The organism is Acinetobacter sp. PW68 (assembly GCF_020982655.1).
In the GTDB taxonomy this organism is placed as follows: domain Bacteria; phylum Pseudomonadota; class Gammaproteobacteria; order Pseudomonadales; family Moraxellaceae; genus Acinetobacter; species Acinetobacter towneri_A.
In genome coordinates this window covers 1,613,697-1,729,039 of the sequence record NZ_JAHZSX010000001.1, presented here as the reverse complement: position 1 = coordinate 1,729,039, position 115,343 = coordinate 1,613,697, and the positions used below count along the sequence as shown (strand labels likewise).

Annotated in this window: 102 protein-coding genes, 1 tRNA gene and 1 pseudogene (2 of these 104 cut by a window edge); 45 read left to right on the top strand and 59 right to left on the bottom strand. The window is 40.1% G+C overall.

Annotated elements, in window-relative coordinates; translation table 11 throughout:
• Positions 1-632: the 3' portion of a peroxide stress protein YaaA gene (yaaA, locus tag K1T76_RS08280; RefSeq protein WP_230245124.1), read on the top strand. It extends 148 nt beyond the left edge of the window; 632 of the gene's 780 nt are visible here — the last part of the coding sequence; its start codon lies off the left edge, out of view; it ends in the stop codon at positions 630-632.
• Positions 633-717: 85 nt separating this feature from the next.
• Here yaaA and K1T76_RS08275 read toward each other — a convergent pair whose 3' ends face one another.
• From K1T76_RS08275 to K1T76_RS08265, 3 genes are all read right to left on the bottom strand, one after another.
• Entirely contained in the window at positions 718-2,160 is a 1,443-nt protein-coding gene (locus K1T76_RS08275; RefSeq protein ID WP_230245123.1) for a cryptochrome/photolyase family protein, read from the bottom strand.
• Positions 2,161-2,414: 254 nt separating this feature from the next.
• A complete protein-coding gene (slyD, locus tag K1T76_RS08270; RefSeq protein ID WP_004972992.1) occupies positions 2,415-2,897 on the bottom strand; it encodes a peptidylprolyl isomerase in 483 nt (160 codons plus the stop codon).
• Positions 2,898-3,180: 283 nt separating this feature from the next.
• A complete protein-coding gene (locus tag K1T76_RS08265; RefSeq protein WP_019836682.1) occupies positions 3,181-4,491 on the bottom strand; it encodes a D-alanyl-D-alanine carboxypeptidase family protein in 1,311 nt (436 codons plus the stop codon).
• Positions 4,492-4,696: 205 nt separating this feature from the next.
• On the opposite strand from K1T76_RS08265, the gene K1T76_RS08260 reads away from it, so the two are divergent.
• Together K1T76_RS08260 and K1T76_RS08255 are read left to right on the top strand one after the other, a co-directional pair.
• Positions 4,697-6,400: a M61 family metallopeptidase gene (locus K1T76_RS08260; protein ID WP_230245122.1), complete on the top strand. Its 1,704-nt coding sequence runs from the start codon at positions 4,697-4,699 to the stop codon at positions 6,398-6,400.
• Between the two features lie 113 nt (positions 6,401-6,513).
• Positions 6,514-7,455 (top strand): PDDEXK-like family protein, encoded by a 942-nt coding sequence (locus tag K1T76_RS08255; RefSeq protein WP_230245121.1) that lies wholly within the window; start codon positions 6,514-6,516, stop codon positions 7,453-7,455.
• On the opposite strand, the gene K1T76_RS08250 is transcribed toward K1T76_RS08255, so the two are convergent.
• Positions 7,390-8,415 (bottom strand): IS30-like element ISAba125 family transposase, encoded by a 1,026-nt coding sequence (locus K1T76_RS08250; protein ID WP_005103961.1) that lies wholly within the window; start codon positions 8,413-8,415, stop codon positions 7,390-7,392. The genes K1T76_RS08255 and K1T76_RS08250 overlap by 66 nt on opposite strands.
• A gap of 100 nt (positions 8,416-8,515) precedes the next feature.
• Here K1T76_RS08250 and K1T76_RS08245 point away from each other — a divergent pair, with 100 nt between their 5' ends.
• On the top strand, positions 8,516-8,830 hold the full coding sequence (locus K1T76_RS08245) for a hypothetical protein (protein WP_230245120.1): 315 nt from the start codon (positions 8,516-8,518) through the stop codon (positions 8,828-8,830).
• 47 nt (positions 8,831-8,877) lie between these two features.
• Here K1T76_RS08245 and K1T76_RS08240 read toward each other — a convergent pair whose 3' ends face one another.
• Complete coding sequence (locus K1T76_RS08240; RefSeq protein WP_019836684.1) at positions 8,878-9,663, bottom strand: rRNA large subunit pseudouridine synthase E; 786 nt, start codon at positions 9,661-9,663, stop codon at positions 8,878-8,880.
• 245 nt (positions 9,664-9,908) lie between these two features.
• Between K1T76_RS08240 and K1T76_RS08235 the strand changes: the two genes are divergently transcribed.
• From K1T76_RS08235 to K1T76_RS08225, 3 genes are all read left to right on the top strand, one after another.
• On the top strand, positions 9,909-10,469 hold the full coding sequence (locus K1T76_RS08235; RefSeq protein ID WP_026438049.1) for a M23 family metallopeptidase: 561 nt from the start codon (positions 9,909-9,911) through the stop codon (positions 10,467-10,469).
• 104 nt (positions 10,470-10,573) lie between these two features.
• A complete protein-coding gene (locus K1T76_RS08230; protein ID WP_019836686.1) occupies positions 10,574-11,395 on the top strand; it encodes a PhzF family phenazine biosynthesis protein in 822 nt (273 codons plus the stop codon).
• Between the two features lie 290 nt (positions 11,396-11,685).
• Entirely contained in the window at positions 11,686-14,478 is a 2,793-nt protein-coding gene (locus K1T76_RS08225) for a M16 family metallopeptidase (RefSeq protein WP_230245119.1), read from the top strand.
• A gap of 103 nt (positions 14,479-14,581) precedes the next feature.
• Here K1T76_RS08225 and K1T76_RS08220 read toward each other — a convergent pair whose 3' ends face one another.
• Together K1T76_RS08220 and K1T76_RS08215 are read right to left on the bottom strand one after the other, a co-directional pair.
• Entirely contained in the window at positions 14,582-15,646 is a 1,065-nt protein-coding gene (locus tag K1T76_RS08220; RefSeq protein WP_230245118.1) for an amidohydrolase family protein, read from the bottom strand.
• A gap of 136 nt (positions 15,647-15,782) precedes the next feature.
• The gene (locus tag K1T76_RS08215; RefSeq protein WP_019836689.1) at positions 15,783-16,184 is read right to left on the bottom strand and encodes a DUF3144 domain-containing protein; all 402 of its coding nucleotides are present in this window, start codon (positions 16,182-16,184) and stop codon (positions 15,783-15,785) included.
• Positions 16,185-16,292: 108 nt separating this feature from the next.
• On the opposite strand from K1T76_RS08215, the gene K1T76_RS08210 reads away from it, so the two are divergent.
• Positions 16,293-16,925 (top strand): hypothetical protein, encoded by a 633-nt coding sequence (locus K1T76_RS08210; RefSeq protein ID WP_019836690.1) that lies wholly within the window; start codon positions 16,293-16,295, stop codon positions 16,923-16,925.
• 105 nt (positions 16,926-17,030) lie between these two features.
• On the opposite strand, the gene K1T76_RS08205 is transcribed toward K1T76_RS08210, so the two are convergent.
• Positions 17,031-18,497, bottom strand: coding sequence for a CYTH and CHAD domain-containing protein (locus K1T76_RS08205; protein WP_019836691.1), 1,467 nt, complete (start codon positions 18,495-18,497; stop codon positions 17,031-17,033).
• 204 nt (positions 18,498-18,701) lie between these two features.
• Positions 18,702-20,168 carry a CYTH domain-containing protein gene (locus K1T76_RS08200; protein ID WP_230245117.1) on the bottom strand — a complete coding sequence of 489 codons (1,467 nt, stop codon included), beginning with the start codon at positions 20,166-20,168 and terminating at the stop codon, positions 18,702-18,704.
• Positions 20,169-20,409: 241 nt separating this feature from the next.
• Here K1T76_RS08200 and K1T76_RS08195 point away from each other — a divergent pair, with 241 nt between their 5' ends.
• From K1T76_RS08195 to K1T76_RS08170, 6 genes are all read left to right on the top strand, one after another.
• Complete coding sequence (locus K1T76_RS08195) at positions 20,410-20,793, top strand: DUF962 domain-containing protein (protein WP_230245116.1); 384 nt, start codon at positions 20,410-20,412, stop codon at positions 20,791-20,793.
• Between the two features lie 635 nt (positions 20,794-21,428).
• Positions 21,429-22,049, top strand: a complete 621-nt coding sequence (thiE, locus tag K1T76_RS08190; RefSeq protein WP_230245115.1) for a thiamine phosphate synthase — start codon at positions 21,429-21,431, stop codon at positions 22,047-22,049.
• 57 nt (positions 22,050-22,106) lie between these two features.
• Complete coding sequence (gene hemL / locus K1T76_RS08185) at positions 22,107-23,408, top strand: glutamate-1-semialdehyde 2,1-aminomutase (RefSeq protein WP_019836695.1); 1,302 nt, start codon at positions 22,107-22,109, stop codon at positions 23,406-23,408.
• A 489-nt stretch (positions 23,409-23,897) separates the two neighbouring features.
• Positions 23,898-24,542, top strand: a complete 645-nt coding sequence (locus K1T76_RS08180; RefSeq protein WP_026438050.1) for an RluA family pseudouridine synthase — start codon at positions 23,898-23,900, stop codon at positions 24,540-24,542.
• A gap of 146 nt (positions 24,543-24,688) precedes the next feature.
• Entirely contained in the window at positions 24,689-27,526 is a 2,838-nt protein-coding gene (rapA, locus tag K1T76_RS08175) for an RNA polymerase-associated protein RapA (protein ID WP_230245114.1), read from the top strand.
• Between the two features lie 410 nt (positions 27,527-27,936).
• Positions 27,937-28,746, top strand: coding sequence for an alpha/beta fold hydrolase (locus K1T76_RS08170; protein ID WP_019836698.1), 810 nt, complete (start codon positions 27,937-27,939; stop codon positions 28,744-28,746).
• 77 nt (positions 28,747-28,823) lie between these two features.
• On the opposite strand, the gene fabR is transcribed toward K1T76_RS08170, so the two are convergent.
• Positions 28,824-29,504, bottom strand: a complete 681-nt coding sequence (gene fabR / locus K1T76_RS08165; protein ID WP_026438051.1) for an HTH-type transcriptional repressor FabR — start codon at positions 29,502-29,504, stop codon at positions 28,824-28,826.
• A 154-nt stretch (positions 29,505-29,658) separates the two neighbouring features.
• Between fabR and K1T76_RS08160 the strand changes: the two genes are divergently transcribed.
• A complete protein-coding gene (locus K1T76_RS08160) occupies positions 29,659-30,729 on the top strand; it encodes a ferredoxin reductase (RefSeq protein WP_230245113.1) in 1,071 nt (356 codons plus the stop codon).
• Between the two features lie 13 nt (positions 30,730-30,742).
• The gene (locus K1T76_RS08155; RefSeq protein ID WP_230245112.1) at positions 30,743-31,837 is read left to right on the top strand and encodes a fatty acid desaturase family protein; all 1,095 of its coding nucleotides are present in this window, start codon (positions 30,743-30,745) and stop codon (positions 31,835-31,837) included.
• Between the two features lie 292 nt (positions 31,838-32,129).
• On the opposite strand, the gene K1T76_RS08150 is transcribed toward K1T76_RS08155, so the two are convergent.
• A complete protein-coding gene (locus tag K1T76_RS08150; protein WP_004973036.1) occupies positions 32,130-32,777 on the bottom strand; it encodes an HAD-IB family phosphatase in 648 nt (215 codons plus the stop codon).
• Positions 32,744-33,949, bottom strand: coding sequence for a DUF1615 family protein (locus tag K1T76_RS08145; protein ID WP_230245111.1), 1,206 nt, complete (start codon positions 33,947-33,949; stop codon positions 32,744-32,746). The genes K1T76_RS08150 and K1T76_RS08145 overlap by 34 nt, the downstream gene beginning before the upstream one ends.
• Positions 33,950-34,032: 83 nt before the next feature.
• Between K1T76_RS08145 and dusB the strand changes: the two genes are divergently transcribed.
• Entirely contained in the window at positions 34,033-35,058 is a 1,026-nt protein-coding gene (dusB, locus tag K1T76_RS08140) for a tRNA dihydrouridine synthase DusB (protein ID WP_230245110.1), read from the top strand.
• Positions 35,059-35,141: 83 nt separating this feature from the next.
• On the opposite strand, the gene K1T76_RS08135 is transcribed toward dusB, so the two are convergent.
• Positions 35,142-36,188 (bottom strand): NAD(P)H-dependent flavin oxidoreductase, encoded by a 1,047-nt coding sequence (locus K1T76_RS08135; RefSeq protein ID WP_230245109.1) that lies wholly within the window; start codon positions 36,186-36,188, stop codon positions 35,142-35,144.
• Between the two features lie 159 nt (positions 36,189-36,347).
• Between K1T76_RS08135 and K1T76_RS08130 the strand changes: the two genes are divergently transcribed.
• A complete protein-coding gene (locus tag K1T76_RS08130) occupies positions 36,348-36,863 on the top strand; it encodes a hypothetical protein (RefSeq protein ID WP_230245108.1) in 516 nt (171 codons plus the stop codon).
• Positions 36,864-36,953: 90 nt separating this feature from the next.
• Here the strand turns inward: K1T76_RS08130 and K1T76_RS08125 are convergent, their stop codons facing one another.
• Together K1T76_RS08125 and K1T76_RS08120 are read right to left on the bottom strand one after the other, a co-directional pair.
• On the bottom strand, positions 36,954-37,298 hold the full coding sequence (locus tag K1T76_RS08125) for a hypothetical protein (RefSeq protein WP_019836706.1): 345 nt from the start codon (positions 37,296-37,298) through the stop codon (positions 36,954-36,956).
• Positions 37,299-37,546: 248 nt separating this feature from the next.
• A pseudogene (locus tag K1T76_RS08120) lies at positions 37,547-37,897 on the bottom strand (transposase); the annotation flags it as partial.
• Positions 37,898-38,040: 143 nt separating this feature from the next.
• Between K1T76_RS08120 and K1T76_RS08115 the strand changes: the two are divergent.
• On the top strand, positions 38,041-38,262 hold the full coding sequence (locus K1T76_RS08115) for a DUF1653 domain-containing protein (protein ID WP_026438276.1): 222 nt from the start codon (positions 38,041-38,043) through the stop codon (positions 38,260-38,262).
• Positions 38,263-38,352: 90 nt separating this feature from the next.
• On the opposite strand, the gene K1T76_RS08110 is transcribed toward K1T76_RS08115, so the two are convergent.
• Positions 38,353-38,559 (bottom strand): hypothetical protein, encoded by a 207-nt coding sequence (locus K1T76_RS08110; protein ID WP_004973053.1) that lies wholly within the window; start codon positions 38,557-38,559, stop codon positions 38,353-38,355.
• 294 nt (positions 38,560-38,853) lie between these two features.
• A complete protein-coding gene (gene ahpC / locus K1T76_RS08105) occupies positions 38,854-39,417 on the bottom strand; it encodes an alkyl hydroperoxide reductase subunit C (protein WP_070152104.1) in 564 nt (187 codons plus the stop codon).
• A gap of 372 nt (positions 39,418-39,789) precedes the next feature.
• Here ahpC and K1T76_RS08100 point away from each other — a divergent pair, with 372 nt between their 5' ends.
• From K1T76_RS08100 to K1T76_RS08045, 12 genes are all read left to right on the top strand, one after another.
• Complete coding sequence (locus tag K1T76_RS08100; protein WP_230245107.1) at positions 39,790-43,749, top strand: DUF3418 domain-containing protein; 3,960 nt, start codon at positions 39,790-39,792, stop codon at positions 43,747-43,749.
• Positions 43,750-43,779: 30 nt separating this feature from the next.
• The gene (locus tag K1T76_RS08095) at positions 43,780-44,892 is read left to right on the top strand and encodes a beta-ketoacyl-ACP synthase III (protein WP_019838017.1); all 1,113 of its coding nucleotides are present in this window, start codon (positions 43,780-43,782) and stop codon (positions 44,890-44,892) included.
• Between the two features lie 210 nt (positions 44,893-45,102).
• Entirely contained in the window at positions 45,103-46,524 is a 1,422-nt protein-coding gene (cysS, locus tag K1T76_RS08090; RefSeq protein ID WP_070152095.1) for a cysteine--tRNA ligase, read from the top strand.
• 65 nt (positions 46,525-46,589) lie between these two features.
• A tRNA-Gly gene (locus K1T76_RS08085) sits at positions 46,590-46,665 on the top strand.
• 410 nt (positions 46,666-47,075) lie between these two features.
• Entirely contained in the window at positions 47,076-48,053 is a 978-nt protein-coding gene (locus tag K1T76_RS08080) for a KpsF/GutQ family sugar-phosphate isomerase (protein ID WP_004973067.1), read from the top strand.
• A gap of 3 nt (positions 48,054-48,056) precedes the next feature.
• The gene (locus tag K1T76_RS08075) at positions 48,057-48,596 is read left to right on the top strand and encodes a KdsC family phosphatase (RefSeq protein ID WP_230245106.1); all 540 of its coding nucleotides are present in this window, start codon (positions 48,057-48,059) and stop codon (positions 48,594-48,596) included.
• Between the two features lie 40 nt (positions 48,597-48,636).
• Positions 48,637-49,179 (top strand): LPS export ABC transporter periplasmic protein LptC, encoded by a 543-nt coding sequence (gene lptC / locus K1T76_RS08070; RefSeq protein ID WP_230245105.1) that lies wholly within the window; start codon positions 48,637-48,639, stop codon positions 49,177-49,179.
• Entirely contained in the window at positions 49,169-49,735 is a 567-nt protein-coding gene (lptA, locus tag K1T76_RS08065) for a lipopolysaccharide transport periplasmic protein LptA (RefSeq protein WP_070152089.1), read from the top strand. Before lptC ends, lptA begins: the two co-directional genes overlap by 11 nt.
• 8 nt (positions 49,736-49,743) lie before the next feature.
• Positions 49,744-50,502, top strand: a complete 759-nt coding sequence (lptB, locus tag K1T76_RS08060; RefSeq protein ID WP_171257405.1) for an LPS export ABC transporter ATP-binding protein — start codon at positions 49,744-49,746, stop codon at positions 50,500-50,502.
• Positions 50,503-50,725: 223 nt separating this feature from the next.
• Positions 50,726-51,325: an IMPACT family protein gene (locus K1T76_RS08055; RefSeq protein ID WP_230245104.1), complete on the top strand. Its 600-nt coding sequence runs from the start codon at positions 50,726-50,728 to the stop codon at positions 51,323-51,325.
• On the top strand, positions 51,318-51,944 hold the full coding sequence (locus tag K1T76_RS08050; protein WP_230245103.1) for an acyltransferase: 627 nt from the start codon (positions 51,318-51,320) through the stop codon (positions 51,942-51,944). The genes K1T76_RS08055 and K1T76_RS08050 overlap by 8 nt, the downstream gene beginning before the upstream one ends.
• 126 nt (positions 51,945-52,070) lie before the next feature.
• Positions 52,071-52,913, top strand: a complete 843-nt coding sequence (locus tag K1T76_RS08045; protein ID WP_136144533.1) for a universal stress protein — start codon at positions 52,071-52,073, stop codon at positions 52,911-52,913.
• A gap of 180 nt (positions 52,914-53,093) precedes the next feature.
• Here K1T76_RS08045 and K1T76_RS08040 read toward each other — a convergent pair whose 3' ends face one another.
• Complete coding sequence (locus tag K1T76_RS08040) at positions 53,094-53,759, bottom strand: O-methyltransferase (RefSeq protein WP_136144534.1); 666 nt, start codon at positions 53,757-53,759, stop codon at positions 53,094-53,096.
• Between the two features lie 150 nt (positions 53,760-53,909).
• Between K1T76_RS08040 and tnpA the strand changes: the two genes are divergently transcribed.
• The 3 genes from tnpA to tnpC all read left to right on the top strand — a co-directional run bounded on the left by tnpA (position 53,910) and on the right by tnpC (position 56,346).
• On the top strand, positions 53,910-54,293 hold the full coding sequence (gene tnpA, locus K1T76_RS08035; RefSeq protein ID WP_004691518.1) for an IS66-like element accessory protein TnpA: 384 nt from the start codon (positions 53,910-53,912) through the stop codon (positions 54,291-54,293).
• Entirely contained in the window at positions 54,290-54,625 is a 336-nt protein-coding gene (gene tnpB, locus K1T76_RS08030) for an IS66 family insertion sequence element accessory protein TnpB (protein WP_171489061.1), read from the top strand. The genes tnpA and tnpB overlap by 4 nt, the downstream gene beginning before the upstream one ends.
• Positions 54,626-54,699: 74 nt before the next feature.
• Complete coding sequence (gene tnpC, locus K1T76_RS08025) at positions 54,700-56,346, top strand: IS66 family transposase (RefSeq protein ID WP_230245102.1); 1,647 nt, start codon at positions 54,700-54,702, stop codon at positions 56,344-56,346.
• Positions 56,347-56,472: 126 nt separating this feature from the next.
• Here the strand turns inward: tnpC and K1T76_RS08020 are convergent, their stop codons facing one another.
• From K1T76_RS08020 to mutS, 3 genes are all read right to left on the bottom strand, one after another.
• Positions 56,473-57,192: a D-Ala-D-Ala carboxypeptidase family metallohydrolase gene (locus K1T76_RS08020; RefSeq protein ID WP_230245101.1), complete on the bottom strand. Its 720-nt coding sequence runs from the start codon at positions 57,190-57,192 to the stop codon at positions 56,473-56,475.
• A 142-nt stretch (positions 57,193-57,334) separates the two neighbouring features.
• Positions 57,335-57,658, bottom strand: coding sequence for a ferredoxin FdxA (gene fdxA / locus K1T76_RS08015; RefSeq protein ID WP_070152070.1), 324 nt, complete (start codon positions 57,656-57,658; stop codon positions 57,335-57,337).
• Between the two features lie 213 nt (positions 57,659-57,871).
• Positions 57,872-60,511: a DNA mismatch repair protein MutS gene (gene mutS / locus K1T76_RS08010; RefSeq protein WP_230245100.1), complete on the bottom strand. Its 2,640-nt coding sequence runs from the start codon at positions 60,509-60,511 to the stop codon at positions 57,872-57,874.
• A 712-nt stretch (positions 60,512-61,223) separates the two neighbouring features.
• On the opposite strand from mutS, the gene K1T76_RS08005 reads away from it, so the two are divergent.
• A complete protein-coding gene (locus K1T76_RS08005; protein WP_019838006.1) occupies positions 61,224-61,403 on the top strand; it encodes a hypothetical protein in 180 nt (59 codons plus the stop codon).
• A gap of 280 nt (positions 61,404-61,683) precedes the next feature.
• On the opposite strand, the gene K1T76_RS08000 is transcribed toward K1T76_RS08005, so the two are convergent.
• The 17 genes from K1T76_RS08000 to K1T76_RS07920 form a co-directional block, all read right to left on the bottom strand.
• Positions 61,684-63,678 (bottom strand): esterase/lipase family protein, encoded by a 1,995-nt coding sequence (locus K1T76_RS08000; protein WP_230245099.1) that lies wholly within the window; start codon positions 63,676-63,678, stop codon positions 61,684-61,686.
• Positions 63,679-63,806: 128 nt separating this feature from the next.
• Positions 63,807-64,709 carry an ABUW_2363 family tetratricopeptide repeat lipoprotein gene (locus tag K1T76_RS07995; RefSeq protein ID WP_104852133.1) on the bottom strand — a complete coding sequence of 301 codons (903 nt, stop codon included), beginning with the start codon at positions 64,707-64,709 and terminating at the stop codon, positions 63,807-63,809.
• A 143-nt stretch (positions 64,710-64,852) separates the two neighbouring features.
• Entirely contained in the window at positions 64,853-65,662 is an 810-nt protein-coding gene (gene cysE, locus K1T76_RS07990) for a serine O-acetyltransferase (RefSeq protein ID WP_019838001.1), read from the bottom strand.
• Entirely contained in the window at positions 65,655-66,503 is an 849-nt protein-coding gene (locus tag K1T76_RS07985) for an RNA methyltransferase (protein ID WP_230245098.1), read from the bottom strand. The genes cysE and K1T76_RS07985 overlap by 8 nt, the downstream gene beginning before the upstream one ends.
• 28 nt (positions 66,504-66,531) lie before the next feature.
• Entirely contained in the window at positions 66,532-70,095 is a 3,564-nt protein-coding gene (gene dnaE / locus K1T76_RS07980; RefSeq protein WP_230245097.1) for a DNA polymerase III subunit alpha, read from the bottom strand.
• 244 nt (positions 70,096-70,339) lie between these two features.
• A complete protein-coding gene (locus K1T76_RS07975) occupies positions 70,340-71,035 on the bottom strand; it encodes a methionine ABC transporter permease (RefSeq protein WP_230245096.1) in 696 nt (231 codons plus the stop codon).
• Positions 71,032-72,057, bottom strand: coding sequence for a methionine ABC transporter ATP-binding protein (locus tag K1T76_RS07970; protein WP_230245095.1), 1,026 nt, complete (start codon positions 72,055-72,057; stop codon positions 71,032-71,034). The genes K1T76_RS07975 and K1T76_RS07970 overlap by 4 nt, the downstream gene beginning before the upstream one ends.
• A 74-nt stretch (positions 72,058-72,131) precedes the next feature.
• Complete coding sequence (locus K1T76_RS07965) at positions 72,132-73,004, bottom strand: MetQ/NlpA family ABC transporter substrate-binding protein (RefSeq protein WP_230245094.1); 873 nt, start codon at positions 73,002-73,004, stop codon at positions 72,132-72,134.
• A gap of 507 nt (positions 73,005-73,511) precedes the next feature.
• Positions 73,512-74,795 (bottom strand): phosphoribosylamine--glycine ligase, encoded by a 1,284-nt coding sequence (gene purD, locus K1T76_RS07960; RefSeq protein WP_230245093.1) that lies wholly within the window; start codon positions 74,793-74,795, stop codon positions 73,512-73,514.
• A gap of 168 nt (positions 74,796-74,963) precedes the next feature.
• Positions 74,964-76,538 carry a bifunctional phosphoribosylaminoimidazolecarboxamide formyltransferase/IMP cyclohydrolase gene (gene purH / locus K1T76_RS07955; protein WP_019837994.1) on the bottom strand — a complete coding sequence of 525 codons (1,575 nt, stop codon included), beginning with the start codon at positions 76,536-76,538 and terminating at the stop codon, positions 74,964-74,966.
• 92 nt (positions 76,539-76,630) lie between these two features.
• Positions 76,631-76,900 carry a DNA-binding transcriptional regulator Fis gene (gene fis, locus K1T76_RS07950; RefSeq protein ID WP_001086304.1) on the bottom strand — a complete coding sequence of 90 codons (270 nt, stop codon included), beginning with the start codon at positions 76,898-76,900 and terminating at the stop codon, positions 76,631-76,633.
• Between the two features lie 390 nt (positions 76,901-77,290).
• On the bottom strand, positions 77,291-78,145 hold the full coding sequence (locus tag K1T76_RS07945) for a DUF3426 domain-containing protein (protein WP_230245092.1): 855 nt from the start codon (positions 78,143-78,145) through the stop codon (positions 77,291-77,293).
• A 16-nt stretch (positions 78,146-78,161) separates the two neighbouring features.
• Entirely contained in the window at positions 78,162-79,064 is a 903-nt protein-coding gene (gene prmA / locus K1T76_RS07940) for a 50S ribosomal protein L11 methyltransferase (RefSeq protein WP_230245091.1), read from the bottom strand.
• A 255-nt stretch (positions 79,065-79,319) separates the two neighbouring features.
• Positions 79,320-80,201, bottom strand: coding sequence for a bile acid:sodium symporter family protein (locus K1T76_RS07935; RefSeq protein WP_230245090.1), 882 nt, complete (start codon positions 80,199-80,201; stop codon positions 79,320-79,322).
• A gap of 88 nt (positions 80,202-80,289) precedes the next feature.
• Complete coding sequence (locus K1T76_RS07930; RefSeq protein WP_442780697.1) at positions 80,290-81,030, bottom strand: bile acid:sodium symporter family protein; 741 nt, start codon at positions 81,028-81,030, stop codon at positions 80,290-80,292.
• A gap of 92 nt (positions 81,031-81,122) precedes the next feature.
• Entirely contained in the window at positions 81,123-81,557 is a 435-nt protein-coding gene (locus K1T76_RS07925) for a hypothetical protein (RefSeq protein WP_230245078.1), read from the bottom strand.
• 49 nt (positions 81,558-81,606) lie between these two features.
• A complete protein-coding gene (locus tag K1T76_RS07920; protein ID WP_230245077.1) occupies positions 81,607-82,641 on the bottom strand; it encodes an IS1595 family transposase in 1,035 nt (344 codons plus the stop codon).
• An 83-nt stretch (positions 82,642-82,724) separates the two neighbouring features.
• On the opposite strand from K1T76_RS07920, the gene K1T76_RS07915 reads away from it, so the two are divergent.
• The 3 genes from K1T76_RS07915 to K1T76_RS07910 are packed head-to-tail and all read left to right on the top strand — an operon-like array spanning position 82,725 to position 85,539.
• Positions 82,725-83,102, top strand: a complete 378-nt coding sequence (locus tag K1T76_RS07915; RefSeq protein WP_230245076.1) for a helix-turn-helix domain-containing protein — start codon at positions 82,725-82,727, stop codon at positions 83,100-83,102.
• Between the two features lie 9 nt (positions 83,103-83,111).
• Positions 83,112-83,243, top strand: coding sequence for a hypothetical protein (locus K1T76_RS14960; RefSeq protein WP_268259895.1), 132 nt, complete (start codon positions 83,112-83,114; stop codon positions 83,241-83,243).
• Between the two features lies 1 nt (position 83,244).
• The gene (locus tag K1T76_RS07910; protein WP_230245075.1) at positions 83,245-85,539 is read left to right on the top strand and encodes a hypothetical protein; all 2,295 of its coding nucleotides are present in this window, start codon (positions 83,245-83,247) and stop codon (positions 85,537-85,539) included.
• Here the strand turns inward: K1T76_RS07910 and K1T76_RS14955 are convergent.
• Both K1T76_RS14955 and K1T76_RS07900 read right to left on the bottom strand, forming a co-directional pair.
• Positions 85,488-85,778 carry a hypothetical protein gene (locus tag K1T76_RS14955; protein WP_268259896.1) on the bottom strand — a complete coding sequence of 97 codons (291 nt, stop codon included), beginning with the start codon at positions 85,776-85,778 and terminating at the stop codon, positions 85,488-85,490. The two genes, K1T76_RS07910 and K1T76_RS14955, sit on opposite strands and share 52 nt — an antisense overlap.
• A gap of 210 nt (positions 85,779-85,988) precedes the next feature.
• On the bottom strand, positions 85,989-86,345 hold the full coding sequence (locus K1T76_RS07900) for a hypothetical protein (protein ID WP_230245088.1): 357 nt from the start codon (positions 86,343-86,345) through the stop codon (positions 85,989-85,991).
• 253 nt (positions 86,346-86,598) lie between these two features.
• On the opposite strand from K1T76_RS07900, the gene mnmG reads away from it, so the two are divergent.
• Complete coding sequence (mnmG, locus tag K1T76_RS07895; RefSeq protein WP_230245087.1) at positions 86,599-88,479, top strand: tRNA uridine-5-carboxymethylaminomethyl(34) synthesis enzyme MnmG; 1,881 nt, start codon at positions 86,599-86,601, stop codon at positions 88,477-88,479.
• 345 nt (positions 88,480-88,824) lie between these two features.
• Here the strand turns inward: mnmG and K1T76_RS07890 are convergent, their stop codons facing one another.
• Positions 88,825-89,823, bottom strand: a complete 999-nt coding sequence (locus K1T76_RS07890; protein ID WP_230245086.1) for a helix-turn-helix transcriptional regulator — start codon at positions 89,821-89,823, stop codon at positions 88,825-88,827.
• Between the two features lie 385 nt (positions 89,824-90,208).
• On the opposite strand from K1T76_RS07890, the gene K1T76_RS07885 reads away from it, so the two are divergent.
• The gene (locus K1T76_RS07885; RefSeq protein WP_230245639.1) at positions 90,209-90,808 is read left to right on the top strand and encodes a hypothetical protein; all 600 of its coding nucleotides are present in this window, start codon (positions 90,209-90,211) and stop codon (positions 90,806-90,808) included.
• A gap of 318 nt (positions 90,809-91,126) precedes the next feature.
• On the opposite strand, the gene K1T76_RS07880 is transcribed toward K1T76_RS07885, so the two are convergent.
• Together K1T76_RS07880 and alr are read right to left on the bottom strand one after the other, a co-directional pair.
• Positions 91,127-92,305, bottom strand: a complete 1,179-nt coding sequence (locus K1T76_RS07880; RefSeq protein WP_230245085.1) for an acetyl-CoA C-acetyltransferase — start codon at positions 92,303-92,305, stop codon at positions 91,127-91,129.
• Positions 92,306-92,784: 479 nt separating this feature from the next.
• Positions 92,785-93,861, bottom strand: a complete 1,077-nt coding sequence (gene alr, locus K1T76_RS07875; protein ID WP_230245084.1) for an alanine racemase — start codon at positions 93,859-93,861, stop codon at positions 92,785-92,787.
• 464 nt (positions 93,862-94,325) lie between these two features.
• Here alr and K1T76_RS07870 point away from each other — a divergent pair, with 464 nt between their 5' ends.
• Complete coding sequence (locus K1T76_RS07870; RefSeq protein ID WP_230245638.1) at positions 94,326-94,892, top strand: hypothetical protein; 567 nt, start codon at positions 94,326-94,328, stop codon at positions 94,890-94,892.
• 21 nt (positions 94,893-94,913) lie between these two features.
• Here the strand turns inward: K1T76_RS07870 and dnaB are convergent, their stop codons facing one another.
• From dnaB to rpsF, 4 genes are all read right to left on the bottom strand, one after another.
• Positions 94,914-96,359 (bottom strand): replicative DNA helicase, encoded by a 1,446-nt coding sequence (gene dnaB, locus K1T76_RS07865; protein ID WP_004973149.1) that lies wholly within the window; start codon positions 96,357-96,359, stop codon positions 94,914-94,916.
• 233 nt (positions 96,360-96,592) lie between these two features.
• A complete protein-coding gene (gene rplI, locus K1T76_RS07860; protein ID WP_004973150.1) occupies positions 96,593-97,039 on the bottom strand; it encodes a 50S ribosomal protein L9 in 447 nt (148 codons plus the stop codon).
• 9 nt (positions 97,040-97,048) lie between these two features.
• On the bottom strand, positions 97,049-97,276 hold the full coding sequence (gene rpsR / locus K1T76_RS07855; RefSeq protein WP_004719336.1) for a 30S ribosomal protein S18: 228 nt from the start codon (positions 97,274-97,276) through the stop codon (positions 97,049-97,051).
• Between the two features lie 11 nt (positions 97,277-97,287).
• Positions 97,288-97,677 carry a 30S ribosomal protein S6 gene (gene rpsF / locus K1T76_RS07850; protein WP_004973153.1) on the bottom strand — a complete coding sequence of 130 codons (390 nt, stop codon included), beginning with the start codon at positions 97,675-97,677 and terminating at the stop codon, positions 97,288-97,290.
• Positions 97,678-98,037: 360 nt separating this feature from the next.
• On the opposite strand from rpsF, the gene K1T76_RS07845 reads away from it, so the two are divergent.
• A protein-coding gene (locus K1T76_RS07845) for an IS4-like element ISAba1 family transposase (protein ID WP_114318428.1) occupies positions 98,038-99,128 on the top strand; the annotation gives its coding sequence in 2 pieces (ribosomal slippage) (positions 98,038-98,578 and positions 98,578-99,128; 1,092 coding nt in all).
• Positions 99,129-99,214: 86 nt separating this feature from the next.
• Here the strand turns inward: K1T76_RS07845 and cyoE are convergent.
• From cyoE to ppsA, 7 genes are all read right to left on the bottom strand, one after another.
• Positions 99,215-100,093: a heme o synthase gene (gene cyoE / locus K1T76_RS07840; protein WP_230245083.1), complete on the bottom strand. Its 879-nt coding sequence runs from the start codon at positions 100,091-100,093 to the stop codon at positions 99,215-99,217.
• A gap of 10 nt (positions 100,094-100,103) precedes the next feature.
• Positions 100,104-100,430 carry a cytochrome o ubiquinol oxidase subunit IV gene (locus tag K1T76_RS07835; protein ID WP_004973158.1) on the bottom strand — a complete coding sequence of 109 codons (327 nt, stop codon included), beginning with the start codon at positions 100,428-100,430 and terminating at the stop codon, positions 100,104-100,106.
• Positions 100,430-101,047, bottom strand: a complete 618-nt coding sequence (gene cyoC, locus K1T76_RS07830; protein WP_019837982.1) for a cytochrome o ubiquinol oxidase subunit III — start codon at positions 101,045-101,047, stop codon at positions 100,430-100,432. Before cyoC ends, K1T76_RS07835 begins: the two co-directional genes overlap by 1 nt.
• 3 nt (positions 101,048-101,050) lie before the next feature.
• Positions 101,051-103,039 carry a cytochrome o ubiquinol oxidase subunit I gene (gene cyoB, locus K1T76_RS07825; RefSeq protein WP_019837981.1) on the bottom strand — a complete coding sequence of 663 codons (1,989 nt, stop codon included), beginning with the start codon at positions 103,037-103,039 and terminating at the stop codon, positions 101,051-101,053.
• Positions 103,040-103,042: 3 nt separating this feature from the next.
• On the bottom strand, positions 103,043-104,116 hold the full coding sequence (cyoA, locus tag K1T76_RS07820; RefSeq protein WP_230245082.1) for a ubiquinol oxidase subunit II: 1,074 nt from the start codon (positions 104,114-104,116) through the stop codon (positions 103,043-103,045).
• A 302-nt stretch (positions 104,117-104,418) separates the two neighbouring features.
• Positions 104,419-105,216, bottom strand: a complete 798-nt coding sequence (locus K1T76_RS07815) for an RDD family protein (protein ID WP_019837979.1) — start codon at positions 105,214-105,216, stop codon at positions 104,419-104,421.
• A 74-nt stretch (positions 105,217-105,290) separates the two neighbouring features.
• Positions 105,291-107,669 carry a phosphoenolpyruvate synthase gene (gene ppsA / locus K1T76_RS07810; RefSeq protein ID WP_019837978.1) on the bottom strand — a complete coding sequence of 793 codons (2,379 nt, stop codon included), beginning with the start codon at positions 107,667-107,669 and terminating at the stop codon, positions 105,291-105,293.
• Positions 107,670-107,824: 155 nt separating this feature from the next.
• Here ppsA and ppsR point away from each other — a divergent pair, with 155 nt between their 5' ends.
• The gene (gene ppsR / locus K1T76_RS07805) at positions 107,825-108,661 is read left to right on the top strand and encodes a posphoenolpyruvate synthetase regulatory kinase/phosphorylase PpsR (RefSeq protein WP_019837977.1); all 837 of its coding nucleotides are present in this window, start codon (positions 107,825-107,827) and stop codon (positions 108,659-108,661) included.
• Between the two features lie 114 nt (positions 108,662-108,775).
• Here the strand turns inward: ppsR and K1T76_RS07800 are convergent, their stop codons facing one another.
• From K1T76_RS07800 to K1T76_RS07785, 4 genes are all read right to left on the bottom strand, one after another.
• Positions 108,776-109,330, bottom strand: coding sequence for a hypothetical protein (locus K1T76_RS07800; protein ID WP_019837976.1), 555 nt, complete (start codon positions 109,328-109,330; stop codon positions 108,776-108,778).
• A gap of 699 nt (positions 109,331-110,029) precedes the next feature.
• The gene (locus K1T76_RS07795; protein WP_230245081.1) at positions 110,030-111,034 is read right to left on the bottom strand and encodes an LLM class flavin-dependent oxidoreductase; all 1,005 of its coding nucleotides are present in this window, start codon (positions 111,032-111,034) and stop codon (positions 110,030-110,032) included.
• A 220-nt stretch (positions 111,035-111,254) separates the two neighbouring features.
• Complete coding sequence (locus tag K1T76_RS07790) at positions 111,255-111,779, bottom strand: hypothetical protein (protein WP_019838268.1); 525 nt, start codon at positions 111,777-111,779, stop codon at positions 111,255-111,257.
• A 246-nt stretch (positions 111,780-112,025) separates the two neighbouring features.
• Positions 112,026-112,451: a glycine zipper 2TM domain-containing protein gene (locus K1T76_RS07785; RefSeq protein ID WP_019838267.1), complete on the bottom strand. Its 426-nt coding sequence runs from the start codon at positions 112,449-112,451 to the stop codon at positions 112,026-112,028.
• Between the two features lie 383 nt (positions 112,452-112,834).
• Between K1T76_RS07785 and prfA the strand changes: the two genes are divergently transcribed.
• Both prfA and prmC read left to right on the top strand, forming a co-directional pair.
• On the top strand, positions 112,835-113,923 hold the full coding sequence (gene prfA / locus K1T76_RS07780) for a peptide chain release factor 1 (protein WP_230245080.1): 1,089 nt from the start codon (positions 112,835-112,837) through the stop codon (positions 113,921-113,923).
• A complete protein-coding gene (gene prmC / locus K1T76_RS07775; protein ID WP_230245079.1) occupies positions 113,923-114,756 on the top strand; it encodes a peptide chain release factor N(5)-glutamine methyltransferase in 834 nt (277 codons plus the stop codon). The genes prfA and prmC overlap by 1 nt, the downstream gene beginning before the upstream one ends.
• Positions 114,757-114,866: 110 nt before the next feature.
• Here prmC and K1T76_RS07770 read toward each other — a convergent pair whose 3' ends face one another.
• Positions 114,867-115,343, bottom strand: the 3' portion of a protein-coding gene (locus K1T76_RS07770; protein ID WP_019838264.1) for a bestrophin family protein. Its footprint extends 435 nt past the window's final position; 477 of the gene's 912 nt are visible here — the last part of the coding sequence; its start codon lies off the right edge, out of view; the stop codon is at positions 114,867-114,869.

Sequence of the window (115,343 nt, the reverse complement as noted above, 5' to 3'; positions counted from 1 at the left end):
TGAGTGTGAGTGAAAAAATTGCCACTTTAAATGTCGAGCGTTTTCGTGACTGGCAAGCAGAATTTGATCTTGCCAATGCGCGTCAGGCCATGTTTGCTTTTAAAGGTGATGTGTACACAGGCTTAGATGCTTATAGTTTGTCTGCTGCAGATATTGAGTTTGCTCAACAACACCTGCGTATGCTTTCTGGCTTATATGGCTTATTGCGTCCTTTAGATTTAATGATGCCGTATCGTTTGGAAATGGGCACTAAGTTGCATAATGCGCGCGGTGAAAATTTGTATCGTTTCTGGGGCGATATCATCACCAATTTAATTAACCAAGATTTAAAACATAACCAGTCGGCATTATTAGTTAATCTAGCTTCCGATGAATATTATAAGTCGGTGCAGGAAGCAAAAATTCAGGCTGAAATTATTAAACCTGTATTTTTAGATCAGAAAAATGGTAAATATAAAGTCATCAGTTTTTATGCCAAAAAAGCCCGTGGTTTGATGGCACGTTTTATCATCGAGAATAAATTAGAACGCGCAGAAGACTTAAAAGCATTCAATAGTGAAGGTTATTACTTCGATGCAGGCAGTTCTTTACAAGGCGAATTGGTCTTTAAACGTGACGAGCTAGCCGCCTAACTGTTGCTTTAATCGTTGAATCTCCCATCATGCTAAGGAATGGCAGATGGGAGGGCTGACAAATCTCATGTTTGTGCTATCTAAATTAAAGCTGTTTAAATGCTTCAATGGCACGTAAACGGCTGAGCTTTAAATCTACAATTGGATGAGGATAATCCAGTTTTAGGTTTGGATTTTTCACATACGGTTCATGAATGTTTTTGGCATCTAAATGTGCCAGCTCAGGTAGCCATGTGCGAATATAATCACCATTGGGGTCAAACTTTTGTGATTGGCTTACTGGGTTGAAAATCCGAAAATAGGGCACTGCATCTGTACCAATTGAGGCACACCATTGCCAGCCACCGTTATTGGCAGCCAAATCACCATCAATTAAATGTTGCATAAACCACTGTTCGCCCAAGCGCCAGTCAATCAACAAGTTTTTGCACAGAAACATCGCGCAAATCATTCGGACTCGATTATGCATCCAACCCGTTTGCAAAAGTTGCTGCATACCTGCATCCACAATGGGGATGCCTGTTTTTCCATGCTGCCATGCTGCTAAACCTGCAGGATCCTTGCGCCACGCCACCTGCGCGGTCTGATCTTTAAAAGGGCGGTGCTTGGAAACTTTAGGATAATCAAACAAAATATGTTGATAAAACTCACGCCACAGTAATTCATCTAACCAAGTTTGTTGCCCTGTATTTTCAAGATGAAAATGTCCTTGTGAATGCGCAAAAACCGCAGCCAGACATTGCCGAATGGAGAGAATGCCACAGTTTAAATACGCAGATAATTGGCTGGTAGCAGACAACGCTGGAAAATCACGCTGTTGCTGATAATCTTGCATTTGTTCACGCGTAAAATCATCCAACAATTGCTGTGCATGTTGTTCCGTGACTGCCCATAAATTTTGTTGTGCCGTTGGAAGCGGGTCGAAACCTAAGTGTTCTAAACTTGGCACTTTAGAGAGATATTGTTTAGGAAGTTGGATGGGTAGTTGTGGTTGCGGCTGAGGAAAGCAACGCGGAATACTGACATTCAACTGTTGATAGGCATATTTTTTAAATGCGCTGAATATCTGATACGGTTTCATGCTCTGATTGCGCACCGTACCCACAGGAAAAAGCGTGCGGTCATGGTACAACACCAAGTCCTGACCGTGTTGGTTCAAGGCTTGTTGAACTTCAAGATCACGTTTTAGCTCATTCACTCCCAATTCAATATTGGCATAAATATTTTGAATAGGATGAGAGTCTTTCAATGTTTGGCATAGTTGGAGCAGTGTTTGTGCAATGTCAGCCCAAGATGGCGTGATTTGAACAATCAGTGGGATATTGAGTTGTGCGAGTTCTTCTTTTAGTACATTTAATTGACGCAAGTAAAAGTCAATTTTAATCGGCGCATCGTGATGTAAACGATATTGCTGAGGCGAAAGAATCACTACGCCAATACAAGCTCCTGCTTGGCTAGCATGCCAAAGCGCGGTGTGATCTGAAATTCTTAAATCTTGTCGGAACCAAACTAAATTATAGTTTTGCATGGGAAGAATGCTTGATGTGGTCGCTAGAAAGGTGACTTCATTATAAGCATGACTGGGTAAAATTGTCTTAAATGCGAAGGGTTTAATTGTCCAATAAAACGACAATGTGTTGTGTTGATTTTTTCTGTAATGATCTTACCGCAATAGTCTGCCTGAAAGGATCTTTCAGTCATGTGCTTAGCCTAAATTTTAGAATAACAAACAAAAAAGGCAAAGTAAAAATACTTTGCCTTTTGCTTCGATCAGTACTGATCTTAGTGGTGATGACCACCCGCACCGTGTACGTGACCGTGATCTAATTCTTCTTGAGAAGCTTCACGGATTTCAACGATTTCAACTTCAAACGTTAAATCTTGACCAGCAAGTGGGAAGTTTGCATCAACAATTACGTTGTCGCCTTCAACTGCTTTTACAGTTACGATTTGAACGCCATCATCAGTTTGCGCTTGGAACTGCATGCCCGCTTGGATGTTGTCTACACCTTGGAACATTTGTGCAGGAACTTCTTGTACTAAGTCTGGGTTGTATTCGCCATAACCTTCAGCTGCAGGTACGTTTACAGTAAATTTTTCACCTACTGTTTTACCTTCTAACGCTTTTTCTAAACCAGGGATGATATTACCTGCACCATGCAAATAGGCAAGTGGTTCACCTTGAGATTTGTCGAGAGTTTCACCCTCTGCGTTAGTCAATGTGTAGTGGAAAGAAACCACGAGGTCATTTGCAATAGCAGTCATGTTATTGATCCATTCAATTTTTTAAGGGTACATCATAAAGTGAAACGTGGAATTTGTTATAGACATTTCTGCAAATTCTTCACTTTTCCGAGTTTTTTATGACATTTTTTAGTTAATCGGGGCAATTTTTATAATTTCAATGCAAATTTGTGCGTCATACCTATAAATTTGCAGATTTTATTGCAGGCTCATTTTAAGCCTTTTGTATGATGTGTAGATGACAATAAAAAAGATGGGACATTGCCCATCTTGGTGATATTTAATTCTTGAGGATCATCGGCTTCTAACCGAGTGAAGTTTTTTCATCTTCTACAGGTTGATGGCTAAAGAAATTAAACAAACTACCAAACCACATCATGATTCTTTCAAAAATATTGGCTTCAACAATGTTGACCTGTTCTTCAATCGCAAAACTGTTAATCAATTGGTTATTTTGATAAACGTGTACGGTTGCCAGTTTCATGACCTGTGCTAATGGCGCAGTCAGCAATTTTTCAGACAATTCAATATTGACATGCGTTTGTGTACGCTGTGCAGGTTCAAGTGTTTCTAATTCGCCTTGTGCATTCACAAGTTGTAGACGTTGAGTGCTTTGATCGAACTGCGACAAGTTAATTGCATGTGGCTGTTCATACAGCGATGTCGTCACAAACTTTGGCTGACTGCTTTCAATCTTGAACATGCGTAAGGTCGATTTCACTACAGGCAATTCTGCAATCATTTGTTTGGGTTTAATCGCGACTTCATTACGGGTATAGCTATAGGCTAAATTTAATAATTGATGTGCCACTTCAGCGCGTTTTTGCGCACTCTTAGTTCCCATCACCACCACCACTAAACGACGTTCAGGTGCATCACTGTCCGATGTTGGGCGGTTAGCAGTTAAGGCAAGGTTGTAGCCTGCAGCTTTGGTGAAGCCTGTTTTTAATCCATCTACACTTGGGTCTTGTTTTAATAAAATATTGGTCGCACGGTGAAAGTGCTGATTATAGGTAAAACTGGTCTGTTTTGAATAAGCCAAATAATCGGGTGTTTCAGTCACAATTGCTTGAGCCAAACGTGCCATATCTGCCGCAGAAGAGTAATGATTAGGCATAGTCACACCAGACGGATTCTGAAAATGTGTATCTTGCATGCCCAAAGCTTGCGCTTCCTGATTCATTCGGGCGATAAACTGCGGCACACCACCTGCAACACGTTCACCTAAAGTGAGTGCAGCATCGTTAGCAGACATAATAATTAAACCTGCCAATAGTTGATCTATCGAAATCTGTTCACCTGCTTTTAGATACATTTGTGATTCATCCCACATCACTTGCTGTACTACAGGTGTTGCGGTCAAGATTTCATTTCGGTCTAATTTACCTGCCTGAATATCTTTGAGCACAATATAAGCCACCATCATTTTAGTGAGTGAAGCAGGTGCACGTTGTACGTGACTATTGTGCTCTGCAATCACTTGCCCAGATTGTGGGTCTAAAATTGCCCATGCTTCGGCTTCTACACTTTCAGCTTGAATATTCAATAATGCGGCATGCGTGATTGCGCTGGATAGCCAACAGAGCAGCGCAATCAGATAAATAACACGTTTCAAAGAAGTTCCTTATGTACACCAGTCCGTTGGTGCTGTAATGGTGTCTAAACAATAAAATCGGTGTCGAGTGACTTAGGCATGCTATGCTTTTTTTTGCCGAATGACTAGCCAAAAATACCGACAAATCAGGCGATGACGCATCAATTGCTAAAAAAATGTTAAGCTTGTGGCCAAGTTCTTATTTATACATTTTGTATTGCCCATTATGTTGCATTATCAAATCGAATTTGACGATTATCGTCAGCATCTTATGCATGTCACCGTGCGTTTTTTGGCTAATCCTACTCAGGTTTTATCATTACCCACTTGGATTCCAGGCAGTTATTTAATTCGTGAATTTTCAAAACATATCGAGTCGGTGCGTGCTTATGATGAGGCAGGGCGCATTCTCAAAATTCAGAAATTTGAAAAGAATAAATGGCGTTTGTTCAATACCGATCATGAATTGATTACGGTGGAATATGATGTATATGCCTATGATTTGTCAGTGCGTGGCGCTTATGTCGATCAGACCCGTTTATATGTCAATCCTGCCTGTGCCTGTTTGGGCTTAGATGGACAAGAAGACAAAGCCATTGAAGTTGAAATATTTTTACCAGATGAGCTGAAGCATTTTCAGCTTGCAACAGGTTTGACTGCAAAAAGTTTGGTAAAAGGGCGTTATACCTTAAAAGCCAAAAACTATGCCGAATTGATTGATGCACCGTTTGAATTGGCAGAACAAACTCGTTTTAGTTTTACCGCAGCAGATATTCCACATGAATTTGTGGTTTCGGGTAAACATGCAATGAATGCTGCACGTATGCAGCAAGATATTGAAAAAATTTGTGCCACACAAATTGCTATGTTTGGTTCTGCGCCATTTGCAAACTATACCTTTATGACCATGGCAACAGGCAATAGCTATGGTGGCTTAGAACATCCGAACAGTACCAGTTTAATTACACCGCGTGATGATTTACCGAAAGCTAACGAGCCTGAACAACCCTCTAAAGATTATCAGCGCTTTTTAGGTCTGTGCAGCCATGAGTATTTTCACAGTTGGTTGGTGAAATTCATTCGTCCTGAAAATTTTGTGAATTATGACCTGAATCAGGAAGGCTATACCTCACTATTGTGGATTTTTGAAGGCTTTACGTCTTATTACGATGATCTGTTATTGCTACGCAGCGGTGTGATAGATCAAGCGGCTTATTTGGAGCTGCTCAAAGCTCAGATTGATCGTTATTTGCAAAACCCGGGTCGTGCGATTCAAACGGTGGCAGAATCCAGTTTTGATGCTTGGGTTAAGTTCTATCGTCAAGATGAAAACTCGAACAATGCAGGAACCAGCTACTATAATAAAGGCTGTTTGGTGGCTTTATGTTTAGATTTGGGCTTGCGCTTACGTGGTTCAAGCTTAGATGCCTTAATGCAGAAATTGTATGCCAATGCGCAACAGGGCATTCAAGTGCATGAGCGCACTATCTTTGAATTATGTAAAGAATTGACAGGAGATGATTGGTCGGAGCAAATCCATCATTTAATTAACACGACTGATGAATTGCCGCTCGATCAGTTATTGCCTGAATTTGGCGTTGATTATCAGCTAAAACAGGATAAGTCTTTGCCGTTTGGTTTAAAATTGGCAGATAAACCTGAAGGGGTGTTGGTACAAGCTGCCCATCGTGAGGGTTCAGCGGTAAAAGCGGGGCTTTCTGCGCATGATGTGATTATTGCGATTGATGGTTTAAAAGCTACGGTAAAATCCCTTGAGCGATATGCCAAACAGGATGCAATTTATACTGTTCATGCTTTCCGCCGTGATGAGTTGATGGCTTTTGAGCTAAATGCTGCGCAGATTGAATTGCCAGAAGTGGTATTAAATGTTACAGATCAGGCAAAAGTAGAGCAGTGGTTGAAAGGCTGATCATAAAAATGTAAACCGATGCTTTTGCATCGGTTTACTTTTAATAAAAATATTAAGAAAGTAACTAAGTGTAATGCTTAAGAGGGACCAAGGCTTAAATTATGAGAAATGAGGTGGAATATCAGTTAAAAGAGCTGATATTAGATGATGACTTCAATAGTTTGCAGAATTTAGTAAATGAAGAAGTCAATCTTATGGAAATTTTAAGAGTTTCACACAGAGAATTACAGCATTCAAATTTTTTAGCATGGCTGTTTGATCCTGCAGAAACTCATAAATTAGGAGATTTTGTATTAAAAGAGTTTATAAAATTATATTTTAAAGAAAATGAATTTCAAAATTTAGGTAATGAGTCAGGTTTATCTGTTTTTGATTTTGTTCACTTAGATTTTGATGACCTCGTAATTCATAGGGAAATGCAAAATATAGATTTATTGTTTTTATCTAAAAAGAATGAATTTTGTATGATGATTGAAAATAAAATATACTCTGGAGAAGGAAAAGGTCAGCTTAGAAAATATAGAAATATTATTGAAACAAGTTATCCTGATTATAAACATAAGATTTATATTTATTTGTCTTTGGAAGATCAAAATATTAATGATCAGGATTCAAAACATTATGTTCAGTTAAATTATGGTCATATTAGTAAGCTGATTGAACAAAAAATCCTAAAACAATCAGCTAATTTGGCTGAAAAAACCAAATTTGTTCTTGAGCAATATTTACAGACGTTAAAATCTATGTTGAATGAAAATAAAGAAATTGAAGATATCGCAAAAAAACTCTATAAGAGATATAAGTCTGCTTTCGATTTAGTTTTTAAATATAGTACCCCAAATGATACAAGTGAAATTGGAAATATTTTACGTGAACTTATCGAGCAAGAGAAGTTATTGTTACCTTATAACAGTAATAAAACTTATGTCCGCTTTCAACCAATATTTTTGCATAAAAATATTGAGAAATTAAAGGATAAAGGGGCGAATTCAAACATGAGGTGCGACAGTTTCAAAAGCCTTATGATAATCAACAAGCTGAGCAAATTTCTCTAATGGTGTAAGCCAATCTAACGCTTTTCTAGGGCGAGTATTCAGTGACATGGCAACTTGATTTAAATAATGCTGATCTGCCTGGTTTAAATCAATCCCTTTAGGTAAATACTGCCTAATTAAACCATTCATATTTTCGCATGTGCCTTTCTGCCATGGCGAATGTGGGTCACAGAAATATACATCTATGCCTAAATCTTCTTCGAGAATTTTATGTTCTGACATCTCACGTCCACGGTCATAGGTCAATGTTTTACGCAGTTCTGCGGGTAAATATTTCAGAGCTTCAGTTAAAGCCTTGCGCACTGATTCTGCCTTTGCATCAGGTAATGTTGCCAAGATACAGAGCCGTGTATTTCGTTCAATAAGTGTTGCTATCGAACTTTTATTGTCTTTACCTTTAATTAAATCGGCTTCCCAATGACCCGGTATTTTTCTTTCTTGAACTTCGGCTGGGCGCTCATGAATAGTTTTAATATCCTGTAATATAGAATCTTTTTTAGGTTCACCGTTAGCTTTTCGCTTTTTATTTTCATGACGCAGACAGGATAGTAAGTCTTTTTTCAGCTCACCCTTTGGTAATGCTCGTATAGTTGAATAAATCGTTGTATGGCTTACATTCATTGTTTGATCCAAATCAGGAAATCTCTTTAAACGCTTTGCTATTTGCTGAGGAGACCATAAACAACGGATCGCTTCAACAATAAATTTCCAGAGGATTGAATCGATTTTGAGTTTTCTATGACCACGTCTACGTCTAGCGAAGGTGTTATCAGAAGCATATTGAGCTTGATAAACGTCATTGATGCTATTTCTTTTAAGTTCACGATAGATCGTACTAGGATGTCTTTTAATAAGTTCAGCAAATTTTCTGGGTGAAAAGCCTTCTTTTCTTGACTCAAGCATTAATGCAGTACGATCTTCAAAGTTAAGATGATGGTATGACAATTTTATATACTCCATAAACCCTTTAAATTAATTAGGTGGTTTATGTCGCACTTCAAGTTTTACTCTGCCAGGTCTATTTCCAAAGCATGGAAATTTAGAAAATAATACTATTTATTTGTATGAGTTCAATATAAGAAATCATGTTGTTAATTTTGATTTAAAAATTGGAGCAGGTGAACAAGAAGTTCGTGAAAGGCTTTTTGAAATATACCGCAAACATAAAAGTTTTTTTAATCGTGTTGACAAGAATTTACAGCCTAAATGGCATCAGTCATTTCAGAAATTAATTTTGTCTGAAAATGATATTGGTGATTTTATAGAAAGTGGGGATACAGAAAAATTGAGAAAAATTCTGACTGAAAAGTTTCGTGAACTTATAGAGCAGGATTTACCAAAGTATATTCAAATACTAGAGTCTGAACTCCTTTAAAATAATGGAATAAGCCCACCATAATGAGTGAGCTTATTCCTTTTTATTTAACGCGCCCGACGTCCACGGCTTTTGGTATTAGGACGTGTGGTACCATTGGTCTTACGACGTGGTTTTTCACTTTCTTCCATTTGCCAAATACGTGGCGTACCTGATTTTTTCTTAGGCGTACCATCTTTATTTTTCTTTTGATGGATTGGCTTGCCACCCGTACCACCAGGTTTTTTCACATAAGAACGCGAGCGATACGGTTCAGCAGCGGGCACATCTTTAAAATCAGGATACAACAACGGTTCAATTTCTTTGGTTTCACCGGGTTGTAAACCCAACTGCACTAAATCAATTGAACCAATTTTGGTACGAATTAAACGCAAAGTTGGAAAACCAACCGCAGCCGTCATACGACGTACTTGGCGGTTGCGACCTTCACAAATTGAAATTTCAATCCACGAAGTAGGTACAGAAGCACGGAAACGTACAGGAGGATCACGCTCCCACAACCATTCAGGCTCATCAACTTTATACGCTTGCGCAGGCAAAGTTATTCCATCTTTCAGTTCCACGCCTTTACGCAATTGTGCTAAGGCATCTTCAGTGACATCACCATCGACTTGAACCAAATAGGTTTTGTATTTTTTATTGGCTGGATTGGTAATAAACTGATTCAAGCCGCCATGATCAGTCAAAAATACCAAGCCTTCCGAATCCATATCTAAACGCCCAGCTAAACGTAAGTCTGGATCATCTACAAAAGCCGACATGGTGAGATGTTTTTCATCTTCACGGAATTGAGAGAGAACGTCATATGGTTTATTTAAGATGACGATTTTCATAAGAAATGCTTCTTTAAATTCAACAAATTGGGAAAATTGAGAGGATTTAAAAGGAAAAACGGGCGATTTCCAATTAAATCGCAAATACAGTGCGTTTGAGATGGGTCTATTATGCGATAAGAATAGGGGAAAGTATTGCTTAAAGACAATTATTTTTTTGTGTGTGCATTAAACTACAGAAACAGACTAGGCATCTATAATGCATAAAATTAAGATAAACGTGTATGAATATAAATTAGGATGTTATGCAACAAGCTCGTTGGTGCTTTATACTAATCTTTAGCTTTTCAATGCTAGCTTTGCTCTGTGCATGTCAGCCACCCGTGTCTGGCGAGTCTGCAGGAATTCAAACCCCGTATTTATATTGGAAATTGCAACAAACTGAACTCACAGTGACTCCACTACAAATTCCAGTGAAAGGTGTGAATATTGCTCAAATACAAGATACCTGGGGTGCAGCACGCAGTGAAGGGCGAAAGCATCAGGGGACTGATATTTTTGCGGTGCGTGGGACAGCCGTCATTGCGGCGACAGATGGCATTGTGCATAAAATTGGTTTAGACCGCTTAGGTGGAAAAGTCATTTGGATTACTGGGCCTGCATTAAGCCAACATTATTATGCACACCTTGATGATTATGCCGAACATATTCATGTGGGAGACTGGGTAGAAGCTGGTGAAGTCATTGGTTTTGTTGGCACGTCAGGCAATGCCCAAAACACGCCGCCACATTTGCATTATGGCATTTATTTACGCGGGCATGGGGCTGTGAATCCTTATCCATATTTACTAGCAAGTTCACGCTAACCTCAGCTCTAATATTTTATAAATATCACATATTTTTAGCATTTATGTTTCAAGCCTATTTATATTAGGTAGCCGTCATTATTTTTAGGACAAACCATTTAATCATGAAAATTTACCAAGTTGATGCTTTCAGCCATGAATTGTTTAAAGGCAATGCCGCCGCCGTGCTTGTGAGTAAAACATGGTTAGCTGATGATTTAATGCAAAATATCGCATTGGAAAATAATCTGTCCGAAACCGCTTTTGTCAAAATGATAGATGCGGAAAACTTTGAAATCCGCTGGTTTACCCCCACAACAGAAGTCGATTTTTGTGGTCATGCAACACTTGCTAGCAGCTTTGTTTTATTTAAGGATTTTACCGAGGCAAAGACAATTCAATTTCATGTGAAAAATCTGGGAATTTTTACAGTTCAGCAACAGCAAGATGGCAAAATTTGCATGAATTTCCCGATACGCGCTGCCCAGGAAGTTGAAGATTATCCCGATATTTTACGCCAAGCTTTGACTAAACCATTTAAAAATGTCTATATCAATGCGCAAGCTTATATTGTGGAATATGAATCGGTACAAGATGTGCTAGATGAACAGCCGAATCTTGAATTATTAAAACAATTGGGACAATTGCGTACAGCTATCACAGCACAGTCGAGTGTTGATGTAGCGATTACTGCTTCTAAAAATGCACAGTATGACTGCGTATCACGATATTTCGCACCTGCTATGGGCATGGCAGAAGACCCTGTTACAGGTTCAATTCATACTGCAATTGCACCATTTTGGGCAGAAAAATTGCAGCAAACTGAACTTGTGGCTTATCAGGCTTCAGCCCGAGGTGGCGTACTGTATTGCAAAATTTTACCTAATGGTCGTATCGAAATTTCAGGTTATGCACAGCTATATTTGCAGGGCGAAATCATGATTTAAACTAGATACTGCATTAGACTTCTTTCATGCTTTAAAATTGATCAAATGCTTAGTCAAATTTACGATTGATCATTACTTTATTTTTGTCATATTGAGTTTTCATCTTTCTTTATATTGGAAAAAAAGCTGAGATGAGAGTAGTTTGCTCGTTTTGCTTGGTCTAAATCATATATTTTGCAAATTTTTACGGTTGCTTTAATCGCAGCTTGGTATGCTGTTGCGCTCAATTTGAAAATTGCCATTTTCGATGGCAAATCAAAAATAGAATGAAATTAATCGGGAAAAAGAAGTTGCTACGTTTTACAACCCTCACTTTACCTTTATGTGTACTGGCATTCAATGGCGTGGTTTTCGCCCAGCCAGTTTTAGTAAAATCTCAGCAAGAAATACAAGAATATCAACTTGATAATGGCTTAAAAGTCATTTTGGCACCCAATCAAAAAGAAAATAAAGTCTTTATGAATATGGTGTATTTAACGGGTTCATTGAATGATCCCCAAGGCAAAGGTGGTTTGGCACACTTGTTGGAACATTTGGCATTTAAAGGTACAGAAAATGTACCTGCCGAGGAATTTCAGCGCCGTTTAGATCAATATAGTTTAATGCACAATGCCAGCACCGACTATTATTCGACTAAATACACCAACATCATTCGTCCTGAAACTCGCGCAGTCAATGAGATGATTTATCTTGAAGCGGAACGCATGGATAAGTTGGTCATGCAGGAAAAATATGTGCCTGCCGAAATTGCGATTGTAAAGCGTGAACGTGAAGTGCGTATGGATCAACCGTTTTCAGTCTTGATAGATCAGGTGTGGAAATCGGCCTATGGCAATCAGTATTTTGGACGCTTACCGATTGGCGATTTAAACGAGCTACAATCCATTAAAATGCAGGAGTTAAATCAATTTTACCGCACATGGTACGCGCCGAATAATGCTATTTTAGTGATGACAGGCAAGTTTGATCAGGCAGCGGTGTTAAAACAAATTGATCAACATTTTAGTCCAATTGCTGCACGGCAAATTCCCAAACAGGTACAGGTGCCACGATTAGACAGTAATAAAATTCAGCAACGTAATTTTGTGGTGCAAAAGGGCAGTCAACTGGCCAAGTTTAATCTGTATTTAAATGGCAATGACGAAAAGATCAAAACCGCTTTGGTGCTGTCACCTTATTTACATACGTTGCAACCGAGTGGGCATTTGTATCAAACACTGGTAGAAACAGGCAAAAGTACGATGGTGCAGTCCAGCACTTGGTTAGATCAAGATTTTAATTTGGTGCTGATGGGGGCGTTGTATGCGCCCAATCATGACGCTAAGCAAGTACAAGCTGGCTTGAACCAAAGCATCGAACAGGCAAAGAACTTTAATGATGCCGAGTTACAACGTGCGAAAAACTTGATTCAAAATCAGGCAGACAGTGTGATGAATGATGCGGTGGCTTTGGGTGGTCGCTTGAGTGATTATGCTGTGGCGTATCAGGGTGATTGGACACAATATTGGCGTGATTTGAATAGTATTCAACAGTTAAATGCAGATGAACTGAATCAGCGTTTAAAACAGTTTTTCACTGCACAGCATCGGGTCATTGGCGATATTCAACCCACACCTGAAGATCAAAAACAGGCACTCACAGCAAAAAATAATCCAAATGTAGCAAAAACTTTAGACCAGCAAGATGCACCTGTTGCACCTTTGAAAGATGTGCAAAGTTATCAGCAAGAAGTGACAGACTATGTGCAAAAATCTAAACAAGCTTTGATTCAAAATGAAAAAAAGATTCAGCGTGGCAGCTTAAAAAATGGTGCCAAATATGCATTATTTCCAACTGCAACACGGGATGATAAAACTTATGCCACCATTTCGGTGAATTTTGGTACGGCACAATCATTATTTAAGCAGGGCGAAATTTTAGATTTAACCGCGTATTTGCTGCTGCGTGCATCTCAAGAGCATAGCTTGCAAGACATTGCCGATCAGTCAATTGCTGCAGGTGGTTCAGCATTTGCCCAAGCCGATGCCAATGCGATTCATATTCAAATTGTGGCAAAAAAAGAAAAGTTTAATGCTTTTTTTAACTTTGTTTTAGATGTCATGCAAAACCCAAGTTTTGAGCAAAGTCAGTTTGATTTAATTCGATCTCAAAGTTTATCCAGTTTAGAACGACCTTATACCGAGCCTGAAACTGTAGCAGCTTTGACTATGGCGCGTTTAATTGAAATTTACCCGCAAGGCGATTTACGCTATCACTTCGAGCCTGAATTTGCGAAGCAACAATTACAAGCTGCAACTCAAGCGCAGGTGCAGCAGTTATATCGTCAATTTTTTGCTATGAATCATGCGCATATTGCCATTACAGGTGAGTTTGATCCGAAACAAATCAAAAAAACTTTAGTTCAGCGTTTAGGACAATCGCGTAATACGGAAGCCTATCAACGCTTAGATTCAGCCTATACGGCATATCCTGCGAAAAAGTTGCATGTATTAGCAGAACAGCGCGAATTTGGTAGTTATCAAAGTTTATTGACCTTACCTTTGGGCCTGAATCATCCTGACACACCTGCCATGATGGTGCTGAGTTATATTTTGGGCGAATCGCAGTTGTCTTCACGTTTGGCGCAAGAATTACGTGAAAAAAATGCATTGGTTTATGGTTTTAGTAGTGGTTTGAGTTTAAGTGAATTTGAACCATCGGGTGCGCTCAGTATTTCTGCGCAATACAGTGCAGGCAAGTCGGCTCAAGTGTCACAGGCGGTGCATAAAGTGTTGCAGGATTTGCGCCGTGATGGTGTCAGCTTGCAAGAAGTTGAAGCTGCAAAAGCCGATATTTTGAAAAAACGTGTGACTGCATTGGAAGATGAACGCACTATCCACCGTATGTTGGTACCGCAATTAGAACAAGGTCGTGATTTACGCTATCGTGAACGACGTGATCAAGCGTTAGCAAAACTCAGCAAAGCCGATGTAGATGCTGTGATTCAGAAATATTTACGTTTGGAGCATCTGCTTGAAGTCGCCGCCGATCAATATGGTCAAGCCAATCTTGAAGTGCTTCCGTTAAAGCCGCTGTCTAAATAAAGATTCAATTTAATTTTGAGTAGATACAAAAAACGCATCCATTTCGATGCGTTTTTTGTCTTCAAGTTTTACTCTGCCTATCTATGCTCAATTGGCTAAAGCTTTATAAACGATAAAACTGTTTGGCATTATGATGAAACACTTGCTGTAAAGCATTTGGATGATAGGCCGCAACAATATCACTGGTTGCATCAATTAAATTGACTAAAGACGTGCTCACCCGATCCATTGGGAAATTTGAGGCAAACATCAACCGATATATTCCAAAGCTTTGTAAGGCATGCTGAATCAGTGGTGCAGTTAAATCTATAATTTCCTGTTTTGAGGCTTCACGTTTTTGCAAGTGAAATTGATGACCTAAAACAGGCATAAATAACCCTGAAATTTTACTGTAAACATTTGGGCAGTGTGCCAACTCGGCAATATCTTCTTGCCAACGAAATAGAATATTTTCTCGTGCTATTTTGGTCACGCCTGTATGTGTGCCAACTTGCCCGAACAGTCCTGCTGGTGTGCCCAAATGGTCAAGCACAATAGAAGTTTCTGGAAATTGTTTGGCCAATGCCAAGACATCACCCAATTGGGTCGAATACGTCCATGCATCAAAACTTAAATTATATTGCGCCAAAGCTTCAAAACCTTTTAGAAACTTTTTGTTCCGATATAAATGTGGTTCGTCTGCCCAAGCAAAAATCCCGTGATCTTCATGCACGGCTGCCATTTTACGAATTCCGCGAAAATGCGGAGAAGCTTTGTGATGTAATTTGAGAATTTTCTTAAAATTAGAATCGCGCGGGTCAGCAGTGGCGACAATCGCGCCCAAAGCCAAACCATTATTTTTAAAATCCAGACTTTCTATAAATTCGGTTTCACCAACTACGCCTTTGCCTTTATGGTCGTGCCAATTGGCTTCAATATGCACGACTTTTTCAGCCGTATAAAAACCTAAGTCACGGGCATAATGCTCAGGTAAATAGCGCGATGTGACCTGCTCGGTGCGTCCTAAAGTTTCAATGAGTGTTTTTGGTTTTATCATGCGAATGGTTTTATCCAGCAAATTGGGATGCTTGCCCAAAAGCTTAACAGCAAGCCGTGCGCTGTGCGGCGTGTTATAGGGATCCCACTGATGAATATGTGCATCAATAAGTGCAAATCCTAGATTCTGCATAATCATCCTGTTTTTATAACGCTGTTATTTCACTATTCAAAGCCATCACGTTGCAAAAGGGAAGGGTATTGATCGAAAAACTACAAATTGGAAAACTAGCGCATTAAAAAAGCCCCATAGGGCTTTTATGCAGAACTTAATGTTCGTGATCGTGTGAATGATCATGTTTATTGGTATGAAACTCTTCGTTATGACGGAAGCGCAAATAGTTTTCAAACTGTTCGCAGTATTCGTCGTAGTTATCTTCTAGCATCATTTGAAATTGCTGCAAAATATACGACATCACCTGATCTTTGGCATCGCGCATTTCATTGCCATCTTTAAAGTTATTGGCAGCGACCCAAGTATTAAAACGCGCTGTAGCGAACAACATGGCAGCACTGACCTGACCACGAATTTCAGCGGGTTTTACTGTAGAGCCTTTTTCAAAATGACAGAAGCCATTGGCCTGTTTAATAAATTCATCGGCACGTTCAAAAAAAGCCGCATTTAATGCTTCTTCTTCGGTTACATCGGTTGCTTCAATCTTTTGAACCATGAATTGTTCCTAAGCTAAAAATCTGAATGTTTCATTATAGGCAAAGCCTTGCAGAAACAAAACCTTTGCCTTAAGCTAAAAATAGCCTAAGCAAAATTGGAGTGGTTGATGCAAGATGCAATTGCGGTTCAAAGTTTAAAAAGTGACATTGCTTTATTACGTCAAAATATTTGGCCACCCGTACAACTTGCACATGTTGAAGGCTTGCCGATTTATTATGGAACACGCGCAGAAGTGGCAGAATACTATAAGCAATGGACAGGGTTGATTGAACGCGCACAGGATTTATTTCAACCTTTTATGCAAGATGAAGTCATTGATGCCGTGCATTTACCCAGTCATTTGAACTTGCCCTTGTTTTATTTTCATGTCGATCGGATTCGAGTCAATAAAACCCGTGCTAAAGAATCGAAAACTTTTCGGGGAATTGCTAGCCTGATCGAAAAATGCGGGCAATTTGAACCGCAGGAAATTCAAGTCATGCAGCGTTGGTTAGACAGTGATGAAAGTGCAGCACTGGTGGCACATCGTGAGTTTATTGATCTGCGTACTTATGTGTTTCAACATGGACAAAGTGATTACACGCGCACCCGTTTTTATGTGAATGGTATTGTGTTAAGTGTTGAACCGCATTTTGAACTGGTCGATGCGCGCGATAAGCCACGTAAGCAGCGCAGTGACAGTTATCAAGACCCTTTAGCGGATAACCAAACATGGAAAGTGTTTGGTAAATATCGTTAAGCTTTTAGAAAGTGTGCAATATTAAGATTAAATATAAAAAAGCTCAACATGAAATGAATCGGTGTTGAGCTTAAATGTGCTCATTATTTGATGATCACATTTTAACTAAGACCAAAAAGGCTGACTTTCAGCAAACTGCTGTAAATCCTGTTCAATCTGTATGGAAATATGACGCTCTTCAGACGCAATCCATCCCAATACAAACCATGTTTTCGGTTCCGCTTGGGTATGACTTTCGAATAAACCTTGTGCCACCATCAAATCATTAAAATGTCCTAAAGTTTCCTGTAATGGTTTTAGAGTTTTTAAATATGTTTTGACATCATCTTCTGCAAATAAATTGCTCACAAATTCTACGGTATAGCGTAAGCGTTTCACACGCTTACGCGTGCGGTGTTTAGAGTCCACATCTAAGGTTTGGAAATGACCTGCATCATCACAAATTTGTTGATGCAATTTCTGCAAGCGTTTACGTAACACTTTTTTCAATGGTTTTGATTCTGCGTCTGTAACCGCCGCTGAATGTGCAAAACTCATAAGTTGTAACAGTAATAAGGTTGTGCTCGGTGAACGGAAAATTGCATCAATCGCAATATTTTCAGATGCTGTAGGGGGTAGCTCAGTAATAGGTGAGCCTGCGTTTTCAAGTTGTGGAATCAGACTTTCACGCAAAGCATCTTGATCGCGGGTCGAACCTAACTGCTGAAAGAGGGTAGCCAATTGACTTTCCCAATTGTGATTTGCCAGCGCATCATATTCAGCAAAGATTTTTAAGGCGCTGCGTAAACGTCGAATTGCAACACGTGCTTGATGCACATGCCCACTGGCATAATCTTGACTGGCAATCGCAGTTGCATTTGGCAGCAAGTGTGCCAAACAATTCTGAGTAATTTGCGTCAACAACTCATGTATATTTTCGGGGTGTTGCAATTGCAAGGCACTTTGCTGTTGTACAGGAATCATAGTTTCATTGTTATACAGCATATTGCCACGCTGCGATTTACTACGTGTGTCGAGCCATAAATGATATTTTTTAATCCACGGCTGAATATAAGCAATTAAATCTACAATTTCACCTTGTTTCAGTTCAAACTCAACTTCGTAAATTTCAATCGAATTTTTACCTTGGCGGATTTCACCTAAATCAAAAGCAACTTCAATTTGGCTGTTTTTATAATGTGCCAATTGACTGTAGCGTAAAACATCGGTTTCAAACTGCAGAGTTAAATTGACTTCTGAACCATCTAAAGCCTTTTTTAAAATCTTCCGAGCTTGTTTATGATTTTCATAACATGCCAAATCACACAATTCAGGCGCATCATGTCCTAACTCATGTTCAAGCTCAAAGCGTTCATAATGTTGTGGACTAGGGGCTTTTAATGTTTGTCGCCAAATATCGCCCTCTAAACGCTGACGCAGGGCAATGCGTTGCTTGGCTAAGTGCTGGTCAGGACTATCATAATATTTAGCCCATAAACGTTGTTGTTGAACCAGTTTGTTCTTTTTAAATGCTATTTCGAATGCCGCACGATAATTATGTGGAATTTGAAACTTCAACTCTATTTCAGACATCGGGAATTCCCTCGATGAAAAAAGATACGTTCTCTTAACTATAGTGTAAATCCATAAATGAACAAGGAGAGAACTGTGAACAAAAGCTTGAAAAAGAAAATAATTTGTATTCAGTTTTTAATTTAAAACAGCCGAATGAATATTCACAAGGCTGCCGTTGTATTGCAGTATTTTCAGCGTGTGTTTTGAAGATATTAAAGGAACTTATTTTAAGAATTTACGGCTCACCATAAATTGTTCGGTCGCTTCCAATATACGCTGTGCATACACTTCTTGTTTTGCTGTTAGCCAACCCAAAATAAACCAGTCGCTCGCTTCCAATTCAGTTTGTTGAATATATGCGGCAGAAGATGCCAACACTTGATATTCCTGTGCTGCAAGCTGGGCATCATTCAAAGCTTTACTGTATTTCTGCAAATTTTTTACATCATAAATATGCGTCAAAATTGGGAAGCTGAATTTTAGCTCCTGAATACGCAAAGCCAGTTGATCTAAACTTTCAAAATCGTGAATATCACTGTGCTGTAATTGTTCATGTAACTGCTTATATTGCTGTTGCAATGTCTTTTGTGCGGCAGTTTTTAAGTCTAAACCCGAGTGATCGCTCGCGGCTAAACTAAACATCAATAATTCTAAATAGTGATGCACATTTTGCGTTGAACGGACTAAATTGACCAATTTTTCTTGGGCGTATAGGGTATCTTTTTTTAGATTTTCTGCAGTCGTCGGGTTTTGTAAAAACGCGCCGAGTGTGGCTTGCATGTGTTCTAAATGCTGCAAGTGATCAAAATGTTGTTTAAATGCTGCAATTTGCATGGCCCATTTGTCGCCTAATTGCTTCGACCAATCTTTAAATAAGCACAATGTTAGTTGTAAATGCTGCAAAGCAAGCTGTGCCTGATCAAGATGACTTTGCTCGGCAACTTGTGCAGAAATTGCGGCAATATTGGGCAATAAATGCTGTAATTGTTGAGCAATTAACAGGCGTAAATTTTGGTCTGCATGATCTTTTTTACTGAATTGAAATTCTTTGCTTTGAGCCGCAGGGCTGACTTTTTGCTTCACCGAAAGCAAATGTCCAATTTCAGCTTTATTGCGTACATCTAACCATAAATGAAATTTTTTCACCCACTCAAAACTAAAAGCCAGTAATTGCTGAATTGAACCTTGTTTCAGTTCAAATTCAACCTCATGTACTTCAACTTCGGCATCTGCACAACGAATGTGGCCCACATCTAAACTGATTTCAATATCAGTATCTCCAACGCTCATCAGTCGTGAGGTACGTTGAATATCAGTTTCAAACTGTAGTTTTAACTGATCCCAATTTTGCCCCAAAGCTTGATTTAGCAATTGTTGTGCTTCGGGAATGTTTTGATAAATTTGCAGATCAAGTTGTGGTGGGGTATCTGGAGTTTCAATTGGTGCAAGCGGATGGTTATGTTCAAAACTATGAAAATGACTTTGACCTGCCGCTTTTAAAGTTTGTACCCATAGCTCACCTTCTAAACGCAGTCTTAACGCCGTGCCATGCTGAGCCAAGCTGTGTGTAGATGTATCAAAATAGCGTGCTTTTAAAGGAGTTTGGGTCGATTTTTTCGGGTCTAAAGTTTTGAGTAGTGCAGTGCGACGTGCGACTGGAATTTGAAATTTTAATTCAACTTCGACCATGAAAAATATCCTGAACGTAAAGCATGTAGTGCCAAAGCAATGGCAAACAAATTGGTATTATAAATTTGTGAAAATTGCAGAACCAAGGTTTTGCAAAAGTGCGTTTGATTGTAACCAAAATATATCAAGAAGTAAGACTTGACCTTGGCTTTTTAGTGTTTGGTTTTTATTTTGGCTTAGTTTAAAGTGTCGTTGAGCGTAGCAAAAATAATTCAAATTTATAAACATCAGGATGATGAACATGAACGCAGCATTAAAGCCCGAATTTGAGCCAACTCCAGAGCCTAAGTTTGAATCGCCAATTCAGGATTATTCAACATTTTACCGTTTTTATTTAACTGAACACCGCAACATCATGAGTCGTCGTTTGCACGTTGTTGGCAGCAGTATTGGTTTATATTGTGTCAGCAAAGCCATAAGACAGAAAAAAGCCAAATATATACTGTATGGTTTGATGGCAGGCTATGCCTGTGCATGGGTTGGACATTTTATCTTTGAAAAAAATAAACCTGCCAGTTTTAAACAACCTGTGTATAGTTTTATTTCAGATTGGCGGATGTTTGCCGATGTTTTGCGTGGTCATTTAAGTTTACAAGATCGCGCTAAAGATAAAATTCCAAGTTGAATTGAGTGCTTAGTTATACTGTTTAGGCAAAAAGTAAGCGATATGTGATTATTTTCATAAAAAATGTTTAAATAAAATTAATTTTTTGTTGAAATGATAGAGTGGATATTCTAATAATGTGTCATCAAATTGAGTAATAAAAGTTTGTGACTTTCCAAGCCTAGAGTGACCTTTCTCTAGGCTTTTTTTATGCGAAAAATTTCAAGTTGCGTTAAATCAGAAATCATTCATCTTTAAGCAAGAATATATGGTAAGTAGATTACTGAAAGTAAGTTATAAAAATATAGACACATGATCATTTGTCGCACCCCCACATGCGCTCTGGCACAAATGATCATGTGTCTAAATGGGTAACATAAATATGTCGTTATTCGCTGTAGTCACCCATATGGATTTTAAGATCCATATCTTATTGAACTGGTTACAGTTCTTGTTTTGCGCAGTTCAATTAAAGCTAAATCTAGCTTTTAGCGCTATCACTGCAATTTGGTATTTTTAACATTTTGACATAATAAAACCCAAACAAAATAGAAGCTTATTGAGCCCCTATAAGTAAACTTGCTAAGCCTGAGGTTCTGACGTATGTCGCTTGAATATGTAATAATGCAGACCTTGTATTATTTGTGGCTGAGATTATGCGCGGTTTATATCTGATTACCAATGATGATCCTATCGAACTGCTTTTGGCAAAACTAGAAGGGGCGATGGCAACTTATGAAGTCGCGGTGTTGCAATATCGCCGTAAAAATGTGCCTCAAGCTCAGCAGGCATACGAAATCGAATATATGAAATCGATGTGTGATCAATACAAAGTGCCATTTGTGATTAATGATGATCTTGAAACTGCCGTGAAATATGGTGTTGGTGTGCATTTAGGGCAAGAGGATGGCTCTATTGTTGAAGCAGTTGCACGCTTACCTCAAGATGTATTGATTGGTCGTAGTTGTAATAACTCGATTGAATTGGCAAAAAAAGCCATTGCCGATGGTGCAAACTACGTGGCTTTTGGCGCAGTCTATGCAACTGAAACTAAACCAGAGGCAAGTACACTCACATTAGACACACTCACACAGGCGAAGCAACAACTCAATGTACCAATTTGCGCGATTGGCGGTTTAACTGTTGAAAACAGTCAGCCAGTCATTGATGCAGGTGCCGATTTATGTGCAGTGATAAGTGATATATTAGGACGTCCGATGCATACTGTTGCACAGCGTGTTTATGATTGGTCTGCACTTTTCAAAGCAGAAGCTTAAAGCAGAAGCTTAAAGCAGACAGCTAATTTTATTTTATTTTTTAAGTTGAGTGCCTCCATGAGCTTATCTCCAAAGCAAGAACAGTTGTTTAAACAAGCCAATAAACATATACCAGGTGGGGTGAATTCACCTGTACGCGCATTTAACGGGGTGGGCGGTACCCCTGTATTTATTGAAAAAGCCAAAGGTGCTTATTTGTATGATGTCGATGGCAAACGCTATGTTGACTATGTAGGTTCTTGGGGGCCAATGATTTTAGGCCATGCCCATCCTGCCATTATCCAGGCGGTGCAAGCTGCAGCTGAAGATGGTTTAAGTTTTGGTGCGCCAACGGTGCATGAAACGACTTTGGCCGATATTATTTGCGAAATTATGCCTTCCATTGAATTGGTTCGTATGACCAACTCAGGTACAGAAGCAACCATGACTGCAATTCGTTTAGCGCGTGGTTATACAGGCCGTGACAAAATCGTTAAGTTTGAAGGTTGTTATCATGGACACTCAGATTCGCTGTTGGTCAAAGCAGGTTCTGGCCTTTTAACCAGCGGCGAAGGTGAAGCAACTTCTGCAGGTGTTCCTGCTGATTTTGCCAAACACACGCTGACTTTGCCCTATAACGATATCGCCACCTTAAAAGAATGTTTTGCAAAGTTTGGTGCTGAAATTGCAGGGGTGATTGTTGAACCTGTTGCGGGCAACATGAACTTGGTTAAACCGATTGATGGTTTCTTGCAAGAGATTCGTAATGTCTGTGATGAACACGGTTCAGTCTTTATTATTGATGAAGTGATGACTGGTTTCCGTGTTGGCTTGGGCGGTGCTCAGGCACATTATAATGTTAAACCAGACTTGACCACGCTTGGTAAAATTATTGGTGCAGGCTTACCAGTAGGTGCATTTGGTGGTAAACGCGAAATCATGGAATGTATTGCGCCATTAGGTAAAGTGTATCAAGCAGGTACTTTGTCGGGTAACCCATTGGCGATGCGTGCGGGAATTGAAATGTTTAAACATTTACGCGCCGAAGGTTTTTATGAAAACTTAACTGCGCAACTGGAAAAATTGTTGGCAGGCTTACAAGCTGCGGCAAATGAAGCAGGTATCCCATTCAAGACGCAACAAGTCGGTGCGATGTTTGGTTTGTATTTTACTGACCAAGATGACATCACCAGTTTTGATTCTATGCTGAGATGCGATGTTGATGCTTTCCGTAAATTCTTCCACGGAATGTTGCAACGTGGTGTGAACTTGGCACCATCTGCTTTTGAAGCAGGTTTTATTTCATCTGCGCATAGTGATGAAGATATTGCCTACACCATTCAAGCTGCAAAAGAAACATTTGCGGAAATGAAGGCGTAATTTGACTTTTGGTTAACACTGTCCTAAAAGGCATAGATATCTCCACAATATCTATGCTTTAGGTTAAATTGAAGACATGCTCTTCAATTTAATATCAAAGGCTTAGATCAGCGTCTTGTTAAACACTAAAATAGCCTGGTCAAACTAAATATGAATCCTATTACTTCATTTGCTCCCGCCATCAAAGATATAGCTTCAGAACGGCTTTGTTGTGCAACTATCTTGCACTATGATTTCATTTTATTTTTCTATCTAAATTTAAAAAATATATTAAAAACAGTGTTTTAAAAAATATTTATGCAGCAAAGCCTCTTGAATGCTATAAAACCCACATTTCTAAAAGCAGACTGATTTAAAATTCAGCGTATTACTTGTTTCAGCAAAGCAAATCGGGAAATTCATCTGGTATTCGCAAATTTTGCATTGTAATTCTGTGTCAGGCTTTTTATTATTGCCGCCTTATTTTCACGATCAAGCCTGGAATTGAAATTGAGTAATTTTCTAAGCGAACACCTGATTCATCGTGACGATGAGTTTATGGTAATCCATAAACCCGCTGGCATACTCACTGTTCCAGGTAAAACAGCAGATTTGCAAGATTGTGTAATCAGTCGTCTGGTTAAAATTGAACCACGCACTTTGCTGATTCATCGTTTAGATCGTGATACTTCGGGTATTTTAGTATTCGCACTCACGAAATGGGCACAAAAGCAAATTTCGCGTCAGTTTCAAGAACGCCAAACCGATAAAACCTATCAGGCATTGGTGGCAGGGCAACTGCAAGGTGAAGGCACTGTAGATGTGCCAGTGGTCTACGATCCTGCACATCCTCCATTACACATTGCCGATGCAACCCATAACAAACCTGCGTTAACGCATTGGCGCGCATTGGAACAGTTTGAATTGCAGGGGCAAATCGTGACTCGTGTGCAACTGACGCCGATTACTGGTCGTTCGCATCAACTGCGAGTACACATGCAATATTTAGGTCATCCAATTATTGGTGATACTTTGTATGCCACGCCCGAACAGCAACAACTCATGCCTCGTTTGTGTTTACATGCAGCAGAATTAAGTTTTCTGCATCCACAAACTGAGCAACGTGTACAGTTTACTTGCCCAGTCCCATTTTAAGCGAAAAAGATTACGCAAAGCCTGTGCTTTAGGCTCTCTTTTTAGTGCGCTTTATGTCAAAATATATTGCTATACGCCCTGAATTTTTGCTCAAATACTCAGCTGGTTTTGCGCAAAAATTTATACGCCCTAACTTCTAAATAAAGGTGGAAAAATTGCAGCAGTTTGCTATTGGTCAACGTTGGTTATCAGACACAGAAACGGAATTAGGACTTGGTGTTCTGATTGATGTAGATGAGCGATCGGTCAGCATTTTATTCCCTAAAAGTGATGAAACCCGTGTCTATGCACGCAATAACGCACCTTTATCGCGTATCATTTTTAATGTAAATGATGAAGTTCAAGACCAAGAAGGCAATGTGTGGACGGTTGAATCGGTCGAAGACCGTCATGGCGTATTGCGTTATAACGTAGTGCGTCGTTTGCAAGATGGCAGTGAAGAAAAGAAATCACTGAATGAAACCCGTATTGGTGCAAGTATCCAACTTTCAAAACCATTAGACCGCTTGCTTGCTAGCCAAATTGACTATAAAGAATGGTACGACTTGCGTATTGAAGCCTTGTTGATGCAAGCCAATATGCAAAGTAGCCCACTGCGCGGCTTGGTGGGTTCGCGTGTAGGTTTGATTCCACATCAACTTTATATTGCACATGAAGTCGGTAAGCGTTTTGCGCCACGTGTCTTATTGGCAGATGAAGTTGGTTTAGGTAAAACCATTGAAGCAGGTTTGATCATCCATCAGCAACTCAAAACAGGACGTGCGGAACGTATCCTGATTTTGGTACCTGATTCGCTGCAATATCAGTGGATGATTGAAATGCGTCGCCGTTTCAATCTGCAATTCTCTTTGTTTGATTTAACCCGTACGGCATCTATTAAAGAACACGATCCTGACCTGAATCCATTCTTGACCGAACAATGCATCATTGCTTCAGTCGATTTAATGATTGACCACGATGACTTACGCGAACAAGCCCTAGAAGCAGGTTTTGATTTGCTGGTGGTCGATGAAGCGCATCACTTAATGTGGAGCGAAGAAGAAGGTGGTAATGACCGTTATGATCTGGTCGAAGAATTAGCCGAACAAACCGCAGGGGTGTTATTGCTTACAGCAACGCCTGAGCAACTGGGTGTAGAAAGCCATTTTGCGCGTTTACGTTTACTCGATCCGCAGCGTTTTAGTTCACTAGACCGTTTCTTGGATGAAGAAGCGCAATATCAACATACGGCAAAAATTGCCGAAGTCTTAATGTCAGATGCCGCATTGGAAGAAAGCCATTTGGTTGCACTGGAAGGCTTGTTGGGACATCGCATTGAAGATAACCCAGAGCAGCGTTTCCGTGCCATCCACGAATTATTAGACCGTCATGGTACAGGGCGTATTTTGTTCCGTAATACCCGTGAAGCAATTCAAGGTTTCCCAGGTCGTGATTGTCAGCCTGCGCCGTTACCTGCGCCAGAAAACTGGTCTAAAGATGGTAAATTACGTGAACAAATGTGGCCAGAAGAAGCACAGCTCGATGGCAGTTGGATGGAAACTGACCCGCGTGTAATGTGGTTAATGGAGCGTTTGCGTAGCGACTTAAAACATAAAAAAGTGCTTTTAATTGCGCGTAGCGGTCCTGTGGTAGAGGCTCTTGAAAATGCGCTCCGCCTACATGCAGGCATTCGTACCGCCATGTTCCATGAGGGCATGAGCTTGTTAGAACGTGATCAAGCGGCAGCATATTTCGCAGAAGATTCTTATGGTGCACAAATTTTATTGTGTTCGGAAATTGGTTCCGAAGGGCGTAACTTCCAGTTTGCATCAGACCTGATTTTGTTTGACTTACCTGCCAATCCCGACGTGTTAGAACAACGTATCGGTCGTTTAGACCGTATTGGTCAAGAAAACCGTATTCAAATTCATGTGCCGTATTTGGTGGGGACTGCGCAAGAGCGTATGTTCCGTTGGTATAACGAAGCACTCAATATTTTTAGCAATATTTCACCCGCTGCACAAACCTTGCAGGAAAATTTTATTGTCGATTTAAAACACTGCTTACTTGCAGACTTAGGACAACAGTTTGAAGATTTACTGGAAGCAGTCAGTGTGCAGCGTGAAGCTTTGGAAGCAGAACTTCAAGCGGGTCGAGATCGTTTGTTGGAATACAACTCTTGCCGTCCTGTGGTGGCGCAGGAAATTGTACAAGCTTTAGAAGATTACGATGACAATACTACGTTGCCTATGTTTATGAAGCGCTTTATGGCATCGACCAATATTGACTTCGATGAACAAAGCAATGGCACGGTGATTATTAAACCAACTGATCAAATGCAAGTGCAAGGTTTGACCTTAGACGAAGAAGGCATGACCGCGACTTTCTATCGGGATCAGGCACAAATTCGTGAAGATGCACAGTATTTGACCCTAGAACATCCATTCACAGAAAGCGTGATGGAAATGATCAATACACAAGGTTTTGGTAGCACCAACGTTGCGGTATTAAAATCTGCCGCTTTGCCACAAGGTTCAGTGTTACTGGAAGTTTGGTTTAAGGTGGATGTCATTGCACCGAAAGCGCTGAACTTACCGTCGAGCTTACCGCAGCAACTGATTCGTGTCTTGCTGAGCGAAAAAGGTCAAGATTTATCGCAAAAAATAGCACCCGAAATTTTAAAACCATATTTACATCATTTAGATGGTAACAGTTGCCGCCAAGTGGTGAAAGCACGTCGTGATGTGATTGAAACACGTTATAAACAGGCTTTGGAATTGGCTAAAACAGCATTGCCAGAACTTATACTACAAGCCAAAGACACGTATAATAAAAAATGGCAATATGAGATTGACCGTTTAAGCTATTTGAAACAATTTAACCCAAGTATTCGTGAAGATGAAATTACACGTTTACAGAAATTGCAAAAAGAAGGTGTGGCATTATTAGATGGTGCATCGGTCACGCCTGAAGCGATTCAGGTGATGGTGGTGGTAAAGCCATAAAAAGTGCATTCAATACAGGTGTCTAGTCGGTGTATTTGTATTGAGTCAGTTTTAATCAATCACTTTTTTTTAATATTTGGCATCTTCTAAATTGCATGGTTTAAGTTGGGTATTGCGCCTCATTTTTACGGAGCAATTTAGGGGTGCTTTTTTAATATCGCAATAAAAATTTTGTGCGAGATTTTTCACATAACAGACTTAAACAAATTAGTAATCAGTGCTTATGTGTCATTAAAATGACTCATAATTTATCTTTTTCAGCATTCTGGTCATTTGCAAAACTTAGTGGTATGCGTAGTTTAAGGGCTGTTGATCTTTTATTTATGATTGATGTGCCAAGTGTTGAATTTGTAAGCGCGTACGCATAGATCAAGTCACAGACCCGATATTCTTTTTTAAGCGTATTTTAAATGACTAAAGCTGCAATTCATTTTACCCATGCCAATGGTATTCCTTCTGCCAGTTATCAAAAGTTTTTTCAATGTTTTGAAGCAGATTATCATTTAAAGGCAATTCCACTGATTGGTATGCAAGCAGAATTTCCTGTGACCTATAAGTGGACCTATTTGATTCATCAAGTGATTCAGGACATTGAGCAGCAGTTTCCAAAGCAACAAGTGATTGGTTTAGGGCATTCTTTTGGTTCATTATTAACCCTGATGTGTGCCTATCAGCGTCCAGATTTATTTTCTCAATTGATTATTATGGATCCACCTTTTGTGATTGGATCGAAGTCGGCATTATTTGAAATTTTACAAAAATTTAAACTGAAATATGTAGATCAACTCACACCTGCCGCCGTGACCATGAAGCGTCGAGATCATTGGGCTAGCCATGCAGAAGCCTATCAAGCTTTGCGGCATAACCGTTTATTTAAAAATTTTGATGCACAATGTTTTGAAGATTATTTTGCTAGTGGCATACAAGTCGACGCACAAAGAGGTGGTGTGACATTAACAATTCCAAAACGGATAGAAGCTGAAATATTTAGAACCGTACCTGCATGGTGGTGGCACACACCACGCAAAGCCCCAGATGTACCTGTGCATTTAATTACAGCAAGGCACAGCCCATTTTATTTGCAAGGTTTACCGCAAGGCATGCAAAAAACTTATGGAATTGAGTTTAGTGTGCTCGAGGGAGGACACATGTTTCCTTTGGAAAATCCAGAAACCACAGCAACATATGTGCAGAAATTAATTCAAAAACAAAACGCTTAACAGCAAAGTCTAGCAATTAAATGCTTAAACGCGCGTGACCTGATTCAGGAAAATCGTCCGATTTATCCTGTGTTATGTTAACGAATTTTGGCATCATCCAAATGACGTGCACCTTCTAAAATCATACGAATCATAATCATGGTTTGTTCGGCAGTTTCTTTACGTGCTGCAGTGGGCATGTCTATGACTTTAGCGCCCATATTAAATACGAGTTGTGTAATGGCTTTAGCTGCAATGTCGGGATGTGCCAATTTACTGTTATTTAAACGTTCCAAACGAATTAAATCATCCTGTAATTCTTGCTGAAAATAATTCAACTGGCGCTCAACAGCAAGTTTATAAGAGGTTGAACCTGTATAACCTTCACGTAATAGCAGACTTAAATTGCCCTCATCGGTATCTAGTTGTTCAATAAATACCTCAACCGAACTGCGAATAATGCTGTTTTGTTTTGTTGCTTTTAAACGTGCTTCATGCAGAATTTGACGCAACACCACACCTGCACGATCAATCAGTTCAATCGCAAGTTCATCGATATCTTTAAAATGACGATAAAAACTGTTTGGTGCGATGCCTGCTTCACGTGCAACTTCACGCAAACTTAAAGATGCGATACTTTTTTGTGGGCCAATTAAATTTAATGCTGCCTGAAATAACTCTTGTTTTGTAATTGTGGCTTTACGCCCAACCGTACGCACGACAAGAGGCTCGCGAACCGTTTCTGATTCTGGAAAAGTCACATCATGCTTTGTTTTCATGGCAGGCTGAGTCATATTTTCAATAATTTATAAGCTTAGAGGCATTATAGCGGTTGCGCCAGTACTTGTGAAACGATTAGAAACAATACAGATGTATATACAAATATATATACATGTGTATAATAACTAAAATTTCATCGTGTGGTGCTGAATCATGCAGCTAACTGAAAAAAGAAAATCACCCTTATCCAGTATTGCAAACGCAGTACTAGATCCTTATGCAGCAAACTTCTGGTTGCAAAATATTAATCCATTATGGTCGGTGAATCAATCACTTGGCAAAATTGTGAAAAAAGATACTGCCGCACAAGGTGTGGTGAGTTTAACTTTGCAATTCAATAATAAATTCCAAGTTGGTGCAGCAGGGCAGCATCATCCTGTTTATGTGACCATTCGAGGCGTGCGTTATGAGCGAACCTATAGTTTGACTCAGCTTGATACACAACACGTTTTGTTGACAGTGAAAAAAGTTGATCAGGGCAAAGTCAGCACTTGGTTGGTTGAGCAAGCTAAAGTTGGCGATATTTTGGAGTTAGGTACGCCTTATGGTGATATGCAATTGCCTGTACAAGTTCAGCCTTTAATTCTATTGGCAGCGGGTAGTGGTATCACACCGATGTATAGTTTGCTACAGGATATGGCGAAATCTGGTCGTCTTGGGAGCACTCCAGTAATTTTAATGTATTGGGTAAAAACCTTTACAGACGCAGCATTTAAAGCACAATTTGAAGCTTGGGCACAGCAATATCCAAACTTTAAATTTCAAGTGCTTTATACCCAAGAGCCGAGTTTGGCGCACAGCCGTTTAAATGCAGAACATTTAAAAGACTTAGCGCAAATTGAGCAAAGTGCAGTGTTTGCATGTGGCCCATCGGGTTTTACCACGCAAGCTGAACAATTACTTGCACAGGCTGCCTTGCTAAAAACAGAAGCTTTTAGCATGACGCCTGTTTTAAGTGACGATGTTGGTTTGGTACAAGTTACACTGACTCAATCGAAAAAGATTATCACTATTCCAAAAGGCAAGTCCATTTTAGAAAGTCTGGAACAGCAAAATATTAAACCTAAATACGGCTGTCGTATGGGAATTTGCCATAAATGCGTATGCAACAAGGCTGAAGGTTCAACGAAAAACTTGGTCGATGGTGTTCAAAACAGCGAACCGAATAACCAATTGAAAATCTGCGTCAATTCAGCACAAACCGATTTAATTATTGATTTATAAATGAGTTACGATTATGAATATGCCAGTAAAAATAGAATATTTTCGCAATCCTAAAAACCGTGAACTCACACAATTTGAATTAGACGAGCTTGCCCGTGAATTAGACGCAATTAAACAAGAAGTTTTGGATGATATTGGCGAAAAAGATGCCAAATACATCCGCCGTATTTATTCAACGATTCGTTATAGCTCAATCGCAGGTCGTACATTATTGTTCGCAGGTTGGTTCCCGCCAGCATGGGTGTTGGGTACAGGATTGTTAGGTTTTGCCAAAATCATGGAAAACATGGAACTGGGGCATAACGTCATGCACGGTCAATATGACTGGATGAATGACCCTAAATTTAACGGTGCAAGCTATGAGTGGGATACAGTAGGGACGTCGGACAACTGGCGTCAAACCCATAACTTTAAACACCATACTTATACCAATATTAAAGGTATGGATGATGATATTGGTTATGGTTTGGTGCGTTTGTTCCCCGAACAGCGTTGGAGATCAGGCTATTTATTGCAACCTTTATACAGTATTCCGTTCTGCTTATTGTTCCAATGGGGTGTCGCAATTCAGAATTTAGAAATTGGTAAAATTTTGAATGGTCGCAAAAGCAAAGCCCAAGCTAAAAAAGAATGGCAACCTATGCAGAAGAAAATTGGAAAACAATTGTTTAAAGATTATGTGTTTTTTCCATTAATAGCAGGTCCTGCGGCTTTACCTGTGTTTACAGGTAATTTTGTTGCGAATGGGATTCGTAATATTTGGACATTCAGTATAATTTTCTGCGGTCACTTTACTAAGGATGTAGAAGTATTTCCAAAGTCTGTAATGCAAAATGAAAGTCGTGGTCACTGGTATATGCGTCAAATTCGTGGTTCATCGAATTTGACAGGTTCTGAAGCATTCCACATTTTGACAGGACATTTAAGCCATCAAATTGAACACCATTTATATCCAGATATTCCTGCACGTCGCTATCGTAAAATGGCTCCAAAAGTACAAGCTGTGTGTGAAAAGTATGGCTTGAACTACAACAATGCGAGCTTAGTTAAACAGTACGGCAGTGTGCTTAAACGTATTGTGAAATATGCTTTTCCATTTAAGAAATAAGTGACTTACAAATGAGTTGTTTAGTACGAATAGATTAAGTGATTGATCTTGGTTTAAAACTATACTTCTATTTTGAATTAGAGGTGATGCTGTAAAGTGTCACCTTTTTTATTGCTTTAGGTGTTGTAGTCGTTATTTTTATGCAGAATCATCAGCTATTTTATTAAGAGAAAACTCTATTTTTATTTTCTATTTTGGGTATAAAAAAGTAATCACCATAGGCGGCATCCGCTACATGTAACTTAAAAAACCCACAATTCAAATTGTGGTTTTATTATATCATTCATCAAAATCAAGCCAGTTTTTTATAAGTTACAATTTCTGGCAATGAATGATCACTACCCACCATATAAGAATAAGTCGCTAAACTCAGCATGGCATCATCTTCATCACTATTACCATACGCATAAATAGCAGCATAATTTTCTAAATCATATTGTTCTAAAATCCGTATTTTCTTTTGTTCCTGACTGCAATCAGGTGTTGAATATCGCCCTGTAAATTGCTGCTTTTCAATTGCTGTTTCAGTACAAATCAAAGCGACATTTAACTGCTGACAAATATACTGTAAATAAATATCTACACTTGCAGAAACAACCACCACTTCATCTCCATTGAATTGATGCTGCTTTAATTGTTGTAATAGTTGTGGGTTAAGATCATGTATTAAATCTACTGCGTAGCGCTGTGCAAGTGCTAATATTTCAGCTGTATTTGCATCTTTAAACATAGCATTAAACAATTTAGGGCGCATGGCATGTGCAGGATAAACTTTTAAATAGTAAGCCTGAATCCAAGGCAAGATTTTAAGTCCTTGCTTAAAAATATGCCGCTTAGATAAAGCATAGAAAATAAACCCTGTAAAACTGTCTTTGCTGCACAGGGTCCCATCAAAATCAAATAGGGCTAGATTTTTATATTTTTGGCTTTTTGCATGCATGTTTTATAACGTCCATTGACTCGCGTAGCAAACCAATTGGTGTTGTAATCTCGACTCAGTTTAGGCCCTGAAATGACCACTTGCGGCATCATGGCATAAAATGGCTCTTTGCCCGTTTGCGCTTTATAGAGTTTCGTGACTGCTAAATATGTCGCAGTATCTTCAAATTTCTTTTCTTTTTCTTTTTTTAGGTCTGCACGAATTTGTCGTGGGGTGACTAAAATATTATGTTTTGAAAAAACAGCAATTAATTCACGTTCGGATTCACTCTTTGCATTACGCACGCTACCATCTTTAGTATAAAGTAGCAAATCACCATCTAAATCTAATTCTGCTTCAGTTAAATCATTTAGCATGCTTTGGAATGCGGCATTGCGGCTCGAATACATGCCAGAGTTATAATCAGCAAAGCGGTATAGCGGTTGATCGTAATCGGCAGGGTACATCATTAAACGATGAATCCCGTAATATAATCCGCCATATTGAGTGTATAGATCGCTGCGTAACTCTGCGATGTTACCGCTTTGGCGTTTATGCTCTTTGGCATAGCTAATATGTACTTGCATCGAGCCTAAAGTAGTAATTGGATTAAGTTTTTCGCCAATATTTTGTCCAAACAGTTTGGCAGCACCTGTTAGCGCAGACACATGATAATGTTTGGCCATATAGTCAAAAATTTCACGATACAATTCATCTAATTCACGTTCGGTTTTTACCCGACGCATTTGGCTTAAATAGTTATCTTCAGGGCTTGGGTGGTTTTTTAGTACATCCTGAAAATAGCCTGCGACCGTACCGCCAATGGCGTCGCCCAATTTATCTTTAAACTTCTCATCCAAACGGTCTTGTACTTCTTTAACTGCTTTTTCGCCCAAGCCATAGACTTGAGGGTCGGCTACAAAGTTGGACTCCTGATCAACCACGGCAATAATGGTGCACATATTTTCTTTGGTTTGTGGAATGCCTAATTGCTCTGAAATATCGTAAATATCTTTTGCCCAAGAACTACGCTCACTGACCCGATTCGGAATAAGTTTGCGGATTTGTTCTGCTTCAAGGGTTGGCTCATTGTCCTTAGACCACCAAGCGCTATCTCCACATGCAGCCAAGCTGAGTGATAAAACCAGCACGCTGAAGGATTTCATCAAAGAATTGAATACAGTGTCTTTCATAGATAAGGGAAACTCGTTCCAAAAGGATGAGCCCAAAGGGCAGATGCAGTATACTATGCCAATCGTTAAAGTTAAGAATATATATGTATATTGGTCCCTATCAACTGTCAAATAATTTGATTGTTGCCCCTATGGCAGGCGTCACAGATAGACCGTTTCGTTCCCTGTGCAAGTACTTTGGTGCAGGGCATGCGGTCAGTGAAATGATGACTTCTGATAAAACTTTGCGCCTGAGCAAAAAGAGTCTCTATCGTGCCAATTTTGATGGGGAGCTTGCACCAATTTCCGCACAAATTGCTGGTTCAGACCCGCATGATTTAGCTGAAGCCGCACGTTATCAAGTCGCTAATGGAGCGCAAATTGTTGACATTAACATGGGATGTCCTGCTAAAAAAGTCTGCAATAAATTGGCAGGTTCAGCTTTATTGCAAGATGAAGATTTGGTGGCGCGCATTTTAGATACCGTTGTTGGCGCGGTAGATGTGCCTGTCACACTCAAAACCCGTTTAGGTTTTTTGAATGGGCAAGAAAATATTTTACGAGTTGCCAAACGCGCAGAACAAGCAGGCATTGCGGCCTTAGCATTACATGGCCGTACCCGCGAAGATATGTATTTAAACACAGCGCGCTATTCACTGATTAAAGAGGTAAAAAGCATCCTCAATATTCCTGTAATTGCCAATGGTGATATTGATAGTCCTGAAAAAGCCAAATATGTCTTGGACTTTACAGGTGCAGATGCAATTATGATTGGGCGTGCAGCACAGGGACGTCCGTGGATTTTTCGGGAAATCGCACATTATTTAGCAACGGGTGAGAAGTTAGCATCGCCGAGCATTGCAGAAGTTCAAAAAGTATTACTCGGACATTTAGCTGAGCTGTATGAGTTCTATGGCGAATATTCAGGTTGTCGCATTTCACGTAAACATATTGCTTGGTACACCAAAGGTTTACGTTCAAGTAATGAATTCCGTCAAAATATGTATCAAGTAGAAAGTACGGCAGAACAATATAAAGTAGTAGAAGATTACTTTAATCAGTTACTTGCGCATGGTGAAATCATGAGTGATGTACAGGTTGAAACCGTGAACTTGTTAGACACAAAGTAATCGCATGCAAATATATGCTTTAGCTTGTTTGGAACTAAATAAAAACTCAACTGTGATACACAGTTGAGTTGCTGTGCCTATTTTTAGCGTGCGTGAATCATTTCCAAAACCAACTGATTAATTAAATCTGCGGCTTCTAATTCACGAATTTGACTGACATTACTACCAGCCCAAAACGGAGCATAACCTTGTTCACCTTGTGTAACGGCTGCTGCATGCAGCTGTTTTGCAAGATCATAGGTATACGGATAGGTGGGCACAGTTAAACGATCTGGTGTATCTATCTGTGTATGCCAATGATTAATTAAACCACGGGCAGGGCGTCCAGAAATACTGTCGGTCATTTGAGTAATGTTTTGCTGAAATAAAGCTTGTCGATAAGCTGGATTGGCGTTCGAGCTTTTGCATTGTACAAAAGCTGTACCCATTTGTACTGCAGAGGCGCCCAAGTTCAGCATTGACTGTGCTTGCTGACCATTCATAATGCCACCGGCTGCTACTAATGGTAGGGTACAGTTTTCGTGAAGGAGTTGTACTAAATCGCTGGTTTTAATTGCACTATCAAAAGATTGGTTAAAAATACCTCTGTGCCCACCTGCTTCGATGCCTTGCGCAATAATAATATCAATTCCAGCTGCTTCAATCGCCTGGGCTTCGGCTAAGTTGGTTGCTGAAACCATGGTAATGATCCCTGCATCTTTTAAAGCCTGAATTTGATGTGCATGTGGAATTCCGAAGTGAAAACTGACCGCTTGCGGTTTAGTTTCTAGTACAAGATTTAAATATCCATCATGATCTTTAAAACTTGGATAAATACAATTCAGTTGCCTTGGTGCGGTTGCGCCATATCGTTCAAAGATTGGCTCAAAATATGCAATCCATGCTTGTGCAGCGACTTCATCTAATGGGCTTGTTTCATGGCTGAAGAAATTGGTTTGAAATGGAAAATCGGTCAATTCTTGAGTGCGTAAAATTTGCTCACGTGCAGCATCGACCGTGTTTGCACCTAAACCAAGTGAGCCCAAACCACCTTGATTAGAAACATCCGCTGCAAGTTCGGGAGTAGAAACACCAGCCATTGGAGCAAGAAAAATAGGATGCTTTATATTCAGTTGTTCTAATAAGGTCATATTATTTACTCCATGTTTTTATCTACTTTGCCCAACTCTAGATTAATTGGCAAATCATATCCGTCATTTCCTTGTGAAATATTAAGATGAGCAATATCATAAAATTTGCAGATGCTTTCAGGCATAATAAGCTTGATGTATGAATTGATGAGTAAATTAATGAAGTCTTTCGTTTATAGTAGTTTGCTTGTAGTGTGTGGATTAATTGCGTGTAGCAATCCACAGGAAACTCAAGAAAATATTGATCCAAAGCAATATCAGGTGCAAGATGCAGTAGCATTGCAGCAACGTATAGATGCTTTAAACGCCAAATTGGCGCAAGACTTCAAACAATTTAAGCAAGTGGAAAGTATCGCATTTGCACATCAATTCCCTTTAGATGTGAACAATTTACAAACTTTGAATCAGCATTTGCTCGCCAGTACAGCATTAAAGCCGACTAAAATTGCCTATTGCGATATGATGAATGGTTATTTTGCCGAATTATATCGCTTAGGACATTACAATCTAGATTTACTTAAAGATGTAAAATTAGCGCGTGCAGAGCAGGAAAATTTGGTTGCAAATTTTGCCAATGCCGAATCTTATTATGATTTTATTTTGAATCGTTACACCAGTTACCGCCAAGTACAACAGACTATGGGTTATGGTTGTAATTTAAAAGCTGCATTGTAATTTCGGTAGGATTTGGGTGTATTGTTTAAATTGTGTTAAATAAAAAAACTCCTGAGACATCCTCAGGAGTTTTTGTTTTACACAATTAAATTATTGTTGTGCTTTTTCTTTCACGTTTGCAGCACCTTGTTCAACTGCACCTGCAGTAGCAGCAGTTGCATCTTTAGTGGCTTGTACAGTCGCATCAGCTGCATTTTCTGTCGCAGTTGCAACATTGTGTGCGGCGTTTTCAGTTGCTTGCGCTGCATTTTCTACAGCTGTTGCTGTAGCAGCAGCAGCTTCATGAGTTGCATCTTCAGCATCATGTGCAGCTTGAGCAGCAGCGTTTTCTAAGTGTTCACCCGTAGTTGCCCCTGTTTCTGGTGCTTTTTCTTTTGCACAACCTACAAGTGCTACAGTAGCAGCAAGACCTAAAGCAATAAGTAGTTTATTCATTATCATGTGTCCTTTATTTACATCCACTTAAGATGGGATAATGCGAATATAACCAAAAAAAAATCAATTGGATGCTAAAAATTGTTCAAATAATGTAATGGATTTATTAAGCAATCATTGCATTTTGAGTACTTATAGCGAGATTTGACTTTTTTGAACACAAACCTAATATGAAGATTTTATTATATTTTTTTATTAAAATTTAAAAAAACCTTCAAAACCAGTTTCTTGAAAAATGTGGATCAACAAAGCACATTGCTAGTGTTTTGGTCGCTGATCTTAATATCAAGATGCTTTTTTCTTCTACAAAGCGTGGTGTAATCTGGCCCTGTCCAACTTAATCCGCAAAATTTAATAAGACCTTTTACAAAGCCAATGACCATAGGTAAAGACAGAAGGAATAAGGATTTATTCATTTAAGCAGTATTGGATGGCTGCATCGGAATAGGTGTGATTTCGTCCTTGTTTACCTTTTTCTGAAGCATATTATTTCCTAGCGGGATGAACCAAATGATAATATTCCCTCCCCAATGAATGAGAGCTAGGTTATATGAATACCCATGGGTTGTAGGGTAAATTTTAGGTGGAGGATTATTCATTCAAAAAAATATACTGAGGAATAAGCTTCTTAGAGATGGGTTTGTGCAACAAAACTAATTTTTAGTAAGATGTATCACGTTAAATATTAACTTTATGATGGCAAATAGATTTTAATTTAACTTTTAAATGCAATGTGGAGAATTTGATGCTTAAAAAAGGGATTTATCAACATTATAAAGGGCAGTTGTATCAAGTACTGCATGTGGCAACACACAGTGAAACTCAAGAGAAATTGGTGGTTTATCAATGCTTATATGGCGATTATTCTATTTGGGTCAGACCACTTGATATGTTCAAAGAGCATATTACTTTGGATGACGACCGTGAACAGGAACGCTTTAAATTGATTCGGGAAGTGCAATAAATATTTGAAGCCATTTACCTATTTAAAATAATCCAATCTATTTTTAGATTGGATCGTTCAATGTGGATGCTCAAAGTTGAATAAGATCAATTATTGAATGGAAATACGGTTAAAGCTTAAATCGTATGCTAAATATTTACTCACAAAAGCTGCTTTATCACTGCGTCTTAATAAGTTGTCATAAATAAATTGTGGTACAGGATGGAATAAATCCCCAGAGCCATTTTCGTAAAATATTTTTAAATAACGTGAAGATGCACTGTATGTCCAGGATGTCACGGCAAGTGTTTTACCCATAAGCAACTCCTTTATTTTTTATATTATTTTTCACAGAATAATTCTGCTTATTTTCAACATAAGTGAAGTAATTACTAAAAAATATTACAGAATTGTAAATCTAAGATTTATTGGATTTTTATGCGTGTTTTTTGAACAGAAATACAAAAGATAAATAGAAGCGTGTTGCAGAAGTTCTTTTTCTCTTCAGCGATATCAAAGGAGAGTGACCGATTCATGAACGTTGCTTTTATTGTGAATGCATAAAAAAACCACGCGAGGAATGCGTGGTTTTTTGAGTGGTCTAATCAAAACTTAGATTTTACCTACTAGGTCGATAGATGGTGCTAAAGTTGCATCACCTTCTTTCCATTTAGCTGGGCATACTTCACCTGGGTGAGTGTGAACGTACTGAGCTGCTTTAACTTTACGAAGAAGTTCTTGAGCATCACGGCCGATACCACCAGCATTAATTTCGATGATTTGGATTTTACCTTCTGGATCAATAACGAAAGTACCACGGTCAGCAAGACCATCAGCTTCAATTAATACTTCAAAGTTTTTAGAAAGCGTCCAAGTTGGGTCGCCAACCATTACATATTGGATTTTTTTGATTTCTTCTGAAGAATCGTGCCAAGCTTTGTGCGTGAAGTGAGTGTCAGTAGAAACTGCATAGATTTCAACGCCTAATTTTTGGAATTCTGCGTAGTTGTCTGCAAGGTCACCAAGCTCAGTTGGGCAAACGAAAGTGAAGTCAGCAGGGTAGAAGAATACTACAGACCATTTGCCTTTAAGATCAGCTTCAGTTACTTCAATGAATTGACCGTTGTGGTATGCATTTGCTTTAAATGGTTTAACTTCAGTATTAATTAAGCTCATCATTGTCTCCATGATTAAGGTTTGTATTTCGTTGGTAATAGAGTATCTAATTTTGTTTTATTGCTGAAATGGTATTTTTACATTACTAGCATCGGAAAAACAAATGAGTATGTAAAAAGCGTACACTTTCATTACTGCATTATTGAGTCTTTATTAAGCCTCAAAATGATGATTGCATGACAACCTATTTCCTCAGGTTCAAATACAACCCATTTCAGCAATTGGCGAACATACATCTATTTGGGGATGCTATTTTGAAATTCAAGGGTGGATTGAAAACTTTTTAAATACGCATTCTAAATCACTGTTCTTTCGCTCAAAGGCATTACAGCGTAAAATACGCGTTTGTGTTTTGGTTAGGAAGCGTATTCTGTGCAGAGTCATTTAAATGTAGACCACCTCGTTTTGGCTCGTGATCGTCATCGTTTAAATCGACTACGAAAAGGCAAAGATGCCAATCCAAAGCAATATCAGGAATTATTTGAAAAATCTAATTTAAAAGTGTTGGAGCGTGCGCAGCGCATTCCCGATATCAAGTTGAATCAAGATTTACCTGTGACTCAATCTGCCGAACAGTTGATTACTGCAATTCAGCAACATCAGGTCATTATTGTGGCGGGTGAAACGGGTTCGGGGAAAACCACACAGTTACCACAAATTGCAATGTTGGCAGGTCGTGGTTTAACGGGGTTAATTGGTCATACTCAGCCACGACGTCTTGCTGCGCGAAGTGTATCGCAGCGTATTGCCGAAGAAGTTGGTGAAAAGTTGGGCGAGTCCATCAGCTTTAAAGTTCGTTTTAATGAACAGGGTTCGCAAGATTCAATTGTCCGTTTAATGACCGATGGTATTTTGTTAGCAGAGCTTGTCAATGACCGTTATTTAAATAAATACGACACCATTATTATAGATGAAGCGCATGAGCGTTCTTTAAATATTGACTTCATTATGGGCTATTTAAAGCAACTTTTGCCACGTCGCCCTGATCTAAAAGTCATCATCACCTCTGCAACTTTAGATGTGCAGCGTTTCAGCAATTACTTTAATGGTGCCCCTATTTTTGAGGTTGAAGGTCGCAGCTATCCTGTCGAAGTGCGTTATCGTCCAATTTCAGAATTAAGCATTGGCGGGAGTGATGATGATGAATTTGATGACTTTGAAGAAAACTTGCCACGCGCAGTGGTGCAAGCGGTAGAAGAATGTTTCGCTGATGCACAGGAAAAAGGTCATCCCGAACATGCCGATATTCTTATTTTTGCTAGTACCGAACAGGAAATCCGGGAACTGCAAGAAACCTTACATAAGCACGGACCACGTCATACTGAAATTTTGCCGTTATATGCGCGTTTGGCTTTGGCGGAACAACAAAAAATCTTTAATCCTTCAGGTGGTGGACGTCGCATTATTATTGCCACTAACGTTGCTGAAACAGCACTTACTGTACCCAATATTCGCTATGTGATTGATAGCGGTTTTGCACGTATTTCACGTTATAACTACCGCTCACGGGTGCAGCGTTTACCAATTGAAGCAGTTTCTCAAGCAGCAGCGAATCAGCGTAAAGGACGTTGTGGTCGTATTGCACCAGGCGTCTGTATTCGACTGTATTCCGAAGAAGATTTTTTAAGTCGCCCAAAGTTTACTGAACCTGAAATCAAACGCACCAACTTGGCATCGGTCATTTTACAAATGCAAAGTTTGGGCTTGGGCTCGCTCGAAGATTTTGACTTTATTGAGCCGCCAGATCATCGTTTGGTCAATGATGGTCGTAAGCTGTTGATTGAACTGGGTGCGATGATCGATAAGGGCAAAGCTCCTCTTTTAGAAAGAATGAATAGCTCTGCTACGCAAGAGGGAGATTCAAACCCGAATATTTCCGCTAAATCCACTTCTAATAAAGACGAGCTTCAAGGCAGTAGTTTAACCAAAATTGGTCAGCAAATGGCAAAAATGCCGATTGATCCACGACTGGCACGCATGATTTTAGGCGGTGCGCATTTTGGGGTATTAAATGAAGTCTTGATTATTGTAGCGGCATTAGCCGTACAAGACCCGCGCGAACGTCCGGCAGACAAACAAATGCAAGCCGATCAAAAACATGCTTTGTTCCGTGAAGCAGATTCCGACTTTTTATTTTATTTAAAGTTATGGGAAACTCTACACGAAAACAGTGACGGTATGAGTGAAAACAAACGTCGTACTTTTGCCCGCCAGCATTTTTTAAGTTGGCTACGTTTACGTGAATGGAAGAAAACTCATGAACAATTGGTGGATTTGGCGCGTGGCTTAAAATTGTCTTTTAACGAAAAAAAAGCCAGTTATGAAAATCTGCATCGGGCGTTATTAACAGGTTTGCTCTCTTTTATTGCCAATAAAACCGATGAGCGCAATGTCTTTATGGCGGTGCGCCAACAAAAAGCGCGTATTTTCCCTGCATCGACTTTGCATAAAACCAATACCCCGTGGGTTATGGCATTTGAGATGGTAGAAACTTCGCAAGTGTATCTGCGCACCTTGGCAAAAATTGAACCTGAATGGATTTTATTGGCCGCACGTGATTTGCTGAAGCATCATTATTTTGAACCACATTGGTCTAAAAAAGCAGGTGTGGTGAATGCCTATGATCAGATTTCGCTGTTTGGTTTGATTATCGAGCCGAAACGTCCTGTAAATTACGAAAAGGTCGATCAGCAAGCCGCACATGAAATTTTCTTGCGCGATGCGTTAACCACAGGCAACTTGGGTATTGCGCCTCCATTTTTAAAACATAACCTGCTCAAACTAGAAGAAGTTGAACGGGTTGAAGATAAATTACGTCGGCGTGATTTGGTGGTCGATGAAGAAACCATTTATCAATTTTATGCGGCCAAAGTACCAGCAGAAGTGGCAAGCCGCCGTGCCTTTGAAGATTGGCGTGCGACAGTAGAGCCGCAAAATCCACGTTATTTATTTGTGGAAGATGATGCGCTTTGGCTAAATGATCGTCCGACCACGCAGCAATTTCCTGACTATTTGCGTAATGGTGAGCTGCGCTTGGCGGTCAGTTACCGTTTTGCCCCAAGCCATGATGAAGATGGTGCAACCGTTAAAATTCCAGTGCAAGCGTTGGCACAGGTTGATGAAAATATCTGGTCGTGGGGCATTCCAGGCTGGCGTGAAAATTTAATTGAAGCCTTGCTCAAAACTTTGCCTAAAGATAAGCGCCGTCATTTGGTGCCTATTCCAGACACAGCCCGAAAATTGCGACAACGTGTTGATGCGGTAAATTTACGTGAGCATATTTTTAGCTTTTTGGCATTTCAATTACGTGCTGAGCACATCAGCGAAAAAGACTTTAGCTTTGAGCGGGTAGATGCGTATTTATTGCCGTTCATTAAAGTGCTAGATGAAAAAGGGCGGGTGATTGAACAAGGTCGTGATTTATCTGAATTAAAAGCACGTTGCCATACCGAAACGCATAGTCCTGTAAAGCAGTTGCAAGGAGAATTTCAAACCTTTCCTGAACGATTTGTATTTGAAGCCTCGCAAAAAGTTACGGGCGTAGTGGTTAAACAATATCAGGCGTTGGTACCAAGCAAAGCGTTTGCGGAGCTTTTACCAAAAGATGAATCGGGTGTGGTGATTCAAACCTTTAATGATCAACGCGAGGCGATTCGTCAGCACCGTGAAGGGGTGATTCGTTTGCTGTATGTGCAATTGGGTGATTTATCACGCCAATTGAAAAAACAAATTGATAAACCCTTGGCTTTGGCGTATTCGCCTTTGGGTGATAAAGCTCAACTTGAGCAAATATTGATCTATGCAACCTTGCAAAGCATTATTGGTGACTTGCCAGTCAACTTGGAAGAGTTTCAAAAATTGCAGCTTGAGGTAAAAAAGACTTTCCTCAGTCATGGTCAAACCACGCTGCGTATCTTTAATGAAATTTATATTGCATGGCAAGACATCCGCCGTCAGCTTCTTATGCTTGATGAAGCAATTTTTGCTAAAAATATGGATGATATAGAAGATCAGTTGGACTTAATGCATCTAGCAGACTTTGTGTATAGCAAGCCTGTAGAGGTGTGGAGCGAATATCCGCGCTATTTGAAAGCGTTGTTATTACGTTTAGACCGCTTACCCAACAACTTGCAAAGAGACAATGCTGCTATCGCCCAAATTGACCCTTGGATGGACAAATTGTTTAAACACAAACAAGATGCCCGACTCAAGGAATTGTACTTTATGGTGGAAGAATTACGCATTTCGCTATTCTCTCAACCCATGAAAACCAAAATGCCAATTTCTGCAACTCGGCTGCAAAAAGTATGGGAAAAGCTTGGAATCAGTTAAGATATAAGTAATTTCTAGAAGGAGTTTTACATGGGCATTCGCATTACAGGTACTGGTCTTTATCATCCAGAAGATGTTATTACCAATGAAGAATTGGTCGAAAGTTTAAATGCTTATGTGGAACAGTATAATCAGCTCAATGCTGACAAAATTGCGGCAGGTGAGCTTGAAGAACGTCGTGGCTCTAGTGCTGATTTTATTGAAAAAGCCTCTGGGGTAAAACGTCGTTACGTGTCAGAAAAAACAGGTATTCTGGACATTAACCGTTTACGTCCTAATTTACGTGAACGTGGCGATGATGAAATTTCGCTACAAGCGGAATGGGGCGTAATTGCTGCAAAACAAGCCATGCAAAATGCAGGTGTGTCTGCAGAAGATATTGATGTGGTCATTTTATCTTGCTCAAACTTGCAGCGTGCTTATCCTGCAGTGGCGATTGAAATTCAAACTGCGCTCGGTATTCAGGGTTATGCCTATGACATGAACGTGGCGTGTTCTGCTGCGACTTTCGGCATTAAGCAAGCGCATGATGCGATTAAAGCAGGTGCGCGCCGCGTATTGTTGGTGAATGTCGAAATTACCTCAGGTCATAACGATTTCCGTTCACGTGACTGCCATTTTATTTTTGGTGATGTAGCAACTGCTTCAATTTTGGAAGACACTGAAACCAAAGCAGGTTTTGAAATTTTGGACATGAACTTGTTCACTCAGTTTTCGAATAATATCCGCAATAACTTCGGTTTTTTAAACTTAAGTGAAAATGCAGATATTGACGACAAACGCTTCCATCAAGATGGTCGTAAAGTATTTAAAGAGGTTTGCCCGTTAGTCGCTAAAATGATCACTGCGCAACTGGAAAAGAATCAAATTGCGCCAACCGAGGTGAAGCGTTTCTGGTTGCACCAAGCTAATGCCAGTATGAACGAACTGATTTTGAAATTGGTGGTCGGCAAAGAAGCAGCACAACCTGGTTTGGTGCCTATTATTTTAGATGAGTTCGCCAATACTTCATCGGCAGGGGTGATTATTGCCTTACACCGTACTGCACATGAAGTCGAGAATGGTGAATATGGTGTCTTGTGTTCATTTGGCGCAGGTTATTCAGTGGGCGCGATTTTGGTCCAAAAACGTGATGCTGCATAAGTTTTGCAAAATCGCATAAGATCAGCAAACACCTAAGTAAAAGGTATTAAAAGTTCCTTCTCCTTCGGGAGAAGGCTTGGATGAAGGAATGGATCATCTGCATATTCTCTTCACACAGACTCATGAATAATAAAAACATCGAAAAACTTTATGAAAAATAATGCTTAGGTTAAGATGGAGCATCTTTTAATAGACCTATTTTGAAAACCTATGCAACCATTTGTTCTATATAACTCAGAGCAACGAAAAAAAGTTGAATTTGTTCCGCGTAAAGAAGGACATATCGACATGTATGTCTGTGGTATGACGGTTTATGATTACTGTCATATTGGACATGCGCGGGTCATGGTTGCATTTGACTACATCATTCGCTTTTTGCGCAGTCAAGGTTGGAATGTGAAATATGTACGCAATATTACTGACATTGACGACAAAATTATTAAACGCGCCAATGAAAATGGCGAGAGTATTCAAGCTTTAACAGATCGTTTTATTCAAGCCATGAATGAAGATGCGGCAAGCTTAGGTTGCGTTGAACCTGATGCTGCACCACGTGCTACTGAATATATTGATCAAATGCAAAATATGATTGGTAATTTGGTCAATAAAGGCACGGCCTATCCTGCAAGTAATGGCGATGTTTATTTTCAGGTTGAAAAATTTGACAAATATGGCCGTCTTTCAGGTCGCAAGCTAGAAGATATGCAGGCAGGCGCGTCTGAACGGGTTGATGTTGAAGTCGATAAAAAGCATCCATTTGACTTTGTTTTGTGGAAACATGCCAAAGAAAATGAACCATCGTGGGCTTCGCCGTGGGGCAATGGACGTCCAGGTTGGCACATTGAATGCTCTGCCATGTCTACTTGCTGCTTGGGCAATCATTTTGATATTCATGGTGGTGGTTCAGACTTGATGTTCCCACACCATGAAAATGAAATTGCTCAGTCTGAAGCATCGACAGGTGAACAATATGTAAATTATTGGATGCACGTTGGCTTTATTAATGTCGATGGCGAAAAAATGTCAAAGTCATTGGGTAACTTCTTCACCATTCGTGATGTGATGGAAAAGTTCCATCCTGAAGTGATTCGTTACTTTATTGTGTCATCGCATTATCGTAGCCCTGTAAACTTCTCAGATGTGGCACTCAAAGAAGCTAAAACTGCTTTATCACGTTTCTATCACTCATTTAAGGCTTATCAACAAGCGTATGGTACGCTAACGGTTGAGCAGTTAGATGAGGCATTGGTTGAGCGTTTTAATACTGCAATGCGTGATGACTTTAATACCGCCGAAGCAATTGCAGTGCTGTTTGAAGTCAATAAAGAACTAAACCGTGCGGTAAAAGAGCAGAATGCAGATCAGGCAGCAGTGTATTACTCGACCTTGCGTCATTTGACCAATATTTTAGGTTTGGTACAGCATGATGTCGATGAATTCTTGAAGTCTGATATTGGTCAGGACGCTTTGGGTCTATCTGAACAAGCCATTGCAGACCTCATTCAGCAACGTCAGGATGCGAAAAAAGCCAAAGACTTCGCCCGTGCCGATGAAATTCGTCAATCTTTGCTCGATCAAGGTGTAGTCTTGGAAGATACTCGTCAAGGTACGGTGTGGCGTCGTGCTGATTAATTGAGCGTTTGGAGGCATAGAGAGTTGACAGTTGTATGAAATTCTCTATAATTCACTTCCATATTGCGGGAATAGCTCAGTTGGTAGAGCACAACCTTGCCAAGGTTGGGGTCGCGAGTTCGAGTCTCGTTTCCCGCTCCAAAATTTTTAAAAACGCTTATCAAAAGATAAGCGTTTTTTTATGGCTGTTTGTTATGCTCGCTTACAGTCAACTTTATAGATGATCTATAAATTTTGAGTGTTCGTATCGAAATATACTTGTGAAGTGACTCTATCTACACCTTTGAATGAATAAAAATAAATCACCTAAGCTTAAAACTTGGTTGGTTTTCGCTTGAAACAAGCGTCAAAAAGCCATTCAGATAAAACAGCATACAATTGAACAAGAATTTAAGAATTATCCCGAATAAGCTAAAACAAAAAACACACGCAGAATCAAAGTGTAGAATTGCATAGATATGCTAAAATTGCGAAAATTAAATGTACTTCAATAAATCGCCTTATTGAGGTATAGAAAACACTCAATTTAAGTTGGACGTTGAATGCCAAACATGTCAAATACCATTGATTTCCAATCTGTTGCCTTAGACACTTTAAGAATAGAAGAACAAGCATTACAAGTCTTGGCCACGCAAATTGATCAGCGTTTTAGCCGTGCCTGCGAAATTATGTTGCATTGTAAAGGGCGTGTTGTGGTCACAGGTATGGGAAAATCAGGTCATATTGGTCGTAAAATGGCTGCGACTTTTGCCTCTACAGGTACGCCATCTTTCTTTATGCATCCGGGTGAAGCAGGGCATGGGGACTTGGGGATGTTGGTACGCGGTGATGTTTTAATTGCTATCTCCAATTCAGGCAAAAGTGATGAAATTATGATGTTGATGCCACTCATCAAACATCTAGAAGTTCCACTGATCACCATTAGCGGTGATGATCGTGGTCCAATGCCACAAAATGCTGATGTCGCTTTGACATTGGGTAATATTCAGGAAGCTTGTCCACTTGGCTTAGCACCCACCTCAAGCACTACAGCAACCTTAGCACTAGGCGATGCGCTCGCGGTGGCTTTACTCGATGCACGCGGTTTTACTGCCGATGATTTTGCTCGCTCACATCCTGCGGGAGCTTTAGGAAAGCGTTTGTTATTGCATGTGAAACATTTAATGCATACAGGTACAGAATTACCTAAAGTTGCACCAGATACACCCATGAATAAAGTGTTATACGAAATTTCAAACAAGCGTCTAGGTTTAACTACAATTGTCGATGAAAATGATGTCTTGTTGGGCATTTTCACCGATGGTGACTTACGTCGTTTAATTGATAAACAACAGGGCTTTGATGTGAATTTACAAGTTGGGCAAGTGATGACGCAACATCCTGCAACGATTTCACAAGAAGCACGTGCAGTTGAAGCTTTAGAACAATTACGTGACCGTAAAATCAATCAGTTTGTAGTGGTGGATGATGCTAATAAAGTCATTGGTGTGATCAGTATGCATGACTTGATTCAAGCAGGGGTAAACTAAACAATGGCATCTTATATTTTATTAGAGCAAGCACGTCATATTGAAGCTTTGGTTTTAGATGTTGATGGAATTCTAAGTGATGGTTTTGTGACCTTAACCAACAGCGGTGATGAAATTAAATCATTCGATATTCGGGATGGTTTAGGCATGAAACTGGTGCAACAAGCAGGTGTTAAAGTCATTATCATCACAGGGCGTAAAAGTCATATTGTAGAAAAACGCATGTCTGATTTAGGTGTAGATTTGGTCTACCAAGGACGTGAAGATAAAGGCACTGCATTGCAGGAAGTCTGCGAAAATTTGGGTTTATTACCAGCAGACTGTCTCTATATGGGTGATGACTGGCCCGATCTTTCTGCATTTTCGATTGCAGGTATGAAAGTCACAGTGCCAAATGGACATATTGAAGTGCGTCGTCGTGCCGATTTAGTCACTCAGGCCATGGGTGGGCGCGGTGCGGTACGTGAAATCTGCGATATGATTTTAACTGCAAAAGGTGTGTACCAAAGCTTACTTGAAAAATATCTCAGCATCCCTCATTAATTAAGTCATATATTCAAAGGTTTGAGTTACAGCCCCACTTATGGATACTAAAGTTTTATATGTTACTGCGATTGCAATTGCAGCTGTAAGTGGTGGTTATTACTATTACAGCGGTAAAGGCAAGAAACTGGAAACTGACGCTGCCCGCTCTATGACTTATACGGCAGAGCAAATTCATCTCACCCAAACAGATGAGCAGGGCAATTTATATGTGCGTGCACAAATTGATCGTTTAGAGCAAGACATGCAACAAAAAACGTCTAAGCTGGAAAACTTAAATGCATTTATGTATAAAGCGGGTGCGGTGGACGCCACTTTTTTCGCTAAACAGGCTCAAGGTTTTAATGACAATGAAAAGGTTGTGTTGTCAGATCAAGTGCTGGCAACCAAGTTACTCGCTCAAGGCAAGCTGACGCTTGAAACAGTCGAGTTAAATGTGTTTCCTAAAACACGTGAAATCAGTACCGACAAACAAGTGACTGTACAATCCCCACAGGCTGATTTTATCAGTCAGGGTTTAAAAGCCAATTTAAATGACGGGCAATACGAATTTTTTAATATTCGAGGAAAGTATGAACCATAAATCTAAGCTTACAGCTCCTAAAGCGTTGATAAAACAAGCAGCACTTGTGGGCTTGGCCGTGCTTTCATCGGCAGGTGCATGGGCAATTCCGTCAGACCGCAGTCAGCCTATTACTTTATTGGCAGACCGTGCGACCTTTAGTGAACGTACTGGCGTCACGACGTATACAGGCAATGTGGTGATTGAGCAGGGCACCATGAAACTTCAGGCAGATTCGATTGTTGCTAATCTGAACAGTAAAAAAGAAATTAGTGTCATTACGGCAACGGGTAGACCTGCACAATTTCAGCAAAAAACCGATCCTGCTAAAGGTGTAGCAAAAGGCCAAGCACAAAAGATTGTTTACAATGCAGAAACAGGCATTATTACCTTATCGGGTGGTGCACTTTTAGAACAAGATGGTGCTAGTATTCGTGGTAATACATTGCGCTATAGCATGAACAAAGGTGATGTTGAAGCAATTGGTACACCAAATAAAACAGGTTCGGATGCGGGGCGTGTAAAAATTGTCATTCCACCCTCAAGCTCAAAATCATTTCCAGGAGCGCGTAATTAATGGATCAAATGAGCGCAACACAGGACAGCATACAGCGTGATCCGCAAACGCTATGTATTAAGCATTTAGCCAAAAACTACAATAAACGCTGGGTGGTAAAAGACGTTTCGTTTCAAATGAAAAGTGGTGAAATTGTCGGATTACTTGGGCCGAATGGTGCGGGTAAAACTACCAGTTTTTACATGGTTGTAGGCTTGGTGCGCATGGATAAAGGGGAAATCCATTTAGATCAATTGGATTTATCAGACCTTGCCATGCATGAACGTGCGCGTAAGGGGATTGGCTATTTACCACAAGAAGCCTCTATTTTCAGAAAGTTGACCATCTCTGAAAATATCATGGCTATTTTAGAAACACGCAAAGATTTAAATAAACAGCAACGTCAGCAGCGGTTGGCAGAATTGCTAGCAGATTTTAAAATTACGCATATTAAAGATTCATTAGGGATGAGTGTGTCGGGTGGTGAACGCCGTCGCGCAGAAATTGCCCGTGCTTTAGCAGCTGACCCTAAATTTATGTTGTTAGATGAGCCTTTTGCAGGGGTTGATCCAATTTCTGTCGGTGATATTAAAGATATCATTCGCACCTTAAAAGATCGTAATATTGGCGTATTAATTACCGACCATAATGTCCGTGAAACTTTAGCCATTTGTGAACGTGCTTATATTGTTAGTGAAGGTTCAGTGATTGCCGAAGGTACACCGCAAGAAATTCTTGAAAATGAAATTGTACGTGAAGTCTATTTGGGAGAAGACTTTTTTGTTTAAAGTTTGAATGTTCTAAGCGTTATTGGTTTTCGCATGCTTGCTGCAAAAGTTAGATTGCTGCAAGTCATGTAAACTTTATTTTAACCATCTATACCTTTTAGGATAGAAGGTTTTTTCATGGCGGTTATCAGTCCAAATACGCTATAACTCTAAATACGTTATCATGCTAAACACGTTATAATTATCAAGTTTGTGTTTGATTGCTTGATTTGTCTGGATTGTTATGCCATTTACCATTGCTGCGACCATCACTTTTGAAGAAGAAATTAAAAAAAGTCGATTTCAGGCAATTGCTGTGCCTGTAGATAATGAGCAAGCGGTAAAAACCTTTTTGGAACAGCAGCGTGATCAATCTACCACACATCAATGTTGGGCATGGAAAATTGGTCATCAATTACGTTTTAATGATGATGGCGAACCGTCTGGTACGGCAGGACGTCCCATTTTAGCCACGATTGAAGGCAATGAATTGACCAATGTTTTGGTTTTGGTGAATCGCTGGTATGGTGGTATTAAATTGGGCACAGGCGGTCTGGTACGTGCCTATGGAGGTTGTGCAGGGCAATGTTTGGCTCTGGGAGAAAAAATAGAACTGATTGAGAAAAAGACCGTGCAATTTGCCTGTCATTTTAATGAGTGGGCAATTTTACAATACGAGCTGAATAGTCAGCAGATTGAGTACAGCGAAGACTACACCGCCGGAGGCGTGTTGGTAAAGGCATTCATGCAAGTCCATCAAATAGAACCTTTAACACTAAAATTACAAGATATTAGCCGAGGGCGTGAACAACTCAAAATCCTTGAGGATGATCAAGATGACTGATACAAATTCACCTGATCCATTATTGAAATACCGTGAGCAGCATAAGCATCGTTTAAACTATATGCCGTGGTTATATTGGTCATTAAAACCTAAACATCGTGCATGGGCAGAAGCTTGGCAGCAGGAATATCAAGCTTATTTAATGGCAATGGAAACGGTGGAGATTGGCAAAAACTGTTTTATTTCCCCTTTGGCACATATTTTTGCAGAGCCAGGACGTCAAATCAGGATTGGCGATAATACCTTTATTGCCGCCGATTGCACTTTGCATGGCCCTTTGGAAATTGGAAATGAAGTCGCGATTAATCATCATTGTATTTTAGATGGTGGCAGAGTCGGAATTAAGCTTCATGATCAGGTGCGTATCGCAGCTTATTGTCATTTATATGCGTTTGATCATGGCATGGCTTTAGATCAGCCGATTTATCAGCAAGCGGTACGTTCACAAGGCATTGAAATTGGAAAGGATGTTTGGTTAGGTGCGCATGTTGGTGTTAAAGATGGGGTGAAGATTGCGGCACACGCAGTCGTTGGGATGAATAGCATGGTCACTAAAGATGTTCAGGAGCGCGAAATCGTGGCGGGAAATCCTGCCAGATTGATTCGTTATCGTGAATAAGTACGATGCAGCAAGGCTCAATCTTTAAACTTCATTACATTTTTTCATGTCACTGCAACACGAGTTGTGTTAAGTTAAAAATAACAACTAAAAAATAGCCTGCAAAAGTCAGTAAGAGAGGCAACAATGAAACGTGTAATTGCTTGTATTGATTCTTCGCCTTGTATTAATGCGCTTGCTGAAGCTGCTGCGTGGATTGCAACACAAACTCAACGTGAATTGGTGTTATTACAAGTTTTGGATTATTACCCCGCCAGTTATCATTTGGGGGAAATTAGTGGCGTGATTGGTTTTGAAAGTAATGCCATGTTACTCAAAGAATTAGCCGAATTAGAACAAAAACAAAGTGAATTAGCACTCGATTATAGCAACAATTTATTGCAGCACATTTCCAGTATCATTCAGGAAAAGTTCGGCATTGTACCTACCCACATTCAAGAAAAAGGCGACTTTTTAGAACAAAGTTTTAGTGTGCTGAACGAAGAAGATATTGTGGTGATTGGACGTGTGGGCGAGAAATCTGCTGAACGCAATAAGGCATTAGGCAGTAATGTCGAAAACTTTATTCGTGGTGCAAATTGTACTGTGATGACTGTCGGAGAGCATTTTAAAGCACCAAACCGTTTTATTTTTGCTTATGAATATTCCCCAACTTGTATCAAAATGATGAAGCGAATTGCACAAAGTGATTTGCTTAAATTATTGCAATGTCATTTGCTCTATGTCGGTGATCACCCAGAAGTTTTAAATGAACCTGCAGATTTTTTAACAGCAGCGGGTTTAGATGTGGTGGTTGAATATCGTTATGGCGATGTGGCTGAAAATATCTTAGATTATCAACGTGAACATGGTATTCAGTTGATTGTACTGGGGGCATTTAGTCACAGTAAAATTCACCAATTTTTCTTGGGAAGCATTACCACCAATATTTTCCGTAACTCAACTGTTCCTTTGTTGGTGGCAAAGTAAAAATCGTAAATGATTCAAAAAAGATCATTTCAAAAGATTGTTTAGTTGAACTGATGTAAATGCTTGCTGACTGTCCATGGTTATCCGCATAATTTGTGGATAACTGTATGGACAGTATATGTAACATTATAATATATAATGTAAAATTGCTTTAGGTTGTTTTTTAACCTTGTGTGGACTTTACTTTACAATCGCTAAAGCAAAGCCATCATGTCCTTTGCTGCCTACAGTTTGTAATGCTGTGCACGATAAAATTCGCGAATGATTTTGCATGGCTTTGAACATGTCACGAATCCCTTCAATGCTTGGTTTGTGATTGTCAGGATTTAAAATTTCCCCTGCACGAATTACATTGTCTAAAAAGATAATTGTACCTGAGCGTGAAAGTTTAAGACTCAGTTCCAAATATTCAGGATAGCTTTGTTTGTCGGCATCAATAAAAATAAAATCAAAAGCTTCAGTATCTTCTGGCAGAGCTTTTAGAATTTCTGCAGCACGACCAACTTTTAATTCAACCTTTTGTTTTAATTGAGCGCGGTCAATATTTTCCTGTCCCAAAGCTGCATGGGTATCACGTCCTTCAATCGTGAGTATATAACCATCTTCAGGCAGCGCACGTGCTAGCCACATTGTGCTATAAGCTGCGAATGTGCCCAATTCCAACACACGTTTGCATTGATTCATTTGAATGAGCATTTGTAGCAACATGCCCTGATTTGCCGCAACTGCAAGGTGATCTGGAAAACCTTTGGCATCGGTATTTTCTAAAGTTTGCGTCAAAACTGGGTCTTCGGGAATTAAATGTGATTCGATATAGTGATCGATATCCGTCCACATTTGTTGCATAGCGTGCTCACCTTTGTTGCGATGTGTGCATTGTAAACTTTTCTGCTCAGAGTGCAATTTATTCGTAAGCGTCCGCTGAACACACCTTATGAATTCATCCTATAAGCCTTAATTTAGTCCCCACTTAAAAACAAGTGGGGACTAAAATTTATGACTACAAATCACCAGACATCCATCGCATCTCTTGCGAAAAAACGAAGAACATACAGTGCTGAATTTAAACAGCAGATCGTTCAGGCTTGTAAAGCACCGGACGTTTCAATTGCTTCAGTCGCTTTGCAACATGGATTGAATACAAATCTTGTATCCAAATGGATTCGCTTAATTGATGCTAAGCCAGGGAATGATCGCTCACCACTACCGAATAAACCTGCATTTATTGCCTTATCTTGCTCTGCACCATTAGATCCTACTCCTACTGACATGTTAACGGTTCAAATTACTTTACCCCACTCAAAAGCAGAAATTGGCTTGAAATGGCAAGTATCAGAAATATCTGCTTTAGCAGAATTACTCAAGGCACTTGCAACATGATCCGCATTGATGAAATCTGGCTTTCTACCCAACCTCTGGATATGCGAGCAGGGATGGATACGGTCATGGCGCAGATTATGAAAGCCTTTGGCTACATTAAACCGCATTGCGCCTACCTGTTCTGTAATAAACGTGGCCATCGCATGAAAGTGCTGGTACATGATGGACTGGGCATCTGGCTGTGTGCCCGGCGGTTGGAACAGGGCAAATTTCACTGGGCTAAAGTTCACCAGGGTGAAAGCGTAGCCCTCAGCCCGGAACAGTTACAGGCACTGATCCAGGGTTTGCCTTGGCAGCGCATTGGACGACAGCAAGTGGTCACAATGCTCTAAACTAGCTTGGTCCATTCTGCTATTCTCCAAATGTTGTATTTCATTCTTCTCATGACCTCAGGCATACTGCGGTCATGAATACGCTGCCTGATTTAAGCCAACTGACCCATGAACAACTGCTGGAATTTACCAGACAGTTGGCAATGCAGCATCAGTCTCTGGCACAATCAAATCAAGAATTAGAAAAATCAAACCAACAATTAGATACCAAAGTTCAGCATCTTGAAGTATCCAATCAGCAATTAGATGCTCAAGTTCAACATCTTTCCATTCTCAATCAAAAATACGAGCATGAACTTGCGCTGTTTAAAAAGCACAAATTCGGCAGTAAAAACGAACATCTCACTGCAAAACAAATCCACCTGTGGGATGAAGCGGTTGAAGAAGATATTGCCGCGGTTGATCTAGAACTGGAACGGCTGAATGCAGATAAAACCGATGCAGTGACACACAAAGCCAAAACCAATAAACCTAAACGTCGACCACTGCCAGATCATCTACACACCATCCGTATTGAGCATGAACCTGCATCAACCCAATGTGCTTGTGGCTGCCAACTTCGTCGTATCGGCGAAGATGTCAGTGAAAAACTGCATTTCAGACCGGCACAGTTCTATAAGGAACAGCATGTGCGTGGTAAATGGGTCTGTGATCAGTGTGACACCCTGACTCAGCAAGCGATGCCCGCCTATGTGATTGATAAAGGCATTGCTTCACCTGAACTGCTCAGCCATGTTTTGGTATCGAAATATGCCGATCATTTGCCGCTGTACCGTCAACGTCTGATCTATCAGCGGGCGGGAATCGAACTTTCTAGATCAACTTTATCTGACTGGATAGGTCGCTGCGGTGTGGAACTGGAACCTCTGGCCAATGCTTTAAAAGAGGTGGTGTTACAACAGCGGGTGCTGCATGCCGATGAAACGCCGGTCACCATCATGCGGATGGGTGAGAATGAGAAAAAACCGAAGAAAGGTTATGTCTGGGCTTATGCAACAACCCAATATAATCCAATTCAAGCCGTGATTTATGACTTTCAAGACAGTCGCTCTGGTGAACATGCCGAAGCCTTTCTAAAAGATTGGCAGGGCCATCTGGTCTGTGATGATTACAGTGGCTACAAAGCACGCTTTAGATCAGGTCAGGTCATTGAGGTGGGCTGCATGGCACATGCACGTCGTAAATTCCACGAACTGCATGTGACCCAAAAAAGTCAGGTCGCTGAACAGGCATTAGTGCTGATTCAGAAACTGTATGCGATAGAAGCAGAACTCAGGAAAAAGACCGATGGTACAGCGCAACACCGCCGCGAATACCGACAACAGCATAGTCAACCGGTGATGCAACAACTATATGAATGGCTCAACCAACATCATCTGACAGTGCCATCGAGTTCTCCAACCGCCAAGGCGATCAATTACACTCTTAAGCGTTGGCCAGCTTTAAGTCGCTATTTGGATGATGGCAATCTACCGATTTGCAATAATTGGGTCGAGAATCAGATGCGTCCCTGGGCCTTAGGACGCAAGAACTGGCTGTTTGCAGGCTCGCTGCGCAGTGGTCAACGAGCTGCCAATATCATGACTTTAATCCAGTCAGCAAAGCTGAATGGCCTGGATCCGTATGCCTATTTAAGTGATGTGCTGAAAAGGCTGCCGACGCATAAAGTGACCCAAATAGAAGAATTACTGCCACACCGCTGGAAATCCGACCAAAATTAAAAAATAGGCATGGGATTCAGCGGACGCTTACATTTATTCGCGGAATGGAGCAGGTGATAATCTATTTCGCAATAAAAAAAGAGGTCAATTTGACCTCTTTAGGATTTAATTCTAAACAACACTGAATTAGAAATTACACATAGATGAATGGCGGCTTAAATCTGGCCCCCAAGTTCGATAACCTTGTGTATCAATATGAATTTGTCCTGAAGCGTATAAGCCTAAGCCCATGTTTAAACTTTGACCATATTGCTGCCAGAACTGACACAGTCTGTATTTGGTACTTTCAATATAGGCATAGTCTTCGGCATTCGGGAATTGTGGCCCAATTCTAAAATCAATGGCTGAGTTAAATAAGTGACGTGAAGAATTTGCTCCACCTGCACATTGATTCAGGGGTAAATCTCGATAGACAGAAGTAACTTCAAAGTCGGTTAAAACTTTAGAAGCGACTAAATATTTAAATACACGCAGGGTAGGCACCTGATTTTGCCACAATTCACGACTTGGAATCATAAACTGCGAACGTCCACAGCGTTGCCAGTCACGTGCGGTACGCATTAATTCAAAACTTGGAATAATATTGCCCACACCATTTTGTTCTAAGAAGCGTTCATATTCACGAACTTGGCGTAAATTGTCACTCACTGCCACCCATGCATTATAAGAATAAGGCACAATTTTAGGTGCTACCTGACGTTCGTAGGTGATTTTTTCTTGAGGAATGAAAATTCGTTTTCCATCGGGCGTGGTAATCGTTGTTGTTCTGTTTGGGGTTGAGCTACAAGCCACCAAGAGCATGGGAACAATGCTGAACGAAAACAGCGCCTTGAAAAATTTCTTCATTAGGCAAATCAGATATTTATTTAAAGTGTCCGTATTCTAATCGAAAATGCGGGTAAAAATTTGAGAATATTGCAATCAAATGTGTGTTTTAGGTATAAAAAAAGATCAGCACAGGGCTGATCTTTTTCACAACAAGATCAATTTACTTTTCTAAGTATTGTAATTTGTCTGGTTTGCCATTCCATTCTTCGCGGTCAGCAGGTTGATCACCAATTTGTGTAATGTTTGGCCAAGTCTGTGAAAGTTCGGCATTTAGTTCGATAAATATTTCCTGACCTTCGGGTAACTCATCTTCAGAGAAAATAGCGTTGGCAGGACACTCGGGTTCACATAATGCACAGTCGATACATTCGTCTGGATTAATCACAAGGAAGTTCGGACCTTCGTAGAAGCAGTCTACAGGACAAACTTCAACGCAGTCTTGATATTTACATTTAATACAGTTTTCAGTGACAACAAATGTCATGGCGACGGCTACCTAACAATATGGTTCTAATTGAGAATAGTCTATTTTAGGCAAAAATCACCACAACTAACAATCGCTTTTACTGATATTTGATATAGACAGTGCTGCTAAATTTGATAAAAGGGGGATAAAACCATCAAAAAAACTTATAAATGAAAAAGACTCTCAATTAAGAGTCTTTGTTTGGTAAAAATATTGTAGAAATAACAGCGGCTAAGCGTTCAATTGTTCCTTTAAAGCATACAATTGTTCCAGCGCTTGTCGTGGCGTTAAATTATCGACATCTATACTGCGTAATAACTCTAAAGCCGCAGATGGCTTTTCTACTTCGATTACACGTTCAATCACTTCAGGTTCAGATGAGCTTGTTGTAGGTGCAAATAGGTCATCTTGAACGGCTAAATTGACATTTTTGTGCTGCTGTTTTTCCAAAATTCTTAAGCGGTTTTGTGCTTCTTTAATGACGTTGGCTGGAATGCCTGCCAGTTTTGCCACTTGCAAACCGTGACTTTGGCTGGCTGGGCCTTGTTGTACTTTGTGCAAGAGAATCAGGTTGCCATTCATTTCTTTGGCGGTCACGTGGTAGTTATCCACCCCTGATTCTTTGCTTAATTCGGTCAATTCAAAATAATGCGTTGCAAATAGACATAAACATTTGATGCGTTTGCTTAAATCCAACACACATGCCCACGCCAAAGATAAGCCATCGTAGGTACTGGTTCCGCGTCCAACTTCATCCATCAGCACTAAAGACTGTGATGTTGCATGGTGTAAAATTTGTGAAGTTTCAGTCATTTCTACCATAAAGGTCGATTTACCTGTTGATAAATCATCGGCAGAACCAATGCGGGTAAATACGCGATCAATAGGGCCTAATACGGCAGTTTGGGCAGGCACATAACTGCCACAATAGCCCAGTAGGGCAATCAGTGCAGTTTGACGCATATACGTGGATTTACCACCCATGTTCGGTCCAGTAATAATTGCCAAACGATGATTGTAGTCGAGTAAAGTATCGTTTGGTGTAAATGCAGTTTTGCTTAAAGCTTCCACAACAGGATGACGTCCTGCTGTAATTTTAATTCCAATTTCAGGGCTGTATTCAGGGCGCGCCCAATTGCGTAAACGTGCTTGATGGGCAAAGTTAGCCAACAAATCAATTTGTGCAATCGCGCTGCTCATCATTTGTAATTGAGCGATGTCTTGGCGTAATTCATCCAATAACATTTCGAACAGCATTTTTTCACGTGCTAAAGCACGGGACTCGCTAGACAAGACTTTATCTTCAAAACTTTTTAGCTCTGGAGTGATGTAGCGTTCTGCATTTTTTAAAGTTTGACGACGAATATAGTGTTCAGGTGCTTGCTCAGCCTGGGCGCGAGTGAGTTCAATGTAGTAGCCACTGACACGGTTGTAGCCAATTTTTAAAGTTGGGATACCGCTTTCTTGGCGTTCTTTGATTTCTAAATCAATCAGGAATTGCCCTGCATGATCACGTATTTTACGGAGTTCATCGAGTTCACTGTCAAAACCTTCTGCAATGACATTACCATCACGCAATAGTACAGGTGGATTTTCTACAATTGCCTGCATTAGCCGTTGATGTAGCCCGTGAAAATCGCCGAGTTCTTCATTCAAACTTTGAATGAGTGTGGATTGCAGCGTAGAAACAATGGGCTGTAAGGCATGACGTAAATAGGGAATTTGCGCACAAGCTTGACGCAGTTGCACTAAATCACGTGGGCGCGCGCTCCCGAGCGCGACACGGCTTAACACACGCTCAATATCACTAATTTCTTTAAGCACCAAACGCACAGGAGATTCATGATAACCTTGTATGAGTGTTTGAATTGCATCTAGTCTTGCATCTAACAATACCGTATCACGCAAAGGTTGCATCAAGGTACGACTCAGTAATCGGCTACCCATGGCAGTTTGGCAATCGTTGATGAGTTGGAATAAAGAAGTCCCGTGTTCAAATAATGGTTCGACTAATTCCAAATTACGTCGGGTTACAGGATCAAGCGCAATAAAATCGCTGCTTTGTTCTAATTGAATACTGCGAATATGCGGCAAAGCCGTTTTTTGGGTTTCTTTGGCATAGTGAATTAACGCTGCCGCTGCGGCTTTGGCTAAGGGTAAATGATCAATTCCAAAACCTGAAAGTGTCGATACAGCAAATTGATCACAAAGCGTTTTTTGCGCATTGTTTAGGTTGAAATCGACATTCGGACGTTTGGTCACAGGACAGTTAAGCTGCTTTTTAACCTGTTCGATGATATTTGGATCGACAATATCTTCATCGACCACAATTTCGCTCGGCATTAAACGCGAAAGTTCAATCGTGAGTTGTTCAGGCAAATATTCCATTTGCTGAACTTTAAAAATCCCTGCACTTAAATCTAGTAATGCGATACCAATTTGGTTTTGTTGTAAGCATAACGAAACCAAATTGGAAGATTGATGACTGTTGAGCAAGGCATCATCGGTGAGCGTGCCTGGGGTGATAATCCGTACCACTCCGCGTTCTACAGGCCCTTTACCTGTTACCTCGCCAATTTGTTCACAAATTACCACGGTTTCGCCCTTTTTTACTAAGCGAGCGAGATAGCCTTCGGCAGCATGATAGGGCACGCCCGCCATTGGAATAGGCTTGCCGCTGGTTTTACCTCGATGTGTGAGGGTAATGCCTAAAAGTTTGGAGGCTTTGTGAGCATCATCAAAAAACAATTCGTAGAAATCGCCCATGCGATAGAACATTAAAGAATGTGGATGCTCCATCTTCACTCTTAAATATTGCTGCATCATTGGAGTATGGGAAGATAGGTCAGCCATGATTTCTGTCATGTTCATGCAGTTGAAATCCTTTAATTTGAGGCGTAATTTAAATGTATCTCTGTGAATAGCTTATTTTACGGCATCTTGGTTAAATTAGTGAACCAGCATGTCATTGTTGCATGCTCTAAAAAGTGAGTAGAATGCTGAGCGGTTTGTGCTTTTATGTGGATAATATTCAATTGAACGGGTGTGTTTGGTAGCAAACAGCCAAAAAATCGCTCATAAACAGCAAGCCTAAAGTTTCAAAAATAATATCGCATAGCTCAATGATTTTAGCCGTTAAAATGTATGATTTGCAAAGTTACTTGCTTGATGTCCATCCATAAAACACTTACCAATTTTAATTGGTTTCGGTTGAAAAATACTTGAGGGGTCAAGTGTTAAATCTGCAGGATAATAAAATTTGATGAATTTGCTTAGCAATTGTTTTCTAGGCATTCATTTAGAAAGTAGGAAATGTTGTAACATTATGCTGTAGATGGTCTTATTTCTAGTTACAAGCCTTACTATGGAAAAACCTCACAACCAAAGCAAGAGATGCTACGCGTATCCTATCAGGCAAATAAACAAGTGTATTAAGACCATACTTCAATATGCGCAATATTGACACCTCTAATGCAGCTGATGGTATTGCTTTGTTCATCTTTGCTTAAAAAATAATATCTTATTTAATTATAAAGTATATACTGTATTTATCACTTTTGTTCGTATGTTCAGAGGACGTAAAATGCCTGCAAGATTTTTTGGAATTTTTTTGGGTTTAATTGCAGCGGTATTAATTATTGGTGGAATATTTATCAATATGATCAGTGGTGAAGCTACTGTCGTTGAATACTGGATTTTATTATTGCTTCCATGTTTTGGTATTCCAATTTTGTCTGCAGTGTGCCTAAAAGAAATCGACTAAGCACAACAGTATAAGTTTATTTACAATGAAATTGATAGATGATTGATTTATCGTATTTGATTTTATGACTCAAAAACCCATGTGATCATGGGTTTTTGTTGTTCTGGCAAAACATTTGGTCTTGAATCTTTATTTGATTATTTGCCAAGCAGCGTTGCAGAATTTAAGGAGCTATTGACTAAGGATTATTTGTTGCAAGCACCGTTCTAATATTGCTGTGAAATTGTATGACTTAAAAAACCGAAGCCACTTAGACTTCGGTTATATTTGCTGTAACCAATTACGGTTTATACAGACCTAAATCTTGTAAATGTAATCTAAGAATACGTCGCAACTCCAATACGGCTTCTGGTGTTTCCTGAATTGAATGTCCGCCTTTAATAATTTTTTCTGAAACAGCACCATCTAAGTGCGCACTGTTGTAATGCACCACATCGTCACTCATTAATTGATAGTCTGTGCTGTCAGTATTATTGCCAATAATACTGTGATATTTAAATCCTTTTACAGGCAAAATATCTTCAGTTAATTCCGTAAATTTGGAATTTTTACTTAAATCACTTGGCCCATTTTGAATGACACTATGCCCAATTTCTTTAGTCAGATTTTTTAAATCGACCTCATGTTGCTGTAAGGTGTCAGCAAAGGCACTTAAAAATGCTGTCGGTAAGCGAATGATTTTACGTGCAGCTAGGGTAAACCAGCGGTCTGCAAACTCTGTACCTTTATGCGGCGCAGCCAAGAATATTGCACGGTTAAAATTGGTGATGGGTTTAAGGCGCAAACGTGCTTGCAACAAAGGATCAGATTTAAAGCGTTCAAGACTTCGGTTTTTAAGCATTTGCATGGCAGGTTGTGTTAAGTCGCTATCGCTGACTAACAAACGCGCCAAAATACCGCCCATACTGTGTCCAATCACTACAGCATCTTTTTTGGCAGCAGCAGAAGGGCTAACCTGGTTAAAGCCTTGTTGAAGTAGCGCGTAAATTTGGAAACGGCTTTCTAGAATTGGCATATTAGTTGAGTAAAAGACTTGCCAAACTTGGAAGTTTTCTCGTAAAACAGGGTCGCCCATAATATCGTTGGTTAAGCGAATCCACGCTTCAGGACTACTAGCCAGACCATGAATGAGGACAATGACCTTCTTATTCGGATTGTAGGGCTCAAGTAAGTACAAATGCGGCATACTGAGTCGTTCTTCACGATCGATTAAGGACAAATAAGCCGATTTACCTAAATTATTTTGCGCTAACCACAAGCCATAAGGAGCAGAAAAGTTTGCGGCAAGTGGGTATTGCTTGTGCGCAATTTGAGCGGACTCATATTTATAAGGATCATAAGCTTTGAGCTTAAAATGGGGTCGATTTAAAATATCTTCAATAGAATTTGCACTATGCGGTTCTGCAGTGATTGTCGCGGCTAAATAACGTGCTTGATGAATGTTTGGATTTTTTCCTGCAGGATAATCATATTTTAGTGGATCAATAATGTATTTGCTGTTGCTCAAATCATCGTTTGGATTTTCAGGCAATACCACCAAAAATTCAGACCCAAAACCATCACGGCGGGTGACCGAGCGCAAACCCGAAAAGTTAAGGTTATAGGTTGACATCAATTGCTGAATTTTTTGTTGTTTCAGCTGTGGGTAGTAATCAAAATCAATATCGTAAATGCTGTTGCCAACACGAATTTGTTGTTGTAATTCATTGTGTTTATAGCGCAGCGCATAGCTGCTGACCAATTTGGCAATCGCTTGGTTATAAAAATCCCGAATTTGGACTTGTCTGTTATCAAAAATACGGTCTTGTGGCGCACGTTTAGTTTTAAACATGTAGGCGTAACTATAACGAATACTTCGATCGAGCATGTGTAATTGCTGATCTAAACATTGTTCATAATTGGCCTGATTAATTTTTTGTTGTTCTTCCGATCTTTTACTGTTCAGAATACTGATTTTACAGGACGATGAATTTTCAAGTCCAATCGCTTTCGCTAAATATAATTCACTGGCGGTTGAGAGCAGTTGTTCATCCTGAATTTGTGGGATTTGTTTCAGAGCATCTACACATTCTTCAGGGTTTTCGGCACAAAGATTCGCCTCACGTCCTGTCATCGACAAGACATTTAAACTGGCTTCACTCAGTTTTTTGCGCGATAAAATACTATCGCGCTCATTGGCAATGCTGACTTTTAATGCCTGATTTTTAACACTGACCACCTGACAACCAGACAGCAATGTTGTACTGAGCAATGCAGCAATCACAATTTTATTCATGGAGAGTTAGGCCTAATTTTTAAGATTTTTTTCCATCATACGTTTTTTTAAAGCTTTTTCAATTGCGTAGAAAGCAAAATAGACCGTTGAAACGGTCTATTCTTAGGTATTTTTGTATCGATTTTTTTTTAAGTGCGTGGCGCGATCACTTGCCAAACATTCCAACGACCTTGCTTTTCAATTTCAGCAATTAAACGGTCAGCCACTTCGGCTTCTTGCGGGTATTTGATTTTATAATTTTTCAAAGTTTGTACTGCATTTTTCTTTTGTTCCATGGCAATGTAGTTGTTTGCCGCAGACAAATAAGCTTCCTGCACACCTGCTTTCATGGCTTTGTCTAAATAAGGAATCGCTTCACGATGACCGCCCCCTTCAGACAGACCAAAACCAAACCAGAAATTCGCTTCAGCATCTTCCTGATTTATTTTTAAAATACGCTGTGCATAGTTAAGTGAGCGTGTGGTGTAAACAGAGCCTAAGTCTAGGTTACGCGCCATAACACTGGCTTTAAATGCTCGCATCAAAATATCAAAAGAGGCATTTTCATTGGCTGCTAAAGTGTCTAGTTGTTGAGTAACTTCTTTGAGCTTCGCCTCAAAACCTCGACGTTCTTGACGTTCGCTAAAACGTGGCGGATAGTGACGCGCTTTGCCTTCAACCAGTTGTAAGAAGTCATCAATTTCGGTGATATCGATTTCGTTTTCACCAGCCAAAACCGCAAATTTCAAGCTACGGGAATTGTTATTGAGCGTAGGTACAATCAATTTGTTTTGATCTAAGGTAATACTTTTGCTTGGATCATTTGGGTTCGTGACCACCATTTTAGTCACAGGCTGTGCTGCTGCTTTCTGTAGGTTAATTTCAAATGGTGGGGGGGCATCATAATTAAATGGATTTAAGGCATAGAAGGGTGCGCTTAATTCTGGTTCGGTAAATACGATAGGTTTGACTGCTTCTTGTTTTGGTGGTGCAACACAGGCGCTAACGAGCGTTGCAGCTAAAATACTGAGTGCCAAAGGCTTAAGGGTCATGGTGTTCTTCCGTTCAATTTATTTTAAAAGTGAGAGGTGATTGTGTCGAATTAAAATATTGCATGTCGGTCAGTCTAAGAAATCTGTTCCGAACATGCAATACAAAGGATGGGGCTTAGTTACACAGTGATACGAACTTTTTTTTAAGTGTCCGTTGAGTTGTATTGCATTTCACATTCACGTCTAACATCTTCAATTATTTTTAATTCTTCAGCACTATAAGCATGTGCGTGTTGTTGTTGGTTTTTAAAGCTTGGGTCAAGTAAAGATAAACGCTGACACAACAAATTCATACGTTTTTCATTTTGTTCTAAACGATCTAATAACACACGCATACCATCCAAAATCGGGTCGGACTGATTTTGTGTAGCCGCATAAGGTTGGAAACCAATACTCGCGGCATAGTCACGACGACGCGTCTCCTGATCATCGGCAGGTTTATTTTTCATGATAAAGCGCGCAGGGTTGCCCACAGCAGTTGCACCTTCCGGAACTTCTTTGGTCACCACCGCATTAGAGCCAACTTTGGCATTTTTATGTACGGTAAATGGGCCTAGAATTTTCGCGCCTGCACCGACCACCACGCCATCTTCCAAAGTCGGGTGACGTTTGCCTTTATTCCACGTGGTACCGCCTAAAGTCACGCCATGATATAAGGTAACATCATCGCCAATTTCAGCAGTTTCACCAATCACTACGCCCATACCATGGTCAATAAAAAAGCGACGACCAATTTTTGCACCAGGATGAATTTCAATTCCTGTCGCAAAACGGCTAAATGACGAGAGTAGACGTGCCGATCCTTTACAGTCTTTGTTCCATAATTCATGCGCCACGCGATGCATCAGTAATGCGTGAATTCCTGGATAAGTCGTTAAGACTTCGAGCGTATTTCGAGCAGCAGGATCGCGCGCGAAGACAGCTTGAATGTCTTCTTTGAGCTGTTTAAGCATTAGTTTGATCCTCGTCGAGTGTTGATGTAGATTTTTTCCATGAACCGTTATTCATTGCTTGTACGCGGCTAAAAATACCGCGTAGTAAATGGTATTCCATACGATCTAATTGTATACGTCCGAAAAGCCGACGCAAGCGCAAAGGCAATAATCGGGGATTTTTTGGGTCCATAAATTCAATTTCTGCCAGCATTTTTTCTAAATGTGGGTAGAACTGTTGCATTTGCGCGTGGTTGACTAAGGGTTCATCCCATTGCATCGCTTCAGAATCTGTCACTTGCATAGTCGCTTCGGGATCGGCAACTTTTCCGACAATATCGATGGCAGCCATACGCATTTCATAGCAAATCACTTGAATGGCTTGAGCAACATTCAATACACCATATTCTTCATTGACAGGAATCGTCACGTGATAATTCGCCAACGCCAGTTCTTCATTGGTTAAGCCACGATCCTCACGTCCAAAAATAATGGCAATATTTTGCCCATGCTGTGCCACAGCATTTAACGACTTTTTTGCTGCAGGACGTGCATCTAGGAGTGGCCAAGGAATAGTGCGAGTACGCGCACTGGTGCCAAAGACCAAATGGCAGTCGGCAATGGCATCTTCGAGCTGCTCAACCACTTCAATCTGTTCAATTAAATCGGTCGCACCTGCTGCCAAAGCATCAATATCTGGGTGCGGATAGGTTTTTGGAGCAACCAAAACCAATTTGCATAGCCCCATGGTTTTCATAGCGCGTAAGGCACTGCCAATGTTGGCAGGTAGGGTGGTATTCACCATGACAATACGCACGTGGGAGAGGTGTGCGGCAACAGTTGCATTGTCAGTTTGACTCATAACAAATCCAGATGGGTTAAGTTTTTAATTAAGAGTATTGATCAACTTCGGTATGGTATAAATCCATAGCATCGTCCATGCTCATATCAGCAGGTGGTGGAGCAATCGATGCAGGTTTCGCCACATCGACAGCTTTCGCGGCTTTGGATTTCACTTGATATTCGATATGCAGGCTTTCTTTACCAAAATAGTCACGCAATTTGACCAAGGCTTCATCTAAGGGTGCGATTTTCCACTGAATGCCCAAATGTAATTCTGCAGTGGCATAAGCATAGTCAAGGTGCAATAAAACAGGAATATGCGTGCATAAATCCACATTACAATAAGGCAGCAACATATTTTGTAAGTCTTGACTCAAGGTCTTGTTTAAATGTTCTGCATGCAAGTGAATTTGAATACTATTGGCGCGTTTTTGACGAATTTCATTCAAGCTAAACGCTTTGGTTAAGCGTCCCATTGGGCGGTCAAAACCTTCACGTTCGTAAATTTCGCCTTCAATCACCACCACTTTTTCAGTTTGTACAATATCTTTAAAGCGTTGGAAGCGCTCATGGTTGGCAGATACTTCAATACGTGCCGTACCATCATCTAAAGTGACCACCATCCGATTTGGGAAGTTGGCGACATCCACCACCAAGCCTGCAAAGACGGTGGTCACGCCACGACGGGTTGGCGTCAGTTCATTAATTTTACTTGGAATAAAGGCTTTTAATTCATTGCGATAGACATCAATCGGGTGACCAGTGAGGTAAAGTCCAAGTGTGTCTTTTTCACCTTTAAGTCGGACTTCATCTGACCATGGTTTTACAGGTTTGGCAGGCTTACGTTGTACTTCTTCAACTTCACCAAATAAATCCATGATGCCTGTTTCACGGTTGGAACGTGCTTGTTCCGCCGCTTGTACCGCTTCTGGCAATTGTGCCATTAAACTTGAGCGTTCGATGCCTAAACAGTCTAATGCACCCGCACGAATTAAGGCTTCAAGGGTTCGTTTGTTGATTTTTTTCAAATCAATACGATGACAGAAGTCAAATAAATCGCGGTATGGACCTTGTTTTTGGCGAGAATCAATCACCGATTGCATGGCTTGTTCGCCCACGCCTTTAATTGCGCCAAGTCCGTAGACAATGGTGCGTTCATCGCTGGCGTGGAAATGATACAAAGACATATTTACCGAAGGTGGTAAAACTTCCAGATCATTGTGGCGACAGTCATCAATCAGGAACACCACGTTATCGGTGTTTTGCATTTCCGACGACATGACCGCTGCCAAGAATTCGGCAGGGTAATGTGCTTTCAGCCATGCCGTCTGATAGGCAACGAGGGCATAAGCAGCCGCGTGGGATTTGTTAAAACCGTAGCCTGCGAACTTTTCCATATAGTCGAAAATATGGTTGGCTGTGGCGGCATCAATGTCTTTTTTCGCAGCACCTTCAATAAAGATTTGACGCTGTTTCACCATTTCTTCAGGTTTTTTCTTACCCATAGCACGACGTAGTAAGTCCGCACCACCGAGGGTATAGCCTGCACAATACTGTGCCGCCTGCATTACCTGTTCCTGATAAACCATAATGCCGTAGGTTGGTTCAAGCACACCTTCTAGCAAAGGATGCAGATACTCAAACTCGCCACCGTGCATACGGTGAATAAAGTCTGGAATGAGATCCATCGGGCCAGGACGATACAAGGACACGAAGGCAATAATTTCCTCAAATTTGCTTGGGCGTGCTTCTTTGAGCATCTTTTTCATGCCCACGGATTCAAACTGGAATACCGCTGTGGTGTTGGCATTGGCAAAGACTAAATAGGCGTCTTTATCGTCCAATGGAATATGGGCAATATCTAGCGGTGTATCGGCTTGGATGCGTTTATTGATATTTTGTACTGCATCTTCAATAACCGTCAGGTTACGTAAACCCAAGAAGTCAAATTTGACCAAACCTGCCGATTCAACATCGTCTTTATCGTATTGTGCAACACGGGCGGTTCCATCAGCATCGCACATAACCGCAGAAAAGTCGGTGATTTTGGTTGGTGCAATGACCACACCACCTGCGTGTTTACCTGTGTTTCGGGTAATGCCTTCAAGTTTTAAAGCCATTTCCCAAATTTCTGAAGCATCATCATAGTCAGGGTTAGATGGATTGGTCACCACATCTTTCAGCTGTGGTTCTGCTTCAATCGATTCTTCTAGACTGAGTCCTAAAGGTTTAGTTGGAATCAGTTTAGAAATACGGTCTGCCAAACCATAAGATTTGCCTAAAACTCGCGCGACATCTCGAATTGCACCTTTGGCGGCCATAGTACCGAAAGTGGCAATTTGTGATACTGCGTCACGTCCATAGGTACGTGCCACATAGTCAATCACTTTATCGCGCCCTGCAATACAGAAATCGACGTCAAAGTCGGGCATGGATACACGTTCTGGGTTTAGGAAACGTTCAAAGAGTAGTTCATAACGCAGTGGGTCTAAGTCGGTAATTTTTAAGCTATAAGCGACCAATGAACCTGCACCCGAACCACGACCCGGCCCAACAGGTACGCCATTATTTTTGGACCATTGAATAAAGTCCATGACGATGAGGAAGTAGCCCGGGAAGCCCATCGAGTTAATAATATTAATTTCGTATTCAATTCGCTCATCATAAGGTTTGCGAATTTCAGCCCAGTCTTCATCACGCTGTGCAACAGGATAAAGTACATTTAGACGTTCTTCCAAACCTTGCTTGGACAAGTGTGCAAAGTAGGTATCAATGGTGTGTCCTTCTGGAATTGGATAATCTGGAAGGAAGTATTTACCCAATTGCAGCGTGACATTACAGCGTTTGGCAATGTGATAGCTGTTTTCAATGGCACTTGGAATGTCAGAAAACAGTGCCGTCATTTCTTCGGCGGTTTTAAAATATTGCTCAGGACTGTAAGTTTTTGGACGACGGTTGTCCCCTAAGACATAACCATCGGCGATGCAGACGCGCGCTTCGTGTGCTTCATAATCTTCACGGCGAATAAAATGCACATCGTTATGTGCTACCACGCCAATATTATATTTTTTAGCTAATTTAACTGCTTCAGCAATAAAGGTATCTTCATCAGGGCGATCTGTGCGGGTCAGGGCTAAATAAACCCGATTGCCAAATTTTTCAATCCATTCTTCCAGCAAAGGTTCGGCTTTTTGCGGATTGGAGGTGATCAGCATTTTGCCGACATCACTTTGAATACCGAGTAACAGAATCAGGTCATCGGCTTGTTCTAAAATCCATGCTTTATTGACGCAAGGGATATTGAGTTGCTGACCTTCAATATAGCCACGCGACACCAATTCGGTCAGATTGCGCCAGCCGTGATTGTTCATCGACAATAAAGTCACACGATGATCGGCATCATTTAAACGCAGCACTGAACCTAAAATCGGTTTGATGCCTTGCCCCAAACATTTGCCATAAAACTTTACGGCAGCGTGCAGGTTAGAGAGATCGGTCAATGCCAAAGCAGGCATTTCTTCATTGACTGCAGCTTTAATCAAGTCAGGTACGCGTACAATCGACTCGGTAATCGAAAATTCTGTATGTATACCTAAATGAACAAAGCGCATGAATCAGTCCCTTAAAAAATCACGGGTTAGTTTAGCATGCTCTGCTCAAGACAAAACATGCTGCAAAGTTTTTCCTACGGTTTTCGATGATCTTGACCGTATATCAAAATTTCAGTTTTTTGGATGTTGATATGGCGTGAATCACGTATGCATGGAGAAGGAGTGTGGTTTTAACCCCTTACACACTCATACGAGTAGCAAGGAGTTAAATGGTGAATCTATTTCTGATGTGTAGATGAAAGATTTATCTGAGTTTAGATAACCAATCGCCTAAACTTTGCACCAATTGCACTAAAATTAATAAGACCACCACGGTTAGCATCACGACACTACTATCAAAGCGTTGATAACCATAAGAAATAGCAAGGTCACCAATGCCGCCTGCACCGACTGCGCCTGCCATAGCAGTTGCGCCAATTAAGCTAATGGTGGCTGTGGTTAGGTTCAAAATGAGTGAGCTACGTGCTTCAGGTAAAATAAATTTGAAGATAATCTGTAAGGGTGTAGCACCCATTGCCTGTGCAGATTCGACAATTCCTTCATTGACTTCAAGCAGTGAAGTTTCTACCAAACGACCAATATACGGGCCGACATAAATGGTCAGTGGAACAATGGCTGCCCAAGTTCCGATGGATGTACCCACTAACAATTTAGTCAGCGGAATCACCGCAATCAATAAAATAATAAAGGGTAGGGAGCGTAGTGCGTTTACAATGGGATTGAGGCCATGATAAATCACACGGTTAGGTAAAATTCCTGTTGGACGAGTGACCAAAAGGGTAATGCCCTGAATAAAGCCCCAGATACAACCAAACAACATGGCAAAGAACACCATGTGAAAAGTTTCTTGTAGGGCAGTAACAAACTGGTCAATAGATAAAGAGCTCTTCCAGAAAGACGCGGTTACCGAGGTCAGCCACTGTACAATTAAATCTCTCATGCTTGTACTCCTGACTGTTCAACTTCAACGCCATTGGCTTGCAGAAATTCAAGTGCTTGTTGAATGACGCTTGCATCACCGAGCAATTGTATAAACATTTGCCCAATCACAGCGCCATCAATTTCGGTCATATTGGCAAATAAAATATTCAGGCTGATATCAAACTGTTTAATGACGGCTTGAATTACGGTTTCCTGAGCCGATTTACCTAAAAATTTCAGACAATAAATACTGTGTTGATTCTGATTTTCCAGATTATTTAAAATATTGATAGGTAATTGTTGCTGCAACACAGTTTGAATAAAGCTTTTGGTGGTCGGATGTTGCGGTTGACTAAATATTTCTAGGGTTGAACCTGTTTCAATCACTTTGCCTTGTTCCATCACCGCGACATAATCACAAACCGATTCAATCACATCCATTTCATGTGTGACCATTACAATGGTAATGCCTTGTTCACGGTTAATTTTTTTCAGTAATTCCAGTACAGATTTGGTGGTTTGCGGGTCAAGTGCCGAAGTCGCTTCATCGCAAAGTAAAATTTTAGGATGATTGGCGAGTGCACGCGCAATACCGACACGTTGTTTTTGTCCACCTGAAAGTTCATCAGGGTAAGCGTCTTTTTTATGTTTTAAATCAATAAACTCAAGTAATTCATTTAAACGCTTTTCGCGTTCGGCTTTGCTCCAGCCGAGAAGTTTCATCGGCATTTCAATATTGGCGGCCACAGTTTTAGTCTGCAATAAATTGAAGTGCTGAAAAATCATCCCAATATGGGCACGTTCATGACGCAATTCTCGAGCATTGAGTGCAGTAAAATCTTTTTGATGAATGATGACTTGCCCAGCATTTGGACGCTCCAACAAATTGATCAAGCGGATTAAGGTACTTTTACCTGCACCACTATAGCCAATAATGCCAAAAATACTGCCTGTTGGAATTTGTAGGTTAATTTGATCCAACGCACGCAGTGTTTGACCTTTGAGCTGATAGTGCTTTGAAATGTTTTTAAATTCAATCATATCGTCAAGAAATGTCCATAAATGAAAAAACAGGCAAAGTTCGCTTTGCCTGTTTTGTTTAACGCATTATATTACTATTTTGCTGCTTCAGTGAAATAGCTGACAGGTTTATTTACCGCAACTTTTGTTCCGCCAAAGTGCTGATCAATATATTGCTTCACTGCTTCGGTATGATACAACGCACCTACTTTTTGCAAGATTGGGTCATTTTGACGATCTGCAGCAGTAGCCAGAATGTTGATATTCATTTTTGTGCTTTGGTCAATTGGCTCGTAATAAATTGAATCTTTCAGTACGTTTAAACCACCTTCCATTGCAAGGGTGTTGCCCAAAACAATTGCATCGACTTCATCTTTGACACGTACAGCCGTTGCCATTTGAATCGGTTTGATTTGAATTTGCTTGGCATTTTCTACGATGTCTGCAGGCGTACCTTGAACATTGTCAAAACCATCTTTCAGTTTAACCAAACCAGCCGATTGAAGTAATAACAACGCACGTGATTCATTGGCACCATCATTTGGAATAGCAATCGTTGCGCCCGTTTTGAACTCATCCAACTTTTTCACTTTGCTTGAGTAAATACCCATTGGCTCTAAGTAAGTTGTTGCGACCGGTGCAATTTGATCTTTATTGTTGGCATTAAACGCAACCATATAAGCATAAGATTGGAATGCGTTAAGATCAATTTCTTTATTTGCTACCGCTGTGTTCATTGACACGTAATCGGTGAAGTTTTTCACCTCAAGTTGAATACCTGCTGCTTTGGTTTCAGGTAAGTCGGCAATAAAACGCCAAATATCTGCATCTGAACCAGTTGATGCCATAGTGACAGTGTGTAGAGCAGAAGAATCTTTTTGTGCCGCGTCAGTCGCAGGCGCTTCTTGTTTGCCACAGCCAGCCAAGCCAACTGAAAGACCAAGTACAAGACCAAGGAGCTTTTTCATGAATATATCCCGAGCAAGTTTAAGCCGTGCCTAAAGTTGCCAATGATTGAGAAAGATTAAATCAGCAAGATGGATGGAATCGCATGATGAAGATTTTGCATGTTTCCCAAATACGTTGTAGGTATTGTTTGAGTATTGAAAAAAGTCTGCATGCAGCTCAATCAATAATTTTGAGATGGATGGGCATTTCACTTTTTTCAAAAGATGCACCATCATAACAATAAAAAATAATTCTATATAGTGCTGCGTATGTTATGCATATCACTGTTTTTACAACAGAAAGTGAATAAGTCAAAATAAGTTCTTATAAATAAATATATTCTGTAAATATTATAGATTTGATCAAGTGTTTAAATATTTGAGTGCTTTAGAATTTATTTTGCAATATAAATATGAAAAAATAGCAATCTGGCGTTATCTAGGTTAACTCATTCATTGATGCAATAAAAAAGCTCGTACTGTGACGAGCTTTTTGATGGTCTTAAATTTTTAGACTAAACAAAAAACTTAAGCATTTTCACGCGCAATGGCACGATAGCCAATATCTTTACGATATTGCACACCATCAAAGGTAACTTTTTCACACAGTTCAAGGGCTCTAGCTTGCGCTTCGCCAATAGTATTACCGAGCGCAGTTACACACAGTACACGACCACCATTGGTCACAATCTCACCATCGGCATTGCTTGCTGTACCTGCATGGAATACTTTCGCATCTGCCATTTGTGTCTCTAAACCAGAAATCACATCACCTTTGCCTGAAGTTTCAGGGTAACCCGCAGTCGCTAATACAATCCCGACAGTTTTGCGTTCATCCCAGTCTGCTTCGGCAGGTAAGTTGCCTGCAATACCTGCTTCAACTAAATCTACCAAAGATGACTTTAAGCGCATCATAATTGGCTGCGTTTCAGGGTCACCAAAACGGCAGTTAAACTCGATCACTTTTGGTTGACCTTTGTCGTCAATCATTAAGCCAGCGTATAAGAAACCTGTATAAACATGACCGTCTTTTTTCATACCTTCAACTGTAGGACGCATCACTTCATTCATGGTTTTTTCAAATACGTCTGCAGTCACGACAGGGGCAGGAGAGTATGCACCCATACCGCCAGTGTTTGGACCTTGGTCGCCTTCAAAAATACGCTTGTGGTCTTGTGAAGTTGCCATAGGAAGGATGTTGTCGCCATCAATCATACAAATGAAAGAAGCTTCTTCACCTGCAAGGAATTCTTCAATAACTACACGCGAACCTGCATCACCAAATTTGTTTCCTGCCAACATGTCATCAATGGCATCGAATGCTTCCTGATTTGTCATCGCCACGATCACGCCTTTACCTGCAGCAAGACCGTCCGCCTTGATCACGATTGGCGCGCCATTTTTCTCAACAAATGCTTTTGCAGCATCAACTTCAGTGAATACGTCATAGAATGCAGTAGGAATGTTGTGGCGTTTTAAGAAGTGCTTGGCAAAGGCTTTAGAACCTTCAAGCTGCGCAGCAAACTGGGTTGGGCCCCAAATTTTTAAACCCGCTTCACGGCAGGCATCGACCACACCATTGACCAATGGTGCTTCAGGGCCAACAATGATTAAATCAACAGCATTATTTTTGGCAAAGTCGATAATCGCAGGGTTATTTTGAATATCTAACGCTACGTTCTCGCATTTGTTTTCTGTTGCCGTACCTGCATTGCCGGGTGCAACAAAGACTTTAGCGACTTTGTCATCTTGTGCGATTTTCCATGCCAAAGCATGTTCACGACCGCCACTACCTAAAACTAAAATATTCATCTAAAAATCCCTCAAAGAATAAATCCCCATAGCGAAGCGTTGCTTTTCACACTAGAAAAGAAAGGGGATTGTGCATAAAACACAGTTCCCTTACGTGAAAAGTCCCCCTTTTTATTAAAGGGGGATTTCGGGGGATTATTAAATACGACTTCTAATTAATGAGTTTAATTAGTGACGGAAATGACGCATGCCAGTGAAGACCATTGCAATACCAGCTTCATCGGCTGCAGCAATCGTTTCTTCATCACGCATAGAACCACCCGGTTGAATAATGCATTTAATACCAGCCTTAGCAGCGTTATCAATACCATCACGGAATGGGAAGAACGCGTCAGATGCCATAACTGCACCCTCAACTACCAAACCTGCATGTTCTGCTTTAATAGCAGCAATACGAGCTGAGTTTACACGGCTCATCTGACCTGCGCCAACCCCAATAGTCTGACGGTTTTTTGCATAAACAATTGCGTTCGATTTTACGTATTTCGCAACTTTCCAAGCAAAGATCATATCGTCAATTTCTTGTTCAGTTGGTGCGCGTTTGGTCACAACTTTTAAGTCATCTTTACTGATCATACCCAAGTCTTGGTCTTGAACCAATAAACCGCCATTCACGCGCTTGTAATCCATTTGTGGAGCGCGTGCATCAATCGCAGGAAGCTCACCACATACCAATACACGTACGTTCTTCTTCGCGCCAGTCACTTCAAGCACGCCTTCAGCAATACTTGGTGCAATGATCACTTCAACGAATTGACGATCTACAATTGCTTGTGCAGTTGCAACGTCTAATTCACGGTTAAACGCAATGATGCCACCGAATGCAGATTCAGGGTCAGTTGCATAGGCAAGGTCATAAGCAGCCTGAATACCATCTAAAGATACGGCAACACCACATGGGTTAGCGTGTTTTACGATTACACAAGCAGGTTTTGCAAATGATTTCACACATTCAAGTGCGGCATCGGTATCTGCAATGTTGTTATAAGATAATTCTTTACCTTGAAGCTGCTTCGCAGTAGAAACAGAAGCTTCAGTTGCAGCAGGGTCTACATAGAATGCTGCAGATTGATGCGGGTTTTCGCCGTAACGTAAATCTTGCGCTTTGTTCAATTGAGTATTGAAAGTACGTGCAAACTTGTCAGCAGTACCTTCTTCTTTACCTACACGTGCACCTAAGTAAGAGGCAATCATACCGTCGTATTGTGCAGTGTGTTCAAAAGCTTTCACTGCTAAATCAAAACGAGTTTCGTATGACAATGCACCGCTGTTTTTCATTTCTGCAATAACAGTCGCGTAGTCAGAAGCATTTACTACAATACCAACAGAAGCATGGTTTTTTGCTGCAGCGCGAACCATAGTAGGGCCACCAATGTCGATGTTCTCAATCGCATCTGCAAGTGAACAATTTGGTTTTGCAACAGTCGCAGCAAATGGATAAAGGTTAACTACTACCAAGTCGATGGCATCAATATTGTGTTCTGCCATGACTGCTTCGTCTAGACCACGACGAGCCAAGATACCGCCATGAATTTTAGGGTGTAACGTTTTTACTCGACCATCCATCATTTCAGGGAAACCAGTATGCTCTGATACTTCTACGACAGCAATATTGTTATCTTTAAGCAACTTATAAGTACCACCAGTAGATAAAATTTCTACCCCAAGAGCAGCAAGTTCTTGTGCAAATTCAACAATTCCTGTTTTGTCAGAAACAGAGATTAAAGCGCGTTTAATAGTCATGATCTTCGTCACAGTTTTCAATTACAGAATAAAACAAACTAGCAAAATACAGATAAAAAAAATGCCTGCGGAGGCCGCAAGCATTTTATCACTTATTCACTCATTAAACCGTGAGCTTTTAACTTTTTACGTAAAGTTCCACGGTTTAGTCCAAGAATTTCAGCAGCGCGTGTTTGGTTACCGCGAGTGTATTCCAGAACAACAGATAAAAGAGGTTTCTCCATTTCTGCTAACACCATGTCATACACTTGTGAAGGCTGTTCACCTTGTAGTTGTGCAAAATAATGGCGAACTGCGCGATCTACGTGAATACGTAAAGCAACATCAGATTGTGCAGTAAAAATAGGAGATTTGCTATTCATGCGAATTAATCCGAAAATCAGATATCACTGGGATAAAGTGATATATCAATGTGGTCTATAAAATAAATGAACTCCGTTTTAGATCCTAAAACGGGAAGTTCTAAAACTGGAACATTTAGCTTGCCACAACTCTACACATTGGTCGAAATTTATGCGTAACAATACATTAATAATTGTTACAGACCAAAATCAAAACAAAAAAATCTACTGTGTACGCGATATATAAAAATAAAGCGCATTAGACAGATTAATATGTGTTGTGAATCTTGCGAGGAGTTTGTAGCACAAAGCTTTCGTGGCGCGTATGATACCATTGTATGAGAAAAAGTGAGCAATAAAACTGCAATTTTTTTTATTTTTTTTCGCTATTTTTTCACTTTTTTTGGGCAATTAAGGCTTGATAATTTCTAAAGTATAGTTATCGAAGTCGTTTCGTGACACTGGAACAACAATGTCAAACTTAAATGGTGTGTTTTGAGGAATGCGTTGAATGCGCGAAAGACTTTCGATCAAATACTCCTGTGGGGAATAAACATAAGTAGATAATGTTTGTTGTTTTTCTTTTAAAGTGATTTTGATATTAGGCAAAGCCAAGCTTTTGTCATAGTAATTGATCAGTTCACCCGTAAATTGTGTATTCACACTATCTACACGTTTCACCTTCACGCGATTTGCTGAAACTAGGCTAAAGCGTTCTTCAAAATTATTACAGTTGAAAAATTGACAGACTTGGGTGAACACAGAATTCAGTGCAGGGCTGTTATTTAAAAACTTGGGGTTAAACAACAGAATTTGAAAGATCAACAAACCAATCAATAAAAAATTAATACTTCCCCAAAGTAAGTAGTAACCATTGCCCTGCTTTTTTTCACTTTCAAGATCAGGCGCAGACAAGTTCATTGCAGGAATGTTGCCAATCGGTTCGGTACTAAAATAATTTAGGTTATTCAGATAGGTTTTCAGATCAATATTGGAATGTTCCGCTTTACGCTGAAAAATATCTAAAATATGTTGCGTTTGCGCAAGTTCAGCTGTTGCCTGTACAAAACTGTGGTTTTGAATGTGATTTAACTGTGATGTAACTGAATTTTTATTTTGTGGATAGGAAAATACCAAATGCGAAAGAGCATTAAAGGTATTGTCGCATTTAGGACAACAAACCATCCCTTGCGCAACGGTTAGCTGCGCAACGGTTACTTTATAAACAGACTGGCATTTTGGGCACTTGGTTTGCTTGTCACTCATAACTCAAAAATTACAGTTAGTGGGGATGGCGTTTTCCCGAAATACGACACCAGTTTTCTTCACGTTTTTCGACTTGTACTATATCAAAAAATTCAGAATAAACACTAGAAACTTCAGCAACTTGCTCTTCAATTACACCTGCAAGTGCGAACTCGCCCTCAGATTTAATTAAAGTTGCAAACTCTTGCGCAAGCATCATCAATGGGCTTGCCAAAATATTGGCAACCAAAATGTCTGCTTTTTCATTGCTAATGGTTTCATTGAACTCTTCTGGAAGTGCAACATATAAGTTTTCAAGTACGCCGTTGAGCTCAGCATTTTGTTTGGTCGCTAAAACTGCTTGCGGGTCAATATCAGTCGCATAGACTTTTTTTGCACCGAGCAACAAAGCCGCTACCCCTAAAATGCCTGAACCACAACCGTAGTCGATCACAACTTTATCTTTCACATCAGTTTTACCTAACCATTGTAGGCACAGGAACGTACTGGCATGGTTACCTGTACCAAAAGCCAAACCTGGGTCAAGTTTAATATTGACTGCATCTGCCTCAGGTGGTTCTAACCATTCAGGTACAATCCAGAATTTCTCTGCGATCTGGATTGGCTCGTAGTAATCCATCCATGAGCGTTCCCAAACCTGATCTTCCAAAAATTCACTGCGTAAAGGGGCATCTGGCATTTGCGCACGAATAAAGGTTTCTAAGGCTGCAACATCAATTTCTTCATCTTCGTCTTGTGCATAAATACCTGTCACAATGACTTTGTTCCAGAGTGGTGTTTCACCTGGCAGTGGCTCAAGTAAGTCCTGATTTTCCGCATCATCTAAGGTTACGCTGACTGCACCCAATGAACTGAGCAGGGTTTCAGTAAAATCGACTTGCGCTTGATCAACAGTAATATGTATTTGTAACCACTTCACGGAGATAACCTAAAATTTAATGCGAAAGCGCTATTGTAACTGAACTGGTGCAGACGCTGTTATTTTTTATTCTGATTGCGAAAGGGAAAACTCTATACGATTGGAAGTTTCAAATTCGGTTTATGCTTATAGTCGAATAATGTGACAAAAATATAACTCTAAAAAATATAAGTTAAGAATTTGTTTGAACCATCATCGCTCAATCATCCCCAAAACAGTCAAATTGCTGGATTGGGGATGATTGAGGGACTTGTTTTAGAATGCAGACTGTTCAGAGGCAGATGTCGGCGCAAATTGATTGAGTAAGGTGCCTAAAATTGCCGCAAAGATATACATGAAAATAGAATACACCGCAGCAGGCATGGCAATGGTAGAGCTTGCCATAACAGTTAGGGCAATGGTCATTGCAAGGGTGCTGTTGTGAATGCCAATTTCAAAGGCACAGGCTCGGGCTTGTTGGCTATTCACACCAAAGAAACGCGGGACAAAATAACCAACTAATAAACTGCAGGCACAGAAAAGAGCAGTGGCAAGTCCTACATCTGCCAAATAAAGCATGATGTTATTTCGCTCTTTGACGATTGCGCCAATAATAATCACAATCAGAAAAACCACAGCAAAAATACGTACAGGTTTGTTTAACTGGTCTGCCGTTTGCGGACTAAAATGACGTACCAACATCCCTAAAGTGACAGGGATAATAATAATTAAAAACACCTGCAACACTTTGGTAAACTGTAAGCCGACTTGTTGCCCATCCTGCATAAAATGCTGAATGGCAAAGTTGACAATGAGTGGCAAGGTAAATGCTGCAATCACGGAGTTTACGGCAGTAAGGGTAATGTTTAGGGCAATATCACCTTTATATAAATAGCTAAATAAGTTGGCCGTTGGCCCACCAGGAGATGCTGCCAGTAGCATGAGTCCCACTGCAAGCAGTGGTGGTAAATTCATTAGTTTACAAATGAAGAAAGCAATTGTGGTCAAAACAACTAATTGACAAAATAAAGCAATAAATACTGCTTTTGGGTGTTTGCTCACCCGTTTAAAGTCGTTAGGAGTGAGTTCTAAGCCAAGTCCAGCCATGACCACAGCCAAAGCCAGTGGCAAAAATATTGTGATTAATCCTGAATCCATAAACACTCCTTTGTTTTTATATCTACAATAATTTATTTGATATTTAACTGTTTGTTTAATCTGTGGTTAATTTAATCTTACGCACGTCTTAAATTGTGTTTTTATTGTGGTTGAAACTCTGTTCCTGTTTGTGTCGAAGGGCAAGTTTGGCAGATTGTCTAGCCAACATACTCCCTAAAATAAAGCTGAACATATACATGAAAATGGTGTAAATAGCAGAAGGAATAGCAATTTCAGTGCTTTGCAAAACCGATAGTGCAATGGTTAAAGCAACGGCAGTATTATGAATACCAATTTCAAAACAACAAGAGCGTGCTTGTTGATCAGGCACCCCCGCTAAATACGGTACAAGATAACCAATGAGCAAACTTAAAAAGCAAAATAGAGCTGTTGCGATACCAATAGCGCTGAAATAGTCAAAAACATTGGCGCGTTCGCGGAAAAGTGCATAAAAGAATAAAACGAAAATAAAATAAATGGACATCAAACGCATAGGTTTACCCAATTGTAATGCAATTTGTGGAATCGCATTACGCACCGCCATTCCTACACAAACAGGCACAATAATCAGTAAAAAGACCTGTGCCATTTTTTCAATGGGCATACCAATTTGTTGCTGATCGGTCATAAAATACAGAAAAGACAAATTAACAATAAAAGGCAGGGTAAAGGTTGCCATTACAGAATTCGTTGCGGTTAGAGTAATATTTAGGGCAACGTCACCTTTATAGACATAGCTAAATAAGTTCGAAGTAGGTCCCCCGGGTGAGGCAGCAAGCAGCATTAATCCAATTGACAATAGTGGTGGTAATTCTAAAAACAAACAAATTGAAAATGCTAAAACACGTCATTATGTAGCACCTGCACAAAACAAAAGTTAAAAATAGGCAGAATTAACCGCCTTTTCTTATGTTTGCTAGGCTAATTCGCCCACCGCCACACAATTTGGCTATTGTTATCCTTAGATTTTACCACAATCCCATCTTTTTGTAGCTTGTATAACACCGATTTAACCGCTTTAATGTGTTTATCTTGGGGCAACCCGTCCATGTTATCCAGTTTCATTACTTTTTCGGTCAATTCAAGCGTGGTAAATACTTTAGTTGGCTCATTTTTAAAAATGGTGAGCAAGTACGACTTCGGTTTACCTACGAACACCCTTAATTTAGGGCGGTAGCTAAAGTTTTCGGTGTCAAAGGCAGTCATATCATCTTGGTTTGACTGTAGAATATCAAGCGATTTAGACAAGGTTTCGATATTATCATCAAGCAAGTGCAGGTGAGCCATCACTTGTTTTCTTTCGCTCTCTAACCGCTTTATTTTAGCGATAATGGCACTTTGGGCGTGAGTCGGCATAAATATCCCTACCTATGAATTAAAATCGCTGTAATCGCATTATAGGCACTTATGCGACAAGCCATTCAGCGTTGCGGTGATTACCTTGCCAGTAACCTTTAAAATCATTTGACGGTGGCGTTTTAAGGCACTTACCTAGCACATCATGAAATATCAACCCATTGCTCATTCTGCGAGTGTCCTCACGGTAAGCTATCTCATTGGCATAGTCGCCCAAATAGATATTGTCGATTTTATGCACTTGACCGTGATACATTCGCTTAAAACGGCTAAAGTAGCTTTCGGCTAGATTATTAGTGATGCCGTCATCGCTACGGTATTCTTGACTATGATTGACACGCTTTAAATCAAATTCTACCAGTAGATTGTCATACGATGGGTGTTCGTCTGTATGGATAACGCTGTTTGGCTCAATATACAGCTTGGCAAGGTTGGAAACAGTTTTGTTGTTTTCGCTCAATGCCACAAAGGTATAGGTTGATTTAGCCCCTGCCAGTTGTGGATTGGCTTTAATTTCATCTGCGGTATAGCGGTTACGCATGACAATGACACAGCGTTTATCGGGATTTTCATTCACCTTTAAACGTCTATCAACTCTATCGGCTTTTTTATTTTCCTCACGCACACTAGAATGAACGTAACTACCGTCCATGTGAATTTCGCCATTAAGCGGAAACAACTCACGTTGGGCTTGGATAGATTCACGGATTTTATGGGCTAGGACAAAGGCGGTTTTGTATTGAACGTCCAAATCACGAGATAACTGTAATGCTGATATACCTTTAACGGCATTGACGTAAATGGCACAGGCAAACAGTATGGTACGGATTGGTAGTTTATGATGAGCAAAGATAGTGCTTGATGTCACACTAAAGCGGTGACGGCAAGACTTACATTGCCATTGTTTGCGTGTGGCGATGTAATAGGCTTTATGCTGTTTGCTACATTTAGGGCATACCACATTTTCCATACTACCCCAACGCAATTCGCACAGCATCGCATGAGCCTTGTCATCACTTAACCGTGCTATGGCAAGTGGTGACAGACTGCGAGCATCTGCGGTGAGTAAAAAGTGTTGGGGCATGGTGTAAATTACCTTGTAAGCTAATAAGTATTAGACTACAATATACACGAATGAGAATATATATTCAATAGGAAATTACACAAATGCGTATATTTGAACGATTACGCCTTATATGCGAAGAAAAAGGCTTAAATATCAAAGCGTTTGCCGAAACCACAGGTATGCCCTATCGTACCGCCCAAAGTTATTTAAGTGGGGATAGAGAGCCAAACGCTGACGGTATGAAAACAATATGTACACATTTGCGTGTAAATATTAATTGGCTTTTAACTGGTGAGGGTGAGCATTTTATCCACGATTACAACCACATAGATGATGACGAGCAAGCCCTATTATCAGTTTATCGTGCCAGTAACGAGGTAGGCAAACGTATTATTTTACGGTCAGTCGATTCATTTAAAGACGTTCCCGAACTTAATGATGAAAATTTAAGCCCTAATAACCTCTTGACACAAATCTAAGGAATTTTCATGCTACACAGCACAGCACAGCACAGCACAGCACAGCACAGCACAGCACAGCACAGCACAGCACAGCACAGCACAGCACAGCACAGCCTAACGCTATCTCTATCAACCCTGCAAGCATTTTTCGGGGGTTGATATGAAATATACGAATGAATTACAAGGACAAGAACAATTTTATAAAGACTACTTACCACGAGTTGATAAGTCTTTAACATCGGAACAAGTATTTAGTGATAATACAGATGGTGTGTTATTTGGTAATCTTTTAGAATTTAAATTGACTGTAAATGACACGAATGCCACTTTATTTCAAGCGATTAAGTATCTTTCTGCTATGCGTGTCAAAGGTAAATCAATACCTGCAAATATCGTTCTTGTTTCCTTGAATACGGATAAAGTTTTTATATATCAATCTAAAGATTATTTAGAAGAAATTGAAAAAATTTATCAATTAGGGGCATCTAAAGAAAATACTGGCTTTAAATTAAAATCTACCGCCATAGAATTAGATTTATCTCAAGAAATCGACCAAGAAAAACTTGTTAAAACGTTAAAGTCTAAAAATTTCACCAAAATAAATATTGATGAGAATTGCATTGTTGGTTGGGGTCAGCGATTTTACAAAGAGAATCCAACAGCTAGAAAAGCTGATTTCATAGGCGACCAAAGTGGTAAAGTCAATATTCTTGGTGAAATCCGCAAGCCAAATAAATTAAAGGACTATATTGAGCCTTATAAGGGTGAAGATAATGTTAAATTTCGCTACTTAATGGATAAACTCAATGATGATTTACAAAAGAAAAATTTAGGGGCTTTTTACACGCCTGAACTTTATGCTAAAAAATCACTCGAATTAGTCCGAAAAGCCATAGATAGAGTGCCTGCGGGTAACGACTACGTTATCATTGATAGATGTGCAGGAACAGGTAATTTAGAGCAATACTTAACTGATGAAGAATTAAGCCATGTCATAGTTTCAACACTCGAATATTATGAATACAAGGTTTTAATGGAAATATTGGGTGATAAGGTACGTCATGTTATTCCACCTACTGAAAAAGAAGATACATTTAATATGGGTCTTGTGCGTGGGGCTGATGCCCTATCTAAAGAATATGTCGAAAATCCCCTAATTAAACAATATGTCGATAATCCAAACTGTACGATTATTTTATTTGAAAATCCGCCTTACGCTGAAACAACCAGTATTGAGCATCAAAAAAAGAAACAGGGTGCAAAATCTAGCGAATGGAAAAAAAGCTACGTTGTTCAAGAAATGAAAAAAGACACTCAAATCAAAGGAACAGCGAGTAATGATTTAGGAAATGCTTTTATTTGGTCTGCTTTTCAGTATTATTTACGCCAGCCAACAGACAGCTACATAGTTTATTCACCTGTCAAATACTGGAAAGCCCAACACATAATAAACAAGCAATTTATAGATGGCTTTGCTTTTAATCGCCGACATTTTCACACCACTATTGATGCCTGTATTATGGTGGCATTATGGGGAAACTCTGATTGTGAAAAGGATTATTTTGAAGTCAAGGCTTTTGATATTGATGTTAAAAAAGGGATAATGGCTGCTGATGGGATATTACCCATTAGAAGAATTTACACTACTTACAGCAATCATTTTTTCGATAAACGAAAATTTGAAGATGATGAAGTTGATGGTATATATATTTCATTAGACGGAAGTGAACGAGAACCACCAAAGCAACCAAGAATAACACCACTTTTTAATGAAAATATTATTGGATATATGGCTGTCTATAGTTCGGGTTTCGATAATCCTGACCTACACGCATCCTTATTAATAGCAGGACGGTATGATGGAAATGGATTTTTTCTAAGAAGTGATAATTTTTTAGAAAAACTACCTATGTTTGCAGCAAGCCGTTATATTACATATAACCGAAAGTGGACTGAAAGAGCAAGAGTAATGAAATCTGCTGATGGGGCTGATAGCTATACTAAAGACCTTAAAGATGGCAAGCTATCAAGCTATCTTTTAAAGGTGCTTTTATTTACCACTTTAGAAATGCAAAATCACTTACGGTCTTTTACTGGTAGTGATGGTAGAATGTATAGGAATCAATTATGCCTTGATAATACTAATGGGGAAACATTAGCAACTTTAGCTTTAAAAAAGCTAAAGTTGAATGCTACCGAAAAAGAATTATTAGAGGTCTGGAAAACCATTCTTAATGAAGCTAAAAAAACTAAAAACTATCAAAATACAATCAATTATGGTGTATATCAAATATCGACAGAACTAAATACATTTCAAAAAGACCAAATAACTGATAAAAATATTTACGACTACCCATTATTAAATGGTAGTTTGAAAACTTTAAAAGAATTGGTTAAACGGTATTATAACAACGAAATAGTGCCTAAATTGTTTGAATATGAATTTTTAAAGTAATTAACTTTCACCAAAAATACGGCTATATAGCCGTATTTTTTGAACAAATGTTTTGTGCGGGTGCTACATAATGACGCTAAAACAGGCAAGATGACCAATTGTGACAAAAGCGTTAAAAAAATGACTTTAGGAAATTGACTAACCCGAATGAAATCCCTTGGCGTGAGTTGTAAGCCTAAGCCCATCATCATCACAGACAAGGTCAATGATAGAAAAAAGGTAAAAAAGCCTGAATCCATAGCACATCCTTTATTCTTTTTTTTGGTTTTAAGTTTTCCTTCTCTTTTGTAGTGTAATTGTTTTTTTTGATTGTGCAATAAACAAAGCAGTCATTTATTTACAATGACTGCTTTGGAGGTTTTATGCTTATATTCAGGTGAGTAGGGTAACCCATCAGTTCGGGAAAAACGATCCCTTCGTGAAGAAATGTGACACCCGACGATGGGGGCTCACATTGCAGCAGGACGTGGTGGCGTAAAGCCTAAAGCACATTTCCCTTTTAACTCCGTACCATTAAATGTAATGACTGTAGTTTGTGCATCTGCCGCACAAGAACGATATAATTCAGGCTCATTGCCTTGTAATTGAATTGCTTTAGATGAACTAAAGAATTGTGGTTCGCAAGTACCATTCCAGATAATTCCGCGATAGGCAAAGCTTACAGGTGCGCCCTGAGTTTTACCTTTACATACTTGCTGGAATTTTTGTGCGTTATAGACGGTTTCGACTTTATCATTTGCCTGCAATGCAAATGGACTGAACAATAAGCCAAAAAACATAGAAGAAAGTAAAATTTTCTTATTCATGATGTTTCCCTTTGTTTCTCATATCTGTGCTATTAGGATAAAAAATAGACAAATTAAAACAATGGTGATCTGGTTAATTTTTAGGTCTAAATGTTTTTATGTACAGTAAAAATGCAAATTTAGATTACAAAATATTAATTATGTAGCAGAATTAGGGGGCAATAAATCTCAATAAATCGACTGAATCTGTCAACTTATGCCACAAGTTTTGCTATAATATTCTGTCTTTATTTTTTATCTCTCCTTGACCATTATGCACTATCCTAAAGTTTACGATGTCATTGTTATTGGTGGCGGTCACGCAGGCACCGAAGCGGCGCTTGCAGCAGCACGTATGGGTCGTCAAACCTTACTCTTAACTCATAACATTGAGACTTTAGGGCAGATGAGCTGTAACCCTGCAATTGGGGGAATTGGGAAGTCGCATTTGGTGCGTGAGGTTGATGCATTAGGCGGTGCAATGGCATTAGCTGCCGATAAAAGCGGGATTCAATTCCGTATTTTAAACTCCCGTAAAGGTGCTGCGGTTCGTGCAACACGTGCGCAGGCAGACCGTGTTCGTTTTAAAGCTGCGATTCGTGCCACTTTAGAAAACCAAGCTAATTTAGATATTTTCCAACAAGCAGCAGATGACCTGATTGTAGAAGGCGATACCGTAAAAGGTGTCGTCACCCAAATGGGAATTCGCTTTGATGCGAAAACCGTGGTATTGACTACAGGTACATTCTTGGGTGGCGTGATTCACATCGGTTTAGAAAAATCCAGCGGTGGTCGTGCGGGAGATCCTCCATCAATTGCTTTGGCGGCGCGTTTACGTGAATTAAATTTACCTGTTGGGCGTTTAAAAACAGGTACGCCACCACGTATTGATGCACGCTCAGTTGACTTTTCTGTCATGATCCCGCAGCCCGGTGATTTCCCATCACCAACTATGTCATTTATGGGTGATGTGTCGATGCACCCTGAACAAGTGAACTGCTATATCACCCATACAAATGAACGCACTCACGAAATCATTCGCGGTGGTTTAGATCGTTCGCCTATGTATACAGGTGTAATTGAAGGTGTTGGTCCACGTTATTGCCCATCGATTGAAGATAAAATTCACCGTTTTTCTGATAAAGACTCGCATCAGGTATTTTTGGAGCCTGAAGGTTTAGATACACATGAATTGTATCCAAATGGGATTTCAACGTCTTTACCGTTTGATGTGCAGTTCGAGTTAGTTCGTTCAATTCGTGGTATGGAAAATGCGCATATTTTGCGTCCAGGTTATGCGATTGAATATGATTACTTTAATCCACAAGCCTTGAAATTTACTTTGGAAACCAAAGCCATTAATAACTTGTATTTTGCAGGTCAAATTAATGGCACGACGGGTTATGAAGAAGCAGGTGCTCAAGGTGTGTTGGCTGGTTTGAATGCGGCACGTCGCGCTTGGGATCAGGAACAATGGACACCAAAACGTGATGAAGCTTATATTGGTGTATTGGTTGATGATTTGATCACACTGGGTACCAAAGAGCCGTACCGCATGTTCACCTCACGTGCGGAATACCGTTTGATGTTGCGTGAAGACAATGCCGATCAGCGTTTGACCCCAATTGGTCGTGAGCTTGGTTTGGTGGATGACACCCGTTGGTCGGCTTACTGTGAAAAAATGGAAGCAGTAGAACGTGAAACAGGGCGTTTACAACATTTGTGGGCTGCACCAAATAACCCAATGGGCAAAAAATTTGTTGAAATGACAGGTGCAGATTTGTCCAAAGAATGTTCTGCAATTGATCTGTTAAAACGTCCAAATATCAGCTTTGCGCAAATTGCTGAATTAACGGGTTCAGATGTTTCTGCACAAGTAGGTGATCAAATTGAAATTGCGGTGAAATATGCAGGTTATATTAACCGTCAGCATGAAGATGTTGCACAATTAAAACGCTTGGAAGATACCAAAATCCCCGCAGATTTTGATTATGATGCAGTTTCAGGTTTATCGCGCGAAATTACCCTAAAGTTAAAGCATGTTTTACCAGAAACTTTGGCACAGGCCAGTCGTATTCCAGGTGTAACTCCAGCCGCTGTTCAATTGGTGATGATCACCATTCGTAAAAATGCACAGTCCCGTAAATCTGCATAAGATTTGATAGTTTGATAAATGCCCGCAATTTAAATATCGCTGGCATTTTTGTGCCACAAAGTAAATCATCTGCTATGTAAAGAAGAAAAGGTGTATAAGAAAAAACTTGATTTCTACTGCGTATCTTATGATTTCACAGCTAAATCAGGAGTAGTTAAATTAACACTTATAGACACACAGAGGAGTAAAAGATGACTTTAAAAATCATTCGTTATAATACAGCTGAACTAGCATGCCCATGTTGTGCAATGCCGAGTCAATTTTAACTTTAACTTCAATCAGTAATCACAATAACTAAGTTTAAAAGAAAACGATAATATTATTGCCCCAATATTTGGGGCTTTTTTAATCCTGATTCTGATGCACCGCATTGGCAACTTCAACAGGCTCAACCTGAATCAGCTTTTTACCAAAACTACGCAACCACCAAACCAATTGTGAGGTAAAAGGAACAGTGGCTGTCACCAACACATCACCATTTTCCAATGTTTCCATGATTTGATCTTTGCTTAATTGGCTTTCATCAAAGTAAATGGCATCAGCTTTTTGCATGGTGAGTTTGAGCTGAATATTTTCAGTGGCTTTGCTGTAATCGACTCTGAAACCTAATTCGCCAGATTCAATATAGGCATCTATGTCAAAATCAACTGGATGCAGGGCGCGTGAATCTAAAACTTTGGCTGCTTTAAAACGATGCAGGGCAAAGGTTTGAATATCAGTTTTATCAAATCGGGTACAAATTAAGTAAATTACTGCACCTTTTTGCACTAAAGCCAAAGGATTCAGGACATAGGTTTTATCTTCGCCTGAACCGCTACGTGATTGATAAATACATTCCAGTTGTTTGTCTTGCAGTAAACCCTCATAAATTGCCTGCTGTGCATTGCGGTCTACGACGGGCGGAATTAACGGTTGAGTTGCAGGCACAATCCTCACGCGGTTAATCCATTGGCGGACATTGTTTTGAGTCGACAGGCTGCGTCTAGCTAAGTCAAACCATGGGTTCATTTCTTCAATCAAACTTGGTGGTAACAAGTGCTTTAAATGTTCCTCAACCATCATGAAGGTCACCGCTTGAGAGCTGGTCATGTGCGGTAAACTTTGAATCGGCGCATCTGAACGCCAGCGCCAACCTTGTGGTACGGTACCATTACTTTCAATTGGAAAGCGCTGTGAAATTTGATTTAAGTCACGTTGAATCGTACGCAAACTAATATCGATACCTTCACGTTGCAAGACATCGTGTAATTCACGTGTGCCCATCCATTTACCTGTAGAAAGGCGCGATAAAATTTGCCATTGGCGATACAAACTATTCGATGTTTCTTTTTCTTGTATAGACATATTCAATATTTACTAGATCAATGCACACTGAGGAAAACTTGTTCCTCCACACAATAAGAAAACTCGGAATGTTTAGCAAGTTTTTTACTAAAAAAGGGCAGCGTTGCACCGCAGATTTTGCAGTAAATATCACAAAATTGGGATGAGTAAAGTTAATTAAATATTGGAAGTCCAAATCATAAACCACATTTGGATCATTGAGAAAAGCAAGACTGAATAGTTGTGTTTAAGTGAAAACCCGTCAGCATTTTGTATGGTAGATACAGGTTTATGTAAATAAAAGCGGTCTGAGTGGATGAGTGCTGTAGGTTAATTGGGCAAGGCGATTGAGGTGCTTTATCGCGATGAATTATCAACAGACCAGAAGCAGGAGGATGAAACAACCGTGAATTTATCTAGCAGTGATGCGCGAGAAATTTTTTGGTTAGCCCGTTATTTAACCCGTATTCAATATGTATGTCAGCAATTTCCGTTTAAACAAAATGAGGCTGCTTTGACTTATGCACATGCTTTTTGTTTGCCAGCTTTTGATGCTGCTTCTTTAAATGAATTGATTTTAAATGAAGAACAGCCTGCCTCATTTGTGATGCAGCTTGAGCAAACACTGAGAAAAATTAAAAACCTGGCACAGGTTTTCTCTAAATCCACTTATGCTGAATTAAAGCATTGTATTCAAAACGCATGTGATAACGCGAGTTATATTGGCGAAGTGTTACAGGACTGTGAAGCACTATTAGATGCAGAACCACAGCAGATATATTTATTTTTCCAATTGGGGCAGAGAATTGAACAATTAGACCGACAAATTCGGTTAAAGCAATCGACTGAAAAGACTTTGTTGCAATTGGAAATGATTGTGCAATGTCTGAAAGATTTAGGTTGGACATCACTTGTAGATGCATGGGTAGAACTGAAACAGCAACCCGATACCATGCATTTTTATCACTTTAGTGATCATATTCAGCACTTACTTTCGGTGGATTAAGCAGCACCTTGTCATATAAAATTGATCGACAATAAGATCAGAGCTAAATCATATTTCCCTCTTTCCATTACATAATTTACCTCATCTTTTTGGGGAATGTATTCCGCATCATACAGGGCAAATAACTGTCAATATGAGTTTGACTCATCTTTCACGTTCATTGTTTCATTAATGAAAAAAGCAATTATTTATAAATTATGCGTAGTTAGAAAAACATAATGGAAGCCGAAGCTCCCATTAGATCTAAAATTAATTGCTAACTTTAAGTCACTATTATATTTAACAAACTGCACTCTTGCAGCTTTTTGGCGTGATCACTTAGTCGCGTTCAACCGCAAGTGCAACCCCCATACCGCCGCCTATGCAAAGCGTGGCTATGCCTTTTTTCGCATCACGACGTTGCATTTCGTGTACTAATGTCACAAGGATACGACAACCTGACGCACCAATCGGGTGACCGAGGGCAATTGCCCCACCATTCACGTTTACTTTATCTAAGTCTAAGCTTAGTTCTTTGGCAACACCTAAAGCTTGTGCGGCAAAGGCTTCGTTAGCTTCAATCAAATCGACTTGATCTAAGCTCCAACCTGCTTTATTTAAGGTTTTCTTCACAGCTTCAACCGGGCCAAGACCCATAACTTCAGGCTCAATACCCGACATTGCATAGGCTTTAATACGTGCTAAAGGTTGTAGACCTAAGGCTGCAGCTTTGTCTGCGCTCATCATTAACACTGCTGCTGCACCATCGTTGATACCAGAAGCATTACCTGCTGTTACGCTGCCATCTTTTTTGAACGCAGGGCGTAATTTATTCAGGCTTTCAAGCGTAGTATTGGCTTTGATGTATTCATCTTCGGCAAATACAATTGGGTCGCCTTTACGCTGTGGAATGCTTACAGCTGCAATTTCATCTTTAAATTTACCAGCCGCTTGTGCTGCAGCCGCGCGTTGTTGTGAAGTTAGTGCCAATTGGTCTTGTTCTTCGCGGTTTAAACCAAGCTTTTCTACAATATTTTCTGCAGTAATACCCATGTGGTATTGGTTATAAGCATCGGTTAAGCCATCAGCCACCATGCTGTCAATTAACTGAGCATTCCCCATTTTTTGCCCGTTACGTAACTGCATATAGTGTGCGCTCTGTGACATGGATTCTTGACCACCAGCAACTACAATTTCTGCTTCACTGCACTGAATCGCTTGTACAGCCAAATGTACTGCACGTAAACCTGAGCCACATACCACGTTTAGTGTTGTTGCAGGCACTTGCACAGGAATACCCGCAGCAATTGCAGCTTGACGCGCAGGGTTTTGTCCTACACCTGTAGTGAGTACATTGCCCATAATCACCTGATCAACTTGTTCAGGCTGTACTTTGGCACTGTCTAATACCGCACGAATTGCTATTTGCCCCAATTGTGGTGCAGATAAAGAAGCGAGGCTACCCAAAAAACTACCAATTGCAGTACGTTTTGCAGCTACAATGACAACATCGTTCATTTTATATCCTTAAATTTAATGTACATCTTTTTGTATAAGCACAAGGATTTATAACATGTGCTTGGCTGTTGATATATGACTGCTTAAAATAAATTTACCAAAACTGAGCGACTTGGTGCTGCTTCAATCGTAGGTAATGCGCAAAACAGGGTAGGGGCTGGAACTTGTTCGCCCGCATACGGTGTGACACAAGTCTGCCACCAAGACTTAGAATGATACTCTGTACATGCGCGCCATTGTTTGATGACATATCACACGAACAAATAGAGCAGATAGAATTTGCAGTCAACTATCATCCATGAAAAACATGAGGTCGGTATACGCCAACGGAAGTTATGGCTAGATTTTATACTGCTGCGCATGCTTCTTGAATCTACCAAATTAAAAGCGAGAAGAAACTATCGAAGCGAGTAAAGAAAGTCGCTTAGACGATTGCATGCAACAAAACTGCTACATGCAACAGATCCAAAAAAAGAATGCTAAATGCTAGTTGCCTTACGCTGTGGACGAGAACTTAAACGACATAATAACTCATAACCAATCGTGCCATTGGCCGTAGCAACATCATCCACTAATCGGTGTTTGCCCCATAATTCAACTTGTGTGCCTAATTCAACGTCCAAACCTGTGACATCAATGGCAATCATATCCATTGACACACGACCAAGCACGGGCGTTAATTTTAAACCAATCGCAACAAAATTCGGCTGCACAAATGTACGTGGATAGCCATCACCATAGCCAATTGAAACAATAGCGATTCGCATGGCTTGTTCTGCAGTAAAGGTTGAACCGTAGCCAACGTGTTCACCTGCATCAATTTCATTGAGTGCAATGACTTCTGCATTTAAAGTCATCACAGGCTTCAAGTCCAGTGTATGCACATTATGTGCGGCAAAAGGCGTTGCTCCGTAAAGCATAATGCCTGGGCGTACATAATCAAAATGCAATTCGGGATAACGATAGATTGCAGCAGAGTTGCAGCAAGAAGCAAGAATAGGACTGCAATTGTCTTTGACATGCAAAAATTGTGCAATTTGTTGATCGTTTAAAGCATGGTCACCATCAGCATTTGCAAAATGCATGGTTAACACACTGGTAAAACCTTCGGCTTTGAGCATGTGAATCACATCAATAATTTCAGGAATTTTAAAACCTAAACGATTCATGCCGCTGTTGAGTTTGACCCAGACTTTTAAGCCTTGTGCGATGTAATCATCTTTATGTTGCAGTAGCCAATTGAGCTGTGCTTGATGATGCACCACACATTCTAATTTGTGTGCCAACACACTTTGCATTTCTTCAGCAGAAAAGACACCTTCAATCAGGGTGATGGGCTGTGTATATCCCAACTCTCGGATTTCTAAGGCTTCTTCAACGCAAGCGACACCAAAGGCATCGCTATCCTTTAAGGATGCTAAGCAGTCTTTTACACCATGTCCATAAGCATTGGCCTTGACCATACTGACAATTTTCGCTGTTGGGGCAAGTTGTTTAACACGGTTTAAATTATATTGCAGTGCCTGACTGTCAATATAAATTGTTGCTCGGCGCACCCTCGTGACTCCTTGGGAATGACAATTGGTAATTTGTGTTAGATACACTGTGGATTGATAAATAAATACTAAAAATAGTTCTATTTAAAAATATTCACTATTGTAGACTTATCGACCTCAAATAGACATGACCATCTAAGTTTTTGATCATAAATTGTCATAAGATCGAAAAATCTTTTAGGTTATTGATTGCAAGTAATTTGTAAAAGTTTCAGGCTCTATTTTATATAAAATTATACATTCTAAAAGCTATCCTGGCTTTAGATGCTCTCACTCAGGAAAATTCTGAACTGTACGAGTTGGGCAAGAATCAAATGAGTGCGGAGAGTGGGTTCGTAATTTAAATGAACTCAAAGAGAGATTAAACAATGCATTTTAAACTTGGATATGTTGAATAAATGATGAAAATATTTTGTTATCTGGGATGGAGTACTTTATTTTTTTGTCAGTCAGTTATGGCTTGTATGCCACATTCACCCAATGACGTATTTATTGCCCGTTACCAAGATTCACTGGCAGTACAGGAGAGTTCAGACTTCATTTTTGAAATCAGTTCAGGTCAATTTATTTTTCGCTCAATACTAGATGAGGTTAAATATAAAAAGCCTACCCAATGGTACAGTGGATTTTCAGGTAAAAGTACAGCTAAAAACCAATTAATTATTGGTTTAGCTTATGCACCAGATGGTGCTAAACCCCAGCAATATCAAGTAGTTTCATTTGCAACATTAAACTGTAAGAATGACCAGCTTGTTTTATCTAAACCGATTGTCCCATTTTTAGCTTGGAATAAGCAGACCTCAAATTGTTCTACAGTCGATAGAGCAGAGGTTGGGATTTTAGATGGTTTTATACAATATGATCAAGCGCATTACTTAGCAAAACTTCAACAAAAATATCCAACATGTGAACAACTTAATAAAGCATTTCCATCATTTGAAATGGAAGACAATAGTCAAAATTTAAATTTAGTCTCAAGTTGGAAACTATGGTGGGCAAAGTTAATAAGTCAGATTAAATTATGGTTTTAATAAAAAAGACCAATGCAAGCATTACTCTTCATCATCATACTGAGCATAATACTCAGGAGATAAGTTACTAAAACGCGTGTATTGTCCTTCAAAGGCAAGACGTACCGTACCAATGGGGCCGTTACGCTGTTTACCAATAATAATTTCGGCAGTGCCTGCTTCTTTAGATTCTTTATTATAAACTTCGTCGCGGTAAATAAACATGATTAAGTCCGCATCCTGCTCAATCGCACCAGATTCACGCAAGTCTGACATTACAGGGCGTTTATTAGGTCGGTTCTCTAAGGAACGGTTCAGCTGCGACAAAGCAATCACAGGGCAGTTCATCTCTTTGGCTAAGGCTTTTAAGCTACGTGAAATTTCTGAAATCTCGCCGACACGGTTATCGCCCATGCCTGGGACTTTCATTAATTGCAAGTAATCGACCATGATGCAGCCAATTTTACCGCCATGTTGTTTGGCAATGCGTCGTGCACGTGCACGTACTTCCGTAGGGGGTAGGGCAGATGAGTCATCAATATACAAATGCTTTTCTTGAAGTTGTAAAATCGTGCCTGTGACTTTTGACCATTCATCGCCACTGAGTTTGCCTGAACGTAAATTCCCCTGATGCACTTTGCCGTAAGCAGAAATCAAACGCATTGCAATTGAATCTGCAGGCATCTCCATAGAGTAGACAAGAGCAGGCAAGTCATTGTTAAACAGAACACTTTCGACCAAATTCATGGCAAACGTGGTTTTACCCATAGATGGACGCGCAGCGACAATAATCAAATCACCCGCTTGCATACCTGAGGTTTTATTATCTAACTCTACAAAGCCTGTGGTTAAGCCTGTGATGTTACCTTCCATTTTAGAAAGTTCGTCAAGTTTGTCGAATACGTCGGCAACGACACTCGATATGGCTTTTGGGCCTTGTGCTTTTGCATTGTTATTGTGTTGTTCGGCAATTTGGAAAATATTAGTTTCAGCCAAGTCTAAAATTTCACTCACGCTACGACCTTTGGTGTCATAGGCATTTTGTAAAATTTCAGAACTAACTTTAATCATGTTTCTGAGGGTCGAGAATTCTTTAATTTTCGTGGCATAGGTTTCTAGGTTATAAAAACTAGAAGGCGAGTCCGCCATGAGCTGCATTAAATACTCTTCACCGCCCGCAGCTTCAAGCAAATTTTGTTTAATTAGCCAGTCATTCACCAATACGGCATCATAAGGTGAGTTTTCTTTAGACAAAGAATCAATGGCACGGAAAATATATTTATGGCGTGTCGCGTAGAAATCAGACTCTTGTAACACATCACCCACTTGTTCAAAAGATTCGGCCACAGTCATCAATGCAGCCAAAACAGCTTGTTCAATGGCTAAGTTATGCGGTGGGGTACGAAACTCTTTAAGCGGGCTGTTCTCATTTGGTTTTAGATCAGACTTTGCGGTATGTTGCTTTGCGCTAGCAGTCGCCTGTGACATATAAATCCCTGATTTTTAAAACAGTAAATGCTGAATAATGCACGGGGGATAGAATTTGAAACTCATATTCTTTCCACTTCCCGATGATACGCCCTCTAGAAAAAAAAGCGAGTAGATTTTGGCGAAGGAGAAGTCAAAGCGTGCAGGACTATTTAGGAAATTTGTATAATTTGCATATTTTAAAGATAAAAAAAGAGCATGCGATTAGGCATGCTCTTTCTTTTTGCAGAAAATTACTCAGATACGATAGTAACGAGAACTTCAGCAACAACATCATGGTGCAATTGGATTGCGATGTTGAATTCACCAGTGTGACGAAGCGCACCGTTTGGTAAACGAACTTCTGCACGGTCAACTTCAAGACCAGCATTCGTTAACGCGTCAGCGATGTCACGAGTACCGATAGAACCGAAAAGTTTACCTTCATCACCAGCTTTAGCAGTGATTACGATGTTAACTTCGTTCAATTGGTCAGCACGTGCTTGAGCAGCAGCTAAAATTTCAGCTTCTTGTTTCTCAAGTTCAGCACGACGAGCTTCAAATGCAGCAGTGTTTGCTTCAGTTGCAGCAACTGCTTTACCTTGAGGGATCAAGTAGTTACGGCCGTAACCAGCTTTAACTGAAACTTTATCGCCTAATTTACCAAGGTTCTTAATGCGTTGTAATAAGATAATATCCACAGCTCAACCTCACTTATGATTGTCAGTGTAAGGGATCAACGCTAAGTAGCGAGCTTGTTTAATAGCAAGCGCTAATTGACGTTGGTAACGAGCTTTAGTACCTGTAATACGGCTAGGAACAATCTTGCCATTTTCAGTGATGTACTGTTTTAGTGTATCGATATCTTTGTAGTCGATGTACGTAACGTTCTCAGCTGTAAAGCGGCAGAACTTGCGACGACGGTAAAAACGTGCCATTGATGTTCTCCTTAAGCTTCAGCAGAGTCTTGGTTAGCGTGTTGTGCTTCTTCACGTTGAGCTTTACGCGCACGTTTTTCTTCAGCACTCTTAGCCAATAATGACTCTTCAGTGATAGCGTTTTCACGACGGATGATCAAGCTACGAAGGATCGCGTCGTTATAACGGAACAATTCTTCTAACTCATCAAGCGTAGTTTGACCACATTCAACGTTCATAAGAATGTAGTGCGCTTTGTGAATTTTGTTAATTGGGTAAGCCAATTGACGACGGCCCCAATCTTCTAAACGGTGAATTTGACCCTCAGCTTCTTTGATGTGAGTTAGGTAACGTTCTACCATACCCACAACTTGATCGCTTTGGTCTGGGTGTACCAAAAGTACGATTTCGTAGTGACGCATTGTCAGCTCCTTACGGTTTATGCAGCCCCTGACTAAATTGAGCCAGAAGCAAGGAGTCACAACCGAAGTTGTGTCGCAAAATTGCGAAGCGTGAATTCTAGAGCTTTTGCCAAGTAAATACAAGGCTTTGTCTAAGAAAAGATCGGCTTGGATAAAAGAGTAGGGTATTTTGAATCTATGATTAGAGTTTAAATTTTTACTGTGTATTTAAATGTTACTTACTTTTGGTGAGTTTGGTGTGGGAAGTTATTAAAGAATGAATTAATTGAAGGGAGCTAAATAATTGTTGCTCTGTACACGACAAAAATAGATAACTCATTGAAATAATGTCACAATAATTGTTTTCTAACGACGAATACTATGACACATCTCAATGAGTTATATCTTATCTTAAACAAATCTCTAAAATGGAACAAGTCACATTTAAAGTGCTTTGCGCTCATCATGCTTGTGATTATTTTAAAGCAAACATGTAATCTTTCTTCTGCATCTAAAGCCTTGCCCATCAAGTGCTTACCACAATCATTTTATCGACGTATGCAGCGCTTCTTTGCAGGTCAGTATTTTGATTATCGTCAAATTTCTCAGTTGATTTTCAATATGTTTTCATTCGACCAAGTGCAACTGACTTTAGATAGAACCAATTGGAAATGGGGAAAACGAAATATTAATATCCTGATGCTCGCAATCGTTTATCGTGGAATAGCGATACCTATCCTTTGGACATTGCTTAATAAACGTGGAAATTCAGATACGAAAGAGCGTATTGCTTTGATTCAACGCTTTATAGCCATTTTTGGTAAAGACCGTATTGTGAATGTGTTCGCAGACAGAGAGTTTATCGGTGAGCAGTGGTTTACATGGTTAATTGAACAAGACATCAACTTCTGCATTCGTGTTAAAAAAACTTCATTGTCACCAATCATTTAGGAAAGAATCATAAAATTAGTGATTTATTTCGCCATCTTAAAGTTGGTCAAATTGAATGTCGTAAACGACGGATTTTGGTTGGTCGGGTGAAACTATATATAAGTGCACTACAGTTAGAAAATGGAGAGCTTTTACTCGTCGTTTCTCCTCAGTTTAATGCCAATGCTATTCAGGATTATGCATTACGCTGGGAAATTGAAACCTTATTCAGTTGTCTCAAAGGACGCGGGTTTAATCTTGAAAATACGCGCTTGACAGACCCTAGACGAGTGAAAAAATTGATTGCGGTGTTAGCTATAAGCTTCTGTTGGTGTTACTTAACGGGTGAATGGCAACATGATCAAAAAAAAGCGATAAAAATAAAGAAGCATGGACGACTCTCAATGAGTTTATTTCGCTATGGTTTAGACTATGTTCAAATGGCGATTCAGCGTTTAATTGGTTTTGGGAAAAAAGAAGAGTTTAAGGAAATTTTGGCAATTTTAAGAAAGCAGAATCCTGATAGGATAAGGGTTCTGTGAAATTTGTCGTGTACAGAGTAATTGTTGTTGAAATTGTGAAATGTGCAGAGGGTACTCCATTAAAAGATAGAGCTAAACTCTATCTTTTAAAAAAATATGATTTGCGTGCTTGGCGCAGTTGCTGTAAAGCTAAAACATAAACTCACAACCGTAATTAAAATAACCGAAAATAGGAAAAAGCGTTTTGCCCATGATTGATCATTTTCTGCTTTGAAGCCAATGACGCCAATATAGAACCAATAAATACAAAGTGCATTTAAAATAACCAGATACAGCCAGTTTGTATAACCAAATACAAACAGTCCATTCATGGCAATAGTAAATAACACCACATAAATCAGTGATTCAATTTTCGTTCGAAAAATTGAACGAGCAACTGGCAAAATTGGAATACCCGCATTTTTGTAATCATCAAAACGGTAAATTGCAATCGCCCAAGAGTGGGGCATTTGCCAAAGTGCATAACCTAAAAAGATAAGTAGAGCAGCTAAGTCAAATTGATTTGCAACAGCGGTATAACCAATCACAGGTGGGCTTGCGCCTGAAATACTGCCAATAATGGTTTGATGAATTGTTGTGCGTTTGGTCCATAGACTGTAAAAGCCGACATAAACCACAAAACCAATCAGTGCAAAAAGAAAAGCGTATGCGTTAACTCCAAACCATAAAATGTTAAAACCAATGACGCCCAATACCACTGAATAAATCAGCGCAATAGGAACAGAAACAGTTTTTTGCACTAAAGCACGGTTTTGTGTGCGTTGCATTTTTTGGTCGATGTCTTGATCAATAATATTGTTGATCACACATCCTGAGGCGACAACAAGCGTTGTACCAAGCAGAGTAAGCAGTAGGAGAAGGAAATCTACAGAACCTTGGGCAGCTACAAAGTAGCCACCCAAAGTGGTAATAAAATTACCAAAGAGAATTCCTGGCTTTGTCAGGAATAAATACTTTTTTAGCATGACAACCAGTTTAGATCATCATGTTGTAGTGTAGGTAGTTCATGATCCATACAGAACCAACCAAAAGGATGGCAATGGTCAGAATGGTATACACGAATGCAATCACGTTCCAACGTTGCTCTGAAGAAGAATTCATATGCAAGAAATAAATTAATTGAATAAGAATCTGAGCAACTGCTGTAATCGAAATAACAGTAATTAAAATACCACGGCCAAAACCACCTGCCATAACCATACCAAAAGGAATAATGGTAAGGATAACAGAAAGGATAAAGCCAATCGTATATTGCTTAGTGTTACCGTGTGATGCACCAGCAGAGTTGTGATCGTGACTCATTAGAGAACTCCCATCAAGTAAACTACGCTGAATACACAGATCCAAACGATGTCAAGGAAGTGCCAGAACAAGCTTAGGCAAGCTAAACGACGCATGTTCGGAATAGTCAAACCATATTTCTTGATTTGAACCATTAACACGATCATCCAAACTAAACCTGAAGTTACGTGAATACCGTGCGTACCAACCAAAGTAAAGAACGCAGATAAGAACGCACTCACGCTAGGTCCATGTCCAGCATGAACTAAATGGTTGAACTCGTAAAGTTCCATACCAATAAAGATCGCACCGAAAACCCATGTCACGCCTAACCAAGTTAGAACTTTGGCAACATCTTTCTTGTAAGCAGCTAAAACAGCAAAACCGAAAGTTACAGAAGAAATCAACAGGGCAAAAGTTTCTGTTAGAACAAAGCCTAATGACTCGCCAAACAAATCTTTAGCTGTTGGAGTGCCTACTGGAACGTGGCTACTTAATACAGCGAACGCGATGAAGAGTGTACCGAAAAGTACAAGGTCACTCATCAAGTATGTCCAGAAACCAAAGACGGTGATGTCTGTATCATCGTGGTGATGATCATCATGTCCGTGGTTGTCGTGATGAAGTACTTCAGCCATGTCTTAGTCCTTCTTCAAGTGTTTTTCAAGGAGCGCATAGCGTTCGTTTTCAATACGCTCAACTTCAGCAGCAGGAACATAGTAGTCCACTTTCTTCGTGAAAGAGCTCACGATGAAGCTGATGATTGCAGCGATAAATGTAACGAATACTAACCACCAAATATGCCAGATTAACGCGAAGCCCATTACTGTAATAAACATTGCAATAATGAAACCAGCTGCACGGTTGGTTGGCATGTGGATGTCTTCATACTTCGTTGGACGCGCGTATGCAACACCATTTTCTTTGTCAGTCCAGAAAGTATCAATACCATTGATCTTTGGAAGGTGAGCAAAGTTATAGAACGGTGCTGGAGAAGAAGTCGCCCATTCAAGCGTGCGACCATCCCATGGATCGCCTGTAAGGTCTAAACGTTGGTTGCGTTGTAAGAAACCAACCACGATCTGCATAACGAAGCAGAATAGACCAATAGCAATTAACACAGAACCAAAGAATGCAATTGCCAAGTATGGATCCCATTCAGGGTTGTCATAAGTATTCAAACGACGTGTCATACCCATGAAACCAAGGATATACAACGGCATGAATGCAAAGTAGAAACCGAAGAACCAGAACCAGAATGCTGCTTTACCCCAAGTCTCATTCAGTCTCCAACCAAACATTTTTGGCCAGTAGAAAATGATACCTGCGAACATCGCGAATACAACACCACCAATAATTACGTTATGGAAGTGAGCAATCAAGAATAAAGAGTTGTGTACAAGGAAGTCCGCTGGTGGAACTGCCATTAATACACCTGTTAAACCACCGATACCGAAAGTCACAAGGAAGCCAAGTGTCCATAGCATTGGGGTAGTGTAGGTAATACGACCCTTGTACATAGTGAATAACCAAGAGAAGATTTTCACACCAGTAGGAATCGCAATAATCATGGTCATGATACCGAAGAACGCGTTAACGTTGGCACCTGCACCCATGGTAAAGAAGTGGTGAACCCATACAACAAGTGATAACACACCAATTGCAACGGTTGCGTACACCATTGATTTGTAACCGAACAAAGTTTTGCGCGCAAAAGTCGCAGTTACTTCAGAGTAAATACCAAATGCTGGTAATACTAAGATATATACTTCTGGGTGACCCCATGTCCAAATCAAGTTTACATACAACATTGGGCTACCACCCATGTCGTTGGTAAAGAAGTGGAAACCGAAGTAACGGTCAAGCGTTAACATCGCAATTGTCGCAGTTAAAACCGGGAAAGTTGCAATGATAAGTACCGCAGTAACTAATGCTGTCCAAGTGAAAATAGGCATGTCCATAAGTTTCATGCCAGGCGCACGCATTTTGATGATGGTAACAAAGAAGTTAACACCAGTAAGAAGCGTACCTAGACCAGAAACCTGAAGTGCCCATATATAGTAGTCAACACCAACACCTGGAGAGTATTCGATACCAGATAGAGGAGGATAAGCCATCCAACCTGTCGCAGCGAACTCACCTAATGCAAGTGAAGCCATCATTAAACCTGCAGCACCAGCGAATAACCAGAAGCTTAAAGAGTTTAATAACGGGAAGGCAACGTCACGAGCACCAATCTGTAATGGTACAGAGATGTTCATTAAGCCAACAACAAGACCCATTGCCACGAAGAAGATCATGATTACACCGTGGGCGGTGAAAATCTGGTCATAGTGTTCTGGGTGTAAATAGCCTTCACCACCACCTTTTGCAAGGAACAGTTGAAGACGCATCATAAGCGCATCTGCAAAGCCACGCAGTAGCATGATGACAGATACAAAGATATACATGATACCGATTTTTTTATGGTCTACAGTGGTGAACCATTCGTTCCACAAGTAGCCCCATTTTTTGAAGTAGGTAATCCCAGCAACAACTGCAAGGCCACCTAAGATCATCGCTGCAACAGTTACCAATACGATTGGATCGTAAGGAATTGCATCTGGACCTAACTTACCTAAAAAGCTCATGTCTTATTCCCCTTGAGAAGCAGTCGTATGTTCAACTGCTACATGAGTTTCAGAAGCAGGCGCTTCACCAGCCACTACAGGAGCTGAATGGTCAGCACCATGGTAGTTACTCATATAGTTATTGATCACTGATTCAAACAAGCCTTGCTCAACAGAAGAGTAATAAGTCACAGGATGTGGCTGAGTCTTATATGGACCTTCTTTTAAAGCTGTTGCAGCAAGTTTTTTCTCTAATTCAGTTTTGGCGTTACGAACCATTGCGTCAATTTGTTTCTGTGAACGGTTACCGTCACGTAAAGAAGCAAATTCAACTTGGTCTAAAACTGATTTTTGAACAGCTTGAGGATTGATAGTCGTACCTTGACCTGCTTTAACAGCTGATACCCATTGCTCAAAATCAGCTTGAGTTACAGAGTGAGCTTTAAAGCGCATTTGCGAGAAACCATAACCTGAGTAGTTAGATGAGAAACCACGGAATTCGCCCGTGTTGTCTGCTAAAACGTTCAAGTGAGTTTGCATACCCGCCATTGCATAAATCTGACCAGATAATGCAGGGATAAAGAACGAGTTCATTGTGAAGTTAGATGTTAAACGTAAGCTTACAGGCGTTTGCTCTGGGAAGCGCAATTCGTTAACAGTCGCAATGTTCTGTTCTGGGTAGATGAAGATCCATTTAAATTGTTCAGCAATAACTTGAACAGTTAAAGGAGCTTTTTCGGATTCTAGCGGACGGTAAGGGTCGTACTTGTGGGAACCCCACCAAGTTAACCAAGCTAAAATACAAATAATAATAACAGGTATACCCCATACTACAATTTCAATTGCAGTAGAGTGTGACCATGTTGGTTGATAGTCTGCGTCTTTATTCGATGCGCGATATTTCCAACCGAACCACAATGCCATAATTGCAGATGGAATAACCACCAATAGCATCAGGTAAATCGCAGTCATCATCAGGTTACTTTGACCTGCTGCAACTGGACCTTTTGAGTTCAGAAGTACTAAATCACCGCCACACCCAGTTAAGAGTGCAGCCATCGTAGATAAAGACAATACAGCTAAAATCGTTTGTCTCATTTTACAACCTCGGTGAAGAGTCCCATTCCCTAATTTAATATGGGATAGCGATTAAAGTGTCACATGATTAAAAAGATATCAAAAAGATGAAAAAGTCTTCTTAATCATCGGACACCGCTACGTTGTAGGGCATTATGCCTGATATCGACAAACTAAGCTACACATAAAGCGGCTTTAAGTGGAAGGAATAAAAACCAATTTTTATACTCGGAATTATTTGTGCTAATTTTAATTTATTTATATTTATCAATGCTGTAAGAAAAAAGGGATGATCAATCATCCCTGAGTAAATAAAAATCAAATTATTGCTTTACGACTTTGGTTTTGGCAAGTTTATCGTGTAACGCTTGTCGTTTTGCACCAAATGCAAAGCCATAATCTAAAATTGTGATAAAGGGCATAAACATCATATTCAAAATAATGAAAATGATAGAGCGAATAGTAAACACACGCATTAGGCTGACTTTTTCATTGCTTTCAGCATCGACAATTTTAATTTTAGTCAGACGTTTGCCAATACTTTGTCCAGTTTTAGCCAATAGGAAGGCTTGTATGCCCAGCATAATCAATAAGTAAATTGCCATGGCTTGCCAAGCTTGCATTGGAATCAGCTGAAAGAGTTCAGTTTGCAATTGAATGGCTTGATCAGACGTTGTTGCGGTCTGCATTTTTTGTTGCAAACCAGACAATTGTTCAAACTGGTCAGCACTTAAGAAAAAAGAGGGAAGCGCTGCTGCAGGCAACCATAACAACATATCTATAATTTTGGCTAAAGCACGTTGGTTAATGCTCGCCAATTCATTTTTCGTTGCCTGTGTTCTTGAATTTGATAATGCTGAATTTGGTCGTGATGTGTTTGTAGCCGTGTAATCTGTATTTTGAAACGGTGAATGTTCAGGGGCAGGTGGCGTGCTGACATAGCCTTGTGGTTCATATACAAGTTTACCTTGGGTGAGTTCACCTAAAGCTTTCCATTCGCTCATGCCTTGGTGCCAAGCCAAATCTGTCAGCAACACTTGTTGGCTTGCGAGCATTTGGTTGAGCTGCTCTAAGGTGTATGGCCCAGCTTGTTGATTATTTCGTGCCAAGTAAATTTGCATAAATATAAAATCTCAAAAAATGAATTTGAAAAAAAACCCACGCAGGTGCATGGGTTTTCTTTTAACACGTTTTATTACGCTTGTTGAGCTTTTTCTTCAGAAAGGAAGAACCAAGTGTCTAAAACTGAGTCTGGGTTTAAAGATACAGATTCAATACCTTGTTCCATCAACCAACGCGCAAGGTCAGGGTGATCTGAAGGACCTTGACCACAGATACCGACATATTTACCTGCTTTACGGCATGCGTGAATTGCCATAGAAAGTAATGCTTTCACAGCAGGGTCACGTTCATCAAACAGGTGAGAAACAATACCTGAATCACGGTCTAAACCAAGTGTTAACTGAGTTAAGTCATTTGAACCGATAGAAAAACCATCGAAGTGCTCAAGGAATTGTTCAGCCAATAATGCGTTGGTTGGTAATTCACACATCATGATCACTTTTAGACCATTTTCACCACGTTTTAAACCATTTAGCGCAAGCAATTCGATCACACGTTTTGCTTCAGCAACGGTACGTACAAATGGAATCATAATTTGTACGTTGGTTAAGCCCATTTCGTCACGTACTTTTTTCAAGGCACGACATTCAAGCTCGAAGCAGTCACGGAAATTGTCAGACACATAGCGGCTTGCACCACGGAAGCCCAACATTGGGTTTTCTTCTTCAGGCTCGTATAACTTACCGCCAATTAAGTTTGCGTATTCGTTTGATTTGAAGTCAGACATACGCACAATCACTGGTTTGTCAGCGAATGCAGCAGCAAGGGTAGAAATACCTTCAACTAATTTTTCTACATAGAATTCGATTGGTGATGAATAACCCGCAGTACGCGCCATAACTGCCGCACGTGTTTCACGTGGCAAGCTGTCAATGTTAAGTAATGCTTTAGGATGCACGCCAATCATACGGTTGATGATGAATTCTAAACGTGCAAGTCCAATACCTTCGTTTGGAATTTGAGCAAAGTCAAATGCGCGGTCTGGGTTGCCGACGTTCATCATGATTTTGAACGGAAGTTTAGGCATAGATTCGATAGAGTTCTTTTGAACTTCAAAATCTAAAGCACCTTCATAAATGAAACCTGTGTCGCCTTCGGCACAAGAAACAGTAACTTCCTGACCATCAGTCAAAACTTCAGTTGCATTACCACAACCTACAATTGCAGGTACACCTAATTCACGTGCAATAATTGCAGCGTGACAAGTACGACCACCACGGTTAGTAACAATTGCAGCAGCACGTTTCATTACCGGTTCCCAGTCTGGGTCAGTCATGTCTGAAACAAGTACGTCACCTTCCTGAACTTTGTCCATTTCTTTAATAGACGTTACAACGCGAACTTTACCAGAACCGATACGCTGACCAATTGAACGACCTTCACAAATGACCGTACCTTTTTGTTTTAATAGGTAGCGTTCCATAGTGCCGACATTTTCACGGCTTTTTACAGTTTCAGGACGTGCTTGAACGATGTAGATTTGACCGTCATCACCATCTTTTGCCCATTCAATATCCATAGGCGCTTGATAGTGTTCCTCAATAATTAAAGCTTGTTTTGCTAATTCTTGAAGTTCATGATCATTTAAAGAGAATTGTTGGCGATCTTGTTTTTCAACATCGACCACAACTACAGATTTACCAGCCGCGCCTTCTTCACCATAAATCATTTTTTGGTGTTTAGAGCCAAGGTTACGACGTAAAACTGCATGTTTGCCTGCTTTTAATAAAGGCTTAGAAATATAGAATTCATCTGGGTTAACCGCACCCTGAACCACCATTTCACCCAAACCATAAGAAGCTGTGATGAATACGGCATCCCGGAAGCCAGATTCTGTGTCTAGGGTAAACATAACACCCGCTGCGCCTGTTTCTGAACGCACCATACGTTGTACGCCTGCAGATAAAGCAACGACATCGTGGTCAAAGTTTTGGTGTACACGGTAAGAAATCGCGCGGTCGTTGTACAAAGATGCAAAAACTTCTTTAATGGCAATTAATACGTTGTCGATGCCACGGATGTTGAGGAATGTTTCTTGCTGACCTGCGAAAGATGCGTCTGGTAGATCTTCTGCAGTTGCAGATGAACGAACGGCAACCGCAATGTTTGGGTTGCCGTTAGAGAGTGCTTCAAAAGCAACTCGAATTTCTTGTTCTAGTGATGCAGTAAGCGGAGTGTCGACAATCCATTGACGAATTTTTGCACCAGTTTCAGCAAGCGCATTCACGTCATCTACATTGAGTGTTTTTAGCTCTGCTTGAATTTTAGCGTTTAGGCCACTTTGCTCGAGAAATTCACGATAAGCAGCAGCTGTTGTTGCAAAGCCACCTGGTACAGATACACCAGCATTAGATAAGTGGCTGATCATTTCGCCCAAAGATGAGTTTTTCCCACCCACGAGCTCAACATCGTGTTTCCCTAATTTTTCCAGACCAATTACGCGCGCTTCCAAAGTTGTTACTCCACTTTTGCAGTATTAATCACTATCTTGTCATGAAATTATAATAAATCTACTTAGCAATTTGGTTTTACTAAGCGACAGTCATGTAAGATCGGTTTACTATAAAGATTATATAGCACTAAGACAAATATTTAAGGAGAATTTTAATGTCAGAAGGTAAACAATTTAAGCGGAGTGTTTTTTTTATTTCTGATGGAACTGCAATAACGGCTGAAACCCTAGGACATTCTCTTTTAGCGCAATTTCCAAATGTGGACTTTGATATTCATATTCATCCTTATATTACGTCTGAAGAAGCGGCTATGAATGTGGTGGCAGAAATTAATGCTCGAGCACAAAAAGACGGTCAATTACCTTTGGTGTTTGATACCTTGGTTGACCTATATGTGCGTGACATTATAAACACCGCTAAAGCGATTAATTTAGATGTATTTGAAGGCTTAATCAGTAAGCTTTCGGAAGAGTTAGGAACACCGCCAACTACTTTAGTCGGGCAGACGCATGCCGTAACAGATTCTGAATCTTACAAGGCACGTATTGATGCGGTGCATTTCGCCTTAGATAACGATGATGGAGCACGAACACGTCATTATGATAAGGCTGATCTGATTCTGATTGGAGTGTCGCGTTCGGGTAAAACACCGACTTCCATCTACCTTTCTTTACAGTTCGGGATTCGCGTGGCCAACTATCCACTCACTGAAGAAGATCTAGATGACAACCGTTTGCCAGCTGTACTGAAACCGCATAAACATAAGTTATTTGGCTTAATGATTGATGCTGAACGCCTTGTGGCGATCCGTACTGAACGTAAAGCCAATAGCCGTTATGCAAGTTTTAATCAGTGCCAAATGGAATTGCGTGCCATTGAGGGCATTTATATTTCAGAAGGGATTAAATATTTAAATGTATCTGAAATGTCGATTGAAGAAATTTCAACTCGTATTTTACAAATGACAGGTTTAAAACGTCGTATTGGTTAAACAAACTATATGTATTTAAAGAGCCAAAAGATTATTTTGGCTCTTTTTTATTGGATTTTAATAGAATAAAAACCAATCTACTATTTATTTATATGATATAGCTTTTAGCGTGACTTAAAATGTAGTGATAATGGTATCAATTGGATGTTCTTGCCCATCAATACTATGCACACTATTTGCGCAGACTTTAACAATTGGCCAAGTAATCAAATGGCAATTTTCACGTTGTAAAGCTAAATAATAATGATCAGATTTGAAATAGTGTTGATGAGTATCAGCAATGTTGGGTGTGAGTTGACGTTTGAGCCAAGTGTCTTTGATTTGAGCATCTAAAAAGCGCAAAGCCAAAATATTTTTGACGCGGTTATTAAACAAGCGTCGATTTTTAAACATCAAAGGATGGCTAATTAGACGATGGATACCACGCTCGGTACTAGGTAAGACAAAATGCGGTGCAATTTGAAAGACTTGAACAGATGTTGCCTGCTGACAAAGTCTGTCGAGTTGTGCCACGCTGTCCTGATTTGCGCCAATAACTGCAACGCGTAAACCAGTGAAATCATGGTGTTTGATTTCAGTTGCAGGAATACATTTGCCTTGGAACTCTTGAAAATCTGTCAAACAGTTTTGAAAAGCGTGTCTATGAACGTCGTGTTTAGGACTGACCATGCTGAATCTCTTGATTTATTCATTTTATAAATTAGAACGTTTGCTCTATTTTGTTGGGGCAGTGCTGTTTGGTAAAGTCTTTTGTGCAGGCGAGCCAGTCATTCCTAAAGATTGAAAATTAATTCGACGGAGATTTAAGTAGCAGAAAACAAGAAAATACAAATTTTATGTATTTGAAATAATTTCCAATCTAGTTGGAAGCTGGTAATGGTGGTATTAATTTATTGATAATAATGGTGTTATTTTCAACACAAGCGGGGTTTGGTTTTATAATCCATAAATATGAGTCTAAATCAATATTAGCCGCTTCACCAGCACCATAGGCAACTCTATCGCCATTTTTATATGTTTTATTATCTATGACTCATACATCATTTCTTGAATCCCAGTAAGCACGTTGAGTTGCAAAAATAGGCAAAAAATTCGTCTGGTTTACTGAGAAGTATAAACATTTTCCTTCAAGGGTAATTATTGCTTCACTGTAGCTAGCATTACTTCCATCACCTGAATATTGTATTTTGGTATGATGATTTCTGTTTGATTATTCAGTGACGATTCAGAACAGCCTAGCACTGTAAACAAGGTGCCAAAGAAAACGGGTAGAAGCTTCTGTTTAAAAATTAACATATGATCCAATAATACCTTAAGAATTTAGTTACCTTACAGCCCTTGATTTGGCTGTAAGGTGTGTTGAATGAATTAAATATTTTTCTTCATTTGCATGAGTAAATCAAAGTTGTATAAGCGTTTTTCTGTGTCATAGATATCACAGGAAAAAATAAACTCATCGACATCATACTTTGCCAATAAGTTTTCTAATCCTGCTTTGACTGTAGCCTTAGAACCAATTTGTGCCATGCCATAAAAACTATCGACGGACATTTTTTCTGCAGGCGACCACAAACCTTCCATACTTTCGACTGGAGCTTTGAGTTTTAGGCTTTGTCCACGCATTAAACCTAAAACACGCTGATAGGCACTGGTCGCTAAAAATTCTGCTTCGTGATCGGTATCTGCAACCACGGTTGGCACACCCATTGACACATAAGGTCGTTCTAAATATTCCGAAGGCTCAAAATTGTCCCGATATAACTGAATGGCTTGAGCAAGCATACGCGGGGCAAAGTGTGAGGCAAATGAGTAGGGTAGTCCTAATTTTGCAGCTAGCTGTGCGCTAAATAAACTTGAACCGAGTAACCATACAGGAACGTGTGTACCTTGTCCTGGCGTAGCAACAATCCGTTGTTGTGGTTCAGCATCTTTGAAATAATGAAGAATTTCTAAAACATCTTGCGGAAATTGATCTTCAGTTTCTTGGCGCCCACGACGTAGCGCGCGCATAGTAACTTGATCAGTGCCTGGAGCGCGACCTAAACCAAGTTCAATACGATTAGGATATAGAGTCGCTAAAGTTCCAAACTGTTCAGCGACCACTAACGGAGCGTGGTTAGGGAGCATAATACCGCCCGAACCGAGTCTAATTTTTTTAGTATTTGCTAATAAATAACCCAAAAGTACAGCTGTTGCCGAGCTGGCAATGCCATCCATATTATGATGTTCTGCCAACCAAAAACGATCATAGCCGAGTTGTTCTGCGTGTTGAGCTAATTCAAGTGCATGATGCAGCGAAAACTGTACTGACTGATCATCACGTACAGGCGCAAGCTCAAGAATGGCAAATTTTGTGTCTTGTAGGGAACGCATCATTTATTCCAGCTTGATAAAGATAGTTTTATCATACGACGGTGCACTAGTTTTGTATATCGAAAATTTTCGATATATGGGCGAGTCATGAGATATTACTGCTTAAGAGCGCAAGACATTCAGAAAATAAAGCATACTTTATAAATGCATTTATCCATGAAAGTCGTCAGCAAACAAAAAAGCACCCGAAGGTGCTGAATGTTAGAAGTATCGCAAGTAATTAACGACGTTTACCATTTTTATAGTGACCTAAATGTAAGCCATTGTCTTTGCGATAACGGTCATTATAACGGTAATCATTGTAACGGTAGCCACGGCTATCATAGCGGCGGTCATAACGATCATCGTAGCGTTTGTTGTCATAGCGGTCATCACGACGGTCTTCGCTAACTTTTTGACCTAATACTGCACCACCTGCTGAACCGAGCCCTGCACCGACATAGCCACCATTGTTGCCCGCCATATTGCGACCAACGCTATATCCACCAGCCCCACCTAAAGCAGCACCAATCATGGCGCCATTACGGTCACGTTTATTGGCAGAAGCCGCCGCACCACCTGCACCACCAATGGCAGACCCAATCATTGCGCCAGTTTGTCCGCCCATTTGCTGACCAATCGCAGCGCCGACAGCACCACCCAAGGCGGAGCTTACAGCAACACGCGTACCGTTGGCATGTGCAGTACCCATAAGCAAGGCAGAACTTGCGATAACACTACCTAATAAAACACGATTAAGTTTCATGCGGATGCTCCTAATATTTATCGATATGCTATGTAATGAAGATATAGAACCAGATGGCAAAGATCGTGAAGGCTAATGAGGTCAATTTGCTATATTTGGTAAAGACTTTGTAATTGGACTCCTAAATTACTTCATATTGGTTAGGATTGGATTTGAGTGGATATAAGAAAAAAATTATAAAAAAAGCATCAAACCTGTGTTGATGCTTTTTTGCTGATCTATACTTGCTCTATCTATTCTTTAGACTTAACGACGGTTGCGTTTTTTCTTCCATTTACGTTCTTGGTAACGGTCATATTCTTTATCTTTTGAGATTTTATTGCCGAGTGCGGCACCACCGGCTGCACCTAAAGCTGAACCAATATATCCACCATTGGTGCCACCCATATTTTTACCAACGGTATAACCCGCACCACCACCCAAAGCTCCACCAATTGCAGATTCAGTACGATGACGTTTATTACTTGCCACAGCTGCACCACCTGCACCGCCTAATGCAGCACCCAATGTTGCTCCAGTATTGCCGCCCATATTTTTACCAATTGCTGTACCTGCAACACTGCCTAAAGCACTAGCTGCGGCAACGCGCGTGGTATTATCTGCATAGACATTGGCACTGAGCATAGAAGCTGAGGTTAAAGCTGCAGTCATTAACATAGCATTAAGTTTCATGTTGAACTCCATGTCCTTTTACAGGACTTATTTATGATCAATTTCGATGGGCTCAATTTAACAAAGTACCGTTTATAAAATGTGGAGAGTACAGACGAGATTGATGTGCTTTGGTGTGGGCTTTGTATGAGTTTGATTAAAATTGCAAAAAAAATAATCAAATACATGCGCTAATTGCAGCATTTTATGAACTTACATGGACCACAGTGCACCAAAGCATAATCTAAAATGCCACTTGCACTTGAGCAGATGAGTATTGCAAACATCGTACAGACGGAATAATGATGTTATTTGATTGGCAGAATCGGTAAACTATGCGCAATTTTTATTTCGCTGTGCTGCGTGTTGCATGTAACAGCCTTTGCATTGAGATTTTTTAAACAATGAAAGAATCGTTGCGTTTACGATTAGATCAGCTTTCTGACAGGCATGAAGAGTTGACTGCTTTATTGGCAGATATTGAAGTGATTTCAGATAACAAGCGTTTTCGTGAATTATCACGTGAACACAGTGACTTAGAAGAAATTACGGCAGTTTGGTCACAATACACACAAGCCGAAGCTGATATTGAAACAGCTGAAGCGATGTTGTCTGATCCTGACTTTAAGGAAATGGCGCAAGAAGAAATTAGAGAGAATAAAGCACTGATTCAGCAACTTGAAGCTGATTTAAATATTTTAATGATTCCCAAAGACCCGAATGATGCCAACTCGGCTTATTTAGAGATTCGCGCAGGGACTGGTGGCGATGAAGCCGCAATTTTCTCGGGTGACTTATTCCGCATGTATAGTAAATATGCAGAAAGTCAGGGCTGGAGAATCGAAATTTTATCTGAAAATGAAGGCGAACACGGCGGATATAAAGAAGTCATTTGCTTGGTGAATGGCGAAGGTGTATATGGCCGTTTGAAGTTTGAAAGTGGTGCGCATCGAGTGCAACGTGTTCCTGCGACTGAATCGCAAGGTCGAGTGCATACATCTGCATGTACCGTTGCAATTTTACCTGAAGTAGATGTAGATACTACGGTAGATATTAATCCTGCCGATTTGCGAATTGACACATATCGCGCGTCGGGTGCCGGTGGTCAGCACGTCAACAAAACTGACTCTGCAGTGCGTATTACCCACATTCCGACGGGGACTGTGGTGGAATGTCAGGAAGAGCGTTCACAGCATAAAAACAAAGCTAAAGCGATGGCGTTATTGGCATCGCGTTTAGAAAATGCCAAACGTGCAGCGGCAGATGCAGCGACTTCAGAAATGCGACGAGATTTGGTGGGTTCGGGTGACCGTTCTGAGCGTATTCGTACCTATAACTATCCGCAAGGACGGATAACAGATCATCGAATTAACCTGACTTTATATAAGTTGGATGCGGTAATGGAAGGTGATTTAACTGAATTGTTAGATAGTCTGCATCGTGAATATCAGGCAGATCAGTTGGCAATGCTTGCACATCAAAACGGTGGTTAATGAATATTGCACAAGCCTTGGCGCTACGTGGTGAAGTCGACAGTTACGAGCGTCAAGAAAATATTTGGTTGCTTGAGCATTTTTTAAGACTGAGTGCGCTGGAATTAAAGTATCGTGCAGATCAGGAATTGAGTGCCGAACAAGAGCAAATGTACGTGCATGCTTTAGCACGTATAGCAGCAGGCGAGCCTTTGGCGTATATCACAGGTTCTCAGCCATTTTGGACACTGGACTTAAAAGTCACGCACGATACTTTGGTGCCAAGACCTGACACTGAGATTTTGGTCGAAACTGTATTGTCTTTGCCATTACAACGTGATGCTGTTGTTGTCGATTTAGGTACAGGTACAGGGGCAATTGCTTTGGCTTTAGCATCTGAACGTCAAGGTTGGCAAATTACTGCAACCGATATTTACCTCCCAACGCTTGCAGTTGCCCAAGAAAATGCAAGTAAATATGCTTTAAATCAGGTGCAATTTGCCTGTGGTGCATGGTTTGAAGCATTAGCTTCTGAAGCTGAACCACGTTTTGATTTGATTGTCTCTAATCCTCCGTATATAGATGCTAATGATGCACACATATCTGCTTTAGCAGCAGAGCCTGAACGTGCATTGGTGGCAGCAGATCAGGGTTTGGCAGATATTGTGCAGATTATTTCGCAGGGTAAGTACTGGCTAAAAGCAAATGCTTGGATTGCACTGGAACATGGTTATGACCAAGCATTAGCTGTGCAAGCGATTTTTGCAGAACACGGTTTTTCGGAAATTCGTACAGTCAAAGATTATGCAGGCAATGATCGGGTGACTTTGGCGCAATGGCTTGTTGGCGAATGATCGAATCAGCTAAAGAACCTGTGAGATTTACTTCTTTGCTCGCAAACATAGACAAATGACTAGCAGGGTCTAGGTTTAAGACTCATATACGAGTCTCAACTCAACTGATTTCAGCTTAGGTTGCCTTTCACTGCCAAAATTGCAGGCGGTAGTTCTTCGCCAAGTGAACTCAGCATTTCTCGTTCAATTAAACGCACCATAGAGTTGAGTGGCAAATCATTGTCTTGCAAGCCAAAAGGTTCTTCAAGTTGTTCGCTGAGTGCATCTAAACCTAAGAATAAATAGGCAATTAAACCCACCAAAATCGGTGTCCAAATTCCCAAACTGGCTTCTAGACTAAAAGGCAAAATAAAGCAGAAGCAATACACAGTGCGGTGTAGCAGAACCGAATAAGAAAAAGGCAAAGGCGTGCTGAGAATCCGATCACAACCTGCTTGCACATTACCTAATTCAACAATGTGTCGATTCAAGCCTTGATAAATAATATCGGAAATTTTACCTGTTTTAAGTACGCGGACTAACTCTTTTTGAATGCTTTCTAAAATAAACTGTGCAGCATTGATATGTGGAAATAAAGCATCATAATC

Excerpts from the sequence above, each read along its gene's own strand:
- K1T76_RS07795 (WP_230245081.1), bottom strand. The coding sequence starts at position 111,034 with ATGCGTTCCCTACAAGACACAAAATTTGCCATTCTTGAGCTTGCGCCT.
- K1T76_RS07800 (WP_019837976.1), bottom strand. The coding sequence starts at position 109,330 with ATGGTCAGTCCTAAACACGACGTTCATAGACACGCTTTTCAAAACTGT.
- prfA (WP_230245080.1), top strand. The coding sequence starts at position 112,835 with ATGAAAGAATCGTTGCGTTTACGATTAGATCAGCTTTCTGACAGGCAT.
- K1T76_RS08095 (WP_019838017.1), top strand. The coding sequence starts at position 43,780 with ATGGGCATTCGCATTACAGGTACTGGTCTTTATCATCCAGAAGATGTT.
- K1T76_RS08205 (WP_019836691.1), bottom strand. The coding sequence starts at position 18,497 with ATGTCTGAAATAGAGTTGAAGTTTCAAATTCCACATAATTATCGTGCG.
- ppsR (WP_019837977.1), top strand. The coding sequence starts at position 107,825 with ATGTCAGAAGGTAAACAATTTAAGCGGAGTGTTTTTTTTATTTCTGAT.
- K1T76_RS08150 (WP_004973036.1), bottom strand. The coding sequence starts at position 32,777 with ATGCATGCAAAAAGCCAAAAATATAAAAATCTAGCCCTATTTGATTTT.
- K1T76_RS08210 (WP_019836690.1), top strand. The coding sequence starts at position 16,293 with ATGCAAGATGCAATTGCGGTTCAAAGTTTAAAAAGTGACATTGCTTTA.
- K1T76_RS07920 (WP_230245077.1), bottom strand. The coding sequence starts at position 82,641 with ATGCCCCAACACTTTTTACTCACCGCAGATGCTCGCAGTCTGTCACCA.
- K1T76_RS08275 (WP_230245123.1), bottom strand. The coding sequence starts at position 2,160 with ATGCAAAACTATAATTTAGTTTGGTTCCGACAAGATTTAAGAATTTCA.
- K1T76_RS07890 (WP_230245086.1), bottom strand. The coding sequence starts at position 89,823 with ATGTCTATACAAGAAAAAGAAACATCGAATAGTTTGTATCGCCAATGG.
- purH (WP_019837994.1), bottom strand. The coding sequence starts at position 76,538 with ATGACTATTAAACGCGCTTTAATCTCTGTTTCTGACAAAACAGGAATT.
- K1T76_RS14955 (WP_268259896.1), bottom strand. The coding sequence starts at position 85,778 with ATGGATTCAGGCTTTTTTACCTTTTTTCTATCATTGACCTTGTCTGTG.
- purD (WP_230245093.1), bottom strand. The coding sequence starts at position 74,795 with ATGAATATTTTAGTTTTAGGTAGTGGCGGTCGTGAACATGCTTTGGCA.
- slyD (WP_004972992.1), bottom strand. The coding sequence starts at position 2,897 with ATGACTGCTATTGCAAATGACCTCGTGGTTTCTTTCCACTACACATTG.
- K1T76_RS07995 (WP_104852133.1), bottom strand. The coding sequence starts at position 64,709 with ATGACCCTTAAGCCTTTGGCACTCAGTATTTTAGCTGCAACGCTCGTT.
- cyoC (WP_019837982.1), bottom strand. The coding sequence starts at position 101,047 with ATGGCTGAAGTACTTCATCACGACAACCACGGACATGATGATCATCAC.
- ahpC (WP_070152104.1), bottom strand. The coding sequence starts at position 39,417 with ATGAGCTTAATTAATACTGAAGTTAAACCATTTAAAGCAAATGCATAC.
- K1T76_RS08125 (WP_019836706.1), bottom strand. The coding sequence starts at position 37,298 with ATGAATAAACTACTTATTGCTTTAGGTCTTGCTGCTACTGTAGCACTT.
- lptB (WP_171257405.1), top strand. The coding sequence starts at position 49,744 with ATGAGCGCAACACAGGACAGCATACAGCGTGATCCGCAAACGCTATGT.
- K1T76_RS08220 (WP_230245118.1), bottom strand. The coding sequence starts at position 15,646 with ATGCAGAATCTAGGATTTGCACTTATTGATGCACATATTCATCAGTGG.
- K1T76_RS08110 (WP_004973053.1), bottom strand. The coding sequence starts at position 38,559 with ATGGGTAAAACACTTGCCGTGACATCCTGGACATACAGTGCATCTTCA.
- K1T76_RS08000 (WP_230245099.1), bottom strand. The coding sequence starts at position 63,678 with ATGAATAAAATTGTGATTGCTGCATTGCTCAGTACAACATTGCTGTCT.
- K1T76_RS07880 (WP_230245085.1), bottom strand. The coding sequence starts at position 92,305 with ATGAACGATGTTGTCATTGTAGCTGCAAAACGTACTGCAATTGGTAGT.
- K1T76_RS07900 (WP_230245088.1), bottom strand. The coding sequence starts at position 86,345 with ATGAATAAGAAAATTTTACTTTCTTCTATGTTTTTTGGCTTATTGTTC.
- rpsF (WP_004973153.1), bottom strand. The coding sequence starts at position 97,677 with ATGCGTCACTACGAAATCGTACTTTTGGTACACCCAGACCAAAGCGAT.
- fdxA (WP_070152070.1), bottom strand. The coding sequence starts at position 57,658 with ATGACATTTGTTGTCACTGAAAACTGTATTAAATGTAAATATCAAGAC.
- fis (WP_001086304.1), bottom strand. The coding sequence starts at position 76,900 with ATGAATAGCAAATCTCCTATTTTTACTGCACAATCTGATGTTGCTTTA.
- tnpB (WP_171489061.1), top strand. The coding sequence starts at position 54,290 with ATGATCCGCATTGATGAAATCTGGCTTTCTACCCAACCTCTGGATATG.
- K1T76_RS07790 (WP_019838268.1), bottom strand. The coding sequence starts at position 111,779 with ATGAAACTTAATCGTGTTTTATTAGGTAGTGTTATCGCAAGTTCTGCC.
- lptA (WP_070152089.1), top strand. The coding sequence starts at position 49,169 with ATGAACCATAAATCTAAGCTTACAGCTCCTAAAGCGTTGATAAAACAA.
- dnaB (WP_004973149.1), bottom strand. The coding sequence starts at position 96,359 with ATGTCACAGGCGACTGCTAGCGCAAAGCAACATACCGCAAAGTCTGAT.
- K1T76_RS08145 (WP_230245111.1), bottom strand. The coding sequence starts at position 33,949 with ATGAAAGACACTGTATTCAATTCTTTGATGAAATCCTTCAGCGTGCTG.
- cysE (WP_019838001.1), bottom strand. The coding sequence starts at position 65,662 with ATGCTTAAACAGCTCAAAGAAGACATTCAAGCTGTCTTCGCGCGCGAT.
- cyoB (WP_019837981.1), bottom strand. The coding sequence starts at position 103,039 with ATGAGCTTTTTAGGTAAGTTAGGTCCAGATGCAATTCCTTACGATCCA.
- K1T76_RS08130 (WP_230245108.1), top strand. The coding sequence starts at position 36,348 with ATGAAGTCTTTCGTTTATAGTAGTTTGCTTGTAGTGTGTGGATTAATT.
- K1T76_RS08075 (WP_230245106.1), top strand. The coding sequence starts at position 48,057 with ATGGCATCTTATATTTTATTAGAGCAAGCACGTCATATTGAAGCTTTG.
- K1T76_RS08250 (WP_005103961.1), bottom strand. The coding sequence starts at position 8,415 with ATGGAGTATATAAAATTGTCATACCATCATCTTAACTTTGAAGATCGT.
- hemL (WP_019836695.1), top strand. The coding sequence starts at position 22,107 with ATGAGCTTATCTCCAAAGCAAGAACAGTTGTTTAAACAAGCCAATAAA.
- K1T76_RS07835 (WP_004973158.1), bottom strand. The coding sequence starts at position 100,430 with ATGAGTCACGATCACAACTCTGCTGGTGCATCACACGGTAACACTAAG.
- cysS (WP_070152095.1), top strand. The coding sequence starts at position 45,103 with ATGCAACCATTTGTTCTATATAACTCAGAGCAACGAAAAAAAGTTGAA.
- K1T76_RS07970 (WP_230245095.1), bottom strand. The coding sequence starts at position 72,057 with ATGATTGAATTTAAAAACATTTCAAAGCACTATCAGCTCAAAGGTCAA.
- K1T76_RS08080 (WP_004973067.1), top strand. The coding sequence starts at position 47,076 with ATGTCAAATACCATTGATTTCCAATCTGTTGCCTTAGACACTTTAAGA.
- K1T76_RS08040 (WP_136144534.1), bottom strand. The coding sequence starts at position 53,759 with ATGCAACAAATGTGGACGGATATCGATCACTATATCGAATCACATTTA.
- K1T76_RS08200 (WP_230245117.1), bottom strand. The coding sequence starts at position 20,168 with ATGGTCGAAGTTGAATTAAAATTTCAAATTCCAGTCGCACGTCGCACT.
- K1T76_RS07925 (WP_230245078.1), bottom strand. The coding sequence starts at position 81,557 with ATGCCGACTCACGCCCAAAGTGCCATTATCGCTAAAATAAAGCGGTTA.
- K1T76_RS07915 (WP_230245076.1), top strand. The coding sequence starts at position 82,725 with ATGCGTATATTTGAACGATTACGCCTTATATGCGAAGAAAAAGGCTTA.
- rpsR (WP_004719336.1), bottom strand. The coding sequence starts at position 97,276 with ATGGCACGTTTTTACCGTCGTCGCAAGTTCTGCCGCTTTACAGCTGAG.
- K1T76_RS08240 (WP_019836684.1), bottom strand. The coding sequence starts at position 9,663 with ATGAAAATCGTCATCTTAAATAAACCATATGACGTTCTCTCTCAATTC.
- lptC (WP_230245105.1), top strand. The coding sequence starts at position 48,637 with ATGGATACTAAAGTTTTATATGTTACTGCGATTGCAATTGCAGCTGTA.
- K1T76_RS08235 (WP_026438049.1), top strand. The coding sequence starts at position 9,909 with ATGCAACAAGCTCGTTGGTGCTTTATACTAATCTTTAGCTTTTCAATG.
- K1T76_RS07975 (WP_230245096.1), bottom strand. The coding sequence starts at position 71,035 with ATGAGAGATTTAATTGTACAGTGGCTGACCTCGGTAACCGCGTCTTTC.
- K1T76_RS08195 (WP_230245116.1), top strand. The coding sequence starts at position 20,410 with ATGAACGCAGCATTAAAGCCCGAATTTGAGCCAACTCCAGAGCCTAAG.
- K1T76_RS08005 (WP_019838006.1), top strand. The coding sequence starts at position 61,224 with ATGCCTGCAAGATTTTTTGGAATTTTTTTGGGTTTAATTGCAGCGGTA.
- K1T76_RS08215 (WP_019836689.1), bottom strand. The coding sequence starts at position 16,184 with ATGGTTCAAAAGATTGAAGCAACCGATGTAACCGAAGAAGAAGCATTA.
- tnpC (WP_230245102.1), top strand. The coding sequence starts at position 54,700 with ATGAATACGCTGCCTGATTTAAGCCAACTGACCCATGAACAACTGCTG.
- K1T76_RS08160 (WP_230245113.1), top strand. The coding sequence starts at position 29,659 with ATGCAGCTAACTGAAAAAAGAAAATCACCCTTATCCAGTATTGCAAAC.
- dusB (WP_230245110.1), top strand. The coding sequence starts at position 34,033 with ATGTATATTGGTCCCTATCAACTGTCAAATAATTTGATTGTTGCCCCT.
- K1T76_RS08230 (WP_019836686.1), top strand. The coding sequence starts at position 10,574 with ATGAAAATTTACCAAGTTGATGCTTTCAGCCATGAATTGTTTAAAGGC.
- K1T76_RS08260 (WP_230245122.1), top strand. The coding sequence starts at position 4,697 with ATGTTGCATTATCAAATCGAATTTGACGATTATCGTCAGCATCTTATG.
- K1T76_RS08170 (WP_019836698.1), top strand. The coding sequence starts at position 27,937 with ATGACTAAAGCTGCAATTCATTTTACCCATGCCAATGGTATTCCTTCT.
- prmC (WP_230245079.1), top strand. The coding sequence starts at position 113,923 with ATGAATATTGCACAAGCCTTGGCGCTACGTGGTGAAGTCGACAGTTAC.
- K1T76_RS08045 (WP_136144533.1), top strand. The coding sequence starts at position 52,071 with ATGAAACGTGTAATTGCTTGTATTGATTCTTCGCCTTGTATTAATGCG.
- K1T76_RS07785 (WP_019838267.1), bottom strand. The coding sequence starts at position 112,451 with ATGAAACTTAATGCTATGTTAATGACTGCAGCTTTAACCTCAGCTTCT.
- K1T76_RS07870 (WP_230245638.1), top strand. The coding sequence starts at position 94,326 with ATGCCACATTCACCCAATGACGTATTTATTGCCCGTTACCAAGATTCA.
- mutS (WP_230245100.1), bottom strand. The coding sequence starts at position 60,511 with ATGAACATGACAGAAATCATGGCTGACCTATCTTCCCATACTCCAATG.
- mnmG (WP_230245087.1), top strand. The coding sequence starts at position 86,599 with ATGCACTATCCTAAAGTTTACGATGTCATTGTTATTGGTGGCGGTCAC.
- K1T76_RS08155 (WP_230245112.1), top strand. The coding sequence starts at position 30,743 with ATGAATATGCCAGTAAAAATAGAATATTTTCGCAATCCTAAAAACCGT.
- cyoA (WP_230245082.1), bottom strand. The coding sequence starts at position 104,116 with ATGAGACAAACGATTTTAGCTGTATTGTCTTTATCTACGATGGCTGCA.
- fabR (WP_026438051.1), bottom strand. The coding sequence starts at position 29,504 with ATGAAAACAAAGCATGATGTGACTTTTCCAGAATCAGAAACGGTTCGC.
- thiE (WP_230245115.1), top strand. The coding sequence starts at position 21,429 with ATGCGCGGTTTATATCTGATTACCAATGATGATCCTATCGAACTGCTT.
- K1T76_RS07935 (WP_230245090.1), bottom strand. The coding sequence starts at position 80,201 with ATGGATTCAGGATTAATCACAATATTTTTGCCACTGGCTTTGGCTGTG.
- K1T76_RS07815 (WP_019837979.1), bottom strand. The coding sequence starts at position 105,216 with ATGCAAATTTACTTGGCACGAAATAATCAACAAGCTGGGCCATACACC.
- K1T76_RS07985 (WP_230245098.1), bottom strand. The coding sequence starts at position 66,503 with ATGAGTCAAACTGACAATGCAACTGTTGCCGCACACCTCTCCCACGTG.
- K1T76_RS08020 (WP_230245101.1), bottom strand. The coding sequence starts at position 57,192 with ATGAAGAAATTTTTCAAGGCGCTGTTTTCGTTCAGCATTGTTCCCATG.
- cyoE (WP_230245083.1), bottom strand. The coding sequence starts at position 100,093 with ATGCTAAAAAAGTATTTATTCCTGACAAAGCCAGGAATTCTCTTTGGT.
- dnaE (WP_230245097.1), bottom strand. The coding sequence starts at position 70,095 with ATGCGCTTTGTTCATTTAGGTATACATACAGAATTTTCGATTACCGAG.
- K1T76_RS08055 (WP_230245104.1), top strand. The coding sequence starts at position 50,726 with ATGCCATTTACCATTGCTGCGACCATCACTTTTGAAGAAGAAATTAAA.
- K1T76_RS14960 (WP_268259895.1), top strand. The coding sequence starts at position 83,112 with ATGCTACACAGCACAGCACAGCACAGCACAGCACAGCACAGCACAGCA.
- K1T76_RS07910 (WP_230245075.1), top strand. The coding sequence starts at position 83,245 with ATGAAATATACGAATGAATTACAAGGACAAGAACAATTTTATAAAGAC.
- tnpA (WP_004691518.1), top strand. The coding sequence starts at position 53,910 with ATGACTACAAATCACCAGACATCCATCGCATCTCTTGCGAAAAAACGA.
- K1T76_RS08135 (WP_230245109.1), bottom strand. The coding sequence starts at position 36,188 with ATGACCTTATTAGAACAACTGAATATAAAGCATCCTATTTTTCTTGCT.
- K1T76_RS07945 (WP_230245092.1), bottom strand. The coding sequence starts at position 78,145 with ATGAGTGACAAGCAAACCAAGTGCCCAAAATGCCAGTCTGTTTATAAA.
- K1T76_RS08050 (WP_230245103.1), top strand. The coding sequence starts at position 51,318 with ATGACTGATACAAATTCACCTGATCCATTATTGAAATACCGTGAGCAG.
- K1T76_RS07965 (WP_230245094.1), bottom strand. The coding sequence starts at position 73,004 with ATGAAAAAGCTCCTTGGTCTTGTACTTGGTCTTTCAGTTGGCTTGGCT.